Origin of the sequence: Bifidobacterium sp. CP2 (assembly GCF_018555635.1) — a bacterium.
GTDB classification, from domain to species: Bacteria; Actinomycetota; Actinomycetes; order Actinomycetales; family Bifidobacteriaceae; genus Bifidobacterium; species Bifidobacterium saguinibicoloris.
Window position 1 is genome coordinate 57,672 of sequence record NZ_JAFEJX010000007.1, and the last position, 109,545, is coordinate 167,216.

The window sequence follows — 109,545 nt, forward strand, 5'->3', positions numbered from 1 at the left end:
AGCGCGGCGACGAGCGCGGAGATCCGGCCGGCGTCGAGATGCCCGTCCGGCGTGGTCAGCGAGCTGGACCCCACTTTGACGACGATGGTCTCCGCCTCGGCGATGCGCCGGCGGATCTCGGCCTGCGATGGTGTGGACATGGTCGCCGTTCTACTCGCCCTGTGTTTCCTCGCCGCGGCCGAAGAGGCTCTTCTCGTCGTGGCGGTCGTCGTCGATGGACGGGTCGGCCCAGTGTCCGGCCTTGCGTTCCGCCATCATCGCCTCGCGTACGGCGGCCTTCGCGTCCATCATCTCGTGGTATTCGCGACGGCGTTCCGCGTTGGTGCGGCGGCGTGCGCCGGGGGCGTCGGCCTCGAGGCGCAGGTCCTTGCCGCGGGCGCCGAGCGGCGTGCCGTCGAGCATCTCCGCGCCGGCGGCGATGGTCGGGTCCCAGTCGAAGTCGACGGCCCGGTCGCCCTTGCCGATGCGCACCTCGTCGCCCGGCTTGGCGCCCTTGCGGCGCAGTTCGTCCTCCACGCCGAGCTTGGCGAGACGGTCGGCCAGGTAGCCGACGGCCTCGTCGTTGTCGAAGTTGGTCTGCTGCACCCAGCGTTCCGGCTTGCGTCCGGTGACCTCGTACCAGACGTCGCCGTTGCCGTTCTCCTTGCGTTCGATGGAGAAGTCGAGGGCGGTGCCGCCCTCGTCGGCGCGGCGGCGACGGCCCTTCTGCTCGAGCGGCTTGATGACGACGCGAGCCTCCTCCTCGGCGCTTTCGCGCTTGGCGACCTCCTCGCGCATCTCGGCGACCATGTCGGCCAGCGCGAAGTTGAGCTCCTTCAGACCCTTGTGGGAGGCGGTGGAGATGATGAACACGCGCATGCCCTTCGCCTCGAACTCGGGCTTGACGAATTCGGCGAGCTCCTCGGCCTCGGGCACGTCGGCCTTGTTGAGGATGATGATGCGCGGACGTTCGGGGATGGGGATGGCACCGAGCGGCAGGTCGAGCGAGCCGGCGTATTCGGCGAGCTCGTGTTCGAGGGCCTCGTAGTCGCTCATCGGGTCGCGGTCCGGTTCGAGCGTGGCGCAGTCGATGACGTGGGCGATGATCTCGGTGCGTTCGATGTGGCGCAGGAACTCAAGGCCCAGGCCCTTGCCCTGGGAGGCGCCGGGGATGAGGCCGGGCACGTCGGCGATGGTGTAGCGGCGGTCGCCGGCGACGACCACGCCGAGGTTCGGCACAAGTGTGGTGAACGGGTAGTCGGCGATCTTCGGCTTGGCGGAGCTCATCGCGGCGATGAGGCTGGACTTGCCGGCGGAGGGGAAGCCCACGAGCGCCACGTCGGCGATGGACTTGAGCTCGAGAATCACGTCGCGCTCCTCGCCGGGTTCGCCGAGCAGGGCGAAGCCGGGGGCGCGGCGCGTACGGTTGGCCAGCGCCACGTTGCCGAGGCCGCCGTTGCCGCCGAGCGCGGCCACGAAGCGGTCGCCCTCGTGGGTGAGGTCGGCGAGGCGCTCGCCCGGATGCTTGGGCCGTCCGGCCGCGCCCTTCGCCTCGAATACCACGGTGCCGCAGGGTACAGGCAGGACGAGGTCGGCGCCCTTGGAGCCGTCCTTGTTGTCGCCCAGGCCCATGGTGCCGCCGTCCGCCACGCGGTGCGGCATGAAGCGGTAGTCCAGGAGGCTGGTGGCGTTGCGCGTCGCCTCGAAGATGACGGATCCGCCGTCACCGCCGTTGCCGCCGTTCGGGCCGGCCAGCGGCTTGTACTTCTCGCGGCGGATGCCGGCGGAACCGTTGCCGCCGTCGCCGCCCTTGACGTGGACGGTCACTCGATCCACAAAATCGCTCATGTCGTTCACCTTACTGTTCGCTGATTACGTTGGTCTCGGCCTTTGCCGTGCGCGCCCGCACGCCGCCGTGGAACCGCACGCCGGCCTCGGGCGTGCGTGGAGGGAGGAATCAGGGGGTACGAAAAAGGCCGCGTCCTTGCGGGCGCGGCCTTCTCGTTCATGCCGTCTCAGATGACGTCGACGACCTTGCGGTCGCGACGGACGCCGAACTTCACGGAGCCATCGGTGAGGGCGAACAGCGTGTGGTCCTTGCCCATGCCGACGTTCTGGCCCGGGTGGAAGTTGGTGCCACGCTGGCGAACGATGATGTTGCCGGCCACGACGGCCTCGCCGCCGAACTTCTTCACGCCGAGGTACTGCGGGTTCGAGTCGCGACCGTTGCGCGAGCTGGACGCACCCTTCTTATGTGCCATGATTGTTCCTTTCGGTGCTGGTTAAGCTTTGTTGGAAAAACCTGTTGACAAGAACTCAGGCGATCTCGGTGACCTTGACCATGGTCAGCTTCTGACGGTGGCCCTTGCGACGGGCGACGCCGGTCTTGTTCTTGTACTTCTGGATGTTGATCTTCGGGCCCTTGGCGTCGTCCTTCACGACTTCGGCCTTGACGGAGACCTTGGCCAGATCGGCGGCGGCCAGGGTGACCTTGGCGCCGTCCACCACGAGCGCGACCGGGAATTCCACGGTATCGCCCTGCTTGGCGTCGAGACGGTTGACGAGGATGACGTCGCCGACCTCGACCTTTTCCTGATGGCCACCGGCCTTCACAATCGCGTACATAATCGTTCCTTTTATTTCACTTGGAAAGCTTATTGCCTGACGCTCCCGGATATGCCGGGCTCGCGGTCAGACACCAGCCATCTAACTTACACCGACGCGCGGACTGACGCAACCGCGATTCGTCCGCGTGTCAAGGGCGACACACCCACGGGGAGGCGATCCGCGCCGGAATCGGCCCGGAATCGCCTCCCGGCGGCGTGTCGGACGGTCAATCACTCGTCGGCGTTGTTCGCCGCCACGGCCGCGGCCGCGATCTGCGCGAGCTTGGCCTTGACGTCCGGGGTGGAGCCGGCGGGCTCCGGCGCGGGCGCGGTGCCGCGTCCGTGCTTGTTCGTCTTGACGAACGGGTCGCCGCCCCTCAGGGCGTACGGGTCGTCGTAGTCGGCGGAGACGATCGGCTTGTCGTGCAGGATGAAGCCGCGGCCCTTGCAGGTCGGGCACTCCTCCGAGAACGCCTCGACGAGGCCCTGGCCGATGCGCTTGCGCGTCATCTGCACGAGGCCGAGCGAGGTGACCTCGGCCACCTGGTGCTTGGTGCGGTCGCGCGCCAGGCATTCCACGAGGCGGCGCAGCACGAGGTCGCGGTTGGCAGGCATCACCATGTCGACGTAGTCGATCATGATCATGCCGCCGATGTCGCGCAGGCGCAACTGGCGGGCGATCTCCTCGCTGGCCTCCAGGTTGCAGCGGGTGACCGTCTCCTCGAGCGACTTGCCCTTGCCGATGAACCGGCCGGTGTTCACGTCGATGGTGGTCATGGCCTCGGTGCGGTCGATGACGATCGAACCGCCGGACGGCAGGTACACCTGACGTTCCATGCCCTTCCTGAGCTGCGAGTCGATCTGCCACTTGTCGAACACATCCTTGCCCTCGTGCTCGGCCGGGTCCCACTTCTCCAGCTTATCCTTGAGGTCGGGGGCCATCGTGTCGAGGTACTCCTCGATGCGGTCGTAGACCTTGTCGCCTTCCACGATGAGCTTGGTGAAGTCGTCGTTGAAGATGTCGCGCACCACGCGGATGGCCACGTCCGGCTCGCCCTGGAGGAGCTTCGGTCGCTTGCCGTGCCAGAACTCCTCGCGCTTGGCGTTGATGCGCTCCCACTGGCGCACGAGGCTCTCGAGGTCCTTGACGATGGCCTCCTCGGAGGCGCCTTCGGCCGCGGTGCGGATGATCACGCCCATGTCCTTCGGCGCGATCTTGGAGACGATGTTCTTCAGGCGGGTGCGTTCGCGCTCCGGCAGCTTGCGGCTCACGCCGGTCATGCCGCCGGACGGCACGAGCACGAGGAAGCGGCCGGCGAGCGTGACCTGCGAGGTCAGGCGCGCGCCCTTGTGGCCGATCGGATCCTTGGTGACCTGCACGAGCACCGGGTCGCCGGACTTGAACGCGAGCTCGATGCGGCGCGGCTGGCCGTCGAGGCGCGTCGCGTCCCAGTTGACCTCGCCGGCGTACAGCACGCCGTTGCGGGCCTGGCCGATGTCCACGAACGCGGCCTCCATGCTCGGCAGCACGTTCTGCACGCGGCCGAGGTACACGTTGCCCACGGTCTGCACCTCCTGGATGTCGGACACGTAGTGCTCGACGAGCACGTTGTCCTCCACCACGGAGATCTGCGTGTGGTGCTCCTTCTCGCGCACCACCATGAGGCGTTCGACGTTCTCGCGGCGGGCCAGGAAGTCCTGTTCCATGATCTGCGACTGGCGGGAGCGCTCGCGTCGGTTGTCGCGGCGGCGCTGCTTCTTCGCCTCGAGTCGGGTGGAGCCCTCGACGTCGGTGATCTCGTCGATGTACTGCTGCTTGCGGGAGCGGCGCACGAGCACCTGCTCGTCGTCGTCCTGCGTCTTGCCGCGGCGGCGACGACGGCGACGGGTGACGGTCTCCTCCTCGTCGCGGGCCGGACGGTCGGCATGCTCGGCGTCGTCCGCGGCGGAGTCGCGTTCGGAGGACTTCTCCTCCTGCGCGGCCGTCTGGTCGCCCTTGGCGCGGCGGCGACGGCGACGGCGGGTGCGCGGCTCCTCCTCGTCCTGTCCGTTCTCCTCCTCGGCGATCGGGCTGTACGCGATGTCGTCGAGCTCGAGGTCCTCCTCGATCTGCTCGACCTCGGCCGCGGCGCGGCGCTCCTGCGCGTTGAGGCGGCGGTTGCGCCCGCGGCGGGACTTCGTCTCGCCCTCGTCGGCGCCTTCGGCGGACGACGTGCGGTCCGCTCCGGCGTCCTGCGCCGGGGCGTCGTCACGCGCGTCCGTCTCGTCGTCGTTCTGGCGGGAACGGGAGCGGCGACGGCGGCGACGGCCGCCCTCCTCCTGCTCGTCGCGGTCGCGGCGGGAACGTGCGGGACGCACGTCCTCCTCGTCGTCCTCGTCCTCATCGTCCGTGTCGTCGTCGCGGACACGGGAGACCGGAATCACCGGCTCCTGGAACAGCAGGGACGTCATCGGACGCATGGTGCGGTCGTCGTCGCGGCGGTCGTGGACCGGCAGTTCGTCGATGAGCTCCTCGGCGCGCTCGAAATCGTCCTCGTCGTCCAGATCGCGCGCGGAACGGCGACGGGAGCGGGACGGACGCACGTCGTCGTCATCGTCGTCGTCGCGGAAGCGGCGGCGACGCGAGCGGGACGGACGGTCGTCGTAGTCGTAATCGTCGTCGTCGACGTACCGGGAACGGGAGCGGCGGCGCGTACGCGGCGCGTCGTCCTCGTCGTCCACGTCGGCGCGGGAGCGGCGACGGCGGGAACGTGCGGGACGCACGTCGTCGTCGCGGTCGTCGTCACGGCCGTCGAACCCGGCGAGGGAGTCGACGGCGTCGGACACGCGCTCGTCCGCATCGTCGTCACGGGAGCGGGAGGCGCCGGCGTCCGTGGACGGAACGTCGTCGCGGGGGTCGAGCTTCGGCTCTTCGAAAACCGAACGGGAATGGTCCTCCACCTTGAGCTCCAGGGAGGCGCCGGCGGCACCGGCGCCACGCACCACGCGGCGGCCGCGGCGACGACGGGTCGTGGGCGCGGGAGCCGGCGCGGGGGCGTCGGACCGGTCGCCGGACGGCGCGGCGCCGGCGGCATCGGACGAATCGGATACGTTGAGGTTCAGGGCGTCGACGTCGTCGACCCCATTGGTGTTCACAGCGGGCACGATGCTCCTCGCCGACGTGCTGCATCACGTCGGCCTCTCAGGCTTCACACGGCTCTCACACCACGCTCTCACCGTGGCCGCGCATCACTTGCGCCCGCAGAAGCAATTCCAGTCAAAGTCTGTGCGGCTCGGACGGCGGACACCGGCGCTCGCGAGGAAAGGATCGGGCAGAACCCGGGTGCGAGGGGATCGACGCCATCTGGCACGTCGGCGGTTTGCAGAACCACCATCCTCAAGTATGCCACAACTTCACGCGTCCCCCGTCCATCACGCGCCCGGGCGCGACGGCGCGCCCGTCGCGTCGGCGCGTTGGACGGCGGACGGCACGACTGACGGGCCGGCGGAGCGCACGACGAACGACGGCGTTCAGCGCTCCGCGACGAGCCAGCGCAGCAGGATGTCGGCGAGCAGCGTCAGATCCGATTCGGGCAGCTGCTCGTCGTGCTTGTGGGCGAGCAGCGGGTCGCCGGCGCCGAGGTTCACGGCGGGCACGCCGAGCTGGGAGAAACGGGCCACGTCGGTCCACCCGAGCTTGGCGAGCGGGTCGCGGCCGGTGCGTTCCTTGACGAGCTTCGCGAGCGAGACCGCCAGCGGCGCGTCCATGCCGGGGCGCGCGGACGGCGATTCGTCCTTCATCTCGATGCCGTAGCCTTCGAACACGCCGCCGGTGGCCACGTGCTCGCCGTTGCCGAGCTCGGCGCCCGCGTCCGCGCCCATCATCAGGGCCTTCGCCTCGGTCACGGTCTTGTCCGGCGCGAACCGGTAGTTCACATGCACGCGGCACTCGTCCGGGATGACGTTCGTGCCCTTGCCGCCGGAGATCAGCGTGGCGTTGAGGCCCTCGCGGTAGACGAGGCCGTCCACTTCGACGTCCGCGGGGCCGCGGTCGTTGTAGGCGTTGAGACGGTTCAGGATGTCCGCGGCCTTGTGGATGGCGTTCTCGCCCATCCACGCGCGGGCGGAGTGCGCGGCCACGCCGTGCGTGACCACGTCGAAGCGGATCGTGCCGTTGCAGCCGCCCTCGATGCCGCAGCTGGTCGGCTCGCCGATGATCGCGAAATCGCCCTCCACCCAATCGGGGTGGGCCTCCACGACCTTCCTGAGGCCGTTCTTCTCGGCGACGACCTCCTCATGGTCGTAGAAGACGTACGTGAGGTCGACCTTGGGCGTGGTCTGCGGCGTCGCGCCGTCGAGCACGGCGGCGAGCTGGAGCATCACCGCGTCGGACGCCTTCATGTCGGTGGCGCCGCGGCCCCACAGGACGCGCTCGCCCGGATGGGCCTCGGCCACGTCGGCGCGGATGAGCGGGTCGCCGGGCTCCAGCCAGCGCGGCGGGAAGTTGTCGATGACCGGCACGGTGTCGATGTGCCCGGCGAGGATGACGCGGTTCGGAAGGCCGAAGGCGGTGGAGGCGACGACCGTGTCGCCGTGGCGGCGCACGGTCAGATGCGCGTACGCCTTCAGGAACGCCTCGATGTCGTCGGCGAGCGGACCCTCGTCGTCGCTCACGGAGTACACGGTCATGATCTGCTCGAGCAGGGCGTCGAGCTGCGCGGCGCGGGAGGCGGCGGGGTCCAGGGAAATCGTCATGGCGTCCATCCTATCGGCGGCCCCGGGAATGTGAATCCCCTTACCATTGGGTGAGATTTCACGGATGCGCGCGACGGTCTGTGCCACACTCGAGGTGACGGCCCGCAGGTACGCGGTACGCGGGATACGCGGGAACGTGACACGCGATACGCGGGAACAGCCCCGGGAAGCAGGAAAAGAGGGAATTCGGGAATGCCAGGTCTATTGAGCGCCATGCAGGGGTTCTGCGTCATCGGCATCGTGATCTTCGTGGGCTATGTGGCCGCGCGCATGCGCATCGGCGGCCCGAGCGCGCAGATGGTGCTCAACCGCTTCTCGTTCTTCGTGTCCAGCCCGTGCCTGATGTTCGCGATCCTCGCCAAGGAGCCGATCTTCGACATCTTCCATCCCTCGATCGTGGTGGCGTTCCTCTCCGCCATGCTCGCGGGGCTCGCGTTCCTCGCGCTCAACCGCGCGTTCTTCCACCTGAAGGCCCCGGACGCCACCATCGGCGCATTGAACTCGTTGTATCTCAACTCGAACAACATCGGCCTGCCGGTGGCCACGTACATCCTCGGCAACGGCGCGCTCGTGGCGCCGATCCTCGTCATGCAGCAGGCCCTGTTCACACCGATCGCGCTCACCGTGCTCGACGTCACCACGAAGGGCAAGGCGTCCGTCAAGGAGATCGCGAAGCAGCCGCTGCACCAGCCGCTGCTCATCGGCTCGCTGCTCGGCATCGTGGTCTCCGCGCTGAACGCGAAGCTGGGCTGGTTCCCCGTGCCGAACTACATCTACGATCCCATCAACATGATCGGCGAATCGGCGGTGCCGATGATCCTCATGGCGTTCGGCATGTCGCTGCACGGCACGAAGCCGCTGCAGCAGAAGGGCGACAGGCCCGCGATCTTCACGGTGGCGGTGATCAAGAACATCGTCATGCCGATCATCGCGTTCCTGCTCGCCTACTTCATGATGGGCTTCCGCGGGCCGGAGCTGTACGCGTGCGTGGTGCTCGCCGCGCTGCCCACCGGGCAGAACGTGTACAACTACGCCGCCCGGTACAACGTGGGCCTCACCTTCGCGCGCGACGGCATCCTCATGTCCACGATGACGAGCCCGGTGTTCATCGCGCTCATCGCTTTCCTGTTGAGCTGAGGAGCGCGATGAACCGTCGCGGCACGGCCGCCGGGCCTGTCGTCAGCGTCCGCGGTTCGCTTCGGCGAGCGCGTCGAGACGTGCGCGGAAGCGCGGCCAATCAGTCCTCATCGCGGTGAGCAGGCGACGGTCCGGGACCTCGTCGACGGGCACCCAGGCGATCTCCTTGCTCTCGTCGTCGTTCGCGCGCGGCGTGACGCGGCGTCCCGGCTTTTCGAACGCGAACACGGTGGTGTACGCCCACGGACCGTGGTCCTCGCGGTAGGAGCCGACCACCTCGATGTCCTCCGGGGTGATGTTCGCCTCCTCGTAGCTTTCGCGCAGCGCACCTTCAATAGGCGATTCGCCGTCCGCGGTGGCGCCGCCGGGGATGCCCCACGTGCCACCCTCCGCCGACCACGAGGCACGATGCTGCATGACGACGTGCGTCACCGCTCCGGTCGCCGCGTCGCGGCGAGCCAGCAGGACGCCGGACGCGCCGTTCGTGCCCCAATGCTTGCGTCCGCACGCGCAGTCGACCCAGCCGTCGCCCGGCTGGTGGACGTTCTCCGCGGGCGGCAGCTCCTTGCCGTCCTTGTCGAGCACGCCCGGCAGGCTCTCGCCGCGCGCCACGTTCCACAGGTCGGTCCAGTCGACGCCGAGTTCGGCGGTGAGCCTGCGCAGCAGCGGCAGGCTGATGCCGATGATGCCGTGCGGGTCGCCTTCGATGCCGTCGATGAACGCGCCGCCGAAGCCTTCGAGCGTGAACGATCCGGCCACTTCGAGCGGTTCGCCGGTGGCGATGTAGCGTTCGATGTCGCGGTCGGAGTAGTCGGCGAAGTGGACGAGGGCATGGCTCGCGCCGCGCACGACCCTCCCGGAGGCGAAGTCGACGACGCAGTGTCCGGTCCACAGCTCGCCGGTCGCCCCGCGCATGCGGCGCAGGCGCTCGCGCGCCACGTCGGCGCTGTGCGGCTTGCCGTAGCATTCGCCGTCCAGCAGGAACATCGAGTCGCAGCCGACGATGAGCGGGCCGACCTCGGCGCGCGTGAGTCCCGGCTGGAGCGCGACGACGTTGGAGATCGGCTCGGTGACGGTCGGCATGTCGATGCCGGAGAAGTCGCGCGTCGAGGCGACGACGGCCTTCGAGTAGTCGATGTCGCCGTCCGCCGCGGACGCGTCGGACGACGTGCCGACGGCGGCCTCACGCGCCTCGTCTTCGGCGATGACGGCTTCGGCGCGCATCGGATAGGCGATGACGCGTTCGCCGGTCGCGGCGGCGGCCGTCGCGGCCACGTCGCGGTAGGCGCGGTGCACGGCCTGGGCCTTGGCCGAGGCGAGGATCGTCACGCGCTGTTCGACGGTGAGGGCGTCGACCGTCGTGCCGGCGGCGACGGCGGCCGCCTCGAGCGCGGCCGGCTCGTCGACGTGCGAGACGCGGATGGTCGGGCAGACGCCCGCCGCGTACAGCACGTCGCGGCGCGGCTTGGACTTGGACGCGAGAATCAGCGGAACGGACATCAGCGGCGCTCCACTTCCACGCCGTCGCCGTCGATCGGCAGGTGCAGCACCTTCCAATGACCGGAGGCGAGCTGTTCGGCGGCGATCTCGTCGATGGCGGCGCGGGCGTCGCCGTGATGCAGCACGAGCACGCACGGGCCGGCGCCGGAGACGGCGGCCGCGTAGCCCTTGGAGCGGAACAGGGCGATGAGGTCGGCGGACGGCTGCATGAGCGGCGCGCGGTACGGCTGGTGGAGGCGGTCCTGCGTGGCGGTGAACAGCAGCGCGTTGGCCTGGTGCCCGGCGTCGGCGGAACCCTCGTCGGTCTTGGCCAGGATGGACGGGTTCATCGCGGCGGGCAGGAGTCCCACGCGCGAGACGTTGTAGACGGCGTCCTTGTACGGCAGTTCGCCGGGCAGCGCCTGGCGCGCCTTCTCGGTGGACAGCTCGTAGTCGGGCACGAACACGGCGGCGGTGATGGCCGGATCCACCGGGTAGTTCACCGTGTGGAAGCCGCCGTGCAGCGGGTCGCCGCCGGGGATGGCCACGGAGCCGACGCCTTCGGCGGTGGCGAAGTCCCAGGAGACGGTGAGACCGCCGAACACGGCCGGCGCCACGTTGTCCGGATGGCCCTCGATCTGCGCGGCCATGTCGAAGATGGCCGGACGGTTGAGCCCGCCGGGCTGGGCGAACGCGGCCGCCGCCGCGATGCCGGCGACGATCGCCTCGGCGGAGGAGCCCATGCCGCGCGCCTGCGGGATGTTGTTCGTCGCCTCGAGCGTGAAGCCGAGGCGTCCCAGGCCGAACGTGGCGCAGGCGCGGCGGAACGTGGAGACGACGAGATGCGTCTCGTCGCGCGGCAGCGTGTCCTCGCCCTCGCCGTGGATGATGACGTGGGCGACGCCGTCGACGGGATCGTCGTTGAGCGTGAACGTGAGTTCGTCGTGGTAGTCGAGTGCGAGGCCCACGGTGTCGAAGCCGGAGCCGAGGTTGGCGCTGGTGGCCGGCACGCGCACGTGGACGCTGCTGCAGATGGGGTTCATATGTCTTCTGTCTTCCTTCGTTTGGTCGCGGGCCGTCTCGGGGAGTCGCGGCGGGCGTCGCGGCGCGTATTGCAGAAATCCCCCGGCCGCCTGTGCGCGGCCGGGGGATGGACGGGTTGCGGTCAGTCGAGCACGCGCAGGATGGACGGCTCGCCGGTGACGGAGTCGAGGCGCTGCACGGCCTGGACGGTCTCGCGCAGGGTGACCTCGTCGGTCAGGTGCGTGACGAGTCGCAGCTGCTGGACCTCGCCGTCGTAGCCCGGGGCCTTGAGCGAGGGCTTGAGGTCCTGGTTGACGCCGTTGATGGACACGCCGCGCTTGGCGAACTCGGTGGCGATGGCGGCCAGCACGCCCGGCTTGTCGTGGATGAGGAAGCGCACGGCGAACGCGGCCTTGTTGGCGTTGATGGGGGCCTTCGGCAGCTGCTTGTACAGCGGGATGGCCGGGCCGGTGCAGCCGGCGGCGATGTGGCGGGCCACCGTCACGACGTCGCCCACGACGGCGGAGGCGGTGGGTGCGCCGCCGGCGCCACGGCCGTAGAACATGAGGTCGTCGGCCGCCTCGGCCTTGACGAAGATCGCGTTGAAGGAGCCGTGCACGGAGGCGAGCGGGTGGCTTTCGGGCAGGAGCGCCGGGTAGACGCGCGCGGAGACGCCGGCCTCGCCGTTCTCCACCACGGCGAGCAGCTTGATGACCTTGTGCTCGTTGGTGGCGGCGGCGATGTCGTCGGCGGTGATCTTGGTGATGCCCTCGACCGAGACGTCGTCGATGGTGACGGGCGTGTGGAAGCCGAGCGTGGCCATGATGGCGGCCTTGTTGGCGGCGTCGTAGCCCTCGATGTCGCCGGTGGGGTCGGCCTCGGCGTAACCCTTGGCCTGCGCGTCCTTGAGGACGTCGTCGAACTGGAGGCCCTTGGTGGTCATCTCGTCGAGGATGTAGTTGGTGGTGCCGTTGACGATGCCCAGCATGCTGGTCACCTTGTCGCCGACGAGGCTCTCGCGCAGCGGGCGCAGGAACGGGATCGCGCCGCCCACGGCCGCCTCGAAGTAGATGTCGACGCCCTTGGCCTCGGCGGCCGCGTAGATCTCCGGGCCGTACTTGGCGAGCAGCGCCTTGTTGGCGGTGACGACGGAGGCGCCGGATTCGATGGCGGCGAGCACGAACGTGCGGGCCACGGAGGTGCCGCCGATGAGCTCGATGACGATGTCGGAGCTGGTGGCCACGTGCATGGTGTCCGTGGTGACGATGGACTGGTCGATCCACGGGAACCGCTCGGTCTCCTTCGGGTCGAGGCAGGCCACGCCGGTCAGCTCGATGGGGCGGCCCACGCGTGCGGCGAGCTCCTCCTTCTGCTCCACGATGAGGCGGGCGGTCTGCGAACCCACGGTGCCGGCGCCCAGCAGGCCTACGCGGATCGGGGTTGTGTTGTCTGTAGCCACGGGATTTCCTCCTGACATTCGGCCGTTCAGCGGGTAGTCGCTGCCACCCATCCTACGGAACCTTTTCGACACGCCGAACGATAAGCCTCTTAACGAATATGGGACGGACGCCGTCGCGACGACAATCGACCCCCGAGTAGCGGTCAGCGGTTGCAACGGTTCCCCCGGGCGCCTCCAATTCCGCATATGTTCTTAACAATTGGTTGCCGCAAGCGCTTAACCTGACGTACACTTTCCTGTGAAGCGGTACTGCACGGTTCCCCCACGGCGATGCTCGGCCATACGGGGACCGGATCAGGAGAAAGCGACGGCCCGACGGCGGGCCGGAGTGATGCGGCGACGACGACGCATCGGGAGACACCCACACACCGCTCATGACAACCTCGCAATGAGGGAGGTAAAGAAGAATGAAGGCATATATCCAGCGTCTGGGACGCGCCCTGATGCTGCCGGTGGCATGTCTGCCGGCCGCGGCGCTCTTCCTGGGCATCGGCTACTGGATCGATCCGAGCGGCTGGGGCGGCAACAACGTGGTTTCCGCCTACCTGTGCAAGACCGGCTCCGCGATCCTCGACAACCTCGGCCTGCTGTTCGCGGTGGGCGTGGCCATCGGCATGGCGAAGAACAGGGACGGCGCCTCGGCGCTCTCCGGCCTCGTCGGCTTCATGACCGTCACCACGATCATGGGCTCGGCCTCGATGTTCCTCGGCTTCGACGCGGAGACCGTCGCCACCGAGCACCCGGCCTTCGCTGCCGGCGCCATCGGCAACAAGAACGTGTTCTTCGGCATCATGGTCGGCTGCATCGCCGGCGCGCTGTACAACAAGTTCCATCAGGTCAAGCTGCCCGACTTCCTGGCGTTCTTCTCCGGCCGCCGCTGCGTGCCGATCCTGACCGCCGCGATCATGTCGGTCATCTCGCTGCTCCTGCTGTTCGTCTGGCCGCTCATCTACAACGGCCTGGTCTCCTTCGGCGAGGCCATCATGGGCATGGGCGCCGTGGGCGCGGGCATCTACGCGTTCTTCAACCGCCTGCTCATCCCCACCGGCCTGCACCACGCACTCAACAACGTGTTCTGGTTCAACCTCGCCGGCATCGACGACATCACCAAGTTCTGGAGCGGCACCGGCGGCCTCAGCGGCAAGGAGGCGGCGGTCCTGGCCACCGGCGGCTTCCACCCGTGGGGCACCTACGTGACCGGCATGTACCAGGCCGGCTTCTTCCCGATCATGATGTTCGGCCTGCCCGCGGGCGCGTTCGCCATCTACCGCAACGCCAAGCCCTCGAAGCGCAAGGCGGTCGGCTCCCTGATGCTGGCCGGCGGCCTCGCCGCGTTCCTCACCGGCGTGACCGAGCCGCTCGAGTTCTCCTTCATGTTCGCCGCGTTCCCGCTGTACGTGGTGCACGCGCTGCTCACCGCCCTCTCGGTGTTCATCGCCGCCGCGTTCCAGTGGATCGCCGGCTTCAACTTCTCCGCCGGCTTCATCGACTGGTTCCTCTCGCTCAACGTGCCGCGCGCCCACCTGCCGTGGATGCTCATCATCCAGGGCCTGGTGTTCGCGGTCATCTACTACTTCGTGTTCGACTTCATGATCAAGAAGTTCAACCTGAAGACCCCGGGCCGCGGCGATGACGACGAGGAGATCTCCTCCGCCGCGCTCGACGACGCCGCTCCGGCCGCCACGGCCGCGAAGTCCAACAAGGAGTCCGTGCTCGCCGCGAAGCTGTACGAGCTGCTCGGCGGCAAGGCCAACGTGGTGGACATCGAGAACTGCGTGACCCGTCTGCGCATGGGCGTGCAGGACACCTCCAAGGTGGACGTGGACGCGATCCGCAAGCTCGTCCCCGGCGTGAAGGTCATGGACGCGAAGAACATCCAGGTGGTGGTCGGCACGCAGGTGCAGGCCGTGGCCGACGCGATGGAGGAGATCCACCGCAAGTCGTGACGCCCGCCCGTCCCGCGCCATCCGCACGCTTGCCCCGCCCGGCCGCAGACCCCCGTCACGGCCGGGCGGCCGGTTTTCCGCGACATGTTCCCCGCGGGTCATGGTGTAGCGTGGGAGGCATGGCCGGTGAGCCCGGCCCATTCAGTTTCGCCCCATCAGTCAAGGAGGATCATCATGGGATTGTTCTCGGGTCTGTTCCATAAGGACGCGGCCGCGCCCGAAGCGCCGGCCGCGCCGAAGCCGCTCACCGTCGTCGCGCCGGTCGACGGCGCGTACAAGCCGGTCGAGGAGGTGCCCGACGAGACGTTCGCAGCGAAGATCCTGGGCGACGGCTTCGGCGTCACGCCCACGTCCGGCACGGTCGTCGCCCCCGTCTCCGGCACGGTGACGACGGTGGCCGACGCCAAGCACGCGGTCGGCATCACCACCGAGGGCGGCGTCGAGGTGCTCGTGCACATCGGCGTCGACACGGTGCAGCTCAAGGGCGCGCCGTTCGACATGCTCGTCGCCGCCGGCCAGAAGGTCACGGCCGGCAAGCCCATCGAACGTGTGGACGTGCAGGCCGTCAAGGACGCCGGCAAGCCCACCGACGTCATCGTCGTGTTCACCAATCCGGACGCGATCGCCTCGCTCGACCTCGACGCCTCCGGCACCGTCGCCGCAGGCCAGACGGTCGGCACGATGACCGTGAAGTAGGCGACGCGCCGTCGGCCGTGCCGGACGTTCCGGACGCGCACGCCGACGGCGTCGGACGGACCGTCCGTACCAACGCGAAAGGCTCCCCGAGGGGAGCCTTTCGCGCGTTTCAGGCGGTTCCGCACGCTTCCGCGCGTCGCGTGCGACGCGGCGGAACCGGCGGCGTCACTCGCTCACGTCGAGGGCGAGCAGGTCGTCGACGGTCTGGCGACGCAGCATCAGGTGCGCGCCGTCCTCGCCGACGGCCGCGACGGCCGGGATGAGCGCCTGGTTGTAGTTGCTGGCCATCGTGCGTCCGTACGCGCCGGTGACCGGCACGGCGAGGACGTCGCCGCGATGCGTGTCCGCGGGCAGGCGCACCTCGTGCACGACGATGTCGCCGGACTCGCAGTGCATGCCGACGACGCGCGTGAGCATCGTCTCCGCCGAACCGCGACGGTTCGCGAGACGCGCCGTGTAGTCGGCGCCGTACAGGGCCGGACGGATGTTGTCGCTCATGCCGCCGTCGACGGACACGTACACGCGCTCGTCGATCGGATTGCCGTCGCGGTCGGTCGGCTGCTTGCCGTCGTGCGCGCTCAGCGTGACCGGCTTGACGGTGCCGACGCGGTACAGCGTGACGCCCGCGGGCGCGACGATCCAACGGCCCGGCTCGAAGCTGATCGCGGGCGCCGGCATGCCGAGCGCGCGGTTGATGGCGCCGACCGCCTCGGCGAGACGCTTCAGTTCGCGAGCCACGTCCATCGAATCCTCGCCGTCCGTGTAGGCGACGGAGTAGCCGCCGCCGAGGTCCACCTCGGGCAGCGTGTAGGCGTCGGTCGCGTAGAAGGTCTTCCTGAGCAGCATCATGCGCTTGGCGGCCTGGATGAACGCGTCGGCGTCGTGGATGTTCGAGCCGATGTGCGAGTGGATGCCGACCAGCTCGAGCACGTCCTGATGCTTCTGGATCTCCTTGAGCACGGCGAGCGCGGGGCCGTCGGCCACGGCGGTCATCGCGGCGGCGAGCGCCTTGTCCTTCTCGGAGACCTGCTCGTGGCTCAGGTCGTACGGGTACTTGACGTCGTACTGGAGCGTGCGCTCGGGCCTGCCGTCGCCGTCGCGCCTCTCGGACAGGCGCGCGTTGGTCGCGGCCGGGGTCACGGCGGACGGGTCGTCGGCGAGGTCGTCGAGCACGGCGAGCACGGCGAGCACGGCCGTGTCGGCGCCGGCGGGCAGCAGCGGCACGCCGAACTTCTGGTCCTCATGCGCGGTGGAGATGTACTCGTGGCCGCCCGCGTGGATGCCGGAGGTGACGCGCAGCATCACCTTGGCGCGCTTGCCGAGGCGATGCGCGATCTCGGCGATGCGCGCCGGCTCGTCGGGCGAGTCGACGACGATCTTCGCGAAGCCCTGTTCGATGGCGAGCGCGATCTCCTCGTCGGACTTGTTGTTGCCGTGCAGCACGAGGCGACGGCCGGGCGCGCCGGCGGCGAGGGCGATGCGCATCTCCCCCATCGAGCAGGTGTCGACGAGCATGCCGGCGGCGGTGACGAGGCGCACGACCTCCTTGCTGAGGAACGCTTTGCCGGCGAAGCTCACGTGCGTGGTGGAGTTGTGGAACGCGTCAGCCGCGGCTTTGACGAAGTATTTCGCGCGGTTGGAGACCTCGTCGGTGTCGATGAGGTAGAGCGGCGAGCCGAACTCGTCAAGCAGGGATTCGGCGGTGCGCCCGTGGAACGTGAGCGCGCCGGTCACGGGGTCGATGGCGCTGGCCGCGGGCCAGATCGGGGTGATGGGCATGGTCGTGGACGCTCCCGTCACATCTTGTCCGGGGCGGTGACGCCGAGGAGGTCGAGGCCGGAGGCGATGACCGCCTGGACGGCGTCATTGAGCTTCAGGCGGGCGGCGGCGCGGGCCGGCTCCGGGGCCTTGGCGACGCGCAGCGCCTTACGCTCCGCCTCATCGCCGCGCTCCTCGAGACCGGTGAGGTCCATCGGGACGACGCGCTCCACGTTGTACCACTTGTGGTACGCGGCGGCAAGGTCCTCGAGGTAACGGGCCACGCGATGCGGGGCGCGCTTGTCGCCGGCCTCCTTGACGACGGCCGGCCACTGGGCGAGCGCGGCGAGCACCTCGCCGTCGGACTCGGTGTCCAGCAGGGACAGGTCGGCGCCTTCCGCGGTGACGTTCGCGGCCTCGGCGTTGCGGTCCACATTGCAGGAGCGCGCGTGCGCGTACTGCACGTAGTACACCGGGTTGTCGTTGGAGTGGCTGGCGAGCAGGTCGAGGTCGATGTCGACCGGCGAGTTGTAGTCGGTGCGGGCCAACGAATAGCGGGCGGCGTCCACGCCGATCGCCTCGACAAGGTCGTCGATGGTGACGACGTTGCCGGCGCGCTTGGACATGCGCACGGGCCTGCCGTCCTTCATCACGTTGACGAGCTGGCCGATGAGGATCTGCATGTTCTCGCCCGGCTTGTCGCCGAACGCCTCGCACATGGCCATCATGCGGCCGATGTAGCCGTGGTGGTCGGCGCCGAGCATGTAGATGGCGACGTCCGCCGGGGCGGACGGCTCACCGTCGCGGTGGCGCTTGTTCCAGTAGTAGGCGATGTCGGCGGCGAAGTACGCGAACTCGCCGTTGGACTTGATGATGACGCGGTCCTTGTCGTCGCCGTGGTTCGTGGACGCGAACCAGGTGGCGCCGTCCTTCTCGTAGATGTCGCCGCGGTCGCGCAGCACGGCGATGGCCTTGTCGACCTCGCCGTCCTGGTAGAGGCTGTTCTCGTGGAACCACACGTCGAAGTGGACGCGGAAGTCCTTCATCGACTTGCGGATCTCGTCGAACATCATCGGCACGGCGCGCTTGCGGAACTCCTCGCGCAGCTCGGAATCGGCCTCGCCGATGGGCTCGCCGTCGGCGTTGAGGCCCTGGTCCTCGTGGCTCAGCGCGGTGAGGTCCACGCCGTCCTTCTCGGCCTCGGCCTGGACGCGGCCGGCGATCTCGCCGATGTACGCGCCCTTGTAGCCGTCGAACGGGACCTCGGTCTGGTAGCCCTTGTCGCCGAGGTCGTTGAACGCCGCCCAGGCGGAGACGAGGGACTTGGCGAAGCGGTTGATCTGCTCGCCGTGGTCGTTGAAGTAGTATTCGCGCACCACCTTGGCGCCGTTGGCCTCGAGCACGCGGGCCATGGAGTCGCCGGTGGCGGCCCAGCGGGTGCCGCCGATGTGGATCGGACCGGTCGGGTTGGCGGAGACGAACTCGAGGTTCAGGGTCTCGCCGCCGAGGTGGGCGTTGCGGCCGAACGTGGAGACGGCGGCGCCGTTGTCGGACGCGGTCTTCGGAGCGGCGAGGATCTGGTCGACGATGGCCGCCGCGGACGCGGAGTCGAGGGTGATGTTGATGAAGCCGGGGCCGGCGACCTCCACCTTGGAGATGCCTTCGGCGGCGGTGAGTTCGGCGGCGAACAGCTCGGCCAGGTCGCGCGGCTTCATACCGGCCTTCTTGGCGAGCTGCATGGCGGCGTTCGAGGCCCAGTCGCCGTGGGCGCGGTCCTTCGGACGCATGACGGCGAATCTGGCGACCGACGGGATGAGATCTTCGGTGAGTTCGCCGGCCTTTCCGGCGGCGACGAGATCGTGGGCAATACGCGAAATGAGTTCGCTCAACGCTTCAGGATTCATTCTTCCAAGGATACCGGGCGCGCCGACTTCCATTCGTTCCGGGAATCCTTGCACTGAGGTCATCCCCAGCACAACAAATCCCGGAAACCACCGACATCATCCGGGAATCCTTGCGCTGAGGTCACCCCAACACAACAAAACCCGGACGAAGTACCCCATCCCCGGGAATCCTTGCGCTGACGTTACCTCAGCACAACAAATCCCGGAAACCACCGACATCATCCGGGAATCCTTGTACTGACAGTGTCCCAGCACAACAAATCCCGGAAACCCCATCACCGGTCCGAATCGCCGCGGCGCCGCTCCAACAGATGATAACCGCCGTAGCACAGCGCGACGAACGGCACCATGTACAGCAGCGTCGCACGCTGGGTCTCGTCGAGGATGACGAGCACCAAAGCGCCGAGGCACATCACGATCGCCAGCCACGGCAGCACCGGGAAGCCCGGCGCACGATACCCGAGCTCATCCGGGGTGTGTCCCGCGGCGGCCCATTCGCGGCGGAACCGGATATGGCACACGCATACAGAGAACCACACCACCAGCGTCGCCAATCCCGAGACGGCCACCAGCACGAGATACACCGTCGAGGCGGCCACCACCGAAGAGAGCAGCGCCAGCAGGGAGCCGGCCATCGAGAACAGCACCGCCCATACGGGAACGCCGTGGAAGTTGGTCTTCGCGAAGCGGGCCGGGATGAGCCGCTCCTTGGCGAGCGACCACACCATGCGCGAGCACACGTACAGGCCGGAGTTCGCCGCCGAAAGCACGGCGGTGAGCACCACGAAGTTCATCACGTCGCCGGCGAACGGCATGCCGATCGACTGGAACACCAGCACGAACGGGCTGGTCTCCACCCCGGACTTGTGCCACGGGATCAACGCGGCCATCACGGCGATCGAACCGATGAAGAAGATCGCGAGACGCAACACCGTGGTGTGCACGGCCTTCGGAATCGCACGGCCCGGATCCTTCGTCTCGCCGGCGGCGACGCCCACCACCTCGGTGCCGGAGAACGCGAACACCACGGTCAGCAGGGTCGAGAAGACCGGAGCGAACCCTTGCGGGAACCAGCCGTCCGCATAGAAGTTGCGGAACAGCGGCGCGGCATCGTATCCGGAGATCGGCATCGCGCCGAAGATCGCCAACAGGCCGATTACGATGAACGCGACGATCGCGAACACCTTGATCGAGGCGAACCAGAACTCGGCCTCGCCGTAGAGGCGCACCGAAAGGATGTTGAGCACGAACACCACCGCGATGAACACGGCCGACCACACCCAGGTGGGCGAGCCGGGGAACCATCGCTGCATGAGCAGCCCGGCGGCGGTGAACTCGCTGGCGAGCGCCACCGCCCAGTTGAGCCAGTAGAGGATCGCGATGACGAACGCGGTGCCGGGGCCGATGAAGCGTTTCGCATACATGTGGAAGCTGCCGGCGTACGGCATCGCCACGGACAGCTCGCCGAGCGAGACCATCACGCAGTAGACGAGCAGGGAGCCCACCGCGTACGCGAGGATCGCGCCGAGCGGTCCGGCCTGATGGATCGTATACCCGGAGCTGACGAACAGGCCGGTGCCGATGACGCCGCCGAGCGAGATCATCGTCAGGTGCCGGGATTCCATCTTGCGTTCGAGACCGGTGGCCTGTCCTTCGGAGCCGGCCGCCGCTTCGGCCATCGAACCGGTCGCCGCACCGGCCTCCATGCCGCCGTTGTCTTCGTTGCCATTTCCGGCGTCGGCCATGCTGGGCTCCTTCGGGTCACGTGTACGCCATCGGATGATGACTCACCGTATGATACCCAACGCCGTCCCATGAATGGCCTGCACATCCCGTGCATATCCCGCGTGTATTCCGGAGCCCGCGGAGTCATGGGCGTCCGGCCCATCCGCGACCGGCCCGGGACGCCCCACGTCGCAACGTCGCAACGTCGCAACGTCCGCAACGTCCGCACCCCGCACCGCAACGTCCGCGTACCCAACGCGCCCGCGGGACGACGAAGGCCGGCCCGGACGAACCGGAACCGGCCTTCATCGCATCGCGTACCGCGCGACGGTCACGCAACCGCCCACGACCGCAGCACGACGGTCACGGGACGGTCATAACGCAACCGTCACAGCACGGCGATCGCGTCGATCTCGACGAGCGCGCCCTTGGGGATGTCGTTGCCGCCGAACGCCACACGCGCCGGCTTGACGGAGCCGATGAACACCTCGGCGTAGCGGGCGTCGACCTCCTTGAAGTCCTCGACGTTCTTCAGGTAGATGGTGGCGCGGCACACGTGCTCGATGCCGGTGCCGGCGGTGTCGAGGATGTGCTTGATGTTCTTCAGTGCCTGCGCGGCCTGCTCGCCCGCGGTCTCGCCGGCCAGTTCGCCGGTCTCCGGGTCGATGCCCAGCTGGCCGGACACGAACACGAAGCCGTTGGCCTTGACCGCCTGGCTGTACGCGCCCAGCGCAGCCGGCGCCTCGGAGGTCGCGACCGCTTCCATCTTCTCGCTCATATGTGCTCCTTCGTCGAAGAACGATACGTTTGCGACGCACTGCCCCGGACGGCTCGCGGACCGACCTGCGGAAGGCGCCGCCTCCGGACCATGCGCTACCGCACAGCGTAGCGTACGTTCGTTGCGGTCCGGCCGCCGATGACCACATTGTCGTACGTCACGCCCATCGCGCGGCGTACGCTCCTGCACGCCGTCACCGTCGCCACGGCGTCGCGGCGTCCGGTTCGACGCCGCGGGACGGCAGGTCGACCGCGTGACGGTCGACGGTGCCGAGCACACGCCGGGTGTCGCCGCCGAGGATGCCGTCGGCGCCGAGACGCAGGCATTCGTTGCCCTTGCGGTAGTCGTCGCTCACGCCGGCGAACACGGGGACGCCGTCGTGCCGTGCGTGCGCGATGACGCGCGCGTCGATGCGGTCGCCGCGCATCACGACGAAACTCGCGTCGCGCGGCCATTCGACGCGCGGACGGCCCTTCGGGCTCACGCACTTGCCGACGGTCCAGTCGGGGTGACGCCGGTGGACGATCTCGATGTCCTCGTCGAACGTGGACATGAACATCGCACGGTCGGCGAAACGCCGGTCCTCGACCTGCGCCATCACCGCGTCGTCGAGACGGGCCGGATGCCGCGGGTCGCTTTTGAGGTGCAGCAGCAGTCCCAGATGGTCGGAGGAGTGCTTCGCCGCCTCGATGGCCTCGGCCAGCGTGGGCACGTGGAACGTCTCGCCGTATTGGCTCATGCGCATGTGCTGCAGTTCGTCGGCGGTGAGCGCGGAGACGCGCAGGTCGAGTCCGTCGGCGGAAAGGCGTCCGGTGCGTCCGTCGTGGAAGACGACGGGGACGCCGTCCCGAGTGAGGCGCACGTCGATTTCGGCGTAGTCGGCGCCGCGCGCGCCAGCGTTCGCGATGGCGTGCAGCGAGTTCTCGGGTGCGGAATCGTCGCCGCGATGCACGATGGCGAGCGGCCGCACGCGCCATCGGCCCGTATCGGCTTCCGCGGCCGGGCCGCTGATGATGCCGATTCCGTCGCGTTCGCGCCGGCGCAGGTTCGCGGCCACGGCCACGCCGGCGACGAGCGACAGGGACACCATGAGGATGACCAGCTGCACGAGCAGCCTTCGGGTGCCGGTCCGCGTTGCGGTCTGTGTCCCGGCGCCGTCTCCCGAGCCGGGCCACGCCCCGATCCCGGCATTGCGATTCCACCGCCGATTCGTCATCACACACCTCCAAACCACACGGCCCGGTCTTTCCGACCGGGCCTCATCGTCTTCACTGCCCTCATTATGGGTGCGCGAAGGTGGGGCGACGGTGCGTTTTCATGGTCTTCCCATGGTCGCCTCAGGGAAAAATCAGGGTGCCTCCGCCGTAAGGATGACTGCCGAGGATGACCGCGGCGAGCGCCGGCCCTCGGGACGCAAAGGGCCCGCAGGAACGCCAAAGCCCGCTTCTCCGATAATCGGAGAAGCGGGCTTGTTTGGTGGGCCCAAAGGGGATCGAACCCTCGACCTTCTGTTCCGGAGACAGACGCTCTATCCACTGAGCTACGGACCCATGCCACGCACACGCGCGCACGACGCGGAACGCAACTCCCCCACTGTACACCACGTTCGCGTTCCATGCACGTCCGCACCACGCGAAATGGCCGTCCCGGGCCGGAATTCCGGCAATCCGCGGGTGTCGGGCGCTACACTGGGGTTATGTCCGAGCCTGTGAACGAATTCGAATACGAGCGCCGGTTCTTCTGCCGCGAGATGCCCGCCGAATACGACGACGGCGACAACCCCACCCTCATCCTGCAGAGCTACTACGTGCACACCGACAACTATGCGCTGCGCGTCCGGCTGCTGCTGCGCGACGTGCGGCTCGACATGACCCCGGATCTGGACCCGTACGCCGTGCTCGAAGCATACGAGGAGCGGTTCTCGGAGGCGTACGTCACCGTGAAGGGGCCGTCCGTGGGCGGCACCCGGTATGAATCGGAGCATGCCATCGATACGCGCATCGCCGTGGAGCTCGTGCGGCGCGGCGGCGCGCTGGTCGTCAAGAACCGGTATTCCGTGTGGATCGCAGAGGACGGCTGGAGCGTGGACGTGTTCGGCGGGGCGAACGCGCCGCTCGTCGTCGCCGAGGCGGAACGCGCCACCCCGGTGACGAACCTCACGATCCCGAAGTTCTGCGTGACGGAGATCACCGACCAGCCGCGGTTCAACAATGACGGGCTGGCCGGCAGGCCGTACTCCGAATGGCAGGACGAGTTCGAACGCGAGCTCGCCGTCCAGGGCCCGCATTTCCAGCCGTACTTCGGCCGCAACCGCATGGAGTAGCGGCCGTGGCGAAGGCCACGGCCGATCAGCACATGAACGTCAGTACATGAGCGTGGCAAGGCGGCGGCGCGCCGCGGACAGCCGCGCGTCGGTCGGCTCGGGGATGGCGAAGTATTCGAGCAGGCGCTTGCGCACCGGCTCGATGTCGGCCTTGTGCCCGGCGGCCACGAAATCGAGCAGACGGTCGAACGCGTCCTGGATCTGACCGCCGATCATGTCGATGTCGGCCACGGCGAGCTGCGCCTCCACGTCGTCCGGGCGGTCGGCCGCGGCCGCGCGCACCTCGCGCACGTCGGCGGAGCCGGAACGGGCCAGCAGCAGCGCCTTGGCACGCTCGCGGGCGGCCACGGCGTCGGACGGATCGGATTCGAGCACCTTCGCGTAGGCCGCGGCCGCGCCGGCGTAGTCGCCGGCCTGGGCCAGCTGGTGGGCCTCCTGATGCTCCGGCGGCACCACGTCGGCACCGGCACCCGCACCCGCGGCACCTGCGGCACCGCCATCACCCGTACCGCCCACGGCGTCCGGGTCGCCGGAATACGGCGCGGTGCCGGTCACGCCGGACTGGGCGGCGAGGTTCACGATCTTCGGCAGCACCTGCTCTTTGATCTGGGTGAGCTCGTCGTCGGTAGGCAGGCCTTCGAGCAGCGGCATGGGGCGGCCGCCGACGAGCGCGAACAGCGCCGGCGCGCCCTTCACCTGCAGCGCCTGTCCGATGGACGGGTAGGCGGAGATGTCGATGCGGGACATCTGGATCTGGCCGTTCATCGCGTTGACCGCGTCGGCCAGGAACCGCGCCATCGGGAAGAGGCGGTCGTCGGTGGGGATCCACAGGAACAGCAGGATCGGGAACGTGGCGGAGGTCTGCACCATCGCCTGGAACGTGTTCTCGGTGGTGTCGATGACGTATCCGCCGGCCGCGGGCGCGCCGCCCGTCTGACCGGGTTCGGCCTTCACCTGATGGCTCAGGGCCTCCAGGTCGACGGCTCCCGCCAGGGACACTCCGGGATTGAACTTCGGCTGATCTGCCATGTCATGCCTCCAACTTCCGCGCGTATCGCCACGCACGTCCGTGCGTGCGCCCGCGCGCCCGCCTTACGGCGGCCTATACAACGATGCCGCCACTCATCTTAGCGGTGGCATCGAAGATGTCGGGCGGCGTATCGCCGTCCACGAACACGCACCCTGCGACGCGCGGCACGGCGCCCCACGGCACGGTCCCGGCGAGGCCTACAGCGCCTCCACCTTGATCGGCTGGCGTTCCGCACCCACGGCGGTGATCTTCGCGGCGGCGCCCTTGGCGTCGGCGCGCGGCACCACCAGGGCGATGACGTTCACGTACGTCACCTTCATAGTGCTGGTGGCCGTGCCATCGCCGAACAGGGCCTTCTCCGCATCGGAGGCGGGCAGCGACTCGCGCCCCTCGCCGGCCTGGCGCGTCCATACGGAGTCGATGCGCGCCACCACGAGGTCGGCGCCGTCCGGGGAGCGCATCACCTTGATCTGGTCCTTGGGCACGGTGAACTCCTGCTGCTGCGTGCCCTTGTTGGCCTCCATGCCCTGCTGCACGGTGGCGCTGAGCGTCTGGAGATCCTGCCGGAACAGGTCGTCGGCGAACTTGTCCTTGTACTTGCTGGAGTCGCCGTTGTTGAGCAGGTCGGCGTACCACTGCACGGCCCGTTCGGGCGTGGTGACGAGCTTGCCGTCGTTGGCGGCGCCCATTTCGGTGCCAAGGTCAGGCACTTCGAACTTGGGCAGTTCGGCGCCCTGGAAGAGGCGGGCCACGCCCCACAGCTTGTAGTTCTGGCGGGCGGAGTCCTGCGTCATGACGAGCAGGCGCTTGCTCTGCTGGTCCTCGGTGGTGGTGGTGATGCTGTATACGGTGCGCGGCCAGCCGTCGTCCACGGGGATGACGGTCTGGGTGATGTCGCTGGGGATGGTGGCCTTCGCGTCGAGGTTGCCGGTGGCCTGCGCGATGGCGATCTCGCTGGAGCGCACGTCGAGCTGCGGTCCGGTGAGTCTTGCGTCCAGCCCGTCGGTGCTCTTCGACTGGTTGGCGGCGTCGATGACCTCGAGGATGGAGCCGCGGATCTTCTTCTCCTGCGCCTGCGTGAGGTCGGGCGTCTGTTCGGCGGAGGAGACGGCGCTCGGCCTGGGCACCTGTCCTTCGCAGCCGGCGAGCGCGACGAGCATGCCCGCCGACAGCATGACGGCGACGGCTTTGGTCATGATGGCCGTTGCGGTGGTCGTTCCTCTCATCGGTTCGCTCCTTCCTCGTCCCCGTTCGTCGTGTCGCCCGCGTCGCCGTCGGCGTCGCCGACCTCCTGTGCGAGGCGTGCGAAGTACGCCTGGAGTTCGTCCGTCGAGATGACCGACGTGGCCTCCGCGTCGTCGTAGGCGCCCGATGCGCCCGCGGCCCCGGCGCCCGTCCCGTTCGCGCCGGCGGCGCCGGCCGCGTCCGCGACGAGGTTGCGTGCGCCCGGGTCGACGACGACCGGCTGGTCGCCGACCGGCTGCGGCGGGTTGGCGCCGGCCGCGTGCCTGCGGCGGCGACGTCCCTTCGGCGCGAAGCTGGGTTTCAGGCCACCGAGCGAGCCGGCCATGGCCTCGCCGAAGCTCACCTCCTCCTGTTCCGCCTGCGGTTCGACCTGCGTGGCGCCGGAGCTTTCGACCACGCGCTTGCGGCGCTTGTGCGGCGGCATGGCGAACACGGTGGCGGTCAGTACGGCCAGCACGGCCAGCAGTCCGCCGATGAAGTACATGGGGGTGGCGTAGTCGGGCAGCGTCTGGCGGGTCCAGGTGAACGAGACAGTGCCGGAGGCGCCGGCGGCGCCGATGTCGACGAGCGCCACGTCGGTTTCGGACGCGGCCTTCGCGGCGAGCGTGGCCTTTCCGGCGCCGCATGCGACCTTGCGCCACATGTCGGAGTCCTTGAACGCGACGTCGGCGTCGCTGGTCTGCGTCTTGGTGCCGGACTTCTCCTTCGCGACGGCGAGCGTCGACCAGTCGGACAGGCCGGTCAGGCGCGTGTAGGACGCGCCGGACAGCCATCCGGCGGCGTCCTTGGCGGAGGCGAGGGCGACGCATACGTCGTCGCCGCCCTTCGCCTGCACGGCGACCTTCACGTTGTCGTCGACCAGACCCAGCACGTCCGGGTCGGTCAGCACGTATCGGGAGCCGGTGACGGCCGCCGTCGCGTCGATGACGCGGCTCGGCTGCCATATCGTGGCGTTCAGCGCGCCCACGGCGAACGCCGCGACGGCGAGCAGGCCGAACAGCGGCGTGACCACGCCGCGCATGACCACGGCGTGACGCCGTGCCTTGCGCGCGGCGTCGGTGGGGGTTGCGTTCCTGCGTTCTTCAGCACTCATAATACGGGCCATTCTACAATCCCCGTCTGAAAGCGGCTCCAATCCGCCGAAATCAGGGCCATGCCTGCGGCTAGGGTGTGTGTCATGCGCAATACCACCAAGCTTTCCGTATTCCGTTCCGCAATGGCCGTCGCCTGTTCGCTGGCCATGTGCGTGACGCTCGCCGCGTGCGGCGGCGACTCCGGTTCGAAGGACACGAAGAAGTCGTCGTCCAGCTCCTCGCAGTCGTCCGATTCGTCCACGAAGATGGACGAGATGACCGGCGTGTCCGCGTCCGGCACGCTCGGTCAGAAGCCGTCGATCAAGCTCGCCACCACGCCGATGACCGTGCAGAACAACACGTACGCCGTGCTGCAGCAGGGCGACGGCGCCGTCATCAAGAAGGGCGACCGCATCTGCGCCCAGGGCGTGGCCGTGAACGTGAAGGACGGCAGCGAGCTGATGAGCTCCTGGGAGAAGAACACCCCGGACTGCTCGATCCAGCTCACCGACGCGAACCTCAAGCAGATCCCGCCGTACCAGAAGATGGTGGGCCTGAAGGTCAACTCGACGATCGCGTTCGGCGTGAACGACGCGAACAGCAGCGGCACATCGTACGTCATCGCGTACACGCTGGTGTCGCGTTCCAGGGACCTGACGAAGGCCACCGGCGAGGTGGTCAAGGACGTGCCGGCGGACCTGCCGAAGGTGACGCGCGCGAAGAACGGCAAGCCGTCCATCGACATGAACGGGCAGAAGGCGGCGACGTCGCTGGTGGCGCAGACCCTGGTGAAGGGCACGGGCGCCGAGACCACGGACAAGAACACCGTGGTGGTCAAGTACACGGGCTGGCTGACGGACGGCACGCAGTTCGACTCCTCGTGGGATAAGAACACCACCATCGACGCGGACCTGTATTCGGGCGGCGACCACGGCGTGATCACCGGCTGGCAGGAGGGCCTCAAGGGCCAGACGGTGGGCTCGCAGGTGCTGCTCATCATCCCGCCGGACAAGGGCTACGGCTCCACGGCGCAGGGGTCGATTCCGGCGAACAGCACGCTGGTGTTCGTGGTGGATATCCTGGCCGCGTACTGATCGGTACGTATGCGGTCACTGCGCCGCGATATACGAAAAGGGCGCCTCCCGTCGGGAGGCGCCCTTTTCGTATATCAAAACAGGCGCAGGGCGTCGTCTTCGGTACCCTTCATCTCCTCGTAGTCGAGGATGAGGCAGGTGAAGCCGCGGTCCTCGGCGAGGACGCGTGCCTGCGGAGTGATGGTCTGCGCGGCGAAGATGCCGTGGACGGGGGCGAGGAGCGGGTCGCGGTTGAGGAGCTCACAGTATCGCGTGAGCTGTTCGACGCCGTCGATGCCGCCGTGGCGTTTGATTTCGATGGCGACGTGTTCGCCTTCGGCGTTGACGGCCATGATGTCGACTGGGCCGATGGCGGTGGGGTATTCGCGGCGCACGAGCTTCGCGCCGTCGCCGATGCGTTCGATCTGTTCGGCGAGGTAGTGCTGGAGGTGGTCCTCCACGCCGTCCTTGACGAGGCCGGGATCCTGGCCGAGGTCGAAGGTCTGGTCGGAGTAGACGTGGGTGATGGTCACGTCGAGCACGTCGGAGGTCTTGTCGGCGGTGACGCGCAGGCGTTTGACGGGGCGCGGTTCGTCGGAGGCGTCGGAGGGGTCGGGGTCGCCGGACGACGACGTGGCGGCGTCATCGGCAACGGCATCGGACGCGGGGTCCAGGTCGGTCTCCCTGATGGTGCAGGGGGCGCTCATCCAGTTGAGCGGCTTGTACGAGCCGAGTTCGGAGAAGATAAGCAGGCTGTTGTCCGCCTTGACGAGCAGCACGCGCTTGGCGGGCGGCAGGGAGGCGTTGAGACGGCCGGAGTACACGGCGGAGCAATCGGCGACGAGGATGCGCATAGCGAGCCACTGTACCGCATGCACTGCACCCGACGCATCTTCCGGGAATCCTTGCGCTGAACCAACCCCAGCACAAGGAAACCCGGAAGCCCCGATCCGCCTCCGGGAAACCTTGCACTCAGTGACCACCAGCACAAGGAATCCCGGAACCAAGAATCATCTTCCGGGAATCCTTGCGCTGAACCAACCCCAGCACAAGGAAACCCGGAAGCCCCGATCCACCTCCGGGAAACTTTGCACTGACTAACTCCCCGCGCAACAAATCCCGGACGGCACCCCAAACCCCCGGGAAACTTTGCACTGAGGTATCCCCAGCGCAACAAATCCCGGAACCCCCCGGACAAGAAGGACCCATCCCGGCGACATACGCGAGGACCCCGACCGCACCAAGTGCGATCGGGGTCCTGACGATGCGAGAGGTCACTGCTCCGCGGAGGAGTACTGCACGTCGCGGCCGCGCTCGACGGCCACGGTGAGCTTGTTCGAATCGAAGGAGATGAATCCGTCGGTCACTTCGAACATGTGGCGGGCCTCATCGGGTTCAACCACGGTGACCGTGCCCTGCTTGATGACCGTGAGCACCGGCTCATGGTTCGGCAGGATGCCCATGCCGCCCTCATAGGCGGGGATGGTCACGCTCTTCGCCTCGCCGTGCCACACGGGGTGGTCGGCGGCGACGATGTTGACCTGCATCGTGGTCTTGTCCGATCCAGCCATCACGCACCCAGTTCCTTCTGCATGTTGTGCCACTTCTCCTCGAGGTCGTCGATGCCGCCGATGCCGGAGAACGCCTGCTCCGGGACGTCGTCGTACACGCCGTCGCAGATGCGGGTGAAGGCCTCGATGGTCTCGTCGGCCGGCACGTAGGAGCCCGGGCGACCGGTGAACTTCTCGGCCACGTAGAAGTTCTGGCCGAGGAACTGCTCGATCTTACGGGCGCGGTTGACGGTGGTCTTGTCCTCTTCGGAGAGCTCGTCGATACCGATCAGGGCGATGATGTCCTGCAGTTCCTTGTTGCGCTGCAGGATCGCCTTGACGCGGTTGGCGCACTCGTAGTGGGCCTGGCCCACGTAGCGCGGATCGAGGATTCGCGAGGTGGAGCTCAGCGGGTCCACGGCCGGGTAGATGCCCTTGGACGCGATGTCGCGGGACAGCTCGGTGGTCGCATCGAGGTGGGCGAAGGTCGTGGCCGGGGCCGGGTCGGTGTAATCGTCGGCCGGCACGTAGATGGCCTGCAGCGAGGTGATGGAGTGGCCTCGCGTGGAGGTGATGCGCTCCTGGAGGGCGCCCATCTCGTCGGCCAGGTTCGGCTGGTAGCCCACGGCGGAAGGCATGCGGCCCAGCAGCGTGGACACCTCGGAACCGGCCTGCGTGAAGCGGAAGATGTTGTCGATGAACAGCAGCACGTCCTGGTTCTGCACGTCGCGGAAGTACTCGGCCATGGTCAGAGCGGTCAGCGGCACGCGCAGACGGGTGCCCGGCTGCTCGTCCATCTGGCCGAAGACCAGTGCGGTCTTCTGCAGAACGCCGGCCTCGCCCATCTCGCCGATGAGGTCGTTGCCCTCACGGGTGCGTTCGCCGACGCCGGCGAACACGGAGACGCCGCCGTGGTTCTGCGCCACGCGCTGAATCATCTCCTGGATGAGCACGGTCTTGCCGACGCCTGCGCCGCCGAACAGACCGATCTTGCCGCCCTGCACGTACGGGGTCAGAAGGTCGATGACCTTGATGCCCGTCTCGAACATCTGGGTCTTGGACTCCAGCTGGTCGAAGGCCGGCGGGTTGCGGTGGATGGGCCAACGCTCCTTGACGGTGATCTTCTCCTCCGGCTTCTTGTTGAGGATGTTGCCGGAGACGTCGAAGACGTGGCCGAGGGTCACGTCGCCGACCGGCACGGAGATCGAGGAGCCGGTGTCGTACACGGCGGCGCCGCGCACGAGGCCGTCGGTCGGCTTCAGGGCGACGCAGCGCACGGTGGAGTCGCCGAGGTGCTGTTCGACCTCGAGGGTGATTTCGGTGGCCTTGGCCTCGCCCTCCTCCTTGGCGCCCGTGTTGACGATGGTCACATGCAGGGCGTTGTAGATGTCGGGCATGTGGCCCGCCGGGAACTCAACGTCGATGACCGAGCCCTGGACACGGGTGACGCGTCCGTGAATCGGCTCGCCGTTGGTCTCGGAAGCCGCAGTGGTCTGGTTTGCAGCCATAGTGCGTTCCTACTCTTCCTTCTTGTTCAGAGCATCGGCGCTGCCGATGATCTCGGTAAGTTCCTGCGTGATCGAGGCCTGACGCGAGGCGTTGAGCTTGCGGGTGAGGTCGTCGATCAGGTTGCGTGCGTTGTCGGTGGCCGTGTGCATCGCGTTCTGACGGCTCGCCGTCTCGGAGGCGGCGGCGGTCAGCAGGCATTCGTGGATGCGGGACTGGATGTACTTCGGCAGGATCGCGTCCAGCACCTCGTCGATGCTCGGCTCGAACGAGTACAGCGGCGGCATGTTCGCCGTGTCGACCTGCTGGTCCGGATCCGGCACGGTGGCCGTGTTCCCCACGATCTCGACGGGCAGCATGCGCAGCACGCGCACCTTCTGCACGACCATGTTGATGAACTCGGTGTAGACGATGTAGAGCTCCGAGACCCCGCCCTGGTCCGCCGGCTTCATGTAGGCGTCCATCAGGGTGTTGGAGATGGTCTCGGCGATTTCCACGCCGGGCTGGTCGGTGTCGCCCTCCCACGTGGCCACGACGTCGCGGTTGCGGTACTTGTAGTACGTCGAGCCACGACGCCCGTACACGAACAGCTCCGGCTGCTTGCCGTCATCCTCGAGACGGGCGAGCAGCGCCTCGGTCTCGCGGATGATCGAAGAGGTGTACGGGCCGGCCATGCCACGATCCGAGGTGAGGGCGAGAACGGCCACACGCGGGTTGTTCTCGTCCTTCACCGCGATCGGATGCGTGATGTGGGTGTGCGCCACCAGCGCTTGCACGGCATCGAAAATCGCATCGGTGTACGGCTTCGCGTTCAAGGCGACGTCACGTGCCTTGGCGATGTGCGAAGACGCGATCATCTCCTGGGCGTTGAAGATCTTCTCCAACGACTCGGTGGAGTGGATGCGTGATTTCAATGCGAGTTGCGAGCCCATGGCTTATTTCTCTCCCGCCACGATCTTTTCCTGGTCCACCGGAGTGGCCTTGGACACGTCGGGCTTCTTCTCGACCAGCGGCTTGCCGCTGGAGGAGACGAAGGTCGCGCGGAACGCGTCGACGGCCTTGTCGAGGGCCGCCTCGGTGTCCGCCGTGAAGTCCTCGGTCTCACGGATGGTCTTGAGGATATCGGTGTTGTGATCAAGGTAGTCCAGCAGTCCCTGCTCGAACGGGAGCACGTCCTTCAGCTCGAGGTCGTCGAGCTTGCCGTGGGTGCCGGTCCAGACGGACACGACCTCCTGCTCCATCGAGTACGGGTGGAACTGCGGCTGCTTGAGCAGCTCGGTCAGGTGGGCGCCTCGGGTCAGCTGGGCCTTGGACGCGGCGTCCAGATCGGACGCGAACATCGCGAAGGATTCCAGCGAACGGTACTGCGCCAGGGAGATCTTCAGCGTGCCGGAGACCTTCTTCAGGGCCTTGGTCTGCGCGGCGCCGCCCACTCGGGACACGGAGATGCCGACGTCCACGGCGGGACGCTGGTTGGCGTTGAACAGATCGGACTGGAGGAAGATCTGGCCGTCGGTGATGGAGATCACGTTGGTCGGGATGTAGGCGGACACGTCGTTCGCCTTGGTCTCGACGATCGGCAGACCCGTCATCGAGCCGCCGCCGAGGTCGTCGGAGACCTTCGCGCAGCGTTCGAGCAGACGGGAGTGCAGGTAGAAGACGTCACCCGGGTAGGCCTCGCGCCCCGGCGGGCGGCGGAGCAGCAGCGAGATCGAGCGGTAGGCCTCGGCCTGCTTCGACAGGTCGTCGAAGACGATGAGCACGTGCTTGCCGTTGTACATCCAGTGCTGGCCGATGGCCGAGCCGGTGTACGGGGCGATGTACTTGAAGCCGGCGGAGTCGGATGCCGGGGAGGCCACGATGGTGGTGTACTCCATGGCGCCCGCGTCCTCGAGGCTCTGACGCACGGAGGCGATGGTGGAGCCCTTCTGGCCCACGGCCACGTAGATGCAGCGCACCTGCTTCTTCGGGTCGCCGGACTCCCAGTTCGCCTTCTGGTTGATGATGGTATCGATGGCGATGGCGGTCTTGCCGGTCTGGCGGTCGCCGATGATGAGCTGGCGCTGGCCGCGGCCGATCGGGGTCATCGCGTCGATGGCCTTGAGGCCGGTGGACAGCGGCTCGTCGACCGGGTGGCGGTGCATCACGTCCGGGGCCTGGGCCTCGAGGATGCGGCGTTCGTCGCACTTGATCTCGCCGAGGCCGTCGATCGGCTTGCCCAGCGGGTCCACGACGCGACCGAGGTAGCCGTCGCCGACGGGCACGGAGAGCACTTCGCCGGTGCGGCGCACTTCCTGGCCCTCCTCGATTCCAGCGAAATCGCCGAGGATAACCACGCCGATCTCACGGGCGTCAAGGTTGAACGCCAGGCCGAGCGTGCCGTCTTCGAACGTCAGCAGCTCATTGGCCATGCAACCAGGCAATCCCGTCACGTGCGCGATGCCATCACCGGCCGTGGCGACATAACCCACCTCCTGGGTGGGCGTGCTGCTCGGCTGGTACGACGACACGAAGTCGTCGAGGGCCTTGCGGATCGAGGCGGGATCGATGGTCAGTTCTGCCATGATCACTCCTTCATTGTTTTCTCTTGGGTTACCAAGTCTTGTCAGTCGGTCCTAGCGGCCCGCATGCGGGCCGGGACTTGTTGTGGTTCAGGCGTCGGCGTTGACCGTGCGGTGCAGGTGCTGCAGCTGGGCGACCACGGTGTTGTCCGTGACCTCGTCGCCGATCTGCACGCGCATGCCGCCGAGCACGCTCGGGTCGACCACCGAGTTGATGTGCACCGGGCGCCCGGCCTTCGCCGAGTAGATCTTCGTCAGTCGCTGGATCTGTTCCTTCGTCAGCGGGCTGGCGGTGGTCACGGTGACCATCGATTCGCCCATGTGGCGCGAGAACTTGTTGATCAGCCACTGGATGGTCTCCAGGTAGCGGCGACGACGCAGGTTGCAGGTCGCGTGTTCGGCGAGCCTCACCGTGATCGGGTTGAGGCCCTTGCCGTCGAACACTTCGTGGAACAGCTTCACGCGGGCTTCGCTCGGGGCCTGGTCGTCGTACAGCTTGGCGCGCACGACGGGCAGTCCCAGCAGGGCGGAGTGCAGTTCGGACAGTTCGATGGACACCTGCAGCGTGGCGTCGGTGACGTCCGCGTAGTACATCATGGCGTCCACGCCGAAGTCCTCCACCGCGTTGGCGATGTCCTTCGCGCGGGACCAGCGGCGGGAGACCAGGTCGGTCATGATCTCCATGGTCACCGGGTGTTCGTTGCCCTGGAACAGCTCCTTGAGGACGGCGACCTTATCGGCCACCGGCCTGGAGGGGTCGGTCAGGGCGCGTTCGAGCGCGAGGTTGCGGTCCAGCACGCCGGTGATCTTGAACAGCTCGTTGCCGATCCGCCACGCGTCCTTGCCGGAGTCGCGCAGCTTGGGGGCCAGCGAGTCACGCGACTCGCGGTCTGCGATGCGCGATGCCTCTCCTCGCATGGTCACCTCCCTTTCTGCTTACGGTTGACGGCGTCCGCCATCACTGCTTGTCCAGCTCGTCGAGCATCGAATCGATCATCGACGACTGCACGTCCTTCTCCTGGAGCTTCGCGCCCAGGATCTTGCCGGCCAGAGCGGTGGCCAGCGTGCCGACCTCGCCCTTCAGGGAGACCAGGGCCTGCTGCTGCTGCGATTCGATGGAACGCTGCGCGTTGGCGGTGATCTGGGCCGCGTCGGATTCGGCGCGGGAGCGGGCGTCGGCGATGATGTGCGAGGCTTCGGCGCGCGCGTCGTCGCGGATCTTGGCCGCTTCCACGCGGGCGGTGCTCAGCTGGGCCTCGTACTTGGCCTTGGCCTCGTCGGCGTCCTTCTGCGCCTGCTCCGCCTTCGCGATGCCGCCTTCGATCTTGGCGGCGCGCTCGTCGAACACGGCCTGGAACTTCGGCAGGAAGTACTTGTAGAAGAATGCGGCGACGATGACCAGGATGATCAGCGACCAGACGATGTCATACGTCTCGGGCAGAAACAGCTCCATACCGTCTTCCTCCTTTCATTTCCCTTGGAAAGTCGTTGGTGTTCGGTGTCCCGACTTACTTGATGAAGGCGAGCACGAAGCCGAGCAGCGCCAGCACCTCGACGAACGCCAGACCAAGGAACATCAGGGTCTGCAGGCGGCCGCCGAGCTCGGGCTGACGGGCCGTGCTCTCGATGGTCTTGCCGATCAGGATGCCCAGACCGATGCCGGGGCCGATGGCGGCGAGGCCGTAGCCCACGACGTTCAGGTTGCCGGCAACCGCGGCGAGGGTGACGATATCCATGGTTGTTTCCTTTCTTGCTTATTGCCTTGAGAGCAACGTGTTTATATGCCCGCGGCCGGTTGGAGGACCCGGGATGCCCGGGGTCAGTCGGCCTCCGGGAAGCTCATGTTGATGTACGCGGTGGTGAGGATCGCGAAGATGTAGGCCTGCAGGCAGGCGACCAACGCCTCGAAGAGGAACATGAACGTGCCCGCGGCGAACGTGATGATGCCGAAGGGGGCCATGGCCTTGTTGGCGATGTCGATGAGGAAGAACTGGGTGGCCGACAGGCACAGGGCCAGGATGAGGTGGCCGGAGACCATGTTGGCGAAGAGTCGGATCGTCAGCGAGAACGGGCGGATGATGAGCAGCTCGAACAGCTGGATCGGGGACAGCAGGATGTAGATCGGCCACGGCACGCCCTTCGGGAAGAGCTCGTCGCGCAGGAAGTGGAGCAGCCCCTTCTCGCGGATGCCGGCGATCCAGTACTGGAAGAAGCACCACATGGCGAACACCAGCGGCAGCGTGATCGTGGCGGAGGCCGCGATGTTGAAGCCCGGGATGATGCCGCACAGGTTGAACACGAGCAGCGTGCAGAACACGGTGGTGATCATCGGCACGTAACGCTTGCCGCGCACCTCGCCCATCACCTGATAGACGATCTGGTCGCGGACGAATTCGATGAGCCATTCGACGGCGCCCTGCCAGCGGCCGGGGATGAGCTTCACGCGCTTGGCGGTGATGCCCAGCACCAGCAGCATGATGATGGTGGCGATGATGCGCACCATGATGATGCGGTTGATGGCGAACGGCGTCCCGTCGAACAGGAACGGTTCGGGGAGGAAGTCGTTGACGCTCGGGTATTCCGGCTGCGTCGCGCTTGCCAGTGTCAGTGAGCTTATTGCAGCACCAATCATTCGCTCCTCCTGCTTCTTGAAATCGACTGTCAATCTATACCCGGTGAAGGGGCGAATATGTCCGAAAGGTTACCGTCGCGCCCTGCGTCCGGGCGATGGCGTACGCCTCGTGCGCATCCGTTCGTTCCGCCGGTCCGCAGCCGTATGCGGAGAGGCCCGTCCGATCCGAATGGCACCTCCCACGCATTCGGCTCCGAATGACTGAAGTGTGATTGTTGTCCTGCGTTCGGACAATTTCAAGCCCGTTCCCCGTCATGCGGCAAGTTCGTCCGTTTCGTGCCGTTTCCTTGGCGTTTCGCGGGTTTGCGGCTATTCGACATCCGTTTGCGCGATGCCCGATTTGGGCGTGTGCGACCGTTTTCCGGCCGTCCGGCCGGAACACGGGGGAAAACGGCGTGTTCCGCCGTGCGACGGCGCGCGTCCGTCGGTCTTCCGGGCGCTTGCGTCGAAGGCCCTCCTTCCGGAAAGGTTGCGTCCACGATACGGACGTCTTTCGGTCCGATTGGCGGACACGACGCGGTCCGCCAATCGGACGGCCTCCACCGACGTCGCGCCATCGGACGCACGGCATCGGACGGCGACGACGCGACGCGTCAGCCGCGGATCACGCCGTACCCGTCGTGCGCGAACGGGGCGAACCCGTCCTTGCGCGGGCCGCCCGGCTCATGGCGGATCGAACGGTCGGTGCCGAGACGCTTCTCCGCACGCAGCTCCGGCACTTCCGTCAGGTCGTACGGCGTGGTCTGGTACACCCAGTTGAGCCAGTTGCGCCACAGCAGGTTCGCGTGGGCGCGCCACGCGAACAACGGCTCGATCGACGGGTCGTCGTGCGGGAAGTAGTTCTCCGGGAACGGCACATTGTCCAATCCCTTCTTCATGTCGCGCTCGTACTCCTCGGCGAGGGTGTACTTGCCGTACTCCCAGTGGCCGAGCGCGAACACCTCGGAGAAGTCGCGCGTGGCGATGAGGCCCGGGCCGGACCGCGGGCCCCACGTGAGGATCTGCAGGTCGGGATTGGCCCTGACGTCGTCCTCGTCGACGCCCGCGAGGCGCGAATGCGGCTGCAGGGCGATCTCGTCGAAGCCGTTCGTCAGGAAGCAGTACTCGTCCTGCAGATACTGCGGGAAGACACCGAACACCTTCTCGGCGTAGTCGACCTTGCGCACGCCGTAGCGGTAGTTGAGCGCGCCCATCGCGCCCCAGCACAGGTACATCGTGGAGAACACGTGGGTGGAGGCCCAGTCGAGGATCGTCTTGAACTCGTCCCAATAGTCGACCTCGTCGAACGGCAGATGCTCCACGGGCGCGCCGGTCACGACGAAACCGTCGTAGTAGTTGTCCTTGAACGCGTCGAGCGTCTCGTAGAACTTGACCAGATGGTCGTGGCTCACATGCGTGGCCTCATGCGTGGAAGTCTTCATGAAATCGACCTCCACCTGCAGCGGGCTCTTCGAGATGAGGCGCAGCAGCTGCGTCTCGGTCTCGATCTTCTTGGGCATGAGGTTCAGGATCACCAGTCTGAGCGGACGGACGCGCTGACGCTCCGCCTCTGGCTTCTCGAGCGCGAAGATGCGCTCCGAGTCGAGTATGGCTCTGGCCGGAAGGCCGCTGGGAATCTTGATAGGCATGCATCCAATTATGTCCTTGCAGCGGATATGCCGCATGCCGTCCTCCGCGCAACCGCCATAGCGGCTGCTTATGACCGGTTGAAACGGCGATGGGGCGACGGGCGGCGCAAGGATTCCCGGAACCGGCGACCATCTTCCGGGAATCCTTGCGCTGAGACTTAGCCAGCACAAGAAAACCCGGAACCAACGGGCAACCTCCGGGAATCCTTGCGCTGAGACTTAGCCAGCACAACAATTCCCGGCGACCCCACACCAACCCCGGGAATCCTTGCGCTGAGAGATGGTCAGCACAAGAAAACCCGGAACCAACGGGCAACCTCCGGGAAACCTTGCGCTGAGAGATGGCCAGCACAACAATTCCCGGACAACAGCCCCGGAAACAACGCGACACGCCGATGACGCACCTCGGAATTGACAAATACCCGTTTGCCCCTATCTTAGATAGAGCTGTCGCACAGACAAGCCGACGCGGGGTGGAGCAGCTCGGTAGCTCGCTGGGCTCATAACCCAGAGGTCCATGGTTCAAATCCATGCCCCGCTACCAATGGAAAAACGCTAGGAATCATACGATTCCTAGCGTTTTTCATTTTCACACGAGGCCCGTCCACCGGCGACACGCCTCAGGCGTCCTGGAGCTCGCGCCGACGCCGGACCACCACGATCATGACGCCTCCCGCCACGATCAGCGCCGCGGACGAACCGACGGCCACGGCCACGTCCGTGCCGGTCGCCGGCAGCGGCTCGTCGGGTTCCTCCGGTTCCTCCGGCTCCTCGGGTTCCTCCGGCTCCTCTTCTTCCTCCTCTTCCTCCTCCGGCTCATCGGGCTCGTCGTCCACGTACGTCATCTCCCACTGGTCGTCGTACCGGCTGGACGCGGGCATGACCCGGTCGTCGCCCTTGAAGCTCCACACGAACACGTACCATCCGTGCGATTCGGCGACGATCTCCACCGGGGTGCCGTGCGCGTCCGCCACGCCGCCGCCCACGCGGATCACGCCGTTGACGGCCGGATACTCCCACGTGCCCACCAGACGATGGTTGGCGTCGTCGGCGGCGGGAGGTTCCGCGCCGGACGGCTTGTACGCGGCGTCGTTCGACGGGTTGGACGGGTCGCCCGCCCACCAGACGCTCACCTGCGCGAAAGGCTCGTCGGCGCCGATGCCGTACGTCTCGTCACCGGCGAACAGGCCGTGGTCGTCGGGGAAGCCGCCCACGGTGATGGTGTCGCTCAGATGCGAGCCGACGTGCGCGGTGTGCTCGGTGACGGAGGATTCCACCTCGACCTTCGCGCGGTTCGAGTTGGTCTCGGTCTGGTCGAGGAACGCGCTGAGCGAGTCGCCGGCGACGTAGGGCCGCGCTTCGTCGCTCTGGCGGGACTGGTCGAACACCCACACCCACGTGCCGATGCCGCCGCGTCCGGGAGCCGTATATTCCGCGCCGTCCTCGGCGTGCGCGGTCACCTCGTTCGTCTGTCCGGGACCGGTGAACGTGGTCTCGCCCCATGCGGCCGGCGTGTAGCCGCGCCGTTCGATGCGCGCAAGGAACTCCTCGACGGTCTCGCCCTTCTTCGGCTGCATGCGGTCCACGAGCCGGCTCGCGGGGATCGAGTCGAAGTAATAGCCGTGCGCGGTGAGTTCGAGCCCGGCCGGCCAGTGGCTGTCCTCGCCGGTCACGGTGGAGGTGACCCTGTCCATGACGGGCTGTCCGGCGTCCACGATCTTCGCGGACGCCACGGTGGTGACGGCGGGGTTGAACTCCTTGCGTACGCGGAAGGAGACGCCCTTCTCCTCGTGACGCCCCTGGCCGCCGAAGGTCAGGAAGTCCTGGGCGCTGTCCACGCGGTTGGCCTGCGGATGGTCGTAGGAGGCGAACACCTGCACCTCGCCTTCGCCGGTGGCCCGCCATGCGTGGCGTTTCGTCTCCGCGCCGGTGACGCCGTCCACGCGTTTGCCGGCGAGCGCGCCGTCGTCCCCGACGAATTCCGCGGGGCCTTGGATGCGCAGCGTGTAGGAGACACCGGCGAGCGCCGCGCCCGAGGCGGCGGCGACGCGCGCGTCCGCCCAGCCGGCGCGGATGCCGTCGGTCATGTCGGCGTCGACTTTGGCTTTGACGGGCACGTTCGCGTTCGCCTCCTCCCACAGTTGCGCGGCGCGGGTTTCGGGGGCGTCGCCGTGTTGCCGACGCACGGCGTCGCGTCTGGCGGTCCATGCGCCGCCCGCGTCCGCGTCGAGTTCGCGGTGGACGAGGAATCCGATGGCGGCATGCGTGACGGCGTCGCGGCTGCCTTGGTAGCGGTCGGCGAGCCAGGCGAGTTTGCGTACGGCGCCGCCGTCGCCGATGGCCTGTTCGCCGTTGTGGCTGTAGTCGGAGTCCTTTCCGGCTTCCACACAGTAGACGAGGCGTCCGTCGCCGGCGATGGCGATGGCGCCCAGGTAGAGGGTCTTCGTGCCGAGCTTGTAGACGAGGTAGGTGCCGTTCGGCGGGTGCGCGAGGCTGACGGCCGATGCCGTGGGTGCGATGCCGAGTGTCATGGCGATCGCCGCGAGCAGCGCGACGACGGCCGCGAGGCGGCGTGATGGTGCGGTCATGATGGTTCCTTCCCCACACGTGCGGCGTGTGGTCGTTGCCGGACCGTTCGGTCCGATGGTTGTTTCGTTGTCCGATGGCGTTGCGTCGTTGTCGTACCGTCGGCGGCGATGCATCGTCGCGCGCCGCCGCTCCCCCGGTGCGGCCGCCCGGCCGCGGGAGGTGGTTCCAGCATGGTCGCCCGGGCGCCGGGATGACCGGTTTCCCAAGGCCTGTGGTCGGAGCCCCTCCCCTCGGGCGTGTTGTGGATAACCGGTGGGGCGGGTTATCCACATGACGCCGTTTCCGGACTGTTTCGGACGGGGTTGTCCACAGGCCCATCGCCGTAGTCCACCGGGTTGTCCACATCGGACGGACCGGCCGTCCGCGGCGCACGCCGCGGCCTTGCACGGAATTCATGGGACAAACGTGCGATTCGACGACCCCCTACATACAATGAGAACGATGGCAACATCATCCAAGAAGTAAGGAGAAGGCCGCCATGTCGAAGACGACGACCGAGCATGAAGTGACAACAGAAGATACGCAGAAGGCCGCTGAGGAGAAGGCCGAAACCGCAACCACGAAGACGAAGCGCGCCACGCGCAGGACGACCGGCGCCAAGACCCGCCGCAGGACCGCGCGATCCTCCAAGCCCGCGCAGATGACCGTCACCGTCGCGGGGGAGATTCCCGCACCGTCCATCCCGGTCACGGAGCCCGGCCAATTCGGCCGCATCAACATCATGGACGTCACCCCGAACGAGGAGCGCGGCACGTACCCGGCGCGCGTCGAACTGGGCGAGCCGTTCGAGGTCACCGCGCAGGTGTTCATCGAAGGCCGCACCAAGGTGGGCGCCACCGCGGTGGTGCGCAACCATCGCGGCAAGGAGATGCAGCGTCTGCCCATGACCTGCGTCAACCCGGGTCTGGACCGCTGGGCGGTGACCCTCACCTGCGGCGAGCATTCCGACGTCAAGCCGTGGGAGCCGGAGTTCGCGCAGATCAAGCGCCAACTCGGCGAATGGACCGTCACCATCGAGGGCTGGGAGGACACCTACAAGTCCTGGCTGCATGACGCGGCCATCAAGGTGAAGGTGAACGACGACGTGGAGAACGCCCTGATCTCCGGCGCGCAGCTGCTGGAGCGCTGGGCCAAGACCCCGGACGCGAAGCTCAAGGCCCCGCAGCGCAAGGCGCTCGAGGCGGCCGCCAAGACCATGGCGGACGAGACCCTCACGCCCGAGCAGCGTCTCGCCGCCGCCACCGGCGACGAGGTCACCGCCCTGCACGAGACCAACCCGCTGCGCGACGGCCTGTCCTCCAGCACGCCGCAGCGCTTCCTCGTGCAGCGTCCGAAGTCCAGCTTCGCCGCCTGGTACCAGTTCTTCCCGCGCTCCGAAGGCGCCTACGTGGATCAGGAGACCGGCAAGATCGTGCAGGGCACGCTGAAGACCTCCGTGGCCGGCCTCGAACGCGCCAAAGCGGAAGGCTTCGACATCGTGTACCTGCCGCCGATCTTCCCCATCGGCGTGACGAACCGCAAGGGCCGCAACAACACGCTCGTGGCCGGACCGGACGATCCGGGCTCCCCGTTCGGCATCGGCTCCGCCGAAGGCGGCCACGACACCGTGGACCCGCTGCTCGGCACGATGGACGACTTCAAGGCCCTGTGCGCGAAGGCGCATGAGCTGGGACTGGAGATCGCGCTCGACTTCGCGCTGCAGTGCTCCCCCGACCACCCGTGGGTCAAGGCGCACCCGAACTGGTTCCGCACCAAGCCGGACGGCACCATCGCCTACGCGGAGAACCCGCCGAAGAAGTACCAGGACATCTACCCGATCGACTTCAACGCCGACATGGCCGGCATCGAGAAGGAAGTCGAACGCATCATGGACCTGTGGATCGAGGCGGGCGTGACCATCTTCCGCGTCGACAACCCGCACACCAAGCCGGTGCGCTTCTGGCAGGACGTCATCGCGGCGGTCACCAAGAAGCACCCGGAGGTGCTGTTCCTCGCCGAGGCGTTCACCCGCCCGGGCATGATGCGCGCCCTGAGCTACGTGGGCTTCACGCAGTCGCACTGCTACTTCCCCTGGCGCAACACCAAGGAGGAGCTGGCCGAGTACCTGGCCGAGACGAACGGCGACGACGGCTACTACCAGCACAACACGTTCTGGCCCACCACGCCGGACATCCTCACCGCCTACGTGCGCGACAACGGCATCGCCGGCCACGCGGTGCGCGCCGTGCTCGCCGCCATGGGCTCCCCGAGCTGGGGCATCTACAACGGCTTCGAACTCATCGAGAACAAGCAGCGTCCGGGCTTCGAGGAACAGATCGACAACGAGAAGTACGAGGTGAAGGTCCGCGACTGGAGCAAGGCCGACAAGTTCGGCATCGCCGAGCTGCTCACCTCGCTCAACCGCATCCGCCGCGAGCACGTGGAGGCGTTCAGCTACCACAACGTGCACGTGCTGGAGACCTCGGATCCGAACATCCTGGCCTTCGCCCGCCACACGCCGGCCGCACTCACCAAGTCCGGCAAGCCGGAGACGCTGGTCGTGGTGGTCAACCTCGACTGCCACAACGCGCATCAGGCCATGGTCCACTTCGAGATGCCGGAGTTCGAGGTCGACCCGGAGTGGGGCGCCCACATGCACGACGAGCTCACCGGCCGCGACTTCGCATGGAGCTGGGACAACTTCGTCTCCCTGGCCCCGTGGGCCGACGTGGCGCACGTGTTCACCGTGGTCCACGAATTCGGCGAGTGAGCCGCTGACCTCGTTCCCTGAAACGCCCCGCCCCGCCCTGCGATACGTCGCGGGGCGGGGCGTTTCGCGCTATTGTGGGTAGCGGCAATACCCGTTCCATCGGAATGATTCGATAAAGGAGCATCGATATGGCAGAAACCTTCAACGTCGTGGTCGAGATTCCGCGCGGTTCCAAGAACAAGTACGAAGTGGACCAGGAGACCGGCCGCGTCTTCCTGGACCGCGAGCTGTTCACCGCCATGGGCTACCCGGATGACTACGGCTACATCGAGGGCACCCTGGGCGAGGACGGCGATCCGCTGGACGCGCTCGTCATGGTGAACAACTCCGTGTTCCCGGGCTGCGTGGTCGAGTGCCGCGCCGTGGGTCTGTACCACATGGAGGACGAAGAGGGCGGCGACGACAAGGTGCTGTGCGTGCCGGCCGACGTCCGCTACGACGGCATCCAGGACGTCAAGGACGTCAACGAGTTCCACCTCAAGGAGATCAAGCACTTCTTCGAGCAGTACAAGGCTCTGGAGCCCAACAAGGAGGTCCTCCCGGGCGATTACTGGACCGGCGCCGACGTCGCCGAGAAGGAGATCAAGGAGGCGCGCGAGCGTCTCGCCGCGGCTTCCAAGTGAGCCGTCCGCCGCGGGCCTGCGAACCCATGTGGGCATCGCGGTAATCCGGTCTCGCTGACGTGAGTCCTGAGGGGCGTGCATCTTCGGATGCACGCCCCTTTCGCTTGCCCGGGCGACGCCGCGGCGAGGGAAATGTGCCTTCCTCCCCTGCTGTGGGTAGGATTATGGCAGTTAATCGACGAACACAGTGGCAGTGATGGAGTTGATCATGGCTGATGGAACCGTAAGCACGTGGAATGCGAAGCGCGGCGCGATGCTGGGCGCGCAGGCGCTTGCCTATGTCCTGCTTCTGGCGGTCGGCGCCGCGTGGGGTCTGGGCCCGTCCGGCGTGGGCGATTCGCCGTTCATGCCGGTGCTCACGCTGCTGATCATGGCCGCGATCCTCATCACGTTCCACGTGTGCTGGCCGTTCCGCGCCACGCTCATCGACCGTGCGATCGGCCTGATCGCCGGTGCGCTGTCGCTGGCCGCCGCGACCGTGCAGGTGTACGGCGTGTACGCGCATGTGCCGGACGATGCTGCCGACGACGGTCTGCTCGCCGGCACGTATCCGCTGGCCCGATGGGCCGCGGCCGTGGCCGGCCTGCTGGTGGTGCTGACCATCGTCTCGTTCGCGCGCCAGATGCTGCGTGAGGAACGCTCCCATCTCATCCGGGCCCTGTCCCATTGCATGACGGGCGGCGCCGCCTCGATCTCCTTGGCCGGATGGTTCTTCATTCCGTATGTGACCGCGGGTGTGGGCACCGGGTTCGCCCCGGCGTTCGGCATCGTCGCGGCGATGGTCGTGTTCGCCGTGGTGCTGGCGGTCTCGTCGTCCTGGTGGCTGCGCGAGCTCGATGCGGCCCCGGATGCGCGCGCCCCTTGGCTGGGCGTGGCCATGCTGCCGGTGATGTTCTTCGGTCTGGTGGTGTTCGCGGCCGCGCTGCTGCTGCAGATCCTCGCCTGACCGTTGGCCCCGGAACGGATAATCCGCCCAATCGATTCGTTCCGGTCCGATAGGCCATGGGCCGGAACGGAACGACGCCCATCGCACATCGTTCCGGATCCACGAATGCTGGCCCTTGAACAGCCACAAGGTCACATCACCCGTTCCGGACCAATGGACCATGGGCCGGAACGCACAACCACTCCAAATCCATGTTCCGGGTCCACGAATATTGGCCCTGGAACAACCAGTACAGCCATTTCCTTGTTCCAGCCCAATAAGCCACGGGCCGGAACAAGGAAACCCCATCGCATACCGTTCCAGGTCCACGAATACCGGCGCCTGAACAACCACAAGGCCGCATCACACATTCCAGCCCAATAGGCCATGGCCCGGAAGCACTGTGGCTCCGGAATCTTCATTCCGAAGCCACAATTCGCCAGTCATCACGAAAGGTGCGTGGCGCCGCCCCGGCTTCGAACGCCATCGAGGCCATCGGAAGCGGCCATTACGACAGGCCCGGAACACGTATGACGGCACGTAAGGCGACGAACCCCGTGCCACGGCAAGCCGCCGGGCCCGCGAACAACGTCCCGGCCTCTTGGCACACCTCATCCGCCGCACCACGCTCCCGCACCGCGCTCCCGCACCGCGCGCCACCGATACAGCGCACCCCGGCGCACCCCGGCGCACCCCGGCGCACCATCAGCGCACCGCCGTCAGAACGCGATGAACCCCAGATGTTCGAGCAGCACCTTCAGGCCGATGAGGATGAGCACCACGCCGCCCGCGATCTGCGAGGGCGTCTGCCAGCGGGAGCCGAACGCGCGGCCGATGTAGATGCCGGCCATGGAGAACAGCCCGGTCACGATGCCCATCGAGGCGATGGCGAACACGATGTTGATGTTCATGAGGCCGAGGCTCACGCCCACGGCGAAGGCGTCGATGCTGCACGCGACGGCGAGGGGCAGCATGTGCCGCCAGTCGAACTGCGGGGTCTCCTTGGCGTTCTCCTCGGGTTCCTCGAACGCCTCGCGGATCATGTTGCCGCCGATGACCGCGAGCAGTCCGAAGATGATCCAGTGGTCCACGGCGGTCACGTACGAGCGGTCACGTACGAGGCGAACGCGGATGCGGCGAGGAAGCCGAGCGTGGGGAACAGGGCCTGGAATCCGCCGAACCACAGGCCGCATTTCAGGGCGTCCGTGAATCGGGCCTTCTGCACGGTGAGCCCCTTGCCGATGGAGACGGCGAACGCGTCCATGGCCACGGAGACGGAAATAAGCAACGATTGGATGATCATCGAAATCATAATGTGCGTCATATAGTTCATCCCACGGCGGCTCTCTCGGTTCCGCCCGTTACGCGGGATGGGCCTCGACCAGCGTTTCCACACGCCGCCTACGCCTAGCTGAAATTACGAGGTACCAGTATAGCCGACCGCCCGCCGGCATGTCATGCCCACTTCCGTCGCCCGCCGACGGTCGTCCGCTCCGTCCGATGCCGTCTCATGCCACCCGCCCCGCGGCCGTCCGATGCCATCCGACGCCGTCCGCCGACGGCCGTCCGATGCCGCCCGTTTCCGTCCGACTCCCGTCGCGTCCGCCGACGACTCCCACGTCCCTCCTGTTGTCCCTTCCACGCGCCCCTGTTCCGGCATGCGGTCCCGATGCGCGTTAGTGTGCGATTATTGCCTCCAGTTGTCACAAAGATGAACATTATGTGTCCGCCGCATGCGCGTACAATAATCACAGAATTCGCAAAGGTTTCCGCAACGAGTTTCGAGAACGGCCAGCCGTTCCACGATCTTCGCAAGGTCAATCGAAATGAGAGGGGCGCTACGTGACTGATCTGACGTTGATGACGTTCGCCAGCAACCCCGCATCCGTGCTGCCTTCGCTCGCCCTGCTCTCCCACCGCGTGCGCGTGCTGCCGATGGACGCGGCAAGCCTGGTCAAGATGCCGGAGAACACCATCCTGTTCCTGGACGCGCGCGACGATCTGGCCACCGCCAAGACCTTGTGCAACCTCATCCACGCCTCCGGCCTGTCCACGCCCATCGTGCTGGTGCTCACCGAAGGCGGGTTCACCGTCGTCAATTCGCAGTGGGGCATCGCGGACGTGGTGGTCACCTCCGCATCCCCGGCCGAGGTGGAGGGCCGCCTGCGTCTGGTGTCCGAACGCGGCAACGCGGCGCCCGCCGCATCCGCCGGCGGCGCCGCGGACAAGGGCGTCACCACGGAGGACGGGCAGATCCGCTCCGGCGACCTCATCGTGGACACCAACGGCTACACCGCATCCCTGCATGGCCGCCCCATCGACCTGGCCTACAAGGAGTTCGAGCTGCTCAAGTACCTGGTGCAGCATCCGGGCCGCGTGTTCACGCGCGCCCAGCTGCTGCAGGAGGTGTGGGGCTACGACTACTACGGCGGCACGCGCACGGTGGACGTGCACATCCGTCGTCTGCGCGCCAAGCTCGGCGGCGAATACGAGCATCTCATCGGCACGGTGCGCAACGTGGGCTACCGCTTCGACCCGCCGGACGACGAGTCGGAGGAGTCGGCCGCGAAATCAGCCGCGAAGCACGCCCCCATCGACGAGTGACGCATACGGCGCACCGGTAGGCCGCGTCGGCGACCGTCGCATCGCATTCCCCTGACGCCATCCCACCGGCCCACCGGCACCACCAGACCCACCGGCATTCCCGCCTCCCGTCTGCATCGCCTCAACGATCCGGCACCACCCGCACAACGACGTTTCACCATGCGGACACCACGCCCTGACGTCCACATGCTGGACGCGTCCGAACATCAATTTCGCCGAAGGAACCGTCATGGCACGTGAATCGAAGAAGTCGCGCATCGCGCGCATGCACGCCGAATACGACATCCTGCGCACGCTCTACCCGGAGCCGAAGTGCGCGCTGGACTTCTCCACGCCACTGCAGCTGCTCGTCGCCACCGTCCTGAGCGCCCAGACCACCGACAAACGCGTCAACACGGTCACGCCGGAACTGTTCGCGCGGTTCCCCCAGGCCGCCGATCTGGCGGCCGCGAACCCACAGGACGTCGAGGACATCATCCATCCGCTCGGCTTCTACCGGTCCAAGACGAAGCATCTGCTTGGCCTCGCCGCCGCGTTGGACGAGCGGTTCGACGGCGAGGTGCCGCGTGCGATGGCCGAGCTGACGAGTCTTCCGGGCGTGGGGCGCAAGACCGCGAACGTCGTGCTCGGCAATGCGTTCCATATTCCGGGCTTTCCCGTGGACACGCATGTGATGCGTGTGACCGGCCGGTTGCGTTGGCGCGCCGACTGGCGCGACGCGCACCCCGATCCGGTGGCCATCGAGCGGGAGATCACCGCCTGCTTCCCGCCGGAGGACTGGACCGACCTGAGCCATCGGCTCATCCTGCACGGCCGAGCCGTCTGTCATGCGCGACGCCCCGACTGCGCCGTCTGCCCACTCGCCGACACCTGTCCCGCCGCGTCCGTGTAGGGTCCGTCCGTCCGATTCTGCAGATTCCGCCGTTTCCGCCCGCCTGCTCCCGTCCGATACGTCCGATTCTGCAGGAACGGACGCCACACGCAGCCGCACGACCCCCGATACGTCCGATTCTGCAGAAACGGACGAAACACCCAGCCGCATGACCTCCGACACGTCCGATTCTGAAGAATCGGACAAAGAACGCGGCAGCACGACCCCGATTCCGTCCAATCCTACAGAAACGGACGGCACACCCCCGCAGCACGACCCCCGGCACGTCCGATTCTGTAGGAACGGACGGCGAACCCGACCGAACCACCGCTCCCCATCCGCCCCTCGGTAGACTGGAGGGCATGCATAGGGATAGCAGGCAGGGCCTGGTCAGTTGGCTGATCTTCATCGTGGTGGCGGCGGCGTTGGGCGCACTCGTCTGGACCGGATGGTCGCTCATGCAACGGCACGTCATCGCCCTGCCCGGCGAAGGCACGGTGAAATCGGACTCCGCCGTCACCGTCGGACTCGTCGGAGCGCCGGAATCGCTGGACGTCCGCACGTCGACGGACGGCGCCGCCACCCGCGCGCTCATCGGCAACGTGTACGAAACGCTCCTCTCGCGCGACGCGAAGAACCAACTCACCGCCGGCGTCGCCTCGTCGTGGAAGACGTCGCAGGACGGCAGGACCCTCACCCTCACCATCGACGGCGGCCGCACGTTCTCCAACGGACACACGCTCGACTCGTCCGACGTGGTCTGGTCGCTCCAGCAGGCCGTCCAAGGCAACTGGCCGGACGCGGACACCAAACTCGCCGCGCTCGAATCGGTGACCAACCCGAACCCCACCACAGTGAAAATCGCGCTGAAGGAGCCGGACGCCACCCTGCCGCGCACCCTCGCCGGACATCTCGGCATCGTGTACGACAGCGAGGCGAAAATCAACTACGCCAAGGAGGCAGTGGGCTCCGGACCGTTCACCGTGGCCGGCTTCCAGGACGGCGTCCTCACGTTCCAGGCGCGCAAGGACGGCGACGCGAAGACCAACGTCGTCAAACTCAAGTACTTCGCCGACGACGGCGCGCTCGTCAAGGCCGCCGAATACGGCGGCATCGACGTGGCCATCCCCGACGACCCGGCCAACGCGGACGCCCTCAAGGACGATCCCTCGTTCACGGTCAAGGACGGGACCAGCACCCGCAAAGTGGTGCTCCTGTACAACAACGACACCGAATCGATCCTGTCCATCCCGCGCGTGCGCCAGGCCGTCACCATGCTCATCGACAAGCAGGCGCTCACGCAGGGCCGCGCCGACGTGGCGCAACTGCTCGGCGGCCCCGCGGGGCCGCTCGAACCCGGCTACGAGGACCTCACGTCCGTGAACGCGTACGACAAGACGAAGGCGCAGCAGATGCTCACCTACTTCTCCTCCCGCTACCTGGGCACGTTCCAGTTCATCACCACGGCCGAGATGCAGCCGCTCGCGCAGGGCATCGCCGACCAGCTCACGTCCGCCGGGCTCAAGGTGAACGTGGAGACGCTGGACGCCGACCAGATCAAGCAGCGCGTGGACGCCCGCACGTTCAACCTCATGCTCGACACGTTGGACGGCGTGGACGGCACCGCGGCCTTCGCGGACGCGAACTCCACCTCCCACTACACGAACGGCGACGCGCAGCAGCAGTACCAGACGGCCATCAGAGCCACCAACGCCGAGGACTACGAGGCCGGGCTCAAGACGTTCGCGCGCACGGTGAGCGAGGACGCCGGCAGCGACTGGCTGTACGCGAAACGCACCGCCGTGGCCGCGTCGACGAAGACGTCCGGCTACCCCACGTCGATGACGGACGACCTGCTGCCGCTCGCCGACGTCGTCAAGCGGTGACACCGTTCCGCCCCTGAAGCGCGTGAGGGGCGGAACACCGCGCGTTGTCACCAATCGTGCATAAACTCGCGTGTATGACTGAAGCCAAAACCATCACCGCGAACCTGACCGCGCTGCCCGACCGCGTGGGCGTCGACGGTCTCGAAGACAAGTGGCGCGCCGTCTGGGACGAACAGGGCACGTACAAGTTCAACGACACCCGCGACCGCAAGGCCGTGTACTCCATCGACACCCCGCCGCCCACCGTCTCCGGCCACCTGCACGTCGGCCACGTGTTCTCCTACACGCACACCGACGTCATCGCCCGCTTCAAGCGCATGCAGGGCTTCGACGTGTTCTACCCGATGGGCTGGGACGACAACGGCCTGCCCACCGAACGCCGCGTGCAGAACTACTACGGCGTGCGCGTCGACACCTCCCTCAAGTACGATCCGGACTTCAAGCCGCCGTTCGAAGGCACCGAAGGCAAGAAGGTCGACGCGAAGGACCAGGTCCCCTGCTCCCGCCAGAACTTCATCGAACTGTGCGAGAAGCTCACCGCCGAGGACGAGAAGCTGTTCGAGGCGCTGTGGCGCGAACTGGGCCTGTCCATCGACTGGTCGCAGACCTACCACACCATCGGCGAGCACCCGCGCCGCGTGGCCCAGAAGGCGTTCCTGCGCAACCTCGCCCGCGGCGAGGCCTACCAGAAGGACGCGCCGGGCCTGTGGGACGTGACGTTCCAGACCGCCGTGGCCCAGGCCGAGCTCGAATCCCGCGAATACCCGGGCTTCTACCACAAGGTCGCGTTCCGCTTCGAGGACGGCACCCCGATCTACATCGAGACCACCCGCCCCGAGCTGCTGGCCGCCTGCGGCGCGCTCATCGCGCACCCGGACGACGAGCGCTACAAGCAGTACTTCGGCCAGTACGTCTACTCCCCGCTGTTCAAGGTGAAGGTGCCGATCCTGGCCCACCCGGCGGCCGAGATGGACAAGGGCGCCGGCATCGCCATGTGCTGCACCTTCGGCGACGTGACCGACGTCGAATGGTGGCGCGACCTCAACCTGCCGACCCGACCGATCATCCAGCGCAACGGCCGCATCATCATGAACGTGCCGGACTGGATCACCGACGAAGGCGGCAAGGCCATCTTCGAGGAGACCGAAGGCAAGACCACGTTCTCCGCCCGCAAGATCATCGTCGACCACCTGCGTGAGTCCGGCGACCTGGACGGCGAGCCCACCCCCACGAAGCGTATGACGAACTTCTACGAGAAGGGCGACAAGCCGCTCGAGATCGTCACCTCCCGCCAGTGGTACCTCAAGAACGGCGGCACCGACCAGAAGCTCAACGCCGAGCTCATCGAACGCGGCCGCGAACTGAACTTCCACCCCGACTTCATGCGCGTGCGCTACGAGAACTGGGTGCACGGCCTCAACGGCGACTGGCTGATCTCCCGCCAGCGCTTCTTCGGCGTGCCGTTCCCGCTGTGGTACCCGGTGCTCGAAGACGGCTCGGCGGACTACGACCACCCGATCACGCCGAGCGAGGACATCCTGCCGATCGACCCGACCAGCGACGTGCCGGCCGGCTACACCGAGGACCAGCGTGACGTGCCCGGCGGCTTCACCGCCGAGAAGGACATCATGGACACGTGGGCGACCTCCTCGCTCACCCCGCAGATCGTGACCCACTGGGAGGAGCAGGACGAGGCTTCCAAGGCCCTGTTCAAGGCCACGTTCCCGATGGACCTGCGCCCGCAGGGCCAGGACATCATCCGCACCTGGCTGTTCAGCTCCGTGGACCGCGCGCACCTCGAGAACAAGTGCCTGCCGTGGAAGCACACCACGCTCTCCGGCTGGATCCTCGACCCGGACCACAAGAAGATGTCGAAGTCCAAGGGCAACGTCGTCGTGCCGGACAAGCCGATCAAGCAGTTCGGCGCCGACGCGGTGCGCTACTGGGCCGCCGCCGCGCGCCTCGGCCTCGACGCCACGTACGACGAGGGCCAGATGAAGATCGGCCGCCGTCTCGCCATCAAGCTGCTCAACGCCACCAAGTTCGCGCTGGCGATCGGCCGCGAGGACGAGAACCACCACGTCTCCGATGCCGCCGAGGTGACGTGGAACCCGGCCGACGTGACCGAGCCGCTCGACCGCGCCGCCATGGCGAAGATGGCGCTCGTGGTGCGCGAGGCCACCGCCGCGCTCGACCACTACGAGCACTCCAAGGCGCTCGAGGCCATCGAGAACTACTTCTGGCAGTTCTGCGACGACTACATCGAGCTGGTGAAGAACCGCGCGTACGGCACTGCCGACGCCACCGGCCACGTGCCCTCCGAGGCCGCGGTGAAGTCCGCCCGCACGGCTCTGGGTCTCGGCCTCGATGCGTTCACCCGTCTGCTCGCGCCGTACCTGCCGTACGCCACCGAAGAGGTGTGGAGCTGGATGCACGCGGGCTCCGGTTCCGTGCACCGCGCCGCCTGGCCGACTCCGGACGTGTACGAGGCCGCCGCGTTCAAGGTCGCGCCCGAGCTGCTCACCCACGCCGGCGAGGCTCTGGCCGCGCTGCGCGGCATCAAGTCCAAGGCGAAGGTCTCGATGAAGACGCCGATCCTGTCCGTCACGCTCGGCGTGGCCGACGACGTGCGCGAATCGCTGGCCGGCGCGCTGGACGACATCGCCGAGGCCGGCCGCGTGGTGGGCAAGATTCACTTCGCCGCCGCCGCGGCCGCCGTCCGCGCCGCCAAGGAGACGGTGGAAGCCGCCCGCGAAGCCGCCAAGGAGGCCAAGGCCGAGACCGAGGCCGCAGCCGAGATCATCGTCCAGGACAGCGAACTGGGCGAGCCGCCGGTGAAGAAGCCTCGCAAGTAGCGGCTCGTCTTCTTCGCCGGCGGCCTTCGCGGCAAGCCGCTCACTTCGCCTGTGGACGGTCCACCGGACCGTCCACCACGGCTCAGCCTGTTAAGAAGCCTCGTAAGTAGCCCGTAAGTAGCGGACAAGTAGCGGGTGGTTTTGGGTTTTGCCGCCGGCTGCTTAGAAACACGATGGAGGGCTCTGAATCCCTATGCGCTAGGGATTCAGAGCCCTCCATCGTATATTCGAGGTGATTCGGCGGCCGATAATCGCGGCGAACTACCTTCCACCGCGGCAATCGGCCGCTGACGCAATCCCAGCGGCCGAAACCCGGATGCACCGTCTCACACCGCGACAATCGGCCGCAACGGCCAACCGGCACCAACCACCGCCACTCAGCGGCGGGTCATCTCCTCCTCGATCTCCTCGAGGGACTTGCCCTTGGTCTCGGGCACGAAGCGCATCACGAACGGGATCGACAGCAGCGCGAACACGCCGAAGATCGCGAACGGACCGCCCACATTGTTGCCGAACGCGTCGAGCAGCATGAGGAAGAACTGGGAGACGATGAAGTTGCCCAGCCAGTTCGCGGCGGAGCCGAACGAGGAGCCGATGCCGCGCACGGACAGCGGGAAGATCTCGCCGATGAGCACCCACGCGATCGGGCCCCAGGAGATGGCGAAGCCAAGGATGTAGAACGCGATGAGGATCATCGTCGGCACGGCGAGCGCGGCGACATCGCCCACGAAGTTCATCACGGCGAGGATGGCGAGGGAGACGGTCATCACCACGGAGCCGAAGATGAGCAGCTTCTTGCGCGGGAACTTGTCCATGATGAGCGTGGCGATGATCGTGGAGACGAAGTTGACCACACCGATGCCGACGGACACCCAGATCGCGTCGCCTTCGGGGAATCCGAAGCCCTTGATGAACACCTGCGGCAGGAAGTAGATCACCGAGTTGATGCCGACGAGCTGCTGGAAGAGCATGATGCCGACGGCGGCAAGCAGCGCCGGGCGCGCGATGCGGAACAGCTCGCGCACGCCGCCCTTGGTGTCCTGCGCGGCGACTTCCTTGATCTCGTCGAGTTCGAGCTGAACCTGCGCCTGGTCGACGTCCTTGCGAATGAGGGTCAGGACTTTGAACGCGTTGCGGATGTCGCCCTTGTTGACGAGGTAGCGCGGCGATTCCGGCAGCATAATGCCGCCGATGAGCAGCAGCGCGGCGGGCACGAGCGCCGAGCCGAGCATCCAGCGCCAGTCGCGCACGCCCAGCAGGTTGTGGTGCAGGAAGCCGAGGTTGGAGGCGTAGGCGAGCAGGATGCCGAACGTGATCATCAGCTGGAAGAGCGTGGAGAGCGATCCGCGGCGTTCCTTCGGCGCAAGTTCGGCGAGGTAGGCCGGGGTCAGGGCGGACGCGGCGCCGACGGCGAGGCCGAGGATGATGCGCGCGGCGACCATCATCAGGAAGCCGGTCGAGGTGGCGCACAGGCCGGAGCCGAGCAGGAAGAGGATCGCGGAGACGATGAGCAGCTTCTTGCGTCCGAACCGGTCGGACAGCGCGCCGATCGACAGCGCGCCCACGCATGAGCCGATAAGCACGGACGAGGTGATGAAGCCGGTCTGGGAGACGCTCAGGCCGAAGTCGGATTCGATGAGCGGCGAGGCGCCGGAGATGATGCCCGTGTCGAAGCCGAACAGCATGCCGCCGAGCGCGCCGAACGTGAAGATGAACGTGCTGTTCAGCGGCCATCGCGTGGAGAATCCACGCGAGACCTCCTGCTCCGCCGCCTTGGTGATGTCGCCGATGGTGTCCGTGACCGTCGTGTCCTTACGCGATTCCGTCATCGCTGATTGCCTTCCTTCATGCCGTCCATGCCGTCGGCGTCTCGTCCGGGAGACATCACGCATGGGGGTGAATGGTTTTCCGAGAGGTCGGTGCGTCCGTCTTCACTGCTGCGGCCGCACGTTTCGTTGCACTCAACAATACGACGCGATCCCCGCGCGACACACCATGAAACACGATTTTCAGTAAACGATTACCCCAATATTTACAACGGTTTTACTGTGCTGCGTAAATGTGAGCGCTACCAGCGGCCGGCTACAGTCCCGGTTCTACGATGAGGAACCTCGTGTCCACCTGCGCGGCGCCGTCCTTCGGCAGAAGCGCCTGCACGTCCCGCTCACCCAGCGCCTGCGCGACGAGCGCGCCGGCGTCGCCGAGCGTCGCGGTGTCGTTGATGAGTCCGGTGGTGTCGATGGAGAGCAGCGGACCGGAGCTCAGGCCGGCCATGCCGAGATACGGCGAGGGACGGTTCGTCGTCGCGGACGACGCCTTGCCTTCCGCACCGTCCGAGCCGTCCGATTGCGTCGTGCCGCCCGACTTGCCCTTCGACGCGTTCTTCGACGAGCCGCCCGACGAGCCGACGCCGGGGATGCCGCCGGCGAACTTCATCACGTCGCCGCTCGACGTCGTGCCGGCGTTCTCGTCGATGACGGTGGTGGTCACGTCGCCGTCCGACGCCTTGGCCGCCTTGCGCTCGGCCGCCGCCACGCGCTTCAACCGCGCGCGTTCCGCCCGGGCAGCCAGCGAACCGTCCGCAGCCGCGCTCAATCCTATAGAATCGGGCGATTCAGAGGCCTTGCCGGCCCCCGCAACGCCCGTTCCTATAGAATCGGACGAACCAGAAGCCCCGCCAGCCCCCGCAACGCCCGTTCCTACAGAATCGGACGAACCAGAAGCCCCACCGGACCCCGCAACACCCGTTTCTATAGAATCGGACGCAGTGCCGGACGCGACGGAAGCCCCACCCACGCCGGACAGCTCTCCCGCACCGGACAGCTCACCCGCGAACCGCAGCACAATCTGCCGATACGCGCTTGCGGCGCCCGTATGTTCGCGCGCGGCGGCCAGCGCGTCCATCGCGGCGTCCACCTTCGCGGTGTCGTCCGCCAGATCGGCGCTCGTCGCGAACTCCTTGTCCGTGGCTGCGATCGCCTGGTCCCGATAGGCGGAGGCGCCGGCAGACGCACCGCCGGTCAACGCGCTCAAATGCTTCGTGTACACGTCCGTGTACGCCATCGAATACGGGATCATCGCCTGGGAGAGCTGGCTCTGCCCGGCGGAGTACGCCTTCGCGCCCTCGGTCTCCTCTTCGCCGGCGCGGCGGGTGAGCGTGTCCGCGAGCCCGTCCACGCCCTGCGCGCGCACGATGCGAATCACCTGTTCGATGGCGTCGGCGGCGCCCGCGTGCTGGTGGGCGGAGGCGAGCGCGTCGGTGGCGTTCGCCTCGTCGAGCACGGCGGCGGCGAGCGGGGTGTCGCCGCTCAGCTCGCCGGCCGTGCCCATGAGCGCGGTCAGCTGCGTGGACGAGCCGATGGAGCCGGACAAGTGGTTCGTGTATGACCCGACGTACGCGGCCATGTAGGCGTGGAACGCCTTGTCGTAGGCGGCCTGCTGTTCGGCGATGGCGCTTTGGGCGAGCCCTCGCTCCAAGTCGCGCAGGGAGGTGAGCTGGTCGATGAGCCGCTGGTTGGCGCCGGTCGAGCCGTTGCCGCCGGCGGCGGATCCGTCGAGGTCCTTCACCGCGATCGACCCCTGCCCCAGGGCCTGTGCGGTGGCGGCGAGCGCGGACGCGTCGGCCGCGGAGACGACGATCATCTGTCCCATCGTGAACTTCTTGGCTGTCATGTAGCAGTCGAGCCGCTCCCCCACACGCAGCACGGCGGCGACCATGATGTTCGAGCCTTGCGTGAGGGCGACGGCGTCGTCGCCGACCTGCACGTCGTCGGTCACGCTGGTGGGGATGGTGAAGACGACGAGCATGCGCTGCGACTGCGCCGCGGGGGTCACGTCGTCGGCGTCCGTATCGTCGACGAGCCGTTCCAACGTTTCCGAGGCATCCGCGTCGAGGGTGACGTGCACGCCGACGAGGCCGTTCGCGCCGGTCACTGTCTCACGGCTCACGTTCGGCCCGTCCAACGAATAGTCGACGCGCACGCCGATCGGCAGCGTCCGTTCGCCGGCCGGCACGCGCGTCACGGCGGACGCGACGGAGGAGCCGGACCCATCGGACGAACCGGACGAATCGGATGAATCGACCGATCCGGACGCGGCGAAATACAGGTCACCGGGCGTGCCGGACCCGTCGGTCACGGTGAACACGTCATGCCCGGCGACGGCGGGAGCGTCGACGTGCGTCCGCACCGCCTCCGTGCCGGCCGCGCCGCCCAGGGCGAGCGACGACGCCACGACGAGCGCGCATGCGCACGCCAAGGCGCGCCCATGCGCATGACCGCCGTGACGGCCATGGGAATGGGGGGACCGCATGTCAGGCGAACACGTCCAGCACGCCCGGATCGCCGCCCGCGTCGGCGATGCGCTGGTGGCGCTTCTTCGCTTCGGTGACGACGAATTCGCGGTACATCTCGGCGATGTCCGGGTCGAGGCCCGCGGCCACGGCGATGCGATGCAGGCGTTCGATCTGGTAGTCCTCGCGCTTGTAGTCGGCGGGCGCGAAGCCGGCGCGCGCCTTGAGCACGCCCACCTGGGACGTGTATTTGAACCGTTCGGCGAGCAGGGAGACGATGGCCGTGTCCACGTTGTCGATGGACTGGCGCAGCGACTTGATCTTCGCCACGGTGAGGGCGGTCTCGGGGTCCTTGGCCGCCTGTTCGGAGTCGATGACGGTGGCGTTCTCGCCGGGGTTGCGGGTGACGGTGGCGCTCAGCCAGTCGCCGCCGTCTTCGGAGGGGGTCGTGCTCGTCGTTTCTGTCATACGTGCCACCTTACTCCACGTTGCACGGTCCATACGCGGGGTACCAGCACCAGCGCATTCGGCGCGTTCAGTAGCGGTAGTCCGGGCCGATGGTGAGGGCGTCGTCGTGGGTGCGGCCGGTGTGGATCGCGTCGTTGACGGCGGCGATCTCGTCGGCGCTGTAGTCGAGGGCGCGGCCGTCGATCTCGTTGACGGGGATGATCCAGCCGCCGTGCGTCATGTACAGACGGTCGGCCTCGCGCAGCTCCGCGATGGGCAGCTTGCGGTATTCGATGCTCTTGCCCTCCTGACGGGCCCATGCGAACAGTTCGCGCTGGGAGGTGCCGTTGAGGATGCCGATGGACGGGTCGGGCGTGACGAACGTATCGCCGTACCGGGCCACGATGGAGGAGTTCGGACATTCCATCGTGTAGCCGTCCTCCGTGTAGAGGACGGCGTCGCCCACGCCGCGGCGCGCGCATTCGCGGTGCACGGCGCAGTTGAACGCGTAGCTGAGCGTCTTCGCGCCGTTGAGCAGCCACGGGGCGCGTCCGGTGATGTCGGAGGGGTAGCCGCGCGTCATCGAGGCCATGCTGATCGGATCGACCTCGTGCAGGGTGCCTTTCGCGTCGAGGAAGATGAAGACGGTGGGCGTGCGGTCGGAGGCCTTGCCCACGCCGGTGTCCGGGTCGAGGCCGCGGGAGACGATGATGCGCAGCAGCGGGCCGGGTTCCGGGTCGTCGTATGCTTCGATGACGCGTTCCACGCCGCGCGTGAGCGCTTCGAAGTTCGGCTTGGGCAGGTCCACCATGGCGGCGGATTGGGCCAGGCGGCGAAGGTGGTTCTCCAGGGAGACCGGGTATCCCTTCCATACGGTGGTGGCCTCGAAGATGCCGTCGCCGCGCAGCACGCTCAGGTCGAAGGCGTTGATGTTGAGTCCGGCCGGATCCACCAGCGTGATGAGATCGGCGTCGCTCACCTTCTCGTCGCCGAACATCGCCTTGCCGTTGCCCATTCCCAACACGATGGAGCTCATCGGAATTCCCCTTCCCGTCCGGCGTTCGCGCCCGACGTCAAACGACCGGTTTCCCGGTCCTGTACTGTCCGCGCCCAACCTATCCGGCGTATGTTTCGCCGGGGCGGCGCACCGTTGCACGGCCGAAATGAAACCGTCACAAACCGTGCCCGTCCCGTAACGGACGCGGCCGTATCGTGCAGGTGATGCGGCGGGGACGTGCCGCCGCTCGGCGCACGTGCCGTACGGCACGGCCGGAACATGCCGTATGCGTCGGAACATGCCGGAACACGAAGGGGGACGATATGACGGGAATCGAAGCATCGCCATCACTGCGGGAGGCGGACTCGGCGGGCACGGCAGGCACGGCGGACGACGCCGCGCTGGGCGACGCCGACGTACGGCGGGAGGCCGCTGCGGCCGCGCTCACGGACGCCTCCTCGCCCGAGGAGGCGCGGCTCGCGTTCCGCAAGGGGCTCGTGCGACCCACCTGCGGCATCGCGAAGGGCTATGCGCAGGCGAACCTCATGATCCTGCCGAAGGAGCTCGCGTTCGATTTCCTCCTGTTCGCGCAGCGCAACCCCAAGCCCTGCCCGCTGCTCGAGGTGATGGAGCCCGGCGTGACCGAGCCCGTCACCTGCCCGGGCGCGGACATCCGCACCGACGTGCCGCTCTACCGCGTGTGGGAGCACGGCGAGCTCGTGGCGGAAACGCCGGACATCACCGGATACTGGCGTGACGATCTGGTCACGTTCGTCATCGGATGCAGCTTCACGTTCGAGTTCCCGCTCATGGAGGCGGGCGTGCCGGTGCGGCACATCACCGCCGGACGCAACGTGCCGATGTACGACACGTCCGTCGCGTGCCGTCCGGCGGGCGCGTTCCATTCGACCATGGTCGTCTCGATGCGCGGCATTCCGGCCACGCAGGTGTCCGACGCGGTGCGCATCTCCGGCTACTACCCGTCCGTGCACGGCGCGCCCGTGTGTGTGGGCGATCCGGCCGCGATTGGCGTGACGGACCTGGCACATCCGGATTACGGCGATGCGCCGATCCTCGAGCCGGGCGACGTCCCCGTGTTCTGGGCGTGCGGCGTGACCCCGCAGGCAGCGGTGATGGCGTCAAAGCCGCCGTTCGCCATCACGCACGCGCCCGGGCACATGCTCATCACCTCGAAGCGCGACCTCGACTACATGGTGTGAACGCACGCGACGGACACCACACAAAGACCACACAAGGACTGACTCATGACCATCTCCATCGATCTCAACAGCGACATGGGCGAAAGCTTCGGCCGTTGGACGCTCGGCGACGACGCCGCGCTGCTCGACGTGGTCTCCAGCGCGAACATCGCGTGCGGATTCCATGCCGGCGACCCGTCCGTGATGCGCCGCACGCTGGCGAACGCGGCGGCGAACGGCGTGGCGGTGGGCGCGCATGTCGCCTACCGCGATCTGGCGGGCTTCGGGCGCCGCTACGTGGACGTCGCGCCCGCTGAGCTCACCGCCGACGTGATGTACCAGTTGGCTGCGCTGGAGGGCATGGCCCGCGCGGCCGGCACGAGGGTGGGCTATGTGAAGCCGCATGGCGCGCTGTACAACCGCATCGTGGCAGACGAAGCGCAGGCCAAGGCCGTGGTGGACGCCATCGCGGCCATCGACGCCTCGCTCGGTGTGCTGACGCTGCCGGGTTCGGCGGTGGGCCGTCTGGCCGAGGCCGCCGGCCTGCGCGTGTTCCATGAGGCGTTCGCGGACAGGGCGTACACGCCGGAGGGCACGTTGGTCTCGCGCCGCCTGCCCGGCGCGGTGATCGCCGATCCGGATGCAGTGGCCGCGCGTGTGACCCGCATGGTACTCGAGGGAACGGTGGAGGCCGTCGACGGCACGACGGTGCCGATCCACGCCGATTCGGTGTGCGTGCACGGCGATTCGCCGGCGGCCGTGGCCCTGGCGAAGGCGGTGCGCGGGCGTCTCGCCGCCGAGGGCGTCGCGGTCCGTCCGTTCGTCGGCGTGTGAGCGACGGAGGCGCACGATGACGTCGGCGACGGAAGCGGCAACGGCCGGGACGGCGCGAGCATCCGGAAAAGCGGGAGCACCCGGGCAAACGGGAGCAACCGGGATGACGGTCACGTCCGTCGGAGGCGGCGGGATGCGTATGCGTTTCCTCCCCTGCGGCGAATCGGCGATGATCGTCGAATGCGCTGGATTGGCGGAGGCGCTGCGCCTGTACACGGCGCTCGATGCCGCGTGCGCCAGGGCGCGCGAACGCGGGCGGCTGCCGGAGGATGCGGGCGGCCCGGGCTCGGCAGTGGACGTCTCGCTAGGCTCCGAGGACACCCGAACAAGTGCGGCAAGCCATGACGGCGCCTGTGGGACCGGGGAATCCGGCGCCGCAACCGCCGCAACCGCCGACGCCGCCGACGCCGCCGTGCTGCGTTGCGTCACGCAGCTGCTGCCGGCGGCACGCACGGTGTATGTGGAGTACGACCGCTTGTACGAGTCCGGGCATCGCCTGTACACATCGGGCTCACGCTCGTACGATTTCCGCACACGCTTGTGCGAAGCGATACGCCGCTTGGACACCCGCGGCGTGCGGACCGCACGGTCCCGCACCGTGGAGATTCCGGTGGTCTACGAGGGCGAGGATCTCGACGACGTGGCCTCGCTGCTCGGCGTCTCCGCCGAGCAGGTGGTCGCACGGCATGCGGGGCATCCGTGGACGGTGGCGTTCGGCGGCTTCGCGCCGGGCTTCGACTATCTCACCGGCGGCGACCCGCTGTTCGACGTGCCCCGCCGAACATCGCCCCGTTTGGCCGTTCCCGCGGGGTCGGTGGGGTTGGCCGGCACGTTCTCCGGCGTGTATCCGCGGTCCAGTTCGGGCGGGTGGCAGCTCATCGGCGTCACGTCCACGCCGATGTGGGATACGGCGGCCGACCCGCCTGCATTGCTTGCGCCGGGCGACACCGTCCGGTTCACACCGGTCCGCGCCACGGCGAGCGCCCACGCCGACGAGGGCGACGTGCGGAGCGCCGACGGCGTGACCCGCGAGCCGGTCACCGGCACCGTCGGCCAGCTCTCATCCGCCGCTCACGTCGCGGCATCCCCGGCGTCCGATGCCGTGTCTTCCGCACCGGCCCCTACATCTCCGGCGCCCGCCGAACCGGGCGCTCCGTTCTTGGAGGTCGTGAACCCGGGCGTGCTGAGTGTGTTCGAGGACGACGGCCGTCACGCGCCGCAGATGGGCGTCACCGGCTCCGGTGCGGCCGACCCGCGCGCCTTCCGTCTGGCGGACGAACTGGTGGGGAACCCTGCGGGCACGCCCGCTCTCGAGCTGACGGCCGGCGGCGTCTCGTTCATCGCGCACGGCGACGTCGTGGTCGCGGTGGCCGGCGCGCCTGCATCCGTCACCATCACCGCGTCCGACGCGGCCGACGCACCGGCCGTCCCCGACGCCGACACGTCATCCGATGCCGGCGCGTCGCACGCGTCCGCCGCCCGCATCCGTACGGCCGTCCCCGTCCGCACGTTCGCCGTGACCCGGCAGGAGGCGGTGCTGCTGCGCGACGGCGAGACGCTCGCCGTCGGCGCCCCCGCCGCCGGCTTACGCGACTATCTGGCGGTGCGTGGCGGCTTCGACGTCGCCACGATCCTCGGCTCGGCATCGACGGACACGATGAGCGGCATCGGTCCCGCGCCGCTGAAGCGCGGCGACCTGCTGCCCGTACGTCCGGCCGCACGACCGGGCGCCGGCGTCGGTCTCCCCCAACCGTGGCCGGACGATCTGCCGAAGCCGGGCGACGTCACCGAACTCGCGGTGACGCTCGGCCCGCGCGACGACTGGTTCACCGAAGCCGGCGTCGCCGCGTTCCTCGGCGTCACGTGGACGGTCACCGCGCAGTCGAACCGCGTAGGGCTGCGCCTCGCCGCGACGGACACACCTGCCGCCTCGCGCACCTTCCCCGCGGCGTCGCACGCAGCGTCAGGGGCGACACACGCGCCGCGCGGGCCGGAGTCGGAGCCGCGCTCGACGTCCCCGCTCATCGCACGCCGCGACCCGCACGCCGAGCTCAAAAGCGAGGCAACGGTTCCCGGCAGCATCGAGGTGCCGGGCAACGGGTTGCCGCTCATCTTCCTGCGCGACCAGCCGGTCACCGGCGGGTATCCGGTCATCGCGGTGCTCACGCGCGAGGCCCTCGTCACGGCAGGCCAACTGCCGCCCGGCGCGCGCGTCCGTTTCACCGTCGCGCGGCACGACGCCGACGGCGTCGCCGCCGATGCGGCCGGCGAGCCCGCCGCAACCGCGACCGATCCCGCCGAAACCGCCGCCGTCTCCGCAAACGCAACCCCCGCCGTTTCCAGAGCCTCCGCCACCACGCATGAAAGGACGTCATGATGCCACAGCCGCAGCCCACCACACCATCGGAACAATCGAACACCCCGCAACCCACCCGTCACCCGAACCGTCGCCTGCGCCGCATCCTCGTCGCCAACCGCGGCGAGATCGCGGCGCGCATCATCCACGCCTGCCATGACACGGACCGCACGGCCATCGCCGTGTACGCCGATCCGGATGCGGACGCCCTGTTCGTGCATCTCGCCGACGAGGCGTACGCGCTGGGCGGCGCCGACGCGAAGGACACGTACCTGAACATCGACGCGATCGTCGGGGCGGCGCGCAAGGCGCACGCGGACGCCGTGCATCCCGGCTACGGGTTCCTTTCGGAGAACGCGGAGTTCGCCCAGGCGGTCATCGACGCGGGACTCGCGTGGATCGGCCCGAGCCCGGAGACCATCCGTCTGCTCGGCAGCAAGGTGGAGGCGCGGCGCATCGCCGCCGAGGTGGGCGCGCCGATGGCGCCCGGCACCACCGCTCCCGTGCGCGATCCACAGGAGGTGGTCGACTTCGCCCGCGAGCACGGCCTGCCGTTGGCCATCAAGGCGGTGTATGGCGGCGGCGGGCGCGGCCTGAAAGTGGTGCACGAGCTCAAGGATGTGCGCGAGGCGTTCCTTTCGGCCACGCATGAGGCCGAGGTGGCGTTCGGCAACGGCGACTGCTTCATCGAACGGTTCCTGGCGCGGCCGCGCCACGTGGAGGTGCAGGTGCTGGGCGACCTGTCCGGGCATGTGGTGGCGGTGGGCACGCGCGACTGCTCGCTGCAGCGCCGTAACCAGAAGCTCATCGAGGAGGCGCCGGCGCCGTTCCTCGCGCCGGGCACGCGCGAACGGCTCGAGCGGGCGGCGGTCGCGATCTGCGAGCGCGCCCGCTACGCCGGCGCGGGCACGGTGGAGTTCCTGGTTGATCCGGACGGCACGATGTCGTTCATGGAGGTGAACACGCGCATCCAGGTGGAGCATCCGGTCACGGAGATGACGACGGGCGTGGATCTGGTGGAGGCTCAGTTCGCGGTGGCGGAGGGCGCGTCCGCCGCCGATGTGGTGGCGCGCGCGGTGCCGCCGCGCGGCCACGCCGTCGAATTCCGCATCAACGCGGAGGATCCGTCGCGCGGGTTCGTGCCGTTCCCGGGCGTGGTGGAGTCGCTGCGCGTGCCGTCCGGTCCGGGCGTCCGCTTCGATACGGGCGTTGAGGCGGGTTCGATTGTGTCCGACCGGTTCGATTCGATGCTGGCGAAGCTGGTGGTGTGGGCGCCGACGCGTGAGGCGTGCCTGCGCCGCGCCGCCCGCGCTCTAGCCGAGTTGGAGGTGCGCGGCGTGCCCACGGTGAAGGCGTTCGACAAGACGGTGCTGTCCGACCCGGATTTCGCCGCGCCGGACGGCCCGGATTCGTTCCGCGTGTACACGCGGTGGATCGAGGAGGTGCTGCTGCCGCGCACCGATGCGGCATCGCTCGCTTCGGGCGCGCCCGGCGCGCGCGCCGGGGTGCCCGAGCCGGTGCAGGCATGGATCGAATTGGACGGCCGGCGGATGCGTCTGGGGTTGCCGGGCACGTTGGGCGCCGTGTTGGCGTCCGCCGCGAACGGCACGTTGGGCGCGTCGACGAGGCTGCCGGGGGCGGCGGGTGATTCCGCCGGCGGTGCAGGCGCGGGCGCGGCCGACGAAGCGGCACGTCCGGCCGGCGCGATCGCCTCGACGATCACCGGCACCGTGGTGCGTTGGCTGGTGGACGACGGCGCGGCCGTCGCGGCCGGCGATCCGGTGGTGGTGGTCGAGGCGATGAAGATGGAGACGGAGGTGACGGCACCGATCGCCGGCACGCTCCGGCGGTCGGCGGCTCCGGGCGATGCGGTGCGGTTCGACGACGTGTTGGGCGTGGTCGAGCCCTAGTCGTTCCACCCCTGTTTCACGCGGTGTTCCACACCACCGCCGACCGTTTCACGCGGTGTTCCACGGAACGCCCCACGCCCCGCCCGCTGTTTCACGGAATGTCCCACACCATACGAAGTTGTTTCACATGACGTTTCACATATGTCTCACGCATGTTCCACGTCATGTTTCACAGAAGGGAGCCACTCATGGACGCCAACACCTCATCGCTCGCCAATCTGGCCAGCTGGCGCTTCTATCCACGCATCGCGCGCATCGCGCGTCTGGCCTCACGGGATGTGGGCCGCGGTTCGGAGACGCTGATGACCTACTCACGCGGCGACCTGTTCCGGGCCGCACGGCAGCTCGTCACCGGCCGACCCGGCCGCGCGCTCGTCGTCACCGGGTTCTTCATTCCGAAGGCCGAACATCCGGCCGCCGAGACCGACGGCCCGCTCGGCGCGCTGGAGGTGTGCATGGCCCTGCGCGCCATCGGCGGCGACGCCTGGCTCGTCACGGACGAATGCTGCGCGCCGGTCATCCAGCCCAGCGCCAAGGGGCTCCTGCCGGACGACCACGTGCTCGTCGCCCCGGTGCACGAACGCTTCGACGGCTGGATGAACGGCGTCATCGATCTGGCCCGTGCCAACGACATCGACACGCTCATCTACATCGAACGCGTGGGCCCCGGTGCGGACGGCAACCCACACAACATGCGCGGCATCGACATCAGCGAATGGACGGCACCGCTGAGCCGGCTCAAGCAGCTGGACCTGCACACCATCGGCGTGGGCGACGGCGGCAACGAGATCGGCATGGGCCGCGTGGCCGAATACGCCATCGCGGGCGTCGTGGATCACGGCGAGGACATCGCCTGCCGTGTGGCCACGGACGAGCTCATCGTCTCCGGCACGTCGAACTGGGGCGCGCACGCGCTGGCCTGCGCCATGCGCGCCATGGGCCAGCCGCGCATCGAACCGTACCTCGATTCCGCATGGCATCGTCGCACATTGGACGTCATCGTGGCGCACGGCGGGCTCGACGGCGTGCATATGACCAACGTGGCCACGGTGGATGGGCTCGAACCGGACCGCTACTTCGCCGAGATCGACGCCCTCACCGCGCTGGCGCGGTGAGGGCACGGTGAAGGCACAGTAAGGGCACAGTAAAGACACGGTGAGAGCACGGCACCGGACCGGCCGGCCCATTCAGTTGGTCATCACATGCTTCAGTTGGTAACCGTCGCGGGCAACGTCGGAGCAGGCCGGATGAGGATTCCCGGAATCAAGCCGATTCCGCATTCGGCCGCCGTCTCGTCGACCGGCATGGTTACCAATTGAAGCCCAAAAGAACCTATAAAGGAGCCTCCGCCACCGGCGAAGGCTCCTTCGTATGCAGATCGCGGATCCCGCGGGCTTCCGGCCGCGTCACGCCTTGGGCACGGAGCCCTCCTGCGAGTGGTCGAACACCGGCTTGTTGTCCGCATCGAACTTGTAGATGCCGATGGCGGCGGTGGAGGGGTCGTTCGCGTCGTTGAACGCGCCGATGCCCGCCAGCCCCTGGTACTGGATGTCCTTGCCGGCCTTGAGCGCCGTCAGGCATTCCTTGTACGACTTGCACTTGGTGCCGCCGTTCTTGCCGGACACGGCGGGCAGGTTCTTGGCGACGGTCTCACCGTCGGCGCTGCCGCCCTTCTGGGCCGCGAGCGCGGCGAGCACCACCGCGTCATAGGTCTCGTTGGCGTAGGTGAAGTCGGTGACCTTGGGGTCGATCTTCTTGAGCTTCGCCTGATAGTCGTCGGTGGGGTGGGCGCCCGGGATGGTGCCGATGGTGCCTTCGAGCAGGCCGGCGTCGAAGTCGGCGGAGTGGTCCACGGTGTTGCCGTCGGACATGAACAGCTTGTGGGTGTCGACGCCGGCGGTCTTCAGCGCCTTGACGAGCGCGGTGGTCTGGTCGAACGCGATGACGAGCGTGGCGTCCGGGTTGGAGGCCTTGACGGCGGTGGCGATGGATGAGAAGTTCGTCTCGGTCGGATCGAAGGTGTCCTTCTCGCCGTAGACGACGTTCACGCCCGCCGCTTCGACGGTCTTGACGACGACGTCGCGCAGGTGGGTGCCGTACTCGTCGTTGAACACGGCGATGGCGAGGTTCTTCACGCCCTCCTGGGCGATGACCTGGCCGAGCACGGCGCCTTGGACGGTGTCCGGGGCGATGGTGCGGAAGAACTTGTCGCTGATGCCGCTGAGCGAGGTGGATGTGGCACCTTCGGAGATCATCGGCACGCCGGATTCGGTGACCTGCTTGTACGTGTTCTTCACCACGGAGCTGGACGGCGGGCCCACCACCACGGACGGCTTCTTGGAGAGCACGCTCTGCGCGGCCGCGGTGTTCTGGTCGGCGTGGTCCGCGTCGGAGGTGTCGGCCGTGGTGGTGGTGATGTCCTTGCCGAGCACGCCGCCGGCCGCGTTGATGTCGTCGGCGGCCTGCTTCAGGGCGGCCACGTTGGATGGTCCGATGTACGCCATGGAGCCGGTCTCCGGGAACATGCCGGCGGCCACGAACGTGTCCTGCTTGCCGGAGCCGGAGCTCGAGCCGTTGCTCGCCGAGCCGCAGCCCGCGAGCGCCATGGACGCCGCCGCCACGATCGCGGTGATGGCCATCGCCTTGCTTGCGTTTGTCTTCCTCATCGTCATCACTTTCCTCTCTTATGTTCCGGATGCCATGCCGTATGCCGGCGTCCGGCAGTGATGTTGCGATCCGCGCTGTTGTTCCGCCCGAATCTTGAGGTCGACGGTACGCGGCGGGTGATTCCGCCGCGTTGTGTTCGTGTAACCGCCCCATGAATGCCGAAAAGCCGGGGAAATGTTCTTGGACATTTCCCCGGCTTGCCGTCGCTCATGGAAGGCTTACAGGCCCAGCTGTTTCTTCAGATTGCGCAGGTCTTCGAGCTCCTCCTGCATGCGGTCCACGGAATTCTGCAGGTCGCTGATGTGCATCGCCTGCTGGTAGATGATGAGGTCGCGCAGGTCGATGCGTTTGTCGGAGGAGAGGATCAGCCGCTCCGGGTCGATGCCGATATCGGAGGTCTTGTCGAAGATGTCGAACAGCGACACCGTGTGTCGTTCCTCGTCGTGCGGGACGTCGCTTTTCTGCTTGACATGGTGGGGCGGGGTGCTTCCTGGATGCTTGGCTTCCTGGACGAGCCGTTCGTTCGCCTTCCAGCGTGCGAAGCAGCGTTCGACGCGCTTGTTGCCGATGAGCGCGGAGTCAAGTCCGGCTTTGCGGAAGATCTGGACGGGCGATTCACCGTTGAAGTAGCTTCTGAGGCTTTCGATTTTGAACTCGTCGGTGTAGCGGATGCGTTCCTCGTCGGCGAAGTGCACGGCGGCGAGGGTGTTGAGATAGGCTACTTCCTCCGGTGAGAAGCGGTCTCCCCTATGATGCGTCGTCATTGGACGTCTCCTTGGTGGGTTGACATGCGATGCGGCCGCGCCCGTGGCGCGGCCGTGGAGGATGCTGCGACGGCCAGCGTCGCCTTTCGATGAGGGGGGCGCCGGCCGGGGTGCGCGGGCGGCGGGACGGTTCCGTCACCCGCGCGGTCACACGCCCGGCGGTCCGGATACCGCTCCGCGCCGGGTTGGTGGTGTGCTGCAGGTGCGACGTACCGGTCAGGCCTCCAGCGCGCGCTTGGTGGCACGGCTCTTGGCGAACACGGTGGCCGCCGCGCCGGCGAGCAGGCCGGCGAGCACGACGAACAGGGCGATGCCCGCGGCGCCGGTCTTCGGCAGCTCGGTCACGTTCTTCACGTTCTTGACCTTGATGGCGGACGCGTCGCCGGACACCAGACCGAACATCCCATTCTCCTGATAGGAGACGTTGCCGTCCTTGTCGATGGTGACGGTGAACTTCGCCTTGACCGCGGTCATGAAGCCTTCAGGGGTCTTGGTCTCCGTGACGGTGTACGTGCCGGCCTTCAGGCCCGTGACAGTGAACACGCCGTTCGTCTGATCGGCGTTCCAATACTCCGCGTCATCGGACAGGCCGCCACGCTCCTGCTGCGAGATGTATTTGCCGTCCTGGTTCGTGATGGTGAATTCGGCGCCCTTGAGGTTGTTGCCGTCCGCATCGGTCTTGGTGAACTGGAAACCGTACGTCTTCAGCTTCTTCTCGCCGGGCTTCGACTCGCCCTGACCGTTCGGGCTCACGGTCGCCTTGTTGGACACCGTGTCCACCGCGTCCTGGTTGACCGTGGCCGTGTACACCATCTTGATCTTGCGGTTGGAGTACGCGGACACGTCACTGACGGTCACGGTAAAGTACCTGGACCCGTCGTCGGAGCCCACGACGCGGTCCACGTCGTTCCAGGAACCGGTCTCCACCTCGTCGGCGGACAGCGGGTCGGCCGGGTACGTGCCGTCCTTGCCAGCCACGTACACCTTCACGTTGGTGGAGATGTCCTCGACGGTCAGGCCCTTGCCCGGGTAGTCCTTGAACTGGTAGCTGAATTTGTCATGGCCCACGGTGCTCGGGATCTCACCCTTCACCGTGTACGTGAGCTGATCGCCCACATTCACCGTGCCCTCGGTGTCACCGGTGACGGTCTTCGTCGGCGCCTGGTTCGGCTGGTTCTTCACATCCACCTCGCCCAGCTTCTGGCCATCCAGACCGAGCAAGCTCCGGCCGGCGACCGCGGTCGCCACGACCATCGGGATCGACGGGCCGTAGTTCGCATCACCGGACTGTCCCTCGGTGGCATCCACCACCACGTACAGACCCTCCGGCAGCTTCTCGAACTTCGCCGTGCCGTCCTTGCCCGTCGCCGTCAGCGTGGACTTTTCCACGAGCGTCTTGAACGCATCCTCCGCGGCGAGCCTGGTCACGAACTTGCGCAGCGCACCATCCCACGGCTCGGCATTCGAATCATTCATGTTCGCGGCCACGTAGCCGGCCGGGTTGCCGGCCTTGCCGTACACGCTCGCCTCATACGCGTCCTTGTCGACCGCGTTCAACGCCGTCTCCAACACGCCCTTCGCGTCATCGACGGTCCCGACCTCGACCGAATTGACCAGATTCGCCTGCTTGTCGGAAAGTGACGCGGACACGTACGAACCGATACGCACCGCCTTGAACGAACGCTCGTTGACGCCCTCACCGGACAACGTGATCACGCCATCGGACGCAGCCAACGCATCGGCCGACGCCTCCGCCGCATTCGCGGTGGCCGCGCCCAACGCGAAACCACCCAGCAGGGTCGCCGCCGCGGCGACGCCTGCGAACAACTGCTTTATCGTCATGAAAACCCTCTACTCCTTATGATGAGAATCCTGTACTCCCCCCGACATCGAAGGGGGCACACCCACAATGGAACATTACTCGCCATATGGGATTGTGTGGGTACAACACCCCTACGTAGTGGGCATTTCCTTATATTCAAGGGGTGTGGCACCCGATATTCCCGCACCGCGCGTCCCCACGGACGCTGACTACGGTGCCGAACGTCCCGGAACCCGCTGCCCGCCCTGAGATCGCGTCCCACAACCCGCCCCACATACGACAAAAGCCTCCTTCCGGAGACATCGCATCACATCGATGTCTCCGGAAGGAGGCCCTATTCACTCACGACCGCGGACGCCCCGCGGTCGCGGACGCCGCAATCGGCCCGCAAACCGCAAACCGCGAACCGCGAACCGATCAGTTGCCGTTGACGGCGCCGCCGCCGGACTGCTGCACGATGGCGGCGAGGAAGTCGCGGTTCGTGGCGGTCTTCTTGAGGCGCGGCACGAGCGTCTGGTACGCCTGCTCGGGCTCCATGCCGCCGAGCAGCCTGCGCAGACGGTAGACGATCGGCAGCTCCTGCGGCGCGGTGATGAGCTCCTCGCGGCGGGTGCCGGACGCGTTGATGTCGATGGCGGGGAACAGGCGCTTGTCGGCGAGTTCGCGGGAGAGGCGCAGCTCCATGTTGCCGGTGCCCTTGAACTCCTCGAAGATCACTTCGTCCATCTTGGAGCCGGTCTCCACCAGCGCGGACGAGATGATGGTGAGCGAGCCGCCGTTCTCGATGTTGCGGGCCGCGCCGAAGAACTTCTTCGGCGGGTACAGGGCCTGCGCGTCCACGCCGCCGGACAGGATGCGGCCGGAGGCGGGCGCGGCGATGTTGTAGGCGCGGGCCAGTCGGGTCATCGAGTCGAGCAGCACCACCACGTCCTGGCCGAGCTCGACGAGACGCTTCGCGCGTTCGATGGCGAGCTCCGCCACGGTGGTGTGGTCGGAGGCGGGACGGTCGAAGGTGGAGGAGATGACCTCACCCTGCACCGTGCGCTCCATGTCCGTGACCTCTTCCGGACGCTCGTCCACGAGCACGACCATCAGATGGACTTCCGGGTTGTTCGTGGTGATGGAGTTGGCGATGTTCTGCAGCGTGATGGTCTTGCCGGCCTTCGGCGGGGAGACGATGAGGCCGCGCTGGCCCTTGCCGATCGGGGAGACGATGTCCATGATGCGGCCGGTGAGCTTGTTCGGCGTGGTCTCCTGCTTGAGGCGCTCCTGCGGGTAGAGCGGGGTGAGCTTGCTGAACTGCGGGCGGTTCGCCGCCTGTTCGACGGTCATGCCGTTGATGGAGTCGATGGACTGCAGCGGCACGAACTTCTGACGCTGGTTGCGGCGGTCGCCTTCGCGCGGGGCGCGGATGGCGCCGTGCACGGCGTCGCCCTTCCGCAGGCCGTACTTCTTGACCTGGCCCATGGAGACGTACACGTCGTTCGGTCCGGGCAGGTAGCCGGAGGTGCGCACAAATGCGTAGGAGTCGAGCACGTCGACGATGCCGGCGACGGGCACGAGGTCGTTCTGTTCGTCGCGGCCCGCGTTGCGCTCGGCGCGGTCGCCGCGTTCCGTGCGGTCGAGACGGTCGTTGACGAGGCGTTCGGCGCGCTCGTCACGGTTGCCGCGACGGTCGTCGAAGTCGTTGCGGTTGCGGCCGCGCAGGCGGCGTCCGCGACGGTCCATGCGCTCGTCGCGGTCGTTGCCGCGTTCGGCGTCGCGACCGACGTTGCGGTCGTTGCGCTCGGCGTTGAAGCGGTCGTTGCCACGGTCGGAGCGCTCGGGGCGGTCGACGCGGCCGCGACGCGGCTCGGCGTTCTCGCCGTGGGCGTCGTTGCGCTGGGTGGGCAGGGTGGCGAGGATGTCGTCGAGGTCGCGCACGACCTCGGTCTCGTGGTTCTGCTCCTGCTCGTCGGAGGAGCGGCGACGGCGACGCACGTTGGCCACGATGATCTCGTCGCCGTTCTCGTCAATGACGTGGCGGCGGCCGGTCTTCGGCGCGCTGGCCTCGTCGGACGGCTTGCGGTCGAGGTCGAGCGCGTCCAGCAGGTTGGCGGTGTCGATGGGCGCCGGTTCGACGACGCGACGCTCGGCACGGCGGCCCTTGCGGGCGCTTTCCTCGCGGTGGTCCTCCAGGCCTGCGACGGCGGCGTCGGCGTCCGTGTCGCCCTCGGCCGTACGACGGGTGCGACGATGCTTGCCGCGCGGCTCGTCCTGCTCGGCGGGCTGTTCGGTCTGCTCAACGGGCTTCGCGGCCTCGGCGGCCGGGGCTTCCGGAGCGGTCTCGCCCTGGGTCTGTTCCTGGGCCGCGGCCTGCTCGAGGGTGGGGGTCGTCTCCTTCGGCTCCTCGGCGGCCTTCGCGGTCTTCTTCGGCACGCGCACGGTGACGCCGGCCGGCGGCTCCCCGCCGTTGCGGGCGGCCTGCAAGGTGGCGAGCAACTCGGGCTTGCGCATGGTGGACGTGCCACGCAGGCCCATCTGCTTGGCAAGCTCCTTGAGCTGAGGCAGCTTCATTTCCTCAAGATTCTGGCTAGTTGCCACGTTTCATACCTTTCCACAGCATGTGCCCACGCATGCCCGCGGGCTTCCGCCTGAAATGTGATTACGACCTCAAGTCGTCTGTGAATGTCCGCCGCAATGCCATGCCCGCGAACTGGATTCACTCTACAACGCCAATCGGACCAACGCAAACCAACGTCGCACGCGTCGAACGCATGCGGAACGCGTACGAAAAAGGCTCCTTCCCCAACCGGGGAAGGAGCCTTCAAACTCACCGAATCACATCACTTGGATTCATGGTAGGACTTGTCGGTGTTGACGGACCACACGTTCTTCTTCGAGGTCTTGCCGGACTTGATGTTGCCGACGGCCTCGATGGCGGTGGCCATGGAGTGGTCCATGTTGTTGTAGCGGTGCTGGCCGTTGCGGCCCACGCAGTAGAGGTTGCCGAAGCCGTCGAGGTATTCGACGAGCTCGTCCATGTGGTCGTAGGTGTCGAAGTAGGCGGGGTACGCCTTCTTGACGCGTTCGCGATGGGAGTCGAGTACGTCCGCCGGGCCGTTGATGACGCGCATGCGGGTGAGCTCGGAGATCGCGAACTTGGTGGCCTCCTCGTCGGTCATGTTCCAGAACGAGTCGCCTTCCTCGCAGAAGTACTCGAGGCCGATCCACACGGTATCGTCGACGTCCTTGACGAGGTACGGGCTCCAGTTGTTGAAGATCTGGAGGCGGCCCACCTTGTAGCCCGGGTCCTGCACGTAGATCCAGCAGTCGGGGACAATCGGCGGGTTACCGAGCGTGGGGATGTCGGTGGTGTTCTTGAGGCGCAGGTGCTTGACGAGCAGGCCCACGGTGACGAAGTCGCGGTAGGGCAGGCCGTTGGCCACGTCCACCATGTCCTTGGGCTCGTGCTTGCCCTGGGTCTCCTCGGTGCCGGCGTCGAGGGCGTTGACGAGGTCCTTGACGGGCATGGAGGAGATGAACTGGTCGGCGGTGAGCTCGTTGCGGTTGCCTTCGGAGTCGACGGTCACGACGGAGGCGATGCGGCCGTCCTTCTGACGCACCTCCACGACCTTCGCGTCGGTGACGACGTTGACGCCGGCTTCGACGCAGTTCTGCTCGACGGTCTCCCACAGCTGGCCCGGACCGTACTTCGGGTACCAGAACTCCTCGATGAGGGAGGTCTCGACCTCGGCGTTGGAGCGCTTCTTCGGCAGGAGCTTCTGGAACGCGTTCTTGAGCACGCCCATGATGGACAGGCCCTTGACGCGCTGGGAGCCCCAGTCGGCGGAGATCTGGGAGGGGTGACGGCCCCACAGCTTCTCCGTGTAGCCTTCGAAGAACATGGAGTAGAGCTTGCGGCCGAAGCGGTTGATGTAGAAGTTCTCGAGGTTGTCCTCGGGCAGCTTGTGGATCATCGACTTCAGGTAGGAGAAGCCGGCCACCATGGTGAGCTTGAAGCCCATGGCCTTGAGCGTGTTGGCGCTCAGGGAGATCGGGTAGTCGAAGAAGTGGCGGTTCCAGTAGATGCGGGAGACGCGGTGGCGCTTGAGCATCACCTTATCCTCGGTCTCCGGGTCGGGGCCGCCCGGCTCCATGTCGTGCTCGCGGCCGAGCTTCTTGTCATCATAGGAGGGGGCGCCCTGCAGCGGCAGGGTCTCCTTCCACCAGTCCATGATGCGCTCGTCCTTCGAGAAGAACCGGTGGCCACCGATGTCCATGCGGTTGCCGTTATGCTTCACGGTGCGGGAAATGCCGCCGAATTCGCGGGTCTCCTCGAGCACGGTGACGTCGTACTTCTCGGCGCCGCCGTCCTTGATGAGCTCCCATGCCGCGGTCAGGCCCGCGGGGCCGCCGCCGATGATCACCACGGATTGCTTGTCGGTCACATTCATCTCCTTATAACAAATCACGCATATCCTACCGGAGCGCCCGGAACCGCACGCCGCACGTGTGCGGATGCACACAGAATCATCCCCATCGCAGGGCCGCCGCACGCCATCGGACATCGGACGCACGACGCCGCACGTCATCGCAGGGCCGCCTCACGCCGACCGCACGCCGTCGAAAAGCGAACGGCCGCCCGCCGTCGCGGATCCCGGAATCGGACCCACGGCGACGGACGGCCGCATATCAACGCCGGAGCGTCGGCCGCACGTCAACGACGCGCGCCGCACCCGACTCAGTGGATGTCGTCGGGGATGTCGATGTCGCTCTTCTGCACTTCCTCCACGTTGACGTCCTTGAACGTCACGATGCGCACGTTCTTGACGAAACGACTGGGACGGTACACGTCCCACACCCACGCGTCGGTGAGCTGCACGTCGAAGTACACGTCCTGGCCGGCGGACCGCACGTTGAAGTCGACCTTGTTGGCCAGGTAGAAGCGGCGTTCGGTCTCCACCACGTAGGTGAACAGCTTGATGACGTCGCGGTACTCCTTGTACAGTGCGAGTTCCGCGTCGGTTTCGTAGTTGTCGAGGTCTTCGGCGCTCATATCCGTCCTTCGTTCATGCCCTTCGGCCCGCCGCGGCGCGCCCATGCCGACGCCCCTGCCATCGCGCGGGTCTCTTCGTTCCGGAAACCACCTTACCGATGGCCCCTACATTTCGCCGGCGCGCCGGCGCATCGGACGTCGTCCGGCGGTCCGACGACGCGACGGTCTACTCGCGTTTGCGGCCGCGGCCGAGCGTACGCCACCACGCGTCCTTCGAGGTCTTGCGTTCGCTCTGCCCGTACGGCCAGTTGCTCTCCTCGTCGGCCGATTCGCGCGTGGCGTGCGTGCCGCCCGACGTGCCGGACACGTTCTTGGGCGGCAGGCCCAGCCGTTCGCGGGCCTCGTCCGGGGTCATGCGGTGCGCGTTCTCGCGCGTCGGCTCCGTATGACGTTCGACGCGGTCGCGCGTGGCCGTCGCGTCGTCGCGCACGTCGGCATCCGACGCCGTGGCGTCGGTCGCACCCTCGCCAGCGGCATCCTCCTGCTCGCGTTGCCGCTGCTGGATGGCGATGGAGTGCTCGCGCGCGCTCAACGCCTCCTGAATGCCCGGATTGTCCTCGAACACGTGCATGCCGAACGCGTCGAGCGAACGGATCGGATCGTACTCGTCGAACAGCGTGTCCATCACGATGAGGTCCTGATACTTGCCGGTCGTCGGATCCCACAGGGCGTCGCGCGACGTGCCGGACGGCACGAAGCCGAGCGACTGGTACACGGACACGGAACGCGAGTTCTGCTCGGGCACGGCCACCCAGATGCGGTGCATGCCGAGACCGGCCGGCTCGGGCGCGAAACCGTAGGTCATGACGCGGGGCATCGCGTCACGCGAATAGCCGCGGCCGCGGTAGTCCTTGCCGAGGATGACCTGGATGCGCGCGGAACGCGACCATCCGTCGATGTCGATGAGGAAGATCATGCCGATGACGTTGCCGGTGGACGCGGCGTCCGTCACATGGTCGGCGTCATGGTCGGCGTCGGTGAGCACCGCCCACGCCATGGTGCGGCGGGATTCCGGATCGCCCACACCCGACTCGCTGGGCGCCTGACCCTGCGTCCACGCCACGGAGCGACGCACCCACGCGTGCACCACCGCACGTTCCGCGTTCTCGTCCTTGCCGGTGATGCGGTTGGCGCCATGATAGGCCTCGAGTTCGTCGAGCTTGGGCAGATCCTCCATGGTGGCGGGACGCAGATGCACCATTTCGCCGCGAATCGGCGGAATCACGATGCGCGACGGCAGATCACGCCGCTGCTCCGACACCGATGCTTCCGTGTGCTCACTCATAATCCTTGTCCATCCCTCGCATTCGTAACCGAATCGCCTGACCGGCATCGCCTCGTCGGAAACCGATCATTGCCGAAAATATCCTACTCGACTGTATGAACGCTGAAAAGAGACTGCGCTTGCCTGTGACCATCGTCACGGTGCGGGCGCATCGCCGGACGGGCCGACGCCGCGCGGGCGGACGACGCGCGAGCGGACGGCGCACACGCGAGCGTCGCCCGGAAAACATCGCGCGGAAAACACGAAGGGCGGGTCCCGACGCACCCCGCAAGGGGATGCGGCGGAACCCGCCCCGTATCGAACGCATCGGACGGACCGGTCGAATCGGACGCAATCGGACCGAATCGGACGCGGCCGGACGGACGCTACTGGAGCTTCGCGCGCACGATCTTCGTGACGGCCTTCGCGTCGGCCTGGCCGCGCGTCGCCTTCATCACGGCGCCGATGATCACGCCCATCGGCTTCATGTTGCCGCTCTTGAGCTTCTCGACGACATCCGGGTTCGCCTCGAACGCCGCGTCGACGGCCGCCTCGATGGCGCCCGAATCCTCGACGATCTTGTAGCCGTGCTTCTTGACGACCTCGGCCGGAGTGCCCTCACCGGCGAGCACGCCGGCGATGGTCTGCTTCGCGAGCTTGTCGTTGAGCTTGCCGTCGGCGATGAGCTTCTCCACGGCGGCCACATCGGCCGGGGTGACGGGCAGCTCCTCGAGCGAGACGCCCTTCGCGTTCGCCTCGCGGGACAGCTCGCCCAGCCACCACTTGCGCGCGCCCGCGGCGGAGGCGCCGGCCTGCACCGTGTCCTCGATGAGGTCAAGGGCGTCGGCGTTGAGGATGTCACGCAGCTGCAGGTCGGTCAGGCCCCACTCGGACTTGAGACGGTTGCGGCGCTCGCGCGGCATCTCCGGCATCTGGGACTCGATCTCCGCGATGTGCTCCTTGGTGATGTGCAGCATCACGAGATCCGGATCCGGGAAGTAGCGGTAGTCGTCCGCATCGGACTTGAGACGGCCGCCGGCCGTGGTCTGCGAGGCCTCATCCCAGTGGCGGGTCTCCTGCAGGATCTCCTTGCCCTCGTCGAGGCGCGCGGCCTGACGGCGAATCTCGTACTGGATGGTCTTCTCGATGCCGCGGAACGAGTTCACGTTCTTGGTCTCGGAACGCGTGCCGTACGGGGCGTCCGCGGACGGGCGCAGCGAGACGTTCACGTCGGCGCGCATGTTGCCCTGCTCCATGCGGGCGTGGGAGATGCCCAGCGCGCGCACGATGTCGCGGATGGCGCGCATGTACGCGCCCGCGATCTCCGGAGCGCGGTCGCCCGCGCCCTCGATCGGCTTGGTCACGATCTCGATGAGCGGCACGCCCGCGCGGTTGTAGTCCACGAGGGAGTGGTCGGCGCCCTCGATGCGGCCGTCGGCGCCACCCACGTGGGTGTTCTTGCCGGCGTCGTCCTCGATGTGCGCACGCTCGATCGGCACGCGGAACACGGTGCCGTCCTCAAGCTCCACGTCCAGGTAGCCGTTGCCGTTGGTCGGCTTGTCGTACTGGGAGATCTGGTAGTCGCGCGGCATGTCCGGGTAGAAGTAGTTCTTGCGGGCGAACTGGCTCCACTCGGCGATCTCGCAGTGCAGGGCCAGGCCCAGCTTGATCGCATAGTCGACGGCCGTCTTGTTCACCACCGGGAGGCTGCCCGGCAGGCCGAGGCTCACCGGGGTCAGCTGGGTGTTCGGCTCGCCGCCGAAGCTCACCTCGGCCGGGCAGAACAGCTTGGTCTTCGTGCACAGCTCGACGTGCGTCTCCAGGCCGAACACCACATCGTACTTCTTCGTGGCATCGGCGTACTTCATCAGTTTTTCAGCCATGATGTTGCTATCTTTCCTTCCGATGTCACTTCGTTACTTGGCGAGACCGTCAAGCCACGGGGCCTTGAGGTCCTTCCAGACCGGGCCGTTCCAATCCTCCTCGAGGGCGGCCTCGAGCGCGGCGGCGGGCTTGTACATGACCTCGTCGCGCTGCTGCGGGGCGATGAACTGGAAGCCCACGGGCAGGCCGTCGTCGGACAGGCCGACCGGGATCGACATGGCCGGGACGCCGGCGAGGTTCGCCGGGATCGTCGCGATGTCGTTCATGTACATGGCCAGCGGGTCGTCCATCTTCTCGCCGAACTTGAACGCGGTGGACGGGGAGGTCGGGGAGACCAGGACATCGGCCTTCTCGAAGGCGTTCTTGAAGTCCTCGATGATGAGCGTGCGAACCTTCTGCGCGGAGCCGTACCAGGCGTCGTAGTAGCCGGCGGACAGGGCGTAGGTGCCGAGGATGATGCGGCGCTTGACCTCGTCGCCGAAGCCGGCCTCACGGGTGTAGGCCATCATGTTGGCGGCGGTCTGCGGCACACCGGCCGGCGGCATCACGCGCAGGCCGTAGCGCATGCCGTCGTAGCGGGCCAGGTTGGAGCTGACCTCGGACGGCATGATGATGTAGTACGCGCCCAGCGCGTACTCGAAGTGCGGGCAGGAGACCTCCACGACCTCGGCGCCCATGTCCTCGAGCTTCTTGACGGCCTCGTTGAAACGGGCCTCGACGCCGGGCTGGAAGCCCTCGCCGCCGAGCTCCTTCACCAGGCCGACCTTCAGGCCCTTCAGGTCACGCTTCGCGCCTTCGCGCGCGGCGGCGACCATCGGACGCGGGCCCTCCGGGATGGAGGTGGAGTCGCGACGGTCATGGCCGCCGATGACCTCCTGCAGCAGGGCGGAATCGAGCACGGTGCGGGAGACCGGGCCGATCTGGTCGAGCGAGGACGCCATCGCGATCGCGCCGAAACGGGAGACGCCACCGTAGGTCGGCTTCACGCCGACGGTGCCGGTCAGGGCGCCCGGCTGGCGGATGGAGCCGCCGGTGTCGGTGCCGAGGGCCAGCGGGGCCTCGAACGCGGCCACCGCGGAGGCGGAACCGCCGCCGGAGCCGCCGGGGACGCGCTCGGTGTCCCACGGGTTGTGGGTGGTCTGGTAGGCGGAGTGCTCGGTGGAGGAGCCCTGAGCGAACTCGTCCAGGTTGGTCTTGCCGAGGATCGGCATGCCGGCGGCCTTGAGCTTCTCGATGACGGTGGCGTCGTACGGCGGCACCCAGCCCTCGAGGATCTTGGAGGCGGCGGTGGTCTCGATGCCCTTGGTGACGATCATGTCCTTGATGGCGATCGGGACGCCGGCCAGCTCCGGGAGGGCTTCCTTCTCTTCCGCGGACTTGGCGTCGAAGGCGTCGGCCTGCTCGCGGGCCACGTCGCCGGAGACCTTGAGGAAGGCCTTGATGCTCGGCTCGGCGGCCTCGATGACCTCGAGGTGGGCGTCGACCAGCTCGCGGCTGGAGACCTCGCCGGCCTTGACGGCGGCGGACATCTCGGCGGCGGACAGCTTGACCAGTTCGTTGGTTGCTTGCGTCATGATGTGCTTCACTCCTCGCTTCCCAGGATTCGCGGGGCCACGAACATGCCCGCCTCGGTCTTCGGACCGCCGGCGAGCGCTTCGGCCTGCGTGAGCGGGGTCTCGGGGACGTCCGGGCGCAGGTAGGCCTCGAGCGGGACCGGGTTCGCGGTCGGCGGGACGTCGTCGGAGGCGACCTCCTGGACCTTGTTGATGGAGTCGGCGATGACGTTCAGCTCGCCCTGCAGACGGGTGATCTCCTCATCGGTGAGCGCGATTCGGGCCAGATCGCCCAAATGCACGATTTCTTCGCGTGTGAATGTAGGCATGCGCCTAACTATACGAGCGGTTTGTGACACGCGGGCTATCGGTTCCGCGGCACTGATTCCGCGGCACTGATTCCGCAACCGGGATGGGAGGGCCGGCGCATTCGGCGCGACCAATCGCCTCCGCACGCCGGTCCCAGCGAAACAACTGGTCACTCCACCACCAGCCCGCTTCACAAACCACCCTCGGGGGTGCGGACCAGCGAAACAACCCGTCACCCAATCACCAACCTGCTTCGCAAATCAGGCTCCCCGCGAAACAACCAGTCAGAGGCCGACCAGCCTGCTTCACAACCAACCATTCCGCGAAACAACCAGTCAGCCAACCACCAGCCTGCCTCACGAACCGGCCTCCCAGCGAAATAACCCGGCAGCGCCCGACCGACACGCATCGCATTGCCTAGGAACGTCACCCCCCCCCGCAGATAATGACCTCGTCCCAACAGCAATCAGCACTGATATATGGCAGCACTCTGGAGCACGTCATGACCGAAACCAACCACAAGCCGAAATGGCTCACACCCACGATCGCCGCCGGCGCCGCGATCCTCCTCATCGCCGGCGGCGCCACCGGATGGCACTCGTACACCACCAACCAGTACGAGACCGCCAAGACCGCATGCTTCCAAGCCGCCGACACCGTGCGCGAGACCGCGAACCAGTACAACACGATCCTCAACGGCAAGGCCCACGACGCCGCCGCGATCACCAAGACCCAAGTGCAGGACGCGAAGACCGTCACCGAACTCGCCAAGGAACTCAAAGCCCAAGCACCCACGTATGAGGGCTGCACCATGGACGACACCAAGGGCCTCCAAGCCGCGGCGGACACGCTCAATGGTCAGGCCGACTGGTACCGCACCCATGCCAAGACCCTCAAGACCCTCAGCGGCAAGGTGACCGCGTCCAAACTCGCCAAGGACATCGAGGACGCGAAAACCGCACTGAAGCAGAGCATCGACGACGCAACCAACACCTGGAAGGACACCGAAGGCAAGGTCGCCGACGACAACACACGCACCCAACTCAAGACCACGATCGACGAGGCCACCACAACCATGGGCACGAAGAACCCGAAGAGCACTCAACCCTACACGGATGCGAAAACCAAGCTCGATCAGGCCATGAAAGCAGTGAACGACTCCAAGAACGCGAAGGACGAAGCCGACCGGCAGGCCGCCGAAGCCGCCGCCCAGGCACAAGCGTCCAACGGGGGCACGGGTTCGAACGGCACCTACCGCAAGACCAGCGGCAACGGCGGAAGCACCTACCGCAAGAGCGGAGGCTCCACCTACCGCAAGAATGGCGGAACCACTAACGGTGGCGGAACCAGCAAGGCCCCCTCCTCCTTGCCAGATACCGATGGAAGCAACTGGGGAATGGACTGGACGCCCGTAACCGGCAACAGCCACAGCTGGGAAGGCTGATTGAACTAGATTAAGGTGTGTCGTTTCCTTGAATACAGGTCATCAACATGCCGACAGTCGAATTCCTGATGCTGTCAACGGCTTACGCGGTTGCATGCAGCTTTCAGACATGGGCACAGGGTGCAACGACGAGTCGTTAAGCCATCCCCGACTACTACGCCCCTAACGTTGAGAGGTGACTGAACGGCCTGCTTTAACGGATTGACGGTTAACTTACACACGCGAAAAGGAGTAGAAGCGCTTCAAAAGAGTTGTCCATAACAGCGTGAATCAACATGGCTGCTGGCAGGATTGCATCCATCAATCGCAGAATGAATTCACTTTGAATATGCCCCAGTGGAATCATGCCGATACGAAATCGGTATACATCCCCTATGTCTTGGTATTTTCCGACACGTCGCCTAGTGTTGGTCATGTCCGAATGCCCCCAACCAACACAAAGGGGATATGGGGGCATCAGGGCACTGTCTATGGGGGATGCACTCTACTTGCAAAATCACAGCAGCCGCCTGCGTAGACTATTCCACATCTGCTTTTACGAGGGCATGAAACATTATCTATGGGGGTTCGGGGGCATATCGCTTCGAACACGTCTTCGACGCCGGACGGCCTGCATCATCGCCGAATACCTGCGATACGGAACTCAATCGAACACACGAACCGAGTTATCCACATAGGCGGATCAACGTCGAACTGTATCGGAAAACCACATCGTTCCAACGAACAACGGACCGGAGCCCTCCACGACACGCCCATCGCGGAGGGCTCCGACCACATACCCCCATCGGGGTTGTCACCCAAGCGCAACAACCATTAGCGTCGAACCATGAGACCACACAACGAAGTAACCGCGCTCATGGAAGCCGCACGAAACGAACACCGCTGCGCGTACGGAACGACCTCCGCCCAACGACAGGCCCTCGCACGTCGGGTGCACGCACTCGAACTGGAGCGTGTGCACCCCAACATGTACGCCGACGCGACCTACTGGCAGGCGCTCAACCCACCGGAACAGACCCTGCACATCGCACGGACGCTGCACATCCGACATCGCGATTGGCGGTTCGGCGGACTCACCGCGGCCACCGCACACGGCTTCGAACACCGATGGCGGCTCCACGACGGCACCGTCACCATCATCACATCATCCAAAACCACCGACATGACCGACGAACGACACGTGAAACGACTGCGAACGGCGCCACGGGAATCGGCGCCCGTCAACGGCATACCGCCGGACAACGCACGCCGAATTGACCGCGAATACCCCCCCCTATACCCCTATAGAGGGGCTCGGCAGAGAATCAGACCGGTCATCACCGGCGTCACCGGCAATCCGAAGAAACCTGGACGCACGGAGACAGGACGTAACACCGTCACGACCCATGACAACCCGGTGTCCGATAAGACACCCGGCCCATCACAAAGCCACCCGTCATGCTGCAGACCACGCCACCTCACCAGCCATACGCACATCCAACCATGCCCGATGCACACTGCACATGCCGCACCACCAGTACCATCACATCGCCCCGTCATCCGTCAGACGAAGCAGTGACAGGCGAAGCGGTGACAGGCAAGACGGTGGCATACAAGACGGTGGCTCATCGGACACCAGCCTGCCACGACCACGCGGGCACAACCACACATCCCTCCGAAGAACCCGACACATCACAACACGACCCCCGGCCGCGACGTACCCACGGCCGCACAAATCGCACCGCCGCATGCCCGTCCGCATCACCGCGCACCCACGCAAACGAAGCGGTGGCAGACAAGGCGGTGCCCCATTGGACACCAGCCTGCCACGACCACGGCAACACAACCACCGTCCCGCCAGACAACCCGCCTTGTCCGATGCCGGACAACCCGCCTTGTCCGACGCCACACAACTGGCATCGCGTCGCTACTTCACGTCGGCGCGACGCACCACAAGGACACCGATCACATACAGGACCACCGCCCAGGCAAGCAGAATGAGACCGGCCTGCCACCACGTCGGGTTGAAACCTCCCGAAGCCGCCGCCGAGGCAACGGCATCGGCCGCAGCCGAACCCGAACCGGAGCCGGCACCCGAGCCAGCGCCGGCCGCCGCAACGCCCGCATCCCCGGCAGCCGCACCCGCACCAGCCGCACCAGCACCACCACCCACGCCACCACCCATCAACGTAAGCGTCGCCTCGGTGACATCGACCCCGCCGGTCAGGAACGTCGTCGCGGCCTGACTGGGCAGACACGCCGCGACGGATCCGATCCACGCGAATCGGTCGCCGGCGAGCGAAACCAGCGACAGCACCGAAGGCGCAATCATGACGATGCCGATGAGCGCGAACACACCGCCCACCGTGGAGCGGCACAACCCGCCCAGCCCCAGTGCCATGACGGCCGTGACCGCCAACACGCACGCACCGCCGACCACGGTGACCCACGGCAGCAGCCGCTCGGAATCACCCAACGCACCCATCCCGCCGGCAGACGTGGCGAACAGCGCGTACGCCGCACCCCACGACAGCAGCAATCCCGCCATCGCAGACAGGAACGACAGCGCCGCGACCACAACGGCCTTCGCGTTCATGAACAGCACGCGATGCGGATCGGCCACGAACGACATCTGCACGGTGCGCGTCGTGTATTCGCCGGTGACGGTCATGACGCCGAGGATGCCGGTGACGATCATGCACGTGACGGTGAACCCGCCCACCGACGACCACATGAGGCTCGCAGGCAGCTCCGCCGGATGCGCGAGCGCCTTGCCGCTGCTCGGGTCCATGCCGGCGATGATCGTCATCGACCATGCGGACAGTGCGGCTCCGGCCGGCAGCAGCACGAGGTTGAGGACCAGCAGCACGATGGTGGATCGGATGCTCAGCGCCTTGACCAGCTCGCTTCGGAACACGCCCCACGCGTTGAGTCGTGGGACGCGGCTGGATCGTGGGCCACCGAGCCGTTTGCGGCCGCCCGACCGACCGCGTCCCTTTGATGCGTGCGCTCCCCTGCTCATCGCGTCACCTCCTGCGACCGGTTTTGCGGGAAATCTTGCGACCCGCCTGACCCGGCGACGTTCCGCCCGGCCGGTACCGTCGTCACCGTCGCGGCGGTCGCTCCACCCGACGTCGACACCGCCGTCGCCCCGCCCGACGCAACTGCACCACCCGGCACCGTCGACGCGTATTCGACCGCGGCGTGCGTCAACGCCATGTACGCTTCCTCGAGCGAGGCATGCTCCTCGAGGAACTGGTAGGTGACGAGGCCGGCGCGAGCGAACACGTCGGCCGTGGCCTTGAGGTCGGCGCCGACGATGCGGAACGCCTGTCCTTCCGCCGGGTCGCCGGCGGCGCGCGCCGCGGGCGTCACGGAAACGCCCGCCGCGTGCGCGAAGATGGCGTGCAGCCGGGCCGGATCCGGGGTGACGACGCGGATCGAATGCCGCGAATGTTCGGCGACGAACGCATTCACGGTGGTGGTTTCGAGGATGCGCCCCTGGCCGATGATGACGAGGTTGTCGGCGGTGAGCGCCACTTCGCTCATGAGATGGGAGCTGAGCAGCACGGCCCGTCCCTGCGAGGCGTAGTACCGGCACAGTTCGCGCACCCATTTGACGCCTTCGGGGTCGAGACCGTTGATGGGTTCGTCGAGGACGAGGTTGTGCGGGTCGCCGAGGAGGGCAGCCGCGATGGACAGGCGTTGGCTCATGCCGAGCGAGAATTGGCCGGCGGGTCGTTGCTTCACTGCGGCGAGTCCGGTCATGTCGATGATTTCGTCGACGCGTTTGCGTCCGATGCCGTTGGTGAGGGCGAGCGCCCGCAGGTGCGCGTAGGCGGATCGTCCGGGGTGGGCGGATTTCGCGTCGAGTACGGCTCCGACGGCCCGCAACGGCGCCGCGATGCGTCCGATGGGTCGTCCGTCGATGAGCGCGCGTCCTTCGTCGGGGCGGATGAGGCCGAGCGCGGCGCGCATGGTGGTGGATTTGCCGGCTCCGTTGGGCCCGAGGAATCCGGTGACCTTGCCGTCTTCGGCGGTGAAGGTGACGTGGTCGATGGCTTTGCGTGGACCGCCGCGCGTGTCGCGTGCGCCGAGCGCAGACCCGTTCCGGGTGGCCGTACCGGACGCCGCGCCGTTGGGTGCCGGCCCGTTGGATGCCGCACCGGACGCCGCACCGTTCGATGCCGGTCCGCCGCGCGACTTGCCGAATGCTTTGGTGAGCCCCTGTATCTCGATCATCGCGCCCCTTCCTTGGATGCCGAGCGAGTTGTCTCCAGACTACCGTGGATTGACGCGCCTCGCCGAACCGTCAATCCACGTGTCGCCCGACCGGCCGCCTGATTCGCTTCGCGGACACCTGCCTAGCGAAGCAACCCGTCAGCGCGCAACCGAACTGCTTCACGAACCACCTTCTCAGCGAAACAACACAGCTGAACCCCACCGAACCGCGTCGCAACCACCCCTCTCAGCGAAACAACCTGACAGCGCCCGACCCAACCGCGTCGCGTAGTCCCCCACCACGCTCGCATACGGCAAAAACGCTCCGAAATATACGAGTGCGGGCCGCATCCCGTGGCTACGTTGGGATGCGGCCCGCACAGTCATGGCCGGTCGTTCGGATAATCCAAGCCAGTCGAACGGCCCGAGTCAACCGAACCGCCCGGGTCAACCCGAACCGCCCGGGTCAACCCGAACCGTCCGATTCAGCCGAACCGTCCAAGCGACCCGAGCCAGCCGAACCGTCAGCGACGCTTGCGGTCGATGAGGACGATGCCGCCGCCGATGACGAGCAGCACGACGACGATCGAGGCAATCGTCATGACGTTGGAACCGGTCTTGGACAGCGCGCCCGGCTTGGCGCCCGGCTTGGCCGTGGGCTTCGTCTCCGGCTTGGTCGAGGGCTTCCCGGGCTCGGACGGCTCGGCGCCTTCCTTCTGCACGCCGTAGGTGCCGTCCGCGTTGTTCTTGATCTCGTAACCCTCGGCGAGGTAGTCCTCGGCGGGCTTGACGGTGTAGGTGCCGCCGGAGATCTGGACGTTGACGAGGTCGTCGGCGAGCGCGCCCTTGAAGGTGCCGCCGGAGATCAGGACCTCGACGTTGTTCTTCTCGCCTTCGGTCAGGCGGCCCGCGTACTGGCCGACCGTCGTCTGGCCATCGGCCGCGGTGAAGGTGCCGCCGTTGATGGTGAGCTTGCCGAGGTTCGCACCGTCGGTGTCGGCATCGACGCTGCCGCCGCCGTTCCAGATGACCTGCTTGCCGGTGGTCGCCGAGAACTCGCCGCCGTTGATGGTGGTCACGTTCCAGTTGAACACGGCTGCGGAGGTGCCCTTGAAGGTGCCGCCGTTGATGGTGAGTTCGCCGTACGAGTCGTTCTTGATGTAGTTGCCGCCCTCGAACGTGCCGCCGTTGATGGTGAGCGTGGCGTTCTTGCCATTCGCCGGCTTGCCGGAGAACCAGCCGTTGTCGATGAGGGAGGAGTAGCTGGCGTTGGTACCGTCGGCCTTAAGCAGCTGGACCTTGGCACCCTCGTTGATGGTCATCTCACCGTGGTTCACGAGCGCGTAGTAGGTGTTGTCCTTGGTGCCGGTCTCCGCGGAACGCTTGAACGTGCCGCCGTCGATCGTGGCCGTGGCGCCTTCCTCGTTCCAGAGGGGCGTCTTCTGATGCGTCACGTTGTCGACGACGCCGGTCTTCTTGGCGCTGGAGTCGGTGACGGTGAGCGTGCCGTTGTTGGTGATGGTGTGGCCGGCCTTGTTGGCGAGCGTGCGGCCGTTGAGGTCGATGGTGACGTTCGCACCCGCCGGAATCACTACGTCCTCGGTGATGTTCTGCAGCAGGGTGACCTTGGTGGCGCCTGCGGCGATCGCGGCGGCGATGGTCGCGTAGTTCTTGCCGTTCTGGTCGACGACATAGACGTTGGCGCCGTTGTAGGGAATCTTCGTGTCCGTGCCGAACGTGTTGTCCTCGATGGTCGCGCCGCCTTCGGTGACGTAGCCGCCGAGCAGGACGCCCACGTAGGAGTCGAGCGTGTTGCCGGTGATGGTCAGGCCGTCGTTCGGACCCTGGCTCGGCCACGTGCTGTAGGAGACGGCCGCGTAGCCTTCGATGGTGTTGTCGCTGATGACGGTGTTCTGGGTCGCGGTGACGGCGATGCCATACGTCCTGGATTTGTCGGCGGAAAGTCCCGTGCCGTTCTTGACGGTGTTGCCGGTGAAGGTCGTGTCGGTGATGCCGTAGGAGCCGGCCTGCGTGTTGCCGTTGCCGACGACGAACATCATCGAGCCGGACGTGCCGTTGCCGGAGATCGGGCCGCTGGTGACGGTGTTGTTCTCGATCTTCGTGCCGGTGATCGGGAGCGTGCCGTTGCCGATGATGTTCACGCCCACGGCAGAGTTGTTGACGACCTGGCCGAGCTGGAACGTGTTGCCGCTGATGACGGTGCCGTTGGCGCCGTTCTCCAGCCACACCGAGCTCGGCTGCCAGTCCGCGTTCTGGGAGGCGCCGGTGGCCGGGTTGCCGGCAGCAATCTCAAACGTGTTGCCGGTGATGGTCACGCCGGCGGCCTTGTTGCTGACGATCAGGTTCTGCGCGTTCGTGTTGGTGGCCGGGTCGAGCTTGAAGTGCACGCCCTTGACGGTGACGCCGGAGGCGTTGATGCGCAGGCTGCCGGTGAAGGTGGCGCCTTCCGCAGCGGTGATGGTGATCTTCTTGGTGACGACGAGGCTGCCGGTCACGTCACCGGTGAGGGTGACGGTGCCGCCTTCGGGCGTGTCGTTGATGGTGGTCTGCCAGTCGGTCGCGTCGGCCTGGGCGGCGGCGCTCGTCGCGGCGAGACGCTGGCGGACGCGGGGTGCGGCCTGCAGTGCGGTCGCGGCGGGCGCGTCGCCGTAGGTGGTGATGGTGTCGGCGCCGGCCGCGTATGCGGCGGGCGCTCCGATGCCGAGCGTGGCGACGGCAGCGATGACGGCGATGCCGCGGCGCAGGGTGCGCGTGGTGATGCTCATGGAACTCCTTTCGTCTTTCCGAGCGCGGGCGTAGTTGCCCGCACTGGCTTTCAGCCTACCCCCCGATATTGACCCTCGGCATGCCCACGATGGCATGCGGCGATTCCGTCGGCGTGCGTATCGTGCACGCCGCACGCACCGACGCGCCGTGCGCACGCCGTCGTCGTGCGTCGGCTACCGGATGACGGCGTGCTGGGCGATCCAGCTGTGCATGGCCACTGCGGCGGCGGCGCCGGCGTTGATGGAGCGGACGGAGCCGAATTGGGAGATGTAGACCACGTCGTCGGCGAGGTCGAGGGCGGTGCGGGTGAGGCCGGGGCCTTCGGCGCCGAAGAGGAGCAGGCAGCGTTTGGGGAACGCGTAGGTCTCCATGGGGACCGCGCCGGGGATGATGTCCATGGCGATGACGCGTGCGGCTTCGAGTTCGCGGATGCGGGCGTCGGCCGCGTCGAGTTCGGCGAGGTATGCGGCTTGGCTGCGGGCCGGTTCGCCGGCCGAGTCGGCCGAGCCGGCCGAGCCGTCGCCGGCATGGCCGGATTCGACGTATGTCGGGGCGAATGGATCGTATTCGGGATGTCCGGCGTTCGTCGGCGTGGAAACGTTCCGGAATGCGGTGGAACCGGCGTCATGGGACGTCGGGGCGTACGCCCCTCGTGCGACTTCGTGCGCGTGGAACGCCGCGGCCGCCGCCCGCGCGCGTTCGGCGGCGATTTCGCCGGCGATGCGGTTGCGCCAGCATTCGACCAGTTCGGCGATCGACGGGTGGTGTTCCATGTGCTGGTACAGTTCGGTCATCAGCGCGCCGTTGCGGTTCCATTTGTGCGGTCCGACGATGTGGACGCGCTTCGCCTGGAACGCGTTGGCGGTGCGCACCATGGAGCCGATGTTGAAGTCGTGCGTCCAGTTTTCGATGGCGACTTCGAAGTCGTGGCGTCCGTGGGCGTCGAGGTCGGCTTTGATGGCGTTGACGGTCCAGTAGCGGTAGCGGTCGAGCACGTTGCGTCGGTCGCCTTCGTCGAGGAGGGTGGGGTCGTAGCGGAACCGGTTGGGGTACAGCGGCGACGTGGGGTCGTCGGGCCGCGGTTCGCCCGCGTGTGCTTCATTCCATGGTCCGACGCCGACTTCACGGAAGACGGGTTCGCCGGAGCGTTCGGCTTCGATGTCGATGGGGTTGCGTGGGTGCACTCGGTTACGCCTTGAGTTCGTCTTCGTGGAAGACCTGGATGAACGGGACTTCGTGTCGGGTGCCGTCGACGGGGCTGATGACGGTGATCTCGTGTTCGTCCGCGCCTTGGCCGACGCCGCCCACCAGGGAGGCCACGGCCACCACGGACGCGCCTTCGTGTTCGACGATGGAGAAGTCGAGGCTGAGCTCGTTGCCGTTGCGCAGGGTGACCAGGGAGCTGGTCTGCACATAGGATTTCTCGGACAGCCACGCGTCGAGCAGAATCACGCGCTTGCCCTTGATGGAGGGCCCCTTGATGGAGGGGAACACGAAGTCCATGACGAAGCCGTCGAGGTTTTCGCCGCGGGATGCGGCCGCCTGGATGACGGCGCTGACGAGCGGCACGGAGGCTGCGGTGAGCGCGCCGACGGCGTCGAAGTCGTCCACGGAATAGCCGGCGTCCTCGAGGGTGTCGAGCAGCACGTGCCCCATCACCGAGGCGCTGCGATGGTCGAGGGTGACGCCGTAGAGTTCGGAGAACGGGCGTCCCACCACCGTGGTGGCCAGCAGGGTGCGCAGCTGTTCGCGCGGCTCGAGCGAGGCGAAGTCGAGGGAGCCGTCCTCGAGCGTGCGGGCTCCCGTGCCGGGCGTCTTGCCTTGGGCGCCGTCATGTGCGTTCCCGCGCAGTTCGGCGGGGCCTGTGGGGCGGAATCCGGATTCACTCATGTGCTCCAGAGTACGGCCCGCCCTCGTCACAGGCGAATCGCATGCAGGTGGCCGCCTGCCAGCCAATGGGTCGACATCGATCGGCAGCCAGACCGATTGACGGACCGGACGCCATCGGTACGTAACGGCCCGACCATCGACTACGCTGCATCCCCGGTACCATGCTCCCGTATTGCGGCATCACCTCCTGTCGTCCGGGTCCTGGCTCCCGGACGCGCCTGGTCCTTCGGGCGCGTCCTGCCCTGCGACTTCGGGCGCGGTGAGCTCGTTGATGTTGGTCTTGTCCGGGTCGAGCAGCGGCACTTCGCCGATGATTTTCGTGGGGTCCACTTTCTGCAGCTTGCGCGCGGTGGGCAGCACGCGGCGTTCCAGACTGGAGGCGAACGCATTGTATGCGGCCACGGTACGCGTGATCTGTGTGCCGAGCTTGGTGGCGTGCTCGCCCAGGGTGGCGAACCGTGTGTAGAGGTCGCGAGAGAGGTCGAACAACGTCTTGGCGTCGTCGGTAAGGCTCTGCTGCTGCCACGCGTACGCCACGGATTTCAATACCGCCCACAGGGTGACCGGCGAGGTGAGCGCCACCTTCCGGGCGAACGCGTCATCCATGAGCGTGGGGTCGGTCTCCAATGCGGCCTGCAGCAGCGCCTCGTTGGGGATGAACGCCACCACGAAGTCCGGCGCGGTGCCGAACGCCTCCCAGTACGCCTTGTCGCCGAGCACGCGCACATGCTCGCGCAGTGCCTTGGCGTGCGCCTTGAGCAGCTCTCCGCGGCGGGCGAGCGCCTCCGGACCGGCGGAATCGGGGATGGCGCATGCGCGCTGGTAGTCGGAGTACGGCACCTTCGCGTCGATAGGGATGGTCTTGCCGCCGGGCAGGTGCACCACCATGTCCGGACGCTGGTCCCGGCCGTCCGCACCCGTGACCACCACCTGCGTGTCGAAGTCGACATGCTCCAGCAGACCGGCGGACTCCACGATGTTCCTGAGCTGCGCCTCGCCCCACGCGCCACGTATCTTGTTGTTGCTCAGCGCGGCGGACAAGGCGCTCGTCTCCCTGTCGAGGCGGGACTGCTGTTCGTTCAGCCCCTTGAGCTGCTCGCCCAACGCACCCATCTCGCGCTTGCGCCCCTCCTCGATCTGCGAGACCTTGGCCTGCAGCGCGTCGAGGTTCTTCTGCACGGGCGCGAGCGCGGCGATGATCCGGCTCTGCTCCTTGAGGCGCTGCTCCTGTTCGACGCGCCGACGTTCGGCCGCCTCCGCCTCCACCTGACGGCGTTCCTCCGCGGCCTTGGCCTCCGCCTGACGACGCTGTTCGGCCGCCTCCAGCTCGGCGCGCCGACGCTCCTCGGCCTCGGCGGCGGCACGCTCCCGCTCGCGCTGGATGCGCACCTGCTCGGCCTGCTGGGCCTGTGCGAGCTGGGATTTGACGTAGGCGAGCTGCTGTGCCACGCCTTCGTGCTGCGCACGGACCTCGGCGTACGCGGCGTTGAGCCGCGCGATCTCCTGACGGGCGTCCGCTTCGCGCGACCGCATGTCCTCCAACTCGGCGAGGCGGGCGTCGCGCGCGCCCTCCCGCCCTTTCGCCTTGCCCAAGGCGAAACCGAATGCGGCGCCGACCGCGGCGCCTGCGAGCAGCACGATCGCCGCCGCCATCCATACCAATGCGTTTCCAGTCATGGCCCCAAGTAAAACACGGACACGCCGGACCGGTAAATATGTACCGGTTTTTCCCGACACGCCGCACTATGGGCCCATGGACACCACACGACCGGCGCCCACACCGCGGCGCACACCACCGTCTTCAGGAGCGCACCAGCCGCGCGATGGCCGCGGACGCCTCAGCGAGCTTGTCGTCGGCGACGTCGCCGCCCTGCATGGACGCCTCCCGCACGCAGTGCCCCAGATGATCGTCCAGCAGCAACAGCGCCACGGATTTCAGCGCCGAGTTCGCGGCGGAGATCTGCGTGAGCACGTCGATGCAGTATTTGTCGTCCTGGACCATCTGCTCGACGGCGCGGACCTGTCCCTCGATGCGGCGCAGCCTCGCCAGCACCTTCGCCTTGTCGTCACCGTATCCATGCATGGGGCGCTCCTTCCTCGGCTCCCGACGGGTCGCCGGATTCATCCCTTGGAAAACACCGCCCATTATACCCCATAGGGGTATAGGGTATACACTGTCATCGGGGCTAAGATGGGCTTGGATGACGGATCTGGACGATTAACCGGAGGGACCGACGCGACCGGAACAGCCATCGGCCGCCCGGAAACGGCCCCAAAACGGGAAGCAGGCAAGGAGCAGCACGCATGGAACTCAACATATTCGCCATCGTCGCGGCGCTGGTGTGCGCGGCCGCAGCCACATGGCTCATCCTGCGGTTCTTCTTCGGCGAGCGCAAAGGCGTTGCCGGCGAGATGCAGGGAAGCGAACAGCGTGCCGTCATCACGGTGAAGGGCGGCTATTCACCGGACATGGTGACGATGCGCGCCGACGTGCCGATCGTGCTCGAGTTCGACCGCAAGGAGACCGGCGAATGCACCTCGCACGTCGTGTTCGGCGATCTGGGCGTCGACGCCATGCTGCCCGGCAATGCCACCACCGAAGTGCGCCTGCCCGCGCTCCCGGCGGGCGACTACCCGTTCGCCTGCGGCATGAACATGGTCCACGGCCTGCTGCGCGTGGAGAGCGACGGCAACGCATCCGGCGCGTCGGCCGGCGCATCTGCCGCCACCGGTCCATCCGCCCACGCCTCCGATTCCGGAGCGACGGGCCTCGCCGGCATCCCCGACGGCGTTTCCTCGCCCGGCATGACCGCAGGCACCGACTTCGCCGACGCGCAGACGCGCGAGGCCGCGGAGCGTCGCGCCGAAATCACGCATCTCACCAAACTCGTCGTTCTCGGCACCGTGCTCACGCTGCCGGTGTTCGCCGGGATGATGCTGCACATGATCGACCACATGCTCGTGCCGGACTGGCTCATCAACCCATGGCTGCAGGCCGTGCTCATCACGCCGGTCATGTTCTACTGCGGCGCCCCCATCCATCAGGTGGGCTTCCCCGCGCTGAAGCATCGCGCACCGGACATGAACTCGCTGGTCTCCCTCGGTACGAGCGCCGCATACCTGTACAGTCTGCTGGTGTGCGTGGCGCCGTGGCTGCTGCCGGAAGGCTCGCGGGAGCCGTACTTCGAATCGGTGGGCGTGGTCATCACGCTCGTGCTGGTCGGACGCCTGCTGGAGACGAAGGCGCGCGAAGGCACCGGCAAAGCGGTGCAGAGCCTCATCAGACTGCGTCCGCGCACCGCGCACGTCCTCACCTCCCCTGACGCTCCGGGAGGGACCGATTGGCTCGACCCCGCCCTGTGGAAGGACGTCGACATCGACGACGTGCACGTCGGCGACCTTGTCGTTGTCAAGGCCGGCGAACGCATCCCCACGGACGGCGTCGCCATCGCGGGCGAGGCCGAAGTCGACGAGTCGATGATCACCGGCGAATCGCAGCCAGTGGCCAAGGCGGCGTCGGACACCGCGTCTTCGGAGACGATGCCGTCCAAGAGCGACGCGATCTCACCGGACGCGACGCTGACGGGCGCCACCATCGTGCGCCGCGGCAACCTGCTCATGCGCGTCACGCAGGTGGGCGGCGACACCGTCCTCTCGCAGATCGTGGCGATGGTCGCACGTGCGCAGGCCACGAAGGCCCCCGTGCAGCGGCTCGCGGACCGCATCGCCCGCGTGTTCGTACCTGCGGTGTTCATCATCGCCGTGTGGACGTTCGCCGTCTGGATCGCCGTCGGCCCGCAACCGGCGCTGGCGCACGCGTTGGTCACGGCCGTCAGCGTGCTCATCATCGCCTGCCCGTGCGCGTTGGGCCTCGCCACGCCGCTTTCGGTGACGGCCGCCACCGGCGTGGGCGCGACGAACGGCATCCTCGTCACCAGCGCGAAAGCGCTGGAACGCGCGCGCGAGATCGGCACCGTCGTCTTCGACAAAACCGGCACGATCACGCGCGGCGTGGCCGACGATGATTCCACCGACTGGTCCAAGCCCAGCTACGAGCGCGACCCCGTCAAACCCGGCTCCAAGGAGGCGGTCGCCGCGCTGCGCGCCGCCGGCATCCGTACGGTGATGCTGTCCGGAGACAAGGCGGACGTCGCCGCGCACATCGCCCGCGAGGTCGGCATCGACACAGTCATCGCGCAGGTACGGCCGGACGGCAAGGCCTACTGGATCGAACGGCTTCAGGCGGAACGTGACCGCGCCATACAGTCCGGCGATGCGGCAGCGGACGATGCGCAGGCCACCGCCGGTGGCGTCGACGCCACCGCTCCCGCAACGGGTCGGACCGACGGCCGCAAGGACCACACCGATGCGGAGACGTCGCGTCGCACCCGCCATCCGCGGAACCTCATCGCCATGGTGGGCGACGGCATCAACGACGCCCCCGCCCTCGTCCAGGCCGACCTCGGCTTCGCCATCGGCACCGGCACCGACGTGGCCATGCAGTCCGCCGACGTGACCCTGATGAGCGGCGACCTGCGCGGCGTCGTCAGGACCATCGAACTCTCGCAGGCCACGATGCGCAACATCCGGCAGAACCTCGGCTGGGCGTTCGGCTATAACATCATCGGCATCCCGGTGGCGGCCGGCGTGCTCTACCCGTTCACCGGGTGGCTGCTCAGCCCCATGATCGCGGGCCTCGCCATGGCGTTGAGCTCCGTCTGCCTCGTCCTCAACGCGAACCGGCTCAACCATGTCGCGCTGCATGGAGGAGCGGGGGACGGAACCGAGCGCGCAACCTCCGCGGCGGACACCATCCGGCACGACGCAGCCGGCCGCGCGGACGGGCCCGACGGTTCTTCGACCGGCGCAGCCGACGCGTTCCCCGAACCCCACGTCATCATCGACGAACGCACCACGCTTCATACCGGAGCCGAGGCCGACCCAAGCACTTCCCACGAACCACAGTCAGCAATGAACCCAACCAAGAAGGAGAACACCATGGAAATGCACCACATGCACATGCACCACGCCGCCCCCACGGACGGCGAGACCGCCACCGATCCGGTGTGCGGCATGACCGTCGCCGTGAACGCGGACGCCATCACGCGCGAATACGAAGGCAAGACCTACTACTTCTGCGGCGAGCACTGCGCCAACAACTTCGCCAAGGCCCCGCAGATCTTCCTCGAGCAGTAGCCGCTCCATCAATGGCAGGTTCAGCGCACGCACCATGCACCCTGCCGCCTGTTCGCTGAGAACAATTTGCCGAGAACAGGCCTCTGGATAGGCCGTTGGTTGTTCCGTCCTCAAGTGTCGGACGGAACAACCAACGGCCTATTCTCGTAATCCCCCTCATCCATCTTCTCTCTGTCTCTCATCCCGCAAACGCTTCCCATCGTATCCCGCAAACGCTTCCCATCGCATCCCGCAAACGCTTCCCAAGCGCATCCTCATCGCATCCTGCAAGCGCATCCCCCATCGCATCCTCATCGCATCCTCATCGAATCACCCGGCCAGCAATCAGCCGGCGAGCAGTCCCCATCCTCGCAATCTCTTCGGGGCGAATCCTCGCCCCGCCCTTGCCTATGTCCCCGGAACGACAGAACACGCCTCTCCACCGTTCCGGACCAACCCCCAGTGGTCCGGAACACCTGAATCACCTCACGAAAACCTTCCGACGCCACAAACCATGCCCCCGGAGCACCAGACAGCACCATCCACACGTACCGGACCAACCGCCCGCGGGCCGGAACACGAAAACACGCCCCTCGCACCTTCCGGGCCCACAACCAGCGCCACCGGAACAACAATCATGCAGGCATTCCCACTCCGGACCACAACCCCACGGGCCGGAATGCACAATCAAGCCCAATCCACCTACCGGGTCCACAACTCCGAATCCAACGGCCACTCGTTCGGCGTGCAGCCGTTCATCCCCTTCGACTGCTGCTGCATGAGCGGCGCCGGCTGGCCGCTGCCGCCGCACGGCGTCTCATTGTCGAAATGCCCCAGCCGATGCCCCACCTCATGGTTGACCGCCATGGCGCGATACCGGCGCAACGTGCCGCCCGCCCCGGTCCATGACGGCGTGGCCCCACGCCACCGATCCCAGTTGATGATGACATCGTCGCCCACACGGCAGCTGTACTCCGTGGAACAACCTGAACTGTACGACGGCAGATACTGCGCTTCGGACAGAATCAGCGTGAACGAGCAGGAGCCCGCCTGTCCCTCGCCCGCCTGCACGAACGTGACGCCCGCGCGCGCCCAGCCGTGCTCGCTGTTCAGCGCCTCGAACGCCTGCGTGGCGAACGCCGTCACATCGCCCACGTTCCCCTTCGACGCGACGCAATACGTGACCTCGCGACGCGTCTTCCCGCTCGCCGCGGCCACCTGACGCGCCTTGTCGAGCAGGGCGGCGCGTTGCGCGTCGGTCACCGCCAACGCCTGTTTGTCGAGTGCGACGGCGTCGTTGTCCGCGTCGGCGGCGTCCTTTTCGCTCTTCGCGTCCTTCCCATCACCCTCGGAGTCCGTTTTCCCGTTCTTCGACGACGTCCCCTTACCGCCGGCGTTCTTCGCCCCCTTGCCGTCCGACACGCCCGCGGTCTGCGTCGTCGTCGACCGTCCGTCTCCGGCGTCGCCTGAACCGCTCCCCCGGCCGAACACGCCGAATGCGGCGCACGCCGCCAACGTCACCGCAATCGCAATCACGGCCGCGGTGGCGATGACGACGACACGACGGATCGCGTAATCGCGCTTCGACGGCGACGTCTGCGGCGACATCGCCCGTCGGACCGTCGCGACGACTCCCGACATGGCATTCCACAGCGCGCGCACGACGTTACGTACGGCACCCCACGTACCACGATTATGCCGATCATGCCGTCCCGTCATACGCACCTCCCGGCATCCCCGCTCATGCCGGACGCATGCCGGCACCGCGCGGAGGACTCGCCAATCGGATTCCAGTATAGAAACGTGGACGGCCCGCGCGGTTCGAGGAACCACGCGGGCCGTCCACGGCAAACGGTTGCGATGTCGGTTGCGACGCACGGTTACGGCCGGACCGTCGAAACCCTCGGGACGACGTCGGTCGGGCCGTGTCGACCGATGTCAGTTGGCGAAGAAGGCGACGAACAGCCATGCGCCGATGATGGCGCCCACGATCGGGGCGACGACCGGAATCCAGGCCTCGTTCCAACGGGAGGTGCCCTTGGACGGGATCGGCAGGATGGCATGCAGGAGTCGCGGCATCAGGTCGCGGGCCGGGTTCAGGCCAGGGCCGGTCGGACCGCCCATGGAGGTCACGAGGCCCCACACGATGAAGCCGACGACGATCGCGGCGGCGGCCGGATCCTTCTCGCCCCACGGGTCCATCAGGCAGCACAGCGCGCCGAACACGAGCACGAGCGTGCCGAACATCTCGTTGAGGAAGTAGTTGAGCTTCTTGTTGTCCGCGTCGGTGGTGCAGAACGTGGCGAGGATGGCCTCGGGATCGTCGGTGTCCTTGTAGTGCGGGTAGTACGTGAGGTACACGATGAACTGGCCAAGGGCGGCGCCGAGCAGCTGGGCCACGATGTACGGCAGCACCTCGTTCCACGGGAACATGCCGGTGACGGCCTGGGCGAGGGTCATGGCCGGGTTGATGTGGGCGCCGGAGACCGCGCCGAACATGAGCACCGGGAACATGACGCCGAAGCCGTAGCCCATGGCGATGTTCAGCCAGCCGGCGTGATGGCCCTTCGTGTTCTTGAGTTCGACGTTGGCGACGGAGCCGTTGCCGAAGATCATCAGAATGGCGGTGCCGAAGAACTCGGCCGCCAGCTTGGTAAAGAGGGAGTATTCCACTGCTTCTTCTTTTCTTCTTGTCCGGATTGATGATGCGACTGCCGGGAAGGCAGGAGTCAAACAAACCAGACAAGCATACGCCGAGGGCTGAACTGACACGGACCCTACGCGGCGCGGGTGGGGGCGCTGGGTGCTGGGCGAGGCGCCGGCACCAGGCGAGGGCTGTGGGCTGTGGGCATGGGGCGTGGGGCGTGGGGCAGGACGCCAGGGCGAAAACAAAAAACCGGAATCTTTCGATTCCGGTTTATCTGTGCCCCCGCAGGGATTCGAACCCTGGACACGCTGATTAAGAGTCAGCTGCTCTAACCAACTGAGCTACAGGGGCTTGGTTAGGCGTTGAAGTGTTCCTTGCAACGAGTGATAAATATACTCACATCCATTTTGAATGCAACCCTCGGCGTGTCGCCCGGAATTCCAACGTTTCCGAAAGCGTGGATTCATCGCCTGCCGGACGCCTGGCTATTTCTCCGACCGCGCCAAATACAGCTCTTTACATAATCATTACAACCACGACGGGCTTCCGCGTCGGTTCCTTGCCAACCACGCCGCACTCCCGACGTCCGTGGCACGGTAGCGACGCACACGGGCCACCCGGCGTTGTTTCCTTGCCAACTCTGGCACGCCGCCGACGTCCGTGGCACGGCAGCGACGCGCACGGTCCGGCCAGCGTCGGTTCCTTGCCAACCGTGGCATGCCTCCGACGCCCATGGCATGGTCCCGACGCACACGGGCCACCCGGCGTTGTTTCCTTGCCACCCCTGGCACACCGGCGACGCCCATGGCACGGTCCCGACGCGCAGAGGCTACCCAGCGTCGCATCCCCGCCAACCCCGGCACACCTCCGACGCCCATGGCACGGTCCCGACGCACACGGGCCACCCAGCGTCGCATCCCCGCCAACCACGGCACACCACCGACGCATACGGCACACCACCAATGCCCATGGCACGGCAGCGACGCCCGTGGCACGCAGCCACCACCCGCAAACCCCGCGCTATACGAAATACGAAATACGAAAACCCCGCGCCTCCACGTGACGATGTCACGCAGGGCGCGGGGTCTCCGATGCTTAAGCTCAGACTCCAGTGGCTTCAATCAGAAAGCCCATGTCTGATGGGGTTCCGACGGCGAAAGCCACCGGAATCATGCAGTTGGTGCAGCCTAGATGGCCAACGTCACTCGGCGACGACCTTCACGAAGAAGTTCGCGACAATCTCCGGGTGGAGCTGGACCGTGGCCGGGAACTCGCCGGTGGTCTTGATGGACTCGACGGTGATGGCCTTCGGGTCGACCGGGGCCTTGTCGAGCAGGGCCATGGCGATGGCTTCCTTGGAGATGCCACCGAACAGCTTGCCGGACTCGGAAACCTTGGCGGCGATCTCGACGGCGGAGCCCTCGATGGCGGCCTTGGCGGCGACGGCGTCCTCACGGGTGGCGACGGCCTTGGCCAGACGGGCGCGCTTCATGGCGACGATCTGGGCTTCGGCACCCTTGTTCCACGCGAAGGCGAGGCCCTGCGGGATCAGGTAGTTGCGGGCGTAGCCGGCCTTGACGCTGACGACGTCGCCGGAGTGACCCAGGTTCGGGACGGTCTTGGTGAGAATAACCTTGGATTCAGCCATTTCTTCAGCCTCCTAAAACTCAGCGACCGGACGTGGCGTACGGCAGCAGAGCCATCTCGCGGGCGTTCTTGATCGCCTTCGCGAGCTCGCGCTGCTCCTGCACGGTGACGCCGGTGATACGACGGGAGCGGATCTTGCCGCGATCGGAGATGAACTTGCGCAGCAGCGCGACGTCCTTGTAATCGATCTCGGTGACCTTCGCCGCCTTCAGCGGGTTCGGCTTCTTCTTGAACGGCTTGACCGGCGGTTGCGGCCTCTTGCGGGACATGATGTTCTCCTTGTTTACGATGTGATGCTTGATTGCTTGCGTTGCGCTGGATCGACGCTCGTCGCCCGTCCGACGGTCCGGACCGCGTTCACGCGGTCGCCGCGACGGTCATGCCGTACGTCGCGAGGGACGGGGACGAGCGGTCGGACGGATCAGAATTCCGGCTCGCCGTCGGCGTTGCCGCCGAAATCGGAGGAGCCGCCGAAGGTCGAGAAGCTGCCGGAACCGGCGTCGCTTCCCCACGGATCGGCCGCGGGCGCCTGCGGGGCGGCCGGCGCGGACGGGGCGCTCTGGGCGGGCTGGGCGTTGAAGCCGGAGCCGCCACCCTGGTAGCCGTTGCCACCGGAGTAGTTGTTGCCGCCGGCGTAGCTGGCGCCGCCGGAGTAGCCTCCGTTGCCGCCGTTGCCGAATCCGCCGCCGTTGTTGCCGTAGCCGCCGTTGCCGCCCTGGTTGCGACCGGCGAAGCCGCCCTGTCCGGAGGACTGGCGGGTCACCTGTGCGGTGGCGTAGCGCAGCGACGGGCCGATTTCGTCGACCTGCATTTCGACGACGGTGCGGTTGGAGCCGTCCGAAGCCTGGTAGGAACGCTGCTGCAGGCGACCCGTCGCGATCACGCGCATGCCCTTGGAGAGGCTCTGCGCGCAGTGATCGGCGAGATCGCGCCATGCGCTGCAGCGCATGAACAGCGCCTGACCGTCCTGCCACTGACCGGACTGGCGGTCGTAGTTGCGCGGCGTGGACGCGATGGTGAAGCTCGCCACAGTGGCGCCGGAACCGATGGTTCGCAGCTCGGGATCCGCGGTGAGGTTGCCGATGATGGTGATCGTGGTTTCGCCTGCCATGACGTTACCTTCTTATCGATGTATCGATTTCCAGCGTGACGCTGGGCTAACGCTTACTTGGCGTCCTTACGAAGGATCTTCGTACGGATCACGGATTCGTTGAGGTTGAGCACACGGTCGAGCTCGGCGCTGGTAGCGGGCTCGGCGGTGTAGGTCACCACGACGTAGTTGCCTTCGGTCTTGCCGGCGATCTCGTAGGCAAGCTTGCGACGGCCCCAGAAATCGGGCTCATCGACGGAGCCGCCTTCCTTGGTGACGAGTTCCAGATACTGCTCGGTCAGCTTCTTCAGACCGCGCTCATCCAGCTCAGGATCGGCGATGAACATCAGTTCGTACTTGTGCGCAGACATCACCCACCTCCTTCGGACTATTCGGCCGTGGACTTTCCACGGCAGGAGTGTGTATACGCGTTCGTTCCCCGGTTCCTCACGCCCGACTTGCGGACGGAATCGCCGGAAAACACAACCTCACCAAGATAACGCCGCGGCTCGACAGCGAACCGGGCATGTGCCGGACGGCCGTCACGCATTCCACCGTGCACACCCAACCGTGCACACCCAACCGTGCACACCCAACCATGCGCCCACCATGCGTCTTTCAGCTTTCCTCGGACGCTCCCCGGACGCCCCTCGAACCACCCACAGAGCGGGCATCTTCCCCATTCCCGACGCACATCACTAGAATTAAGGTGATATTGACCAGAGAAGCCGAGCAGAAAGAAGGGACTCTCATGTTCTGTCCTCATTGTGGAGCGGGCATGCGCGAAGGGGCGAAGTTCTGCCCCGCGTGCGGCCAGGCGGTCGCCGCCGCGAGCGCGGCGCCCCAGCCGGCCGCCGCCCAGTCAGCGCAGCCCTTCTACGACACGACCGCCATCGGCCAGCACGGCGCCGCTCCGATGCCCGCCGCTCCGATGCCCAGCGTCCCGATGCCGCAGGCCACGCCGTCGGCCCGCCAGTTCTCGCCGTCCGCAGGCGCCGCCCCGTCGCAGCCGATGCCAGCCCCCGGCATGAACGGCACGCCGTCCGGCGCCGCTCCGGTCGGCGTCCAGCCGATCACCGCCGATCCGTTGGTCAAGGAGATGGTCAGCCCGCGCAACATCCAGGCGATCCTCGCGTCCGCCGGTTTCGGTCTGCTCGCCGCTATCGTGATCTCCATCTTCCCGGCGATCGCCTTCATGCAGTCCTCCGACCTGAAGGAGTACCTGTGGCCCACTGATTTCAAGGAGCCCAATTTCCTTCACTGGCTGATTCTGGCGACCACCTGGGGATTGTCGGGCGGTATCGTTCCCCGGCATGGCTCCGTCGATTCCCCCATCAGCCAATCACAACTTGAGGGGCTGCACGGGTTCGGTTCCCTGGGTCTGACAGGCGTCGTCCTGATCGCCGCCGCCGCCTTCGGTGCATACATGCTGGCGCGCAAGGGCGCGATCCGGTTCAAGTGGGCCGGTGTCATCAGCCCCTTCATCGCCGCGCTGCTCGCGGCCACCGTGTTGACGATCATCGCGGCGATCGGCGCCGCCCCGCTTCGTGAAGGCAGAACCGTCTACCTCTATCTTTCCGGCGCGACGTTCCGCACGTTCGCGATGACGTTCCTGCTCACGCTCATCGGCTCGGGCCTCGGCTACATGCTCGCGCAGTACGCCCCCGATTCCACGAACGTGTTCACCGCGGCATGGCGCTGGCAGCACCGTACGCGTGGATTCGTCCGCTCCTTCCTGGAATTCGTCGAGCTGCAGTTGATTCTTATCCTCATCATCGGCATCGTGCTGACGCTGTTCATCACGTTCAAATCCAATCAGGGCCAGTTCGCCCTGCTGTTCCCGTTGACCATCCCCACGCTCGGCGAGCTGTTGTTCGTCATCGCGACATTCGGCGGCGTCACCGAGAGCGGAAGCACCGACACTCTGGGACTGTTCAGCTGGGACACCCCCACCGACACGCTGCTCAGTTCCGTTTCCGCATCAATCAAACTGTGGATTCCATGGGTGATGTTCATCGCCATGCTGATTCTCTTCTTCTACGTGGCGCTGCGCGCCTCCGCCCGCAACCTGTACGATCCGGCGTTCAAGGGATGGGGCCACAGCTGGAAGATGCCCGTCGCCATCATGACGTTCTGGCTCATCGGCGGCGTCCTGTTCTGCACCTATACGGTCGACACCACCATCGACTCCATCAGCTCGTCCTACGGCCCCGCCCTCTGGTACTTCCTCGTGATGGGCGTGTGGGCGTACCTGATCGAGGCCGTGGCGAACTCGTTCGGCCCGTCCATGATCATGTCGATGCAGGGCGTGTGGAAGCTGTTCGCCGGCGGCACCGTCCAGACCACGCCGCAGGAGGTCGTCGACTACGTGGCCAGCTGCAACGGCCGCTGGTTCAAGAAGTACCCGTCTTCCGGCGTGCCGTCCGCATCCGCGCTGGCCGTCGCTCAGGCCGCGAAGGCACAGGCCGCCAAGGCGCGCGCCGCCGCACAGACGCCGGTCGCCGCGACCCAGGCGCCGTTCGCCGCGAACGGCCAGCAGTCGGCCGCCATCCCACCGATTCCGGGTGCCGCTCCGGCTCCCGCCGCGCAGCCCGGCTACGGTCAGCAGCGGCAATACGGTACCGTCCCGTCGGTACCCGCCCCCGCGACCCCGTCAGTCCCCACTCCCGCCGCGCCGCAGTACGGCGCACAGCCTGGCCACGGTGCACCGGCTGTGCCGGCGGTGCCCGTACCGCCGCAACCGCAGCCACAGCCACAGCGGCAAGGGCAGCAAGGAGGCCCAAGCCTGCCGCTGCCGCCACGCCGGTGATGTCGGTCATCACGCACGATTCGCGATGACCGGCGCACGCCGGTAACACGCACGCCGGCCGTCAACGATGGAGGTCGTGGAACCCAACCGGTTCCACGACCTCCATCCCGTTTCCGCCCCGCAATCGCCCTACCGCCGTCCCGCGCACGTGTCCCGGGCATGACAGGGGGCCTTGTACACTGGATGAGGCTCTTGCAAGGTTCGCTCACATAAGGACGGATACGAATGACGTCGCTGCTTGAAGGCACCCCGGACAAACGTATGGCGCTGGTCACTGGCCGCGCATACCCCGAACTGGCCGAGGAGGTGGCCACCTGCCTGGGCATCAAGGTGCTGCCCACCACCGCCTACGACTTCGCGAACGGCGAGATGTACGTCCGGTTCACCGAACCCGTGCGCGGCGCCGACATCTTCGTGCTCCAGTGCCACTACGGCCAGGTCAACAAGTGGATCATGGAGCAGCTCATCATGATCGACGCGCTCAAGCGCGCCTCCGCCCGCACCATCACCGTGGTGGCCCCGTTCATGGGCTACTCCCGTCAGGACAAGAAGCATCAGGGCCGCGAGCCCATCACCGCCCGCCTCGTCTACGACCTGTTCCGCACCGCCGGCGCGGACCGCATCATGACCGTCGACCTGCATGCCTCCCAGGAGCAGGGCTTCTTCAACGCGCCCGTCGACCACCTCACCGCCACCCCGGTGCTGCTCGACTACGTGCGCAACCACATGCCGCTGGAGAACACCACCGTGGTCTCCCCGGACGCCGGCCGCATCAAGGTCTCTGAACGTTGGGCCGCGAAGCTTGGCAACCTGCCGCTCGCATTCATCCACAAGAGCCGCGACACCACCCGTCCGAACCACGCCGTGGCGCACGGCATCATCGGCGACGTGGCGGACCGCGACTGCGTCGTCGTCGACGACATGATCGACACCGCCGGCACGATCTGCGAGGCAGTGCGCACGCTGCGCAACGCCGGCGCCCGCTCCGTCACGCTCGTCGCCACGCACGGCCTGCTGTCCGGCCCCGCCGTGGAACGCCTCTCCAAGTGCGGCGCGAAGGAGATCGTCCTCATGGACACCGTGCCGGTGCCCGAGGAGAAGCGCCTGCCGAACATGACCGTGCTGTCCGTCGCGCCGCTGCTGGCCGCCGGCATCCGCTCCGTGTTCGAGGAAGGCTCCGTGCAGACGCTGCTCGAAGGCCTGCCGGAGGACATGCGCCCGCGCAACATCTACGCGTGACGCACGTCGTAACGCACTGACGCTGCCACCGACACTGACGCAACGACCACGCAATCGGGCTCCCACCGGACCATCGACGGGACGGACGGGAGCCCGTGCCATGCGGCGCCGCATGGCACGACCCGAAACCCGAACCGGATGCGGCCGCGCACGCGGGCCGCGCCATCGCGCGCGCGACGTCGTGCGACGTCGCGAACCATCGCACCATCGCACGCCAAAGGAGGAACCGATGTTCGACTTCACCACCCTGCCCGACCGTCACGGCCGCGACGCGCTCGCCGTCGACGCCATCGGCGAGGACAACGGCGACCCGCTGATGCGGCCGCCCGCCGCCCCACGCGACGGCTACGACGCGATTCCCATGTGGGTCGCCGACATGAACTTCGCCACCGCGCCCGCCGTGACCGACGCGATCGCCGCACGCCTCGCCCACCCGCTGTTCGGCTACTTCGAGCCCACGCAGGCGTACTACGACGCGATCATCGGGTGGCATCGCCGTCGCAACGGCGTGACCGGACTCAAGCCGGAGCACATCGGCTACGAGAACGGCGTGCTCGGCGGCGTCGTGTCCGCGCTGCGCGCGTTCGCCACGCCCGGCGACGCCGTGCTCGTACACTCCCCCACCTACAACGGCTTCACCATGACCATCGAAGGCGCCGGATTCCGTCTCGAACACAGCCCGCTGCGCCGCGACGCCGACGGCGTGTGGCGCATGGACTACGAGGACATGGACCGCCGGCTCAAGGCGAAGCGCATCCACGCGGCCGTGTTCTGCTCGCCGCACAACCCCACCGGACGCGTGTGGGAGCGTTGGGAGATCGAGCGCGCGATGGACGTGTTCCGCGCCAACGACTGCGTGGTCATCTCCGACGAGATCTGGTCCGACCTGATCCTCGACCGCGCCGCCCACCCGCACATCCCCACGCAGTCGGTGGGCGAGGACGCGCGCCGCCGGACCATCGCGCTGTACGCGCCCAGCAAGACGTTCAACCTGGCCGGCCTCATCGGCAGCTACCACGTGGTCTACGACCCGTACCTGCGCGACAGGCTCACGGCCGTCGAATCGAAGACGCCGTACAACGAGATGAACGTGCTGTCCATGCACGCGCTAATCGGCGCCTACTCGCGCGAAGGCGAGGCGTGGCTGGACGAGCTGCTCGGCGTGCTGGCCGGGAACCTGCGCATCGGATACCGGTTCTTCGCCGGGGATGCCGCGGCGAGCGAGGCTGATGCGGCGGGTGCGGCGGGCGTTCCGGGCGTGGAGGTCGCGCGGCCGCAGGGCACGTACATGCTGTTCCTCGACTGCGAGCGCTGGTGCGCAGAGCATCGCGACGAACTGCTGGAGGCCGCGCGCCGGCGCGCGGCGGCGTCGGACGCCACAGGCGTTTCGGGTGTCTCGGGTGGTGTCGACGGAACCCTTGCCGGGGAATCGGACGGAACCGGCGCATTCCCGCCCCTGCTGCGCCCGGATGCGGACCCGTGCATGGACGAACTGCTGCGGCAGGGCTGGGACGTCGGCGTCGCATGGCAGGACGGCCGCGCCTTCGCCGGCCGCCACACCATCCGCATGAACTTCGCACTGCCCGAAGCCCGCGTGCGCGAGGCGCTGCACCGGCTCGCAACCCACGTGTTCACGCGCTGAGCGGCGTCCGTCCGGCATCGGAGGATGAGGCGCGCCGGAACAGCCGGACAGTCGGGAAGGCGGGCGACCGGTGATGTGCGGCATGTGCGGCCGCACGTACGGCCCCGCGCGGATGGTCGACGAGGCCGCGATGCGGGCCTGCCGGCGGAACACGCGAGACACGCCCGGTCGAACATGTGTTCGATTACAATGGGCCGCGTGACATACCTCAGCCCGCAGAACCTCGAAGCCCTGATCACCCGCTGCCACATGACCCCGGAGGACATCAGCCAGGTCATGGGACTGCCCGTGGACCAAGTACGCAAGGCCATCGACCGTCACGGCTCGTTGAGCAACGACGCGCGCGGCCGTCACTCGCGCCACGAGTGAGGTGACAACGTCAACGTCCCCGCAATCAGCAATCGATTGCGGGGACGTTGACGGAAAACAGCCGGCAATGGCCGGCAATGGCGAAACACATCTACGGCCCTATGGCTCATGACTGGTCATGAGCCATAGGGCCGTAGAGCCATTCTCTAGGACGTTCAGAAACCGCTTACTCCTCAGAGGCGCCGGTGAGCTCCTGGTTGGAGGCGATGGCGGCCTTGGCGGCGGCATCGAGGCCGCTCGTGGCGGAACGCAGGTTCTCTGCGTACTCGCGGATCTGGTTCGTGGCCTCATCCACGTCCTTCTGGGAGCCGTTCGCCGGGCAGGTCGGCGCCTTGCCGAGCTTGTCCACCTCGGCCTGGGCGGCCTTGAGGTCCTTGAGCGTGGAGGCATCCGCCACGTCCTTGGCGGTGAGCTTGGCGGCCGTGTCGGCCTCCTCCTGCGTGGTCTTCAGCGCCTCCTGATGCGCGGACAGCGCCTGCAGCTGCAGATTGCACTCCTCCACGGACTCGGCGGACGCCTTGCCCACCACGTTCGGCACCAGCAGGGCCGCGGCAACGATAATCACCAGCACGACGATGGCGCCGATGATGAGACCCTTGCGGGACTTGCCCTTCGCGGGCTGCTGGGGCTGCTGGGACTGCTCGGCCGAATTCTGCTGGCCGTTCGTAGGCTGCTGCGTATTGTCGCTCATGGTTCTGATTCCTCCCATGCACTCGAATGCATCGTTCACGGTATACATGACGGCGTTCCGTCCGCCAGTCAACATGCGACCGACAGCCAGTCGCAGGGCGGACCGGCCACATCTCTGCCGACGGAGCAACCAGCCAGACAGAACGCTCTGCCAGACGGAAAGCAAACGGCGGAAAGTCTACTCGCACGCTCCCTGAAATCAAATCCGTCTCGAAGTTGGCCCTCACCCATGGAACATGCACCACAACACGAGACAGCAACCACGCCTACGGCCACGACCCGAATCATCACGCACACCCGCACACGCCGCACACTGCACACGCCGCACACGCACCCGCACCCGCACCCGCGCACCTGCACACGCCGCACACTGCACACGCCGCACACTGCACACCCGCACCCGCACACGCACACGCGCACGCCGCACACTGCACACCCCGCACACCCGCGCACCCCGCACACCCGCACACGCCGCACCCGCGCCACACACCCGCCTCTCCCCGTCGCCGTGCCCTCACCCCGACGCGACTACACTGGAACGCACGCCGCCGGCACCGCAACAGCGAGGCGTCGGCATGCATCCCGCCGATCGCCGCATGGAGGAGCATCGTCATGTCCGTCAGTCCACAGCCGAAACGCATCCGCATCTTCGTGGCCGCCCACACGCCGGCCACCTTCCCGGACTGCGCGAGCATCCTGCCCATCCAGGTGGGCGCCGAACTCGCGGAGGCCGAAGGACGGCCCCTGTTCGAGGACACGCTGCACGACAACGACGGCGAGCACATCTCCGAACTCAACCCCATGTACAGCGAACTGACGGCCATGTACTGGGCGTGGAAGAACGTGGACACCGACTATTACGGTTTCTGCCAGTACCGTCGTTATCTGGACTTCGCGAGCACGGCGCAGGCGCCGCATCAGGAGGACGAGCTCGGCGAGGTGCCGGCCGGCTACATCGACGCGCAGTCGATCGCCGAATACGGTCTGGACGACGGCACGATCGCGCACACCGTGGAAGGCTGGGACGTGGTGACCGGCCCGCTGGTGGACGTGCGGCGCCTGCATGGCTTCATGACGCTCAAGGAGCAGTGGGACGCAGATCCGCATCTGCGCCTGCGCGACCTGCGGCACATGTACGACGTGCTGTGCGCGCGTCATCCGGAATACCGCGTGGACGCGGACGCGGTGCTCGACGGGCACACGCTGGTGCCGAACAACATGTTCGTGATGCGCAAGGGTCTGTTCCATGCGTACTGTGCGTGGCTGTTCCCGCTGCTCGACGAGTTCATGGCCAAGTGGGACCACGCGCACGCCGACGTGGAGACGCTGCGTACGCCGGGGCATCTGGCGGAGCGTCTGCTCACCATCTGGCTGGCGCATCTCGCCCGCGTGGGCGTCGCGTCCGTCACGTCCCACACGTCCGCTTCCGGTGACCTCGTCCCGGCTGACGTGCATACGTCCGTCGCGTCCGTCGCGTCCGATTCTTACGGTTCGGACGTTTCGGCCGCCTCACGCCCGCCCATTCCGTCCGATTCTATAGAATCGGGCGTTTCGACCGCCCCAAGCACCCCCGAAACGTCCGATTCTATAGAATCCGACGCGACAGCAGCCGTCCCACCTGCCCCGATCCGCCC

Annotated in this window: 80 protein-coding genes, 3 tRNA genes and 1 pseudogene (1 of these 84 cut by a window edge); 25 read left to right on the forward strand and 59 right to left on the reverse strand. The window is 67.0% G+C overall.

Annotation, left to right across the window (positions count from 1 at the left end):
* The 6 genes from proB to dapE form a co-directional block, all read right to left on the reverse strand.
* Positions 1 to 140, reverse strand: the start of a protein-coding gene (gene proB / locus JS531_RS06915) for a glutamate 5-kinase (protein ID WP_214314422.1). 994 nt of this gene lie to the left of the window's left edge; 140 of the gene's 1,134 nt are visible here — the first part of the coding sequence; it begins with the start codon at positions 138 to 140; the stop codon falls past the left edge of the window.
* Positions 141 to 150: 10 nt separating this feature from the next.
* Positions 151 to 1,827: a GTPase ObgE gene (obgE, locus tag JS531_RS06920; protein WP_214314424.1), complete on the reverse strand. Its 1,677-nt coding sequence runs from the start codon at positions 1,825 to 1,827 to the stop codon at positions 151 to 153.
* A 167-nt stretch (positions 1,828 to 1,994) separates the two neighbouring features.
* Entirely contained in the window at positions 1,995 to 2,240 is a 246-nt protein-coding gene (gene rpmA / locus JS531_RS06925; protein WP_214314426.1) for a 50S ribosomal protein L27, read from the reverse strand.
* 55 nt (positions 2,241 to 2,295) lie between these two features.
* On the reverse strand, positions 2,296 to 2,604 hold the full coding sequence (gene rplU, locus JS531_RS06930) for a 50S ribosomal protein L21 (RefSeq protein WP_214314428.1): 309 nt from the start codon (positions 2,602 to 2,604) through the stop codon (positions 2,296 to 2,298).
* 212 nt (positions 2,605 to 2,816) lie between these two features.
* Positions 2,817 to 5,729, reverse strand: a complete 2,913-nt coding sequence (locus JS531_RS06935) for an Rne/Rng family ribonuclease (RefSeq protein ID WP_346427768.1) — start codon at positions 5,727 to 5,729, stop codon at positions 2,817 to 2,819.
* Between the two features lie 366 nt (positions 5,730 to 6,095).
* Complete coding sequence (gene dapE / locus JS531_RS06940) at positions 6,096 to 7,319, reverse strand: succinyl-diaminopimelate desuccinylase (protein ID WP_214314430.1); 1,224 nt, start codon at positions 7,317 to 7,319, stop codon at positions 6,096 to 6,098.
* Positions 7,320 to 7,511: 192 nt separating this feature from the next.
* On the opposite strand from dapE, the gene JS531_RS06945 reads away from it, so the two are divergent.
* The gene (locus tag JS531_RS06945) at positions 7,512 to 8,456 is read left to right on the forward strand and encodes an AEC family transporter (protein ID WP_214314432.1); all 945 of its coding nucleotides are present in this window, start codon (positions 7,512 to 7,514) and stop codon (positions 8,454 to 8,456) included.
* Between the two features lie 42 nt (positions 8,457 to 8,498).
* Here the strand turns inward: JS531_RS06945 and JS531_RS06950 are convergent, their stop codons facing one another.
* The 3 genes from JS531_RS06950 to JS531_RS06960 all read right to left on the reverse strand — a co-directional run bounded on the left by JS531_RS06950 (position 8,499) and on the right by JS531_RS06960 (position 12,417).
* On the reverse strand, positions 8,499 to 9,956 hold the full coding sequence (locus JS531_RS06950) for a Maf family protein (RefSeq protein ID WP_214314434.1): 1,458 nt from the start codon (positions 9,954 to 9,956) through the stop codon (positions 8,499 to 8,501).
* The gene (gene thrB / locus JS531_RS06955; protein WP_214314436.1) at positions 9,956 to 10,978 is read right to left on the reverse strand and encodes a homoserine kinase; all 1,023 of its coding nucleotides are present in this window, start codon (positions 10,976 to 10,978) and stop codon (positions 9,956 to 9,958) included. Before thrB ends, JS531_RS06950 begins: the two co-directional genes overlap by 1 nt.
* 122 nt (positions 10,979 to 11,100) lie before the next feature.
* Positions 11,101 to 12,417, reverse strand: coding sequence for a homoserine dehydrogenase (locus JS531_RS06960; RefSeq protein WP_214314438.1), 1,317 nt, complete (start codon positions 12,415 to 12,417; stop codon positions 11,101 to 11,103).
* Between the two features lie 407 nt (positions 12,418 to 12,824).
* Between JS531_RS06960 and nagE the strand changes: the two genes are divergently transcribed.
* Both nagE and JS531_RS06970 read left to right on the forward strand, forming a co-directional pair.
* Positions 12,825 to 14,363 carry an N-acetylglucosamine-specific PTS transporter subunit IIBC gene (nagE, locus tag JS531_RS06965; protein WP_214314440.1) on the forward strand — a complete coding sequence of 513 codons (1,539 nt, stop codon included), beginning with the start codon at positions 12,825 to 12,827 and terminating at the stop codon, positions 14,361 to 14,363.
* Positions 14,364 to 14,537: 174 nt separating this feature from the next.
* The gene (locus JS531_RS06970) at positions 14,538 to 15,059 is read left to right on the forward strand and encodes a PTS glucose transporter subunit IIA (RefSeq protein WP_214314442.1); all 522 of its coding nucleotides are present in this window, start codon (positions 14,538 to 14,540) and stop codon (positions 15,057 to 15,059) included.
* 165 nt (positions 15,060 to 15,224) lie between these two features.
* Here the strand turns inward: JS531_RS06970 and JS531_RS06975 are convergent, their stop codons facing one another.
* The 6 genes from JS531_RS06975 to JS531_RS07000 all read right to left on the reverse strand — a co-directional run bounded on the left by JS531_RS06975 (position 15,225) and on the right by JS531_RS07000 (position 22,774).
* A complete protein-coding gene (locus JS531_RS06975) occupies positions 15,225 to 16,838 on the reverse strand; it encodes a diaminopimelate decarboxylase (RefSeq protein WP_214314444.1) in 1,614 nt (537 codons plus the stop codon).
* 17 nt (positions 16,839 to 16,855) lie between these two features.
* Positions 16,856 to 18,721, reverse strand: coding sequence for an arginine--tRNA ligase (gene argS, locus JS531_RS06980; protein WP_214314446.1), 1,866 nt, complete (start codon positions 18,719 to 18,721; stop codon positions 16,856 to 16,858).
* A gap of 275 nt (positions 18,722 to 18,996) precedes the next feature.
* On the reverse strand, positions 18,997 to 20,400 hold the full coding sequence (locus tag JS531_RS06985; RefSeq protein ID WP_214314582.1) for an amino acid permease: 1,404 nt from the start codon (positions 20,398 to 20,400) through the stop codon (positions 18,997 to 18,999).
* 434 nt (positions 20,401 to 20,834) lie between these two features.
* Positions 20,835 to 21,224: a Rid family detoxifying hydrolase gene (locus JS531_RS06990; protein WP_163197027.1), complete on the reverse strand. Its 390-nt coding sequence runs from the start codon at positions 21,222 to 21,224 to the stop codon at positions 20,835 to 20,837.
* Positions 21,225 to 21,417: 193 nt separating this feature from the next.
* The gene (locus JS531_RS06995; protein WP_214314448.1) at positions 21,418 to 22,332 is read right to left on the reverse strand and encodes a glycerophosphodiester phosphodiesterase family protein; all 915 of its coding nucleotides are present in this window, start codon (positions 22,330 to 22,332) and stop codon (positions 21,418 to 21,420) included.
* Between the two features lie 366 nt (positions 22,333 to 22,698).
* Positions 22,699 to 22,774, reverse strand: a tRNA-Arg gene (locus JS531_RS07000).
* A 146-nt stretch (positions 22,775 to 22,920) separates the two neighbouring features.
* Here JS531_RS07000 and JS531_RS07005 point away from each other — a divergent pair.
* Positions 22,921 to 23,547: a hypothetical protein gene (locus tag JS531_RS07005; protein ID WP_214314450.1), complete on the forward strand. Its 627-nt coding sequence runs from the start codon at positions 22,921 to 22,923 to the stop codon at positions 23,545 to 23,547.
* A gap of 39 nt (positions 23,548 to 23,586) precedes the next feature.
* Here JS531_RS07005 and JS531_RS07010 read toward each other — a convergent pair whose 3' ends face one another.
* From JS531_RS07010 to JS531_RS07020, 3 genes are all read right to left on the reverse strand, one after another.
* Positions 23,587 to 24,576 (reverse strand): co-chaperone YbbN, encoded by a 990-nt coding sequence (locus JS531_RS07010; protein WP_214314452.1) that lies wholly within the window; start codon positions 24,574 to 24,576, stop codon positions 23,587 to 23,589.
* 198 nt (positions 24,577 to 24,774) lie between these two features.
* A complete protein-coding gene (locus tag JS531_RS07015; RefSeq protein WP_214314584.1) occupies positions 24,775 to 25,773 on the reverse strand; it encodes a hypothetical protein in 999 nt (332 codons plus the stop codon).
* 26 nt (positions 25,774 to 25,799) lie between these two features.
* The gene (locus tag JS531_RS07020) at positions 25,800 to 26,915 is read right to left on the reverse strand and encodes a hypothetical protein (RefSeq protein WP_240542094.1); all 1,116 of its coding nucleotides are present in this window, start codon (positions 26,913 to 26,915) and stop codon (positions 25,800 to 25,802) included.
* Positions 26,916 to 26,999: 84 nt separating this feature from the next.
* On the opposite strand from JS531_RS07020, the gene JS531_RS07025 reads away from it, so the two are divergent.
* Positions 27,000 to 27,989, forward strand: a complete 990-nt coding sequence (locus tag JS531_RS07025) for an FKBP-type peptidyl-prolyl cis-trans isomerase (RefSeq protein ID WP_214314454.1) — start codon at positions 27,000 to 27,002, stop codon at positions 27,987 to 27,989.
* A gap of 74 nt (positions 27,990 to 28,063) precedes the next feature.
* Here the strand turns inward: JS531_RS07025 and nucS are convergent, their stop codons facing one another.
* The 10 genes from nucS to metA all read right to left on the reverse strand — a co-directional run bounded on the left by nucS (position 28,064) and on the right by metA (position 37,845).
* Entirely contained in the window at positions 28,064 to 28,822 is a 759-nt protein-coding gene (nucS, locus tag JS531_RS07030) for an endonuclease NucS (protein WP_214314456.1), read from the reverse strand.
* Positions 28,823 to 29,242: 420 nt separating this feature from the next.
* Positions 29,243 to 29,539 (reverse strand): F0F1 ATP synthase subunit epsilon, encoded by a 297-nt coding sequence (locus JS531_RS07035; protein ID WP_214314458.1) that lies wholly within the window; start codon positions 29,537 to 29,539, stop codon positions 29,243 to 29,245.
* A complete protein-coding gene (gene atpD, locus JS531_RS07040; RefSeq protein WP_214314460.1) occupies positions 29,539 to 31,026 on the reverse strand; it encodes a F0F1 ATP synthase subunit beta in 1,488 nt (495 codons plus the stop codon). Before atpD ends, JS531_RS07035 begins: the two co-directional genes overlap by 1 nt.
* Positions 31,027 to 31,035: 9 nt before the next feature.
* A complete protein-coding gene (locus tag JS531_RS07045) occupies positions 31,036 to 31,956 on the reverse strand; it encodes a F0F1 ATP synthase subunit gamma (protein WP_214314462.1) in 921 nt (306 codons plus the stop codon).
* A 3-nt stretch (positions 31,957 to 31,959) separates the two neighbouring features.
* Positions 31,960 to 33,588 carry a F0F1 ATP synthase subunit alpha gene (gene atpA / locus JS531_RS07050; RefSeq protein WP_214314464.1) on the reverse strand — a complete coding sequence of 543 codons (1,629 nt, stop codon included), beginning with the start codon at positions 33,586 to 33,588 and terminating at the stop codon, positions 31,960 to 31,962.
* A gap of 87 nt (positions 33,589 to 33,675) precedes the next feature.
* Positions 33,676 to 34,503 carry a F0F1 ATP synthase subunit delta gene (locus JS531_RS07055; protein ID WP_214314466.1) on the reverse strand — a complete coding sequence of 276 codons (828 nt, stop codon included), beginning with the start codon at positions 34,501 to 34,503 and terminating at the stop codon, positions 33,676 to 33,678.
* Positions 34,504 to 34,543: 40 nt separating this feature from the next.
* Positions 34,544 to 35,038: a F0F1 ATP synthase subunit B gene (locus JS531_RS07060; protein WP_214314468.1), complete on the reverse strand. Its 495-nt coding sequence runs from the start codon at positions 35,036 to 35,038 to the stop codon at positions 34,544 to 34,546.
* Positions 35,039 to 35,093: 55 nt separating this feature from the next.
* Positions 35,094 to 35,321 carry an ATP synthase F0 subunit C gene (gene atpE / locus JS531_RS07065; RefSeq protein ID WP_214314476.1) on the reverse strand — a complete coding sequence of 76 codons (228 nt, stop codon included), beginning with the start codon at positions 35,319 to 35,321 and terminating at the stop codon, positions 35,094 to 35,096.
* A gap of 83 nt (positions 35,322 to 35,404) precedes the next feature.
* Positions 35,405 to 36,217, reverse strand: coding sequence for a F0F1 ATP synthase subunit A (atpB, locus tag JS531_RS07070; RefSeq protein WP_214314478.1), 813 nt, complete (start codon positions 36,215 to 36,217; stop codon positions 35,405 to 35,407).
* 593 nt (positions 36,218 to 36,810) lie between these two features.
* On the reverse strand, positions 36,811 to 37,845 hold the full coding sequence (metA, locus tag JS531_RS07075; RefSeq protein WP_214314480.1) for a homoserine O-succinyltransferase: 1,035 nt from the start codon (positions 37,843 to 37,845) through the stop codon (positions 36,811 to 36,813).
* Between the two features lie 467 nt (positions 37,846 to 38,312).
* On the opposite strand from metA, the gene JS531_RS07080 reads away from it, so the two are divergent.
* Positions 38,313 to 38,389: transfer RNA gene (locus JS531_RS07080), tRNA-Met, on the forward strand.
* A gap of 76 nt (positions 38,390 to 38,465) precedes the next feature.
* Here the strand turns inward: JS531_RS07080 and JS531_RS07085 are convergent.
* Positions 38,466 to 40,433, reverse strand: a complete 1,968-nt coding sequence (locus tag JS531_RS07085; RefSeq protein WP_214314482.1) for a cell surface protein — start codon at positions 40,431 to 40,433, stop codon at positions 38,466 to 38,468.
* 479 nt (positions 40,434 to 40,912) lie between these two features.
* Between JS531_RS07085 and JS531_RS07090 the strand changes: the two genes are divergently transcribed.
* The 3 genes from JS531_RS07090 to JS531_RS07100 all read left to right on the forward strand — a co-directional run bounded on the left by JS531_RS07090 (position 40,913) and on the right by JS531_RS07100 (position 44,752).
* Positions 40,913 to 43,183, forward strand: a complete 2,271-nt coding sequence (locus tag JS531_RS07090) for an alpha-1,4-glucan--maltose-1-phosphate maltosyltransferase (RefSeq protein WP_214314484.1) — start codon at positions 40,913 to 40,915, stop codon at positions 43,181 to 43,183.
* Between the two features lie 128 nt (positions 43,184 to 43,311).
* The gene (locus tag JS531_RS07095) at positions 43,312 to 43,806 is read left to right on the forward strand and encodes an inorganic diphosphatase (protein WP_214314486.1); all 495 of its coding nucleotides are present in this window, start codon (positions 43,312 to 43,314) and stop codon (positions 43,804 to 43,806) included.
* 208 nt (positions 43,807 to 44,014) lie between these two features.
* Positions 44,015 to 44,752: a hypothetical protein gene (locus JS531_RS07100; protein WP_214314488.1), complete on the forward strand. Its 738-nt coding sequence runs from the start codon at positions 44,015 to 44,017 to the stop codon at positions 44,750 to 44,752.
* A 698-nt stretch (positions 44,753 to 45,450) separates the two neighbouring features.
* Here JS531_RS07100 and JS531_RS07105 read toward each other — a convergent pair.
* A pseudogene (locus JS531_RS07105) lies at positions 45,451 to 46,043 on the reverse strand (manganese efflux pump MntP family protein).
* A 548-nt stretch (positions 46,044 to 46,591) separates the two neighbouring features.
* On the opposite strand from JS531_RS07105, the gene JS531_RS07110 reads away from it, so the two are divergent.
* From JS531_RS07110 to valS, 4 genes are all read left to right on the forward strand, one after another.
* Positions 46,592 to 47,335 carry a response regulator transcription factor gene (locus tag JS531_RS07110; RefSeq protein WP_214314590.1) on the forward strand — a complete coding sequence of 248 codons (744 nt, stop codon included), beginning with the start codon at positions 46,592 to 46,594 and terminating at the stop codon, positions 47,333 to 47,335.
* A gap of 229 nt (positions 47,336 to 47,564) precedes the next feature.
* Positions 47,565 to 48,227, forward strand: coding sequence for an endonuclease III (gene nth / locus JS531_RS07115; protein WP_214314490.1), 663 nt, complete (start codon positions 47,565 to 47,567; stop codon positions 48,225 to 48,227).
* A gap of 341 nt (positions 48,228 to 48,568) precedes the next feature.
* Complete coding sequence (locus JS531_RS07120) at positions 48,569 to 50,092, forward strand: ABC transporter substrate-binding protein (protein WP_214314492.1); 1,524 nt, start codon at positions 48,569 to 48,571, stop codon at positions 50,090 to 50,092.
* Between the two features lie 74 nt (positions 50,093 to 50,166).
* Entirely contained in the window at positions 50,167 to 52,947 is a 2,781-nt protein-coding gene (gene valS / locus JS531_RS07125; protein WP_214314494.1) for a valine--tRNA ligase, read from the forward strand.
* Between the two features lie 377 nt (positions 52,948 to 53,324).
* Here valS and JS531_RS07130 read toward each other — a convergent pair whose 3' ends face one another.
* The 4 genes from JS531_RS07130 to JS531_RS07145 all read right to left on the reverse strand — a co-directional run bounded on the left by JS531_RS07130 (position 53,325) and on the right by JS531_RS07145 (position 58,721).
* Positions 53,325 to 54,776: a sugar porter family MFS transporter gene (locus tag JS531_RS07130; protein ID WP_346427769.1), complete on the reverse strand. Its 1,452-nt coding sequence runs from the start codon at positions 54,774 to 54,776 to the stop codon at positions 53,325 to 53,327.
* Between the two features lie 253 nt (positions 54,777 to 55,029).
* On the reverse strand, positions 55,030 to 57,204 hold the full coding sequence (locus JS531_RS07135) for a hypothetical protein (protein WP_214314496.1): 2,175 nt from the start codon (positions 57,202 to 57,204) through the stop codon (positions 55,030 to 55,032).
* A 55-nt stretch (positions 57,205 to 57,259) separates the two neighbouring features.
* Positions 57,260 to 57,706, reverse strand: coding sequence for a chorismate mutase (locus JS531_RS07140; protein WP_236034556.1), 447 nt, complete (start codon positions 57,704 to 57,706; stop codon positions 57,260 to 57,262).
* 67 nt (positions 57,707 to 57,773) lie between these two features.
* A complete protein-coding gene (locus JS531_RS07145; RefSeq protein ID WP_214314498.1) occupies positions 57,774 to 58,721 on the reverse strand; it encodes an aminodeoxychorismate lyase in 948 nt (315 codons plus the stop codon).
* A gap of 284 nt (positions 58,722 to 59,005) precedes the next feature.
* Between JS531_RS07145 and JS531_RS07150 the strand changes: the two genes are divergently transcribed.
* The 5 genes from JS531_RS07150 (at position 59,006) to JS531_RS07170 (ending at position 66,096) form a co-directional block, all read left to right on the forward strand.
* Positions 59,006 to 59,902 carry a putative hydro-lyase gene (locus JS531_RS07150; RefSeq protein WP_214314500.1) on the forward strand — a complete coding sequence of 299 codons (897 nt, stop codon included), beginning with the start codon at positions 59,006 to 59,008 and terminating at the stop codon, positions 59,900 to 59,902.
* Positions 59,903 to 59,947: 45 nt separating this feature from the next.
* Positions 59,948 to 60,715, forward strand: a complete 768-nt coding sequence (locus JS531_RS07155; protein ID WP_214314507.1) for a 5-oxoprolinase subunit PxpA — start codon at positions 59,948 to 59,950, stop codon at positions 60,713 to 60,715.
* 139 nt (positions 60,716 to 60,854) lie between these two features.
* Entirely contained in the window at positions 60,855 to 63,092 is a 2,238-nt protein-coding gene (locus JS531_RS07160) for an urea amidolyase family protein (protein ID WP_240542095.1), read from the forward strand.
* Positions 63,093 to 63,166: 74 nt separating this feature from the next.
* The gene (locus JS531_RS07165; RefSeq protein ID WP_240542099.1) at positions 63,167 to 64,981 is read left to right on the forward strand and encodes a biotin carboxylase N-terminal domain-containing protein; all 1,815 of its coding nucleotides are present in this window, start codon (positions 63,167 to 63,169) and stop codon (positions 64,979 to 64,981) included.
* A 188-nt stretch (positions 64,982 to 65,169) separates the two neighbouring features.
* On the forward strand, positions 65,170 to 66,096 hold the full coding sequence (locus JS531_RS07170; protein ID WP_214314509.1) for a glutamate cyclase domain-containing protein: 927 nt from the start codon (positions 65,170 to 65,172) through the stop codon (positions 66,094 to 66,096).
* A 291-nt stretch (positions 66,097 to 66,387) separates the two neighbouring features.
* Here JS531_RS07170 and JS531_RS07175 read toward each other — a convergent pair whose 3' ends face one another.
* The 10 genes from JS531_RS07175 to gatC all read right to left on the reverse strand — a co-directional run bounded on the left by JS531_RS07175 (position 66,388) and on the right by gatC (position 80,302).
* A complete protein-coding gene (locus JS531_RS07175) occupies positions 66,388 to 67,647 on the reverse strand; it encodes an ABC transporter substrate-binding protein (protein WP_214314511.1) in 1,260 nt (419 codons plus the stop codon).
* A gap of 219 nt (positions 67,648 to 67,866) precedes the next feature.
* The gene (locus tag JS531_RS07180) at positions 67,867 to 68,412 is read right to left on the reverse strand and encodes a hypothetical protein (RefSeq protein WP_214314513.1); all 546 of its coding nucleotides are present in this window, start codon (positions 68,410 to 68,412) and stop codon (positions 67,867 to 67,869) included.
* 216 nt (positions 68,413 to 68,628) lie between these two features.
* Positions 68,629 to 70,254: a SpaH/EbpB family LPXTG-anchored major pilin gene (locus JS531_RS07185; protein WP_214314520.1), complete on the reverse strand. Its 1,626-nt coding sequence runs from the start codon at positions 70,252 to 70,254 to the stop codon at positions 68,629 to 68,631.
* Positions 70,255 to 70,651: 397 nt separating this feature from the next.
* On the reverse strand, positions 70,652 to 72,817 hold the full coding sequence (gene rho, locus JS531_RS07190) for a transcription termination factor Rho (RefSeq protein WP_214314522.1): 2,166 nt from the start codon (positions 72,815 to 72,817) through the stop codon (positions 70,652 to 70,654).
* 242 nt (positions 72,818 to 73,059) lie between these two features.
* Entirely contained in the window at positions 73,060 to 74,664 is a 1,605-nt protein-coding gene (locus JS531_RS07195; RefSeq protein ID WP_214314524.1) for an FAD-dependent oxidoreductase, read from the reverse strand.
* Positions 74,665 to 74,957: 293 nt separating this feature from the next.
* Complete coding sequence (locus tag JS531_RS07200; RefSeq protein WP_163196996.1) at positions 74,958 to 75,272, reverse strand: DUF2469 domain-containing protein; 315 nt, start codon at positions 75,270 to 75,272, stop codon at positions 74,958 to 74,960.
* A 166-nt stretch (positions 75,273 to 75,438) separates the two neighbouring features.
* The gene (locus JS531_RS07205) at positions 75,439 to 76,557 is read right to left on the reverse strand and encodes a GNAT family N-acetyltransferase (protein ID WP_214314526.1); all 1,119 of its coding nucleotides are present in this window, start codon (positions 76,555 to 76,557) and stop codon (positions 75,439 to 75,441) included.
* A gap of 365 nt (positions 76,558 to 76,922) precedes the next feature.
* On the reverse strand, positions 76,923 to 78,419 hold the full coding sequence (gene gatB, locus JS531_RS07210; RefSeq protein WP_214314528.1) for an Asp-tRNA(Asn)/Glu-tRNA(Gln) amidotransferase subunit GatB: 1,497 nt from the start codon (positions 78,417 to 78,419) through the stop codon (positions 76,923 to 76,925).
* Between the two features lie 33 nt (positions 78,420 to 78,452).
* Positions 78,453 to 79,994 (reverse strand): Asp-tRNA(Asn)/Glu-tRNA(Gln) amidotransferase subunit GatA, encoded by a 1,542-nt coding sequence (gene gatA, locus JS531_RS07215; RefSeq protein WP_214314530.1) that lies wholly within the window; start codon positions 79,992 to 79,994, stop codon positions 78,453 to 78,455.
* Between the two features lie 8 nt (positions 79,995 to 80,002).
* Positions 80,003 to 80,302 (reverse strand): Asp-tRNA(Asn)/Glu-tRNA(Gln) amidotransferase subunit GatC, encoded by a 300-nt coding sequence (gene gatC, locus JS531_RS07220; RefSeq protein ID WP_214314532.1) that lies wholly within the window; start codon positions 80,300 to 80,302, stop codon positions 80,003 to 80,005.
* A gap of 482 nt (positions 80,303 to 80,784) precedes the next feature.
* Between gatC and JS531_RS07225 the strand changes: the two genes are divergently transcribed.
* On the forward strand, positions 80,785 to 81,726 hold the full coding sequence (locus JS531_RS07225; protein WP_214314534.1) for a colicin transporter: 942 nt from the start codon (positions 80,785 to 80,787) through the stop codon (positions 81,724 to 81,726).
* A gap of 1,906 nt (positions 81,727 to 83,632) precedes the next feature.
* Here JS531_RS07225 and JS531_RS07230 read toward each other — a convergent pair.
* The 7 genes from JS531_RS07230 to JS531_RS07260 form a co-directional block, all read right to left on the reverse strand.
* Positions 83,633 to 84,574: a hypothetical protein gene (locus tag JS531_RS07230; RefSeq protein ID WP_214314536.1), complete on the reverse strand. Its 942-nt coding sequence runs from the start codon at positions 84,572 to 84,574 to the stop codon at positions 83,633 to 83,635.
* A 149-nt stretch (positions 84,575 to 84,723) separates the two neighbouring features.
* Positions 84,724 to 85,947 (reverse strand): ATP-binding cassette domain-containing protein, encoded by a 1,224-nt coding sequence (locus JS531_RS07235; RefSeq protein WP_214314538.1) that lies wholly within the window; start codon positions 85,945 to 85,947, stop codon positions 84,724 to 84,726.
* A 503-nt stretch (positions 85,948 to 86,450) separates the two neighbouring features.
* On the reverse strand, positions 86,451 to 88,712 hold the full coding sequence (locus JS531_RS07240; protein ID WP_214314540.1) for a hypothetical protein: 2,262 nt from the start codon (positions 88,710 to 88,712) through the stop codon (positions 86,451 to 86,453).
* A gap of 174 nt (positions 88,713 to 88,886) precedes the next feature.
* Positions 88,887 to 89,897 (reverse strand): TrmH family RNA methyltransferase, encoded by a 1,011-nt coding sequence (locus JS531_RS07245; RefSeq protein ID WP_214314542.1) that lies wholly within the window; start codon positions 89,895 to 89,897, stop codon positions 88,887 to 88,889.
* Positions 89,898 to 89,901: 4 nt separating this feature from the next.
* Positions 89,902 to 90,603: an orotate phosphoribosyltransferase gene (locus tag JS531_RS07250; protein WP_214314544.1), complete on the reverse strand. Its 702-nt coding sequence runs from the start codon at positions 90,601 to 90,603 to the stop codon at positions 89,902 to 89,904.
* A gap of 180 nt (positions 90,604 to 90,783) precedes the next feature.
* Positions 90,784 to 92,280 (reverse strand): DNA recombination protein RmuC, encoded by a 1,497-nt coding sequence (rmuC, locus tag JS531_RS07255; protein WP_214314546.1) that lies wholly within the window; start codon positions 92,278 to 92,280, stop codon positions 90,784 to 90,786.
* Between the two features lie 124 nt (positions 92,281 to 92,404).
* The gene (locus tag JS531_RS07260) at positions 92,405 to 92,686 is read right to left on the reverse strand and encodes a metal-sensitive transcriptional regulator (protein WP_214314548.1); all 282 of its coding nucleotides are present in this window, start codon (positions 92,684 to 92,686) and stop codon (positions 92,405 to 92,407) included.
* 221 nt (positions 92,687 to 92,907) lie between these two features.
* Between JS531_RS07260 and JS531_RS07265 the strand changes: the two genes are divergently transcribed.
* Positions 92,908 to 95,799 carry an HAD-IC family P-type ATPase gene (locus JS531_RS07265; RefSeq protein WP_214314550.1) on the forward strand — a complete coding sequence of 964 codons (2,892 nt, stop codon included), beginning with the start codon at positions 92,908 to 92,910 and terminating at the stop codon, positions 95,797 to 95,799.
* Positions 95,800 to 96,480: 681 nt separating this feature from the next.
* Here the strand turns inward: JS531_RS07265 and JS531_RS07270 are convergent.
* From JS531_RS07270 to rpsF, 7 genes are all read right to left on the reverse strand, one after another.
* Entirely contained in the window at positions 96,481 to 97,419 is a 939-nt protein-coding gene (locus tag JS531_RS07270; protein ID WP_214314552.1) for a DUF3152 domain-containing protein, read from the reverse strand.
* 297 nt (positions 97,420 to 97,716) lie between these two features.
* Positions 97,717 to 98,451 (reverse strand): MIP/aquaporin family protein, encoded by a 735-nt coding sequence (locus JS531_RS07275; RefSeq protein ID WP_214314554.1) that lies wholly within the window; start codon positions 98,449 to 98,451, stop codon positions 97,717 to 97,719.
* A 251-nt stretch (positions 98,452 to 98,702) separates the two neighbouring features.
* Positions 98,703 to 98,776 (reverse strand) — tRNA-Lys (locus tag JS531_RS07280).
* Between the two features lie 850 nt (positions 98,777 to 99,626).
* Positions 99,627 to 100,073 carry a 50S ribosomal protein L9 gene (gene rplI / locus JS531_RS07285; protein ID WP_214314556.1) on the reverse strand — a complete coding sequence of 149 codons (447 nt, stop codon included), beginning with the start codon at positions 100,071 to 100,073 and terminating at the stop codon, positions 99,627 to 99,629.
* A gap of 19 nt (positions 100,074 to 100,092) precedes the next feature.
* Positions 100,093 to 100,341, reverse strand: a complete 249-nt coding sequence (gene rpsR / locus JS531_RS07290; RefSeq protein ID WP_093961239.1) for a 30S ribosomal protein S18 — start codon at positions 100,339 to 100,341, stop codon at positions 100,093 to 100,095.
* A 152-nt stretch (positions 100,342 to 100,493) separates the two neighbouring features.
* A complete protein-coding gene (locus tag JS531_RS07295; RefSeq protein ID WP_214314558.1) occupies positions 100,494 to 101,183 on the reverse strand; it encodes a single-stranded DNA-binding protein in 690 nt (229 codons plus the stop codon).
* Positions 101,184 to 101,236: 53 nt separating this feature from the next.
* Positions 101,237 to 101,533: a 30S ribosomal protein S6 gene (gene rpsF, locus JS531_RS07300; RefSeq protein ID WP_214314560.1), complete on the reverse strand. Its 297-nt coding sequence runs from the start codon at positions 101,531 to 101,533 to the stop codon at positions 101,237 to 101,239.
* A gap of 380 nt (positions 101,534 to 101,913) precedes the next feature.
* On the opposite strand from rpsF, the gene JS531_RS07305 reads away from it, so the two are divergent.
* The 4 genes from JS531_RS07305 to JS531_RS07320 all read left to right on the forward strand — a co-directional run bounded on the left by JS531_RS07305 (position 101,914) and on the right by JS531_RS07320 (position 107,221).
* The gene (locus tag JS531_RS07305) at positions 101,914 to 103,971 is read left to right on the forward strand and encodes a zinc ribbon domain-containing protein (RefSeq protein WP_276313207.1); all 2,058 of its coding nucleotides are present in this window, start codon (positions 101,914 to 101,916) and stop codon (positions 103,969 to 103,971) included.
* Between the two features lie 225 nt (positions 103,972 to 104,196).
* On the forward strand, positions 104,197 to 105,210 hold the full coding sequence (locus tag JS531_RS07310) for a ribose-phosphate diphosphokinase (protein WP_214314563.1): 1,014 nt from the start codon (positions 104,197 to 104,199) through the stop codon (positions 105,208 to 105,210).
* Between the two features lie 229 nt (positions 105,211 to 105,439).
* Positions 105,440 to 106,852: an aminotransferase class I/II-fold pyridoxal phosphate-dependent enzyme gene (locus tag JS531_RS07315; protein WP_240542096.1), complete on the forward strand. Its 1,413-nt coding sequence runs from the start codon at positions 105,440 to 105,442 to the stop codon at positions 106,850 to 106,852.
* 198 nt (positions 106,853 to 107,050) lie between these two features.
* Complete coding sequence (locus JS531_RS07320) at positions 107,051 to 107,221, forward strand: hypothetical protein (RefSeq protein WP_214314565.1); 171 nt, start codon at positions 107,051 to 107,053, stop codon at positions 107,219 to 107,221.
* Between the two features lie 166 nt (positions 107,222 to 107,387).
* Here the strand turns inward: JS531_RS07320 and JS531_RS07325 are convergent, their stop codons facing one another.
* Positions 107,388 to 107,912: a hypothetical protein gene (locus tag JS531_RS07325; RefSeq protein WP_214314567.1), complete on the reverse strand. Its 525-nt coding sequence runs from the start codon at positions 107,910 to 107,912 to the stop codon at positions 107,388 to 107,390.
* Positions 107,913 to 108,523: 611 nt separating this feature from the next.
* On the opposite strand from JS531_RS07325, the gene JS531_RS07330 reads away from it, so the two are divergent.
* On the forward strand, positions 108,524 to 109,545 hold a 1,022-nt coding region (locus tag JS531_RS07330; protein WP_214314574.1), incomplete at its 3' end, for a DUF4422 domain-containing protein.

Excerpts from the sequence above, each read along its gene's own strand:
- obgE (WP_214314424.1), bottom strand. The coding sequence starts at position 1,827 with ATGAGCGATTTTGTGGATCGAGTGACCGTCCACGTCAAGGGCGGCGAC.
- rpmA (WP_214314426.1), bottom strand. The coding sequence starts at position 2,240 with ATGGCACATAAGAAGGGTGCGTCCAGCTCGCGCAACGGTCGCGACTCG.
- rplU (WP_214314428.1), bottom strand. The coding sequence starts at position 2,604 with ATGTACGCGATTGTGAAGGCCGGTGGCCATCAGGAAAAGGTCGAGGTC.
- dapE (WP_214314430.1), bottom strand. The coding sequence starts at position 7,319 with ATGACGATTTCCCTGGACCCCGCCGCCTCCCGCGCCGCGCAGCTCGAC.
- JS531_RS06945 (WP_214314432.1), top strand. The coding sequence starts at position 7,512 with ATGCCAGGTCTATTGAGCGCCATGCAGGGGTTCTGCGTCATCGGCATC.
- JS531_RS06950 (WP_214314434.1), bottom strand. The coding sequence starts at position 9,956 with ATGTCCGTTCCGCTGATTCTCGCGTCCAAGTCCAAGCCGCGCCGCGAC.
- thrB (WP_214314436.1), bottom strand. The coding sequence starts at position 10,978 with ATGAACCCCATCTGCAGCAGCGTCCACGTGCGCGTGCCGGCCACCAGC.
- nagE (WP_214314440.1), top strand. The coding sequence starts at position 12,825 with ATGAAGGCATATATCCAGCGTCTGGGACGCGCCCTGATGCTGCCGGTG.
- JS531_RS06970 (WP_214314442.1), top strand. The coding sequence starts at position 14,538 with ATGGGATTGTTCTCGGGTCTGTTCCATAAGGACGCGGCCGCGCCCGAA.
- JS531_RS06975 (WP_214314444.1), bottom strand. The coding sequence starts at position 16,838 with ATGCCCATCACCCCGATCTGGCCCGCGGCCAGCGCCATCGACCCCGTG.
- argS (WP_214314446.1), bottom strand. The coding sequence starts at position 18,721 with ATGAATCCTGAAGCGTTGAGCGAACTCATTTCGCGTATTGCCCACGAT.
- JS531_RS06985 (WP_214314582.1), bottom strand. The coding sequence starts at position 20,400 with ATGGCCGAAGCGGCGGCCGGCTCCGAAGGACAGGCCACCGGTCTCGAA.
- JS531_RS06990 (WP_163197027.1), bottom strand. The coding sequence starts at position 21,224 with ATGAGCGAGAAGATGGAAGCGGTCGCGACCTCCGAGGCGCCGGCTGCG.
- JS531_RS07005 (WP_214314450.1), top strand. The coding sequence starts at position 22,921 with ATGTCCGAGCCTGTGAACGAATTCGAATACGAGCGCCGGTTCTTCTGC.
- JS531_RS07010 (WP_214314452.1), bottom strand. The coding sequence starts at position 24,576 with ATGGCAGATCAGCCGAAGTTCAATCCCGGAGTGTCCCTGGCGGGAGCC.
- JS531_RS07015 (WP_214314584.1), bottom strand. The coding sequence starts at position 25,773 with ATGACCAAAGCCGTCGCCGTCATGCTGTCGGCGGGCATGCTCGTCGCG.
- JS531_RS07020 (WP_240542094.1), bottom strand. The coding sequence starts at position 26,915 with ATGAGTGCTGAAGAACGCAGGAACGCAACCCCCACCGACGCCGCGCGC.
- JS531_RS07025 (WP_214314454.1), top strand. The coding sequence starts at position 27,000 with ATGCGCAATACCACCAAGCTTTCCGTATTCCGTTCCGCAATGGCCGTC.
- nucS (WP_214314456.1), bottom strand. The coding sequence starts at position 28,822 with ATGCGCATCCTCGTCGCCGATTGCTCCGCCGTGTACTCCGGCCGTCTC.
- JS531_RS07035 (WP_214314458.1), bottom strand. The coding sequence starts at position 29,539 with ATGGCTGGATCGGACAAGACCACGATGCAGGTCAACATCGTCGCCGCC.
- atpD (WP_214314460.1), bottom strand. The coding sequence starts at position 31,026 with ATGGCTGCAAACCAGACCACTGCGGCTTCCGAGACCAACGGCGAGCCG.
- JS531_RS07045 (WP_214314462.1), bottom strand. The coding sequence starts at position 31,956 with ATGGGCTCGCAACTCGCATTGAAATCACGCATCCACTCCACCGAGTCG.
- atpA (WP_214314464.1), bottom strand. The coding sequence starts at position 33,588 with ATGGCAGAACTGACCATCGATCCCGCCTCGATCCGCAAGGCCCTCGAC.
- JS531_RS07055 (WP_214314466.1), bottom strand. The coding sequence starts at position 34,503 with ATGCGAGGAGAGGCATCGCGCATCGCAGACCGCGAGTCGCGTGACTCG.
- JS531_RS07060 (WP_214314468.1), bottom strand. The coding sequence starts at position 35,038 with ATGGAGCTGTTTCTGCCCGAGACGTATGACATCGTCTGGTCGCTGATC.
- atpE (WP_214314476.1), bottom strand. The coding sequence starts at position 35,321 with ATGGATATCGTCACCCTCGCCGCGGTTGCCGGCAACCTGAACGTCGTG.
- atpB (WP_214314478.1), bottom strand. The coding sequence starts at position 36,217 with ATGATTGGTGCTGCAATAAGCTCACTGACACTGGCAAGCGCGACGCAG.
- metA (WP_214314480.1), bottom strand. The coding sequence starts at position 37,845 with ATGCCTATCAAGATTCCCAGCGGCCTTCCGGCCAGAGCCATACTCGAC.
- JS531_RS07085 (WP_214314482.1), bottom strand. The coding sequence starts at position 40,433 with ATGACCGCACCATCACGCCGCCTCGCGGCCGTCGTCGCGCTGCTCGCG.
- JS531_RS07090 (WP_214314484.1), top strand. The coding sequence starts at position 40,913 with ATGTCGAAGACGACGACCGAGCATGAAGTGACAACAGAAGATACGCAG.
- JS531_RS07095 (WP_214314486.1), top strand. The coding sequence starts at position 43,312 with ATGGCAGAAACCTTCAACGTCGTGGTCGAGATTCCGCGCGGTTCCAAG.
- JS531_RS07100 (WP_214314488.1), top strand. The coding sequence starts at position 44,015 with ATGGCTGATGGAACCGTAAGCACGTGGAATGCGAAGCGCGGCGCGATG.
- JS531_RS07110 (WP_214314590.1), top strand. The coding sequence starts at position 46,592 with ATGACGTTCGCCAGCAACCCCGCATCCGTGCTGCCTTCGCTCGCCCTG.
- nth (WP_214314490.1), top strand. The coding sequence starts at position 47,565 with ATGGCACGTGAATCGAAGAAGTCGCGCATCGCGCGCATGCACGCCGAA.
- JS531_RS07120 (WP_214314492.1), top strand. The coding sequence starts at position 48,569 with ATGCATAGGGATAGCAGGCAGGGCCTGGTCAGTTGGCTGATCTTCATC.
- valS (WP_214314494.1), top strand. The coding sequence starts at position 50,167 with ATGACTGAAGCCAAAACCATCACCGCGAACCTGACCGCGCTGCCCGAC.
- JS531_RS07130 (WP_346427769.1), bottom strand. The coding sequence starts at position 54,776 with ATGACGGAATCGCGTAAGGACACGACGGTCACGGACACCATCGGCGAC.
- JS531_RS07140 (WP_236034556.1), bottom strand. The coding sequence starts at position 57,706 with ATGACAGAAACGACGAGCACGACCCCCTCCGAAGACGGCGGCGACTGG.
- JS531_RS07145 (WP_214314498.1), bottom strand. The coding sequence starts at position 58,721 with ATGAGCTCCATCGTGTTGGGAATGGGCAACGGCAAGGCGATGTTCGGC.
- JS531_RS07150 (WP_214314500.1), top strand. The coding sequence starts at position 59,006 with ATGACGGGAATCGAAGCATCGCCATCACTGCGGGAGGCGGACTCGGCG.
- JS531_RS07155 (WP_214314507.1), top strand. The coding sequence starts at position 59,948 with ATGACCATCTCCATCGATCTCAACAGCGACATGGGCGAAAGCTTCGGC.
- JS531_RS07160 (WP_240542095.1), top strand. The coding sequence starts at position 60,855 with ATGCGTTTCCTCCCCTGCGGCGAATCGGCGATGATCGTCGAATGCGCT.
- JS531_RS07170 (WP_214314509.1), top strand. The coding sequence starts at position 65,170 with ATGGACGCCAACACCTCATCGCTCGCCAATCTGGCCAGCTGGCGCTTC.
- JS531_RS07175 (WP_214314511.1), bottom strand. The coding sequence starts at position 67,647 with ATGAGGAAGACAAACGCAAGCAAGGCGATGGCCATCACCGCGATCGTG.
- JS531_RS07180 (WP_214314513.1), bottom strand. The coding sequence starts at position 68,412 with ATGACGACGCATCATAGGGGAGACCGCTTCTCACCGGAGGAAGTAGCC.
- JS531_RS07185 (WP_214314520.1), bottom strand. The coding sequence starts at position 70,254 with ATGACGATAAAGCAGTTGTTCGCAGGCGTCGCCGCGGCGGCGACCCTG.
- JS531_RS07200 (WP_163196996.1), bottom strand. The coding sequence starts at position 75,272 with ATGAGCGCCGAAGACCTCGACAACTACGAAACCGACGCGGAACTCGCA.
- JS531_RS07205 (WP_214314526.1), bottom strand. The coding sequence starts at position 76,557 with ATGAGTGAGCACACGGAAGCATCGGTGTCGGAGCAGCGGCGTGATCTG.
- gatB (WP_214314528.1), bottom strand. The coding sequence starts at position 78,419 with ATGGCTGAAAAACTGATGAAGTACGCCGATGCCACGAAGAAGTACGAT.
- gatA (WP_214314530.1), bottom strand. The coding sequence starts at position 79,994 with ATGACGCAAGCAACCAACGAACTGGTCAAGCTGTCCGCCGCCGAGATG.
- gatC (WP_214314532.1), bottom strand. The coding sequence starts at position 80,302 with ATGCCTACATTCACACGCGAAGAAATCGTGCATTTGGGCGATCTGGCC.
- JS531_RS07225 (WP_214314534.1), top strand. The coding sequence starts at position 80,785 with ATGACCGAAACCAACCACAAGCCGAAATGGCTCACACCCACGATCGCC.
- JS531_RS07235 (WP_214314538.1), bottom strand. The coding sequence starts at position 85,947 with ATGATCGAGATACAGGGGCTCACCAAAGCATTCGGCAAGTCGCGCGGC.
- JS531_RS07240 (WP_214314540.1), bottom strand. The coding sequence starts at position 88,712 with ATGAGCATCACCACGCGCACCCTGCGCCGCGGCATCGCCGTCATCGCT.
- JS531_RS07250 (WP_214314544.1), bottom strand. The coding sequence starts at position 90,603 with ATGAGTGAATCCGGATTCCGCCCCACAGGCCCCGCCGAACTGCGCGGG.
- rmuC (WP_214314546.1), bottom strand. The coding sequence starts at position 92,280 with ATGACTGGAAACGCATTGGTATGGATGGCGGCGGCGATCGTGCTGCTC.
- JS531_RS07260 (WP_214314548.1), bottom strand. The coding sequence starts at position 92,686 with ATGCATGGATACGGTGACGACAAGGCGAAGGTGCTGGCGAGGCTGCGC.
- JS531_RS07265 (WP_214314550.1), top strand. The coding sequence starts at position 92,908 with ATGGAACTCAACATATTCGCCATCGTCGCGGCGCTGGTGTGCGCGGCC.
- JS531_RS07270 (WP_214314552.1), bottom strand. The coding sequence starts at position 97,419 with ATGTCGGGAGTCGTCGCGACGGTCCGACGGGCGATGTCGCCGCAGACG.
- rplI (WP_214314556.1), bottom strand. The coding sequence starts at position 100,073 with ATGGCTGAATCCAAGGTTATTCTCACCAAGACCGTCCCGAACCTGGGT.
- rpsR (WP_093961239.1), bottom strand. The coding sequence starts at position 100,341 with ATGTCCCGCAAGAGGCCGCAACCGCCGGTCAAGCCGTTCAAGAAGAAG.
- JS531_RS07295 (WP_214314558.1), bottom strand. The coding sequence starts at position 101,183 with ATGGCAGGCGAAACCACGATCACCATCATCGGCAACCTCACCGCGGAT.
- rpsF (WP_214314560.1), bottom strand. The coding sequence starts at position 101,533 with ATGTCTGCGCACAAGTACGAACTGATGTTCATCGCCGATCCTGAGCTG.
- JS531_RS07305 (WP_276313207.1), top strand. The coding sequence starts at position 101,914 with ATGTTCTGTCCTCATTGTGGAGCGGGCATGCGCGAAGGGGCGAAGTTC.
- JS531_RS07310 (WP_214314563.1), top strand. The coding sequence starts at position 104,197 with ATGACGTCGCTGCTTGAAGGCACCCCGGACAAACGTATGGCGCTGGTC.
- JS531_RS07315 (WP_240542096.1), top strand. The coding sequence starts at position 105,440 with ATGTTCGACTTCACCACCCTGCCCGACCGTCACGGCCGCGACGCGCTC.
- JS531_RS07325 (WP_214314567.1), bottom strand. The coding sequence starts at position 107,912 with ATGAGCGACAATACGCAGCAGCCTACGAACGGCCAGCAGAATTCGGCC.